Origin of the sequence: Pseudomonas kermanshahensis, from assembly GCF_014269205.2 — a bacterium.
Classification (GTDB): Bacteria; Pseudomonadota; Gammaproteobacteria; order Pseudomonadales; family Pseudomonadaceae; genus Aquipseudomonas; species Aquipseudomonas kermanshahensis.
Genome location: NZ_JABWRY020000001.1, coordinates 4791705 through 4903949, shown reverse-complemented (window position 1 = coordinate 4903949; position 112245 = coordinate 4791705). Strand labels below are relative to the sequence as shown.

Sequence of the window (112245 nt, the reverse complement as noted above, 5' to 3'; positions counted from 1 at the left end):
CACGTCAGCGCAGCCGTGCGCGGGCAGATTCCTACCGAGGTCAGCACCGTGCACCGGCTGCTGGGCAGCCGCCCCGGGTCGCGGCATTTCCGTCATCACGCGGGCAACCCGTTGCCATTGGACGTGCTGGTGGTCGACGAAGCCTCGATGATCGACCTGGAGATGATGGCCAACCTCCTCGATGCCCTGCCACCCCGCGCACGGCTGATCCTGCTGGGTGACAAAGACCAGTTGGCCTCGGTCGAGGCGGGGGCGGTATTGGGTGACCTGTGCCGGGATGCCGAAGACGGCTGTTACTCACCCGCGACCCAGGCGTGGCTGGAGCAGATTGGTGGCCAGTCGCTGGAAGGCAGTGGTCTCAAAACCGGTGATGCGCAGCGCAATCCGCTGGCCCAGCAGGTAGTGATGCTGCGTTTCTCCCGGCGCTTCGGCGAAGGCAGCGGGATTGGCCAGTTGGCGCGGCTGGTCAACCGTCAGGAATCCCATGCGGCGCGCAATCTGCTCGCGATGCCACCGCCGGATGTCAACGGCCTGGCGCTGAAGAACGAACACGATCGCGCCTTCGACCGTCTACTGCTCGACGGCCTCAACCGCGGCGCAGAAGGGCCTCAAGGCTATCGCAGCTACCTGCGGACCCTGGGCCGCTATCGGCCGGCTCCGGCCACCGCGTTCGATGACCCGCTCTGGGAACAATGGGCAAGCAAGGTGCTGCACAGTTTCGAGGACTTCCAGCTGCTCTGCGCGGTACGCAGGGGCGCATGGGGTGTCGAAGGCCTTAACGAACGGGTGGCGCGGGTGCTACACAACGCCGGGCTGATCGACGCTCAGCAGCCTTGGTATGAGGGCCGTCCGGTGCTGGTGACCCGCAATGATTATGGCCTGGGCCTGATGAACGGCGACATCGGCATCGCCTTGCGCCTGCCCGACGAGCGGGGCGAGCCCCTGCTACGGGTTGCCTTCCCGCGTAACGATGGCAACGGTGGAGTACGTTTCGTCTTGCCAAGCCGGCTCAACGAAGTGGAAACCGTGTTCGCCATGACGGTGCACAAGTCCCAGGGCTCGGAGTTCAGCCATACCGCCCTGGTGCTGCCGGACGCCCTTAACCCGGTGCTGACCAAAGAGCTTGTGTACACCGGCATCACCCGCGCCAAGCATTGCTTCAGCCTGATCGAACCACGGCAGGGCATCTTCGAGGAGGCGGTGTCGCGCAAGGTGCGGCGCATTTCCGGCCTGATGCTCGAACAGGTCTGACACTGGCCGTCAGGTACGATTGGCGGCCATGTGCTATCGTTGCGCCAACATCTGAAAGGACTTCGAGAGATCTCCCACATGACCGTGGCCGGAAGGCGAGTGACGCGCTGTACGCTTTCGCTGTTGCTGGCGGTCCTGTTACTACTGGCAGGCCCTGTCTGGGCGGAAACCTCAGCAACCGCTGTGCAGGCACAGCAACGTGCCAAGGCTGTTACCCAAGTGGTGTTGGGGATCTTCAGTTACGCCCGCTGGCCCATCGAGCCTGTGCCCCTGCGCCTGTGCCTGATCGGCCCCACCGAATACGCAGACGACCTGATCAAGGGGCACGTGCAGGAGTCCGGGCGGCCGCTGCAGGTGCGTCGGCTGCTGGCTGACGATGCGCAGGTTGCCCAGGCCTGTGATGCCCTCTACATCGGTAAACTCGATCAGGGCCAGCGCGACCGCTTGTTCCAGCGTGTCAGCGGCCATCCAGTGCTGAGCATCAGCGAGGCCGACGACCCGTGTACGGTCGGCAGCCTGTTCTGCCTGCGGGTCAGCGACCAGCAGGTCGCCTTTGAAGTGAACCTCGATTCCGTGGCCCGTTCCGGCGTACGCATCCACCCCAGCGTGCTGCAATTGTCGCGGCGCCGAGGTGCGCAGCCATGAAAACGACCAACAGGCGTATTCGCCCGACCTTGCGTTCAGTGCTCGGCCGTGGCCACCTCAGTGTCGCCCTGCTCGCCGTGGGCCTGGTCGGTATTTCGCTGACCGTGCTGGGCGTGCTTGCCTTGCAGGTCTATGCCAACCACAACCTGCACCTGATCGCCCGCTCGATCACCTACACCGTCGAAGCCGCCGTGGTATTCGACGACAGCGTTGCGGCCAGTGAGGCGCTGGCACTGATTGCCAGTACCGAAGAGGTGGCCGACGCCAAGGTCTTTAACAATGAAGGCGAGCAACTGGCCCACTGGCAACGCAACGACAGCGGCATGCTTGCGCACCTGGAAACCCAGGTCGCCACCGCGCTGCTGGACGAGCCGGCCAACCTGCCGATCATTCACCAGCAGCAAAAGGTCGGGCATATCGAACTGATTGGCCAAGGCCGCAGCCTGTTGTTGTTCCTGCTCGGTGGCTTAGGCGGGATCCTGTTGTGCATGGTACTCAGCGCCGTCATCGCCCTGTACTTGTCGCGGCGCCTGCTCGGCAACATCGTTCGCCCATTGCGTGCCCTGGCCAGCGTTGCCCATGCTGCCCGCCGTGAACGTCGTTTCGACCGCCGTGTGCCAGAAGCCCCGATTGCCGAGCTTAACGAGCTGAGTAACGACTTCAACGCCTTGCTCGATGAACTGGAGGTGTGGCACAGCCACCTGCAGAGCGAAAACCAGACCCTTGCTCACCAGGCCAGCCACGACAGCCTGACCGGCCTGCCCAACCGCGCCTTTTTCGAAGGCCGCCTCAGCCGCAGCCTGCGCAACGCTGCGCGGCAGCAAGATCATCTGGCGCTGCTGTTCCTCGACAGTGACCACTTCAAGCAGATCAACGACAGCCTCGGCCATGCCGTGGGCGATGAAGTGCTGATCAGCGTGGCCGACCGCATTCGCGCCCAACTGCGTGAGCATGACCTGGTGGCGCGCCTGGGCGGCGACGAGTTCGCGGTGTTGCTGACGCCGCTGCAGTCGCGCTCAGACGCCGAACTCATCGCCGAGAAAATCGTCGCCAGCATGAAACTGCCGGTACAGCTGGACAGTGGCAGCAGCATTGCCACCTCGCTGAGTGTCGGCATCGCCTTTTACCCCCAGGATGGCACTGACCCTGCCAGCCTTCTGGACGCCGCCGATGCGGCAATGTACCAGGCCAAGCGTAAGCACCGTGGCCATTGGCAAGTGGCGCAGACGGAACGGTCCGCCACCGAAATCAAGAACAGGAGTTGAACCCGTGATTCATCGTTTGCGTATTCCCCTTTGGGCGTTGCTGCTTGCCATGCTGGCGCTTACCGGTTGCCAGACCACACCCAAGGGGCTGACTGCCGAGCAAATCGCCGTGCTCAAGCGTGAAGGCTTTGCCCCGACTGATGAAGGTTGGGCCTTTGACCTGTCCGGCAAGGTAGTTCGGCAGTGACCTGGACAGCCTCAATGGCCAGAGCCAGGCGATCGTCGAGCGAATTGGCAAAGCGTTGCTGGGCGTAGGTCTCCAACGCGTGCGGGTGGATGGCCACGCGGATGCGTCGGGCAGGGCCGCCTATAACCAGCAATTGTCCGAGCGCCGCGCACAGAGTGTGGCCAGAACGCTGATCGGCGTCGGCATGCCCGCGCAGAACATCCAGACCCGCGGCCTGGGCAGCACCCAGCCGGTGGCGGACAACCGCAGCGCCGCCGGGCGCACCGAAAATCGACGCGTATCGATCATCGTGGCGTCCTACTGAACAGACCCCCCTGTTAGGTTTTGTACGAAAAGTATGGTCATCCGTCGTTGTGGGAGTGGGCTTGCCCCGCGATCTGCCGCAACGCGGCAGCAAAGCCTGAATTCGCGGCGTCTTTGCACTATTTGATATCGGGTATAGGAGCGCTTCGCACTCCATCCCGGGGCAAGCCCGCTCCCACAAAACGTTCGTACAGAGCCTAATACTGGTTAGGATGGGGCACCCTGACTCCTTGTCGATCTACCCCTGAGCAAACCGCATCTCGCGCGTCTCGCCCATCAACAACGGCGCATTCGCCTCGGTCACCTCGCGAATGTAATCCCACAACAGGGTTATCCGCTTCAGCTTCCTCAAGTCCTCCCGGCAATACATCCAGAACTGCCGCGTCACCTCGATCTCCGCCGGTAACACCGTCACCAGCCGCGGGTCCTGCGCCGCCAGAAAACACGGCAAGATTGCCAGCCCACGCCCCTGCAATGCCGCGGTGTACTGGGCAATCACGCTGGTACTGCGCAAATGTGCATTGGCATTGGGAATCAGGTTGGCCAGGTACAACAGCTCCGAACTGAACGCCAGGTCATCCACATAACTAATGAACGGGTGCTTCGCCAAGTCCCCGACCTGCCGAATCGGCGCATGGTTATCCAGGTATGTCTGGGTTGCGTACAGTCGCAGCCGGTAGTCGCACAGCTTGCAGCACACATAGGGGCCGTGTTCAGGGCGTTCCAGGGCGATGACGATATCCGCCTCGCGCTTGGACAGGCTGATGAAGTGCGGCAACGGCAAGATGTCCACCGAAATGGCCGGATACGCATCGACGAAGTGGCTGAGTTGCGGCGTGACGAAGAAGCTGCCAAAGCCTTCGGTGCAGCCCATGCGCACATGCCCCGACAACGCCACGCCCGACCCCGAAACCTGCTCGCACGCCATGTGCAAAGTGCTTTCGATCGACTCGGCATAACCCAGCAGGCGCTGGCCTTCGGCGGTCAGGACGAAGCCGTTGGTCCGGGATTTTTCGAACAACAACGTGCCCAGCGCACCCTCCAGCGAGGTGATGCGCCGTGACACCGTGGTGTAGTCGACGCTCAGGCGCTTGGCGGCGCTACTGGCTTTGCGGGTGCGGGCCACTTCGAGGAAGAACTTCAGGTCGTCCCAGTTGAGCGCGCTCAGGGATGTGAGGTCTTTTTGCATGATGATCCGGTTTTTTTGTGCGTTCTTGTTGGATGTTTGCACATCTATACTCGAAAAAAGCCCCAGGACGCCACCTCGCGTTTGCACGGCGCTGGCGATCTCGATCCGACAATAATTCCAAGGAGAACCCAGATGAACGCACCTCAATCCCCCGACCAGACCAAGGTCGCGCAGGTCAAGCTGCTGATCGATGGCCAATGGGTCGAATCCAAGACCACCGAATGGCGCGACATCGTCAACCCGGCCACCCAAGAGGTGTTGGCGCGGGTGCCGTTCGCCACCGTCGAGGAAGTCGACGCTGCCGTGGCCGCTGCCCATCGCGCCTTCAAGACCTGGCGTGACACCCCAATCGGCGCGCGCATGCGCATCATGCTCAAGCTGCAGGCGCTGATCCGCGAACACACCAAACGCATCGCCCAAACCCTCAGCGCCGAGCAGGGCAAAACCCTCGCCGATGCCGAAGGCGACATCTTCCGCGGCCTGGAAGTGGTCGAGCACGCCGCTTCGATCGGCACCCTGCAGATGGGCGAGTTCGCCGAGAACGTTGCCGGCGGCGTCGACACCTACACCCTGCGCCAGCCGATCGGCGTGTGCGCGGGCATCACCCCGTTCAACTTCCCGGCCATGATCCCGCTGTGGATGTTCCCCATGGCCATCGTCTGCGGCAACACCTTCGTGCTCAAGCCTTCCGAGCAGGACCCACTGTCGACCATGATGCTGGTGGAGCTGGCGCTGGAAGCCGGCGTGCCGGCCGGTGTGCTCAACGTGGTGCATGGCGGCAAGCAGGTAGTGGATGCGATCTGCACCCATCAAGACATCAAGGCGATCTCGTTCGTCGGCTCTACCGAAGTCGGCACCCACGTCTATAACCTGGGCAGCCAGCACGGCAAGCGCGTGCAGTCGATGATGGGCGCGAAGAACCACGCCGTGGTGCTGCCTGACGCTAACCGCACCCAAACCGTCAACGCCCTGGTCGGCGCGGCTTTTGGCGCGGCCGGCCAGCGCTGCATGGCAACCTCCGTGGCGGTGCTGGTGGGCAAGGCCCGCGAGTGGCTGCCGGACATCAAAGAGGCCGCCAGCAAGCTCAAGGTCAATGCCGGCTCTGAGCCTGGCACCGATGTCGGGCCGGTGGTGTCCAAGCGGGCCAAGGAGCGGGTACTGGGCTTGATCGAAAGCGGCATCAAGGAAGGCGCCAAGCTCGAACTCGATGGCCGCGGCGTCACGGTGCCGGGCTATGAGCAAGGTAACTTCGTTGGCCCGACCCTGTTCTCTGGGGTGAAAACCGACATGCAGGTCTACACCCAGGAAATCTTCGGCCCGGTGCTGGTGACCTTGGAAGTCGACACCCTCGATGAAGCGATCGCCCTGGTCAACAGCAACCCGTTCGGCAACGGCACCGGCCTGTTCACCCAGAGCGGCGCGGCTGCACGCAAGTTCCAGAGCGAGATCGACATCGGCCAGGTCGGCATCAACATCCCGATCCCGGTACCGGTACCGTTCTTCAGCTTCACCGGTTCGCGCGGCTCCAAGCTGGGTGATCTCGGCCCTTACGGCAAGCAAGTGGTGCAGTTCTACACTCAGACCAAGACCGTCACCGCCCGCTGGTTCGATGACGACAGCGTCAATGACGGTGTGAACACCACCATCAGCCTGCGCTAAGGAGTTCGCCATGCGTATTGCATTCATCGGCCTGGGCAACATGGGCGCGCCCATGGCCCGCAACCTGATCAAGGCCGGGCATCAGCTGAACCTGTTTGACCTGAACAAGACCGTGCTGGCCGAGCTCGCTGAACTGGGCGGACAGGTCAGCCCGTCACCCAAGGAAGCGGCGGCCAACAGTGAGCTGGTGATCACCATGCTGCCGGCCGCAGCCCATGTGCGCAGCGTCTACCTGAACGATGATGGCGTGCTGGCGGGCATACGCCCCGGCACGCCGACCGTGGACTGCAGCACCATCGACCCGCAGACCGCCCGCGAGGTGTCCAAGGCCGCAGCGGCCAAGGGCGTCGACATGGGCGATGCGCCGGTGTCCGGTGGTACGGGCGGCGCGGCGGCCGGCACCCTGACTTTCATGGTCGGTGCCAGTGCCGAGCTGTTTGCCACGCTCAAACCGGTGCTGGAGCAGATGGGCCGCAACATCGTGCACTGTGGTGAGGTCGGCACAGGGCAGATTGCCAAGATCTGTAACAACCTGCTGCTGGGCATCTCGATGATCGGCGTGTCAGAGGCCATGGCCCTGGGTAACGCACTGGGCATCGACACCAAGGTGCTGGCCGGCATCATCAACAGCTCGACCGGGCGTTGCTGGAGTTCAGACACGTACAACCCGTGGCCCGGCATCATCGAGACCGCACCGGCTTCACGCGGTTACACCGGCGGCTTTGGCGCCGAATTGATGCTCAAGGACTTGGGGCTGGCTACCGAAGCTGCACGCCAGGCGCACCAGCCGGTGATTCTGGGTGCCGTGGCACAGCAGCTGTATCAGGCAATGAGCCTGCGCGGGGAGGGTGGCAAAGACTTCTCGGCCATCGTCGAGGGGTACCGCAAGCAGGATTGACGAGCGAGGTGTATTTCATCGCGGGCCAGGCGGCCTTCCCTCTGTAACTGCGCACCAGAGGGAAGGGCACCTGATCCGCGATTTTTTTTTGCCCGAACGTGCTGGTGAAGCCTCTTGTAGGAGCAGCCTTGTGCTGCGAAGAGGCCAGCCAAGGCAACACAATTGCTATGCCTGGTTTGGCCCTTTCGCAGCGCAAGGCTGCTCCTATAGGGGGATTTGCAGCCTAACGAATCAGGCGAACACGAAGTACTTACGCACCGTTTCGACCACTTCCCAGGTGCCTTTCATACCAGGTTCGATCACGAATACATCACCGGCTTTCAGGTGCTTCGGCTCTTCGCCTTCTGGGGTGATGATGCAGTAGCCGTCGAGGAAGTGGCAGAATTCCCACTTGTCATAGTTGACCTCGAACTTGCCCGGGGTGCAGATCCAGGTACCCATGATCTTGCTGCCGTCGGCCGACAGGTAGGCGTTCAGGTTGACGGTGTGCGGATCGCCGCCGATGCGCTTCCACTTGGTGGCGTCCACGACCGGCGTCGGGCAGGTTTCGCGCAGGACGGTGATGAAATCGGACATGGCACAACTCCTGGTGACTGGCTGAATGACTCGACACCATAGGGCCATTGGCCGCGCCGCAGTTGTCTGGGCTCGACGTCCAGGTGCCTGACTGCGCTATGTGGATCAGCGGCAGCTCTGACACTGGAGTCGGCCCTGGCGGAGCAGGGCGGGGGCAGCTTGATGTGGGCGGCGCACTACCTGAGTGGTATGGCCAAAGCATTGCTGGATGATGCGGCGCAGGGGTTAGAAGGCTGAGCTATGTGTCGGTTGGGCCGGCCTCTTCGCGGGTAAACCCGCTCCCACAGGGATTGGCGTTGCACCTGTGGGGGCAGGTTTACCTGCTAAGAGGCGCATCTTTCTCAAGCCCACCAATACCGCACAAAGTGGAAAAACACCGGCGCCGCAAAGCACACCGAGTCCATCCGGTCGAGCATGCCGCCGTGGCCTTCGATCATGTGCCCCCAGTCTTTCACCCCACGGTCACGCTTGATCGCCGACATGACCAGCCCGCCGAAGAAGCCCATGGCGTTCACGGTCAGGGCCATCAGTGCCGCCTGCCAGAAGTTGAACGGGGTAATCCAGCACAGCAGGGCGCCGATCAGTGTGGCCAGTGCCACGCCACCGACGAGGCCTTCGAGGGTTTTCGAGGGCGATAGGTTGGGCGCCACCTTGCGTTTGCCGAACAGCTTGCCGCACACGTATTGCAGCACGTCGCTGATTTGCACCACGAGGATCAGCCAGGCGATCAGCAGCAGGTTGCGGCCCTCGAACCCGGGGATGTCGAGGGTCATCAGCGCGGGCACCGAAGACACGCAATACACCGCGATCATCAGCCCCCATTGCACCTTTGATGCGCGCTCGAGAAAGCGCGTGGTGTCGCCGCCGAAACTGGCAAGGATCGGCAGCAGCAAAAACAGATAAACCGGGATGAAAATACTGAACAAGCCATACCAGTCCATGGCGATCAGCACGTACTGCACCGGCAGCGCCACATAGAACGCCGCCACCAACGCCGGGTAGTCGCTGCGCCGGGTGGGGGTGAGGGTCATGAACTCGCGCAGCGCATAGAACGACACGCCGTAGAACAGCACGATCACGCCGTACTTGCCGAACAGGAAGGCGATGCCGATCACCAGCACCATCACCCACCAGGCGTTGATGCGGGCGTTGAGGTTGTCGATCACCGCATGCGGCGCGGGGCCGGCACGCCACTTGAGCAGGCGGCCGATCACGCTGGCGAGCAGCAGCAGGGCGCCGATGCCGGCGAACAGCGAAAGGGTATTGTCGTCCATGTCAGGCATCCTTCGGCGCCAGGTTCAGCAGGGCCTGGCTGGCCCGCTCGAGAAAGGCCTGCTTGTTTTCATCAGCCAGCAGGTGGAGAGGTTCGCCAAAGCTCAGCGTGCACAGCAGCGGCAATGGCAGGGCGCGGCCCTTGGGCATGACCCGGTTGAGGTTGGCGATCCACACCGGCACCAGCTCGACGTCGGGGTTGGCCGCAGCCAAATGGTACAGGCCGCTTCTGAATGGCATGAGCGGCTCATCGCCCAGGTTGCGGGTGCCTTCCGGGAAGAAGATCAACGAATCGCCCTGGGCCACGGCCTCAAGAATCGGCTGCAGGGGGCTGCCTTGGCCTTCTGCGCGCTGGCGGTCGATCAAGACGCCGTTGAACACCTTGCGGATGAGAAAGTCGCGAATACCGGGCTTCGCCCAGTAGTCGGCCCCGGCCACCGGGCGGGTGCGCCTGCGCAAAGGTTCTGGCAGCGAGGCCCAGAGCAGCACGAAGTCGCCGTGGCTGCTGTGGTTGGCGAAGTACAGGCGTTGCACCGGCTGCGGTGTGCAGCCGAGCCATAACGCACGGGCGCCAGTGATCAGCCGGGCGGCCGAAGTGATGACGAAAGCGGTCAAGGTCGCAAGCATGGGGCGGTGGTCATCCGGTAAAGGGCAGTGTCAGCAGGGTAGCCAAGGCCAGCAACAGTTGTAGGCCCAGGCACATGGCTTGGCGGCGCAGCAGGGCTAATGCGGCTTGGCTGCGAGCGGGCCAGTCGCGGCTATCCTTGGCGTGCGGTTTCAGGTTGAGGTCAAACAAGGCACGGTCCAGCGCTTGCGTGTCTGCAGGTAGGTCTTGGCTGGCGCCAAGGTGGGCGAACAGTTCGGCGTCCAGGGCCACGCGGATGGCCCAGTACTTGTGCAGCACGCCGAGCGCCAGCAGCAGCGCGCACAGCAGGCTGCCCAGTGGCGGCAGCGCGGCGCCCAGCAAGGGCGCCAGGCCAACGCCCAGGGCGAGCAGCGTGATGCCGTCCGACAGGCGCTCCAGCTGGGGGCCCCGGGCCAGTAGGCTGGCAGTCAGTTGCAGGTTCATCGCTGTGCGCCAAGTTGTTGCAGGGCCTGTCGATGGGCCGCGTGCAAGACCACGCCAGCGCGTGCGCTGCGTATCCGCTGTTCAGCGTGGTCAGCATCGGCGCAGCGCCCCGTGAGTACCAGCCAGGCCGCCACGGCGCTGGCGCTGCGCGAAAATCCCAGGGCGCAACAGACCAGCAGAGGGCCTTGCTGGCGCAACTGCTCGATAGCGTTGGCCGCTTCGTGCAACAGGTTGCTGTCGGGCACGATCAGGTCCAGGGTGGGAAGCGAGCGGTAGTTCTGAGCGGTGAGAGCGGCCCCAGTGCGGCACGGCAGTTCGGCGCAAAGGTCGACGATGGCAGCGAACTGCGCGCCCTCACCACGGCCAGGAATCCGCCCCAGGAATACCCCGTCACACACCTCATCCGCCTGCGGATGGCGCCGTGTCCATACCCTGGAATTGATCCACGCCCCGATCAGATAGGGCAGCAGCAGCCAGGTCGCGGCGCTGGACAAGCGCCCATCGGCGCCCTTCTGAAAACCACCCGCGCCGAACAAACCGTAGTTCAGTGCCACCCACAACAGCGCCACGGCTGGCCAAGACAGCCACAACCCGGCACCGCCCACCGCGTAGGCCAGCCCCGCACACAGCAAGGCCCCAACGCCATAACACAGCGCCAGCCGCTGGCATTTGCCATCGTGCGCAAGGCGGGCCTGCTGCCATGGCAGGCGATCTTGCCACGGCCATAGCCATAAGCAGACAAACCCTGCCAATGCCCCGGTGGGCACGTCGATGAAGTGATGCTGCCAGGTGGTCAGCACCGACACGCCGATCAACGCCATCCAGCCATGCATCACCCAGCGCCAGGGCTGGCGGTGCACGTGCCGGGCGAACATCGTCCAGATGATCACCAGCAACGCGATGTGCAGCGAAGGTGCCTGGTTGTAAGGCTTGTCGAAGCCCATCAGCACATCGAACAGCCAGCCGAACAGCCCAGCCATTTCTGGCCGTTCGAAGGTGAACCGCAGCGGCCAGAGCAGGAAGCAACTGACGCTGATCACCTGTGCCGTGAGCAGCGCCAGGGCATGCCGGTCCATCTCTTGGCGCGTGCGTGGCAGCAGGAAGGACAACCCGTACAGCAGGTCGATCGACCAGTACGGGATGATCGTCCAGGGCCACAGCGGCATGCCGTGCTCCCAGCCGAACACCAGGCTGCCGACATCACTGCGGCTGGCAGTGTGAGTATTCACCAGCCCATAGCTGAGGAAGAAGAACGGCCCCAGCAGCAACAGCCAGAACACGCCCCGCCGAATCAGCCCGGGCTCACGCGCTGGGTTCATTCACGCACCCGTTGCGCTAGGCTGACGCTGAAGATGCCCCATTCGTCGATGCGCTGGGCCAGCTTGCGGAAGCCCGCCGCCTCGACCAGTTGGTCCATCTCTGCCTGGCTGCGCCGGCGCATCACCCACGCCTCGCCGCCACGATGGCTGGTCAGGGCACGCGCGATCATCTCCAGTTGAGGGTGCCAAGGTTGCCCTGTGTAGACCAGGTAACCGCCTGCTTCGACGGCATCGGCAAGGCCGGCCAGGGAATTGCTCACCAACGCGTTGCTGGGGAACAGTTCGTACAGGCCAGACACCACGGCCAGCGTAGGCCCTGGCTGCAGCGCCGCGAGGCTGGCGCGGTCGAAGGCATCGCCCTGGACGAAGCGAGCAACCTCGGCCAGGCCTTTTTCGGCGATCAATGCGCTGCCTTGTTGCACGTTCAGTTCGCTGTAGTCGCGCAGCAGGATGGAGTCCGGCCGTTGTTCGAGTTCCTCCAAGGCTTCGAGGATGTAACGGCCGTGGCCGGCGGCGATGTCGACGATATGCACCGGCCGCTGCTCGGCGCGCAGGCGGGCAATGGCCTCGCGCAGCAGTTCTTCGACGTGCAGTTTGCGCTGGCGAATGCCGCGCCAGCCGATGGCGTTGAGGTAGTTCTGGTCGACCATGCGGCCCAGCTTGCCTTTGCCCGTCGGTTGGTTGCGGTAGACGTAGTCGAGGGTGCTGCCAGAGTCGAAGCCGGTGTCAAACCCCAGCTTCACGCCCTCGGCCAGCCCTTGGCCCAGGCGCAGGCTGGCACGGGTGGCGCGCCAGTAGAGGTCGCGGGGCGAGTTGCGTGGCAAGGGCGCGGCCAGGCTTTCGGCTTCGGCGCAGCTGGCACCGACCTTGTCGGCATCGAGCAGCGAAGGCGCGGTAACAGGGCTGTCGAAGCAATGTGCGACGAAGCGCTCGATGCGCTTCAGCGCATGGGCGCGGTCGCGTTCACCGAGGGTGTCATGGAAAAAGCCCGGGAGGATGTGCATTTCTTTGCGTGCACTGCCCAGGCGCTCGAAAAAGCGCTCCTGCGGTTTGCGCTCGACCACAAGGTCCGCGCCAGAGACCAGCAGCTGCGTCGGTACCTGAATAGCCTGGGCGTCAGCCACCACACGGTCGGCGGCTTCGTACAGGCCCAGCAGCATGGTCACCGAAATCGGCCGGCTGATCAGCGGGTCGGCCACGTACGACATGACCCGCTCGGGGTCATGGGTAAGCAGGCGCGGCTTGACGTAACTGTTGACGAAGAAGTTGCCGCGCACGGCCTTGAGCAGCTTCAGGCCGGGCCGTGCGAAGGGCACGTACAGCTTGACCTTGAACGCCGGCGAGGCCAGCACCAGGCAGCGTACCTTGGGCGCGTAGTCGTGGGCCCAGGTGGCGATCAGCACGGCGCCGACGCTTTGCGCCAGCACCACCATGTCGTGCTCGGCGATGCCGTGCACGGTCTGCAGATGCTCGATGAAGGTCTGCACGTCGCGCACGCTGGTGGCAAACCCTGGGCTGTCGCCGCGGGCGCCCGGCGACTGGCCGTGGCCGCGGGCATCCCAGGCGAAGAAATCGTAGCCCGGCATGTCCAGTTCGTCGGCCAGGTGGGCCATGCGCCCGCCGTGTTCGTGGCCACGGTGGAACATCACCACGGCGCGGCGCGGCTGGTGTTCATTGCGTGTCGCGGGCCAATGACGGTAGTGCAACTCGACACCGTCATGGGTAGAGAAATGCAGCGATTGCGCTTGGCGCATGGCGAGAATCCTTGTCCGGCGGCGATGGGCTCAGCGGGCTTCGACCAGCCCTTGGCGAACCCGGTTGTAGAGGGTATAGAGCGAGAGCGCGAAGATGACCAGCAAGAGGCCGTTGAGCCAGGTGGCGTTGAGCAGGCCGAACGCAACGCCGGTGCCCAGCACGCCAAAGGCGAATGCCCGGTCGCTCTTGCCCATCGGCCCGTCGTAGCGGCGCGAGGCGCCTGCCAGCGGGCCCATGACGCCGGCGTATTCGCTGAAGGTCGCACTCAGCACCACCAGCACCACCAAGCTGGGCCAGACGCCAGCCAGCAGGGCGAAAGGCAGGTACAGCGCGGCGTCAGCGATCACGTCGCACAGTTCGTTGAGGTAGGCACCGAGCCTGGATTGCTGGCCGAATTCCCGCGCAAGCATGCCGTCCACGGCGTTGAGCGCCATGCGCAGCAACATCCACAGCGGGATCAGGATGAACAGCCAGGTGATGTGGCTGAACTCGGCCAGCAGCAGGCCCAGCAGGACCGAGACCAAGGCGGCGGCGACGGTGACCTGGTTGGCGGTGACGCCACGGTCGTAGAGGCGCTTGACGCCGGGCCGGAGCAAGGCCTGGAAGCGGGGTTTGAGCTGGTAGATCGAGGGCACTTGGAACTCCTTTTCGTGGTGCAGCGTGATTGTGGGCAAAGAGCCCCGGTGGCCGCAAGCGCCGGAGCAGATTTACGCCTATTCGTGTAGGAGCGGCCTTGCGTCGCGAACGGGGCGCGCAGCGGCCCCAGAATTCAGGGTCCTTGCAGATATTGCTGGGGCCGCTTCGCAGCCCTTTCGCGACGCAAGGCCGCTCCTACAAAAAACGTGCATTGGGCGAATGTAGCCTCAGCCTGCCAAGCACTTGACCAAACCCGCCGCATACCCTGGCAACGCTGCAAAATCCCGCGCGCACACCATCAACTGGCGGTTGGCCCAGTCCTCGCGAAGCGCCACCCAGTGCAGCGGCAGCAGCCCTTGCCAGCGTTGCACCGAAGCCAAGGGCACAACGCCGACCCCGGCGCCCCCCGCGACCATGCGCAGCACCCCATCGAAGCCATCGGCTCGTACCCGTACGCGCATCCGCAAGCCTTCACGCAGGGCCTGTTCCTCCAGGTACAAGGCCAATGCGCTGTCTGCTCCCAGCCCGACATGACCATGGGCCAGGCTGTCGATGAAGCTCGGCGCAGGGTGTGCCGCCAGCGGATGCGCAAGGGGGGTCACCAACACCAGTGGGTCATCGCGAAAGGGCAGGGTCTGCAAATGCTCGCTGGGCGCCGCAGTCGAAATGATCCCCAGGTCGGCGATGCCTTGGGTAATCGACTGCACGATGCGCAAGCTTGGCAGCTCTTGGACATCGACACTGACGCCGGGGTTCTGTGCCAGATAACTGGCCAGCAATTCGGGCAGGTACTCGGTCAGCGCCGCGGTGTTGCACAACAGCCGCACCTGGCCTTGCAGCCCCTGGGCGTACTGGCTCAGGTCGAATTGCAGGCGCTCCACTTGCTGCGCGATCAGGCGGGCATGCTGCAACAGCGCCTGCCCGGCAGGCGTCGGTTGTACGCCGCGGCGATTGCGCGCTAGCAATTGCGTGCCCAGGGACGCTTCCATCGCGCGGATGCGCGCACTGGCAGCCGGCAGCGACAGATGGCTGCGCCGGGCGCCGGCAGTGATGTTGCCGCATTCCAGGGTGTGCCGGAAAAGCGCGAGGTCGATCAGGTCGAAATGCATGTGCCTCTGTCCTACCAATAGTCAGGCTGAGTATATGGCAGATTTTCAGCCAGCCTGGCGCACGCCATCATGGCCCTATGAATACCTTGATCGCGTTCTATCAACACATTGGCCCGGCACTGACACTGCTGGTGGTCATCACCTTTCTGCTGGCCGGCACCGTCAAAGGCGTCATCGGCCTCGGCTTGCCGTCCATCGCCATGGGCCTGCTGGGCCTGGCTATGCCGCCTGCGCAGGCTGCCGCTTTACTCATCGTGCCGTCGACACTCACCAACCTCTGGCAGCTGGCTGCCGGTGGTCATCTGCGGGTGCTGCTGCGTCGCCTGGGGCCGATGCTGGTGATGATCTTTGTCGGCACCCTGCTTGGCAGCGCATGGCTGGGCATCAACAGTGGCGCGTGGGCCGCGCATGCGCTGGGCGCCGCGTTGCTGGTGTATGCGGTGTATGGGCTGATGGGCCCAGGGTTGCGCGTGGCGCAAGCGCGGGAAGGGTGGCTGGGGCCGCTGTGCGGCTTGGTGACGGGCGTAGTCACGGCCGCTACCGGCGTATTCGTGATGCCGGCAGTGCCGTACCTGCAAAGCCTTGGCCTGAACCGCGACGAGATGATCCAGGCTTTGGGCCTGTCGTTCACGGTCTCGACCCTGGCGCTGGCCCTGGGCCTGGCCGGGCAAGATGCCTTGGGCGGCCAGGCGCTAGGTGCTTCATTGCTGATGCTGGCGCCAGCACTGGTGGGCATGCTGGCGGGGCAGTGGTTGCGTCAGCGCATCAGTGCCGCGCTGTTCAAACGCTGCTTCTTCATTGGCTTGGCCGTGCTCGGCGGCCATCTGCTGATCAACGGTTAGCAGACGAGGCGCTGAGCATGTCGATCAACTGGATATCGAACTCGCGCTCCAGGTAGTCCATGCGCTTTTCGAAGAACGCGACCATGTGCGGCAGGGCCGAGTGCACATCCAGTGCAGCTTTGTCCGCCCACACTTCGTAGAACACGAACAGGCTCGGGTCGGCCTTGTCGCGCAGCATGTGGTACTCGATGCAGCCCGGTTCCTGGCGGCTGGGTTCAACATAGGCGCGGAACAGGGTTTCGAAGGCTTCGGCCATTTCCGGGCGGGTCTTGGCTTTGAGGATAAAAGCGTACTGCTCGCTCATGGATCGCTACTCGCTGGTGAATGATGAACCGATTCTAAGGCAATAATTAGCTGGCCATTCGTGATTTGAAAGCAATTGTATTTTGACTCATAGCCGCTGTTTCCCCTGCCGCTGAGTCTCTAATCTGCCGGTCATCCAATTTGACTCGACCGAGGCAGAACGCCCTCGGATCGACATCGCCAAATCGAGGCCAGCATGAAAAACATCCTTCAGCTCAACGGTGGTAAACAGTTCGCTCACTCCGATGGCCGCCTTAACGCGACCCTGCACGAAGCGGCCCTCGCGCACCTGGACCGTGCCGGTTTCGACGTGCGGCAGACCTTCATCGATGGCGGCTACGATGTGCGGGAAGAGGTCGAGAAGTTTCTCTGGGCCGACGTGGTGATCTACCAGATGCCCGGTTGGTGGATGGGCGCACCGTGGACGGTGAAGAAGTACATCGATGACGTCTTCACCGAAGGCCATGGCAGCCTGTACGCCAACGACGGCCGTACCCGTTCGGATGCCTCGCAGAAGTACGGCAGCGGTGGCCTGATTCAAGGCAAGCAGTACATGTTGTCACTGACCTGGAACGCCCCGCAGCAGGCGTTTGACGACCCCAGCGATTTCTTCGAGGGCAAGGGTGTGGACGCCGTGTATTTCCCGTTCCACAAGGCTAACCAGTTCCTTGGCATGACCGGCTTGCCGACCTTCCTGGCGGTGGATGTGATGAAGCGCCCGGATGTGCCAGCGGCGTTGGCAGCGTATGAAGCGCACTTGGACAAGGTGTTTGGCAAGGCTGTGTAAGTGCCTGTGACTGGGGCTGCTGCGCAGCCCAATCGCCGGCAAGCCGGCTCCCACAGTGGGTTCGACGACAACGCGAACCCTGTGGGAGCTGGCTTGCCAGCGATTGGGCCGCGCAGCGGCCCCCTTGCACAGACCCCACCGACCCGCTATGAATCACGGCACACTCCAGCCAAGGCCAAGCGCGTGAAAACCCGATCCGAAGAACTCCAGGTATTCGTCGCTGTGATCGACTGCGGTTCGATCTCTGCTGCTGCCGAGCAGGTGGGCCAGACCCCGTCAGCCGTCAGCCGCACCTTGTCGCGCCTGGAGGCCAAGCTTGGCACCACCCTGGTCAACCGCACCACCCGGCGCATGGACCTGACCGAAGAAGGCCGCTTCTTTCTTGAGCGCTCGCGGCTGATCCTGGAACAGATGGACGCGATGGAAGAGCGCCTGTCGATGAACCACCAGACCGCCACCGGGCGCCTGCGCATCAACGCCGCCGCGCCGTTCATGCTGCACGCCATCCTGCCCTGGATCGGCGAGTTCCGCCGCCAGTACCCCGGCATCGAGCTGGAGCTCAACACCGACGACCTGATCATCGACCTGCTCGAACAGAGCACCGATGTGGCGATCCGTATCGGCGAGCTGGCCGACTCCAGCCTGCACGCCCGCAACCTGGGGTGCAGCCCGGTGCAGGTGCTGGCCAGCCCCGCCTACCTGGAACGCCACGGCACCCCGCAGCGCGTCGAAGACTTGGCCAACCACTGCTTGCTCGGCTTCAGCCAGCCCGAGTCGCTCAACCACTGGCCCTTGCGCCATGCCCAGGGCGACCGCTGGGCGATCCGCCCCGCGCTGATCGCCTCCAGCGGCGAAACCCTGCGCCAGCTGGCGCTGGCCGGGGAGGGCATCGTCAGCCTGTCGCATTTCATGACCCACGAAGACATCCGCAGCGGCCGCCTGCAGGTGCTGTTGGGCGACGCCAACAACGGCTATCGCCAGCCGATCCATGCGGTGTACTACCGCAACACTCAGTTGGCGCTGCGCATCCAGTGCTTCCTCGATTTTATCCAGCGCAAGCTGGCGATGTACGCCTGCTGAGTTGCCTGAACGCGACACATCCTGCCCAAAGGCGGCGAAACTTCCTACGTTGGATTGCACAGTCGACACGCTTCGGCCTTACTGAGTGATCAACAAAAACAACACCAAGGAAGTGTCATGCGTATTGTCCTGTTCCCGACCATGGCCCTCGGAGCCGCGATCCTGACCTGTTCCTCGGCCTATGCAGCCGCCCTGGAAGGTGGCGCGGTGGCTGCGCCCGATCAATATGGTGCACAGGTTGCCGCCGATATCCTGAAAAAAGGCGGCAACGCCGTGGACGCCGCCGTGGCAACGGCATTCACCCTGGCGGTGACCTACCCAGAAGCCGGCAACATCGGCGGCGGTGGCTTCATGACCCTGTTCGTCGACGGCAAGCCCTACTTCCTCGACTACCGCGAAGTGGCGCCAAAGGCAGCCAGCCGCAACATGTACCTGGACGACAAAGGCGAGGTGATCGAGAACCTCAGCCTGGTCGGTGTGCGGGCAGCAGGTGTACCCGGCACGGTGATGGGCCTGTGGGAGGCGCACCAGAAGTTCGGCAAGTTGCCGTGGAGCGAGCTGCTGACGCCGGCCATCGGCTATGCCAAAAACGGTTTCAAGATTGCCGAAAAACAGTACCAGTACCGCAACGATGCCCAAGGCCTGTTCAAGACGGCGACCAACTTCAATGACTACTTCGGCAACATGAAGGTCGGCGAACTGTTCAAGCAGCCAGAAATGGCCCAGACCCTCGAGCGCATTGCCGACAAGGGCGTAAGCGAGTTCTACCAGGGCAAGACCGCCGACCTGCTGGTGGCGCAGATGCAGGCCGACAAAGGTCTGATCACCAAGCAAGACCTCAAGGACTACAAGGCGGTCTGGCGTGAGCCGATGGCCTTGAGCTGGCGCGGTAACGTGGTCTACACCGCGCCACCGCCAAGCTCCGGCGGCGTCGCCCTGGCCCAGTTGCTGGGCATCAAGGAAGACCGCGCGGCAGACTTCAAGGGCGTGGCGCACAACTCGGCGCAGTACATTCACCTGCTTGCCGAGATCGAGAAGCGCGTGTTTGCCGACCGTGCCGACTACCTGGGTGACCCGGCCTTCACCAAGGTGCCGGTCGATCAGTTGATTGCCAAGGAGTACCTGGCCAAGCGCGCCGCGCAGGTCAACCCCAAGGCCATTTCGGTCACCGATGACGTCAAGCCGGGGCTGGAGCCGCACCAGACCACGCACTTCTCCATCGTCGACAAACAGGGCAACGCGGTCAGCAACACCTACACCCTCAACCTCGACTACGGCAGTGGCGTGGTGGTCAAGGGCGCCGGCTTCCTGCTCAACGACGAGATGGACGACTTCAGCGCCAAGCCGGGTGCGGCCAATGCCTTTGGTGTGGTCGGCGGGGATGCCAACGCCATCGAGCCGGGCAAGCGCATGCTGTCATCCATGAGCCCGAGCCTGATGACCCGCGATGGCAAGGTCGAGCTGGTGATCGGCACGCCAGGTGGCTCGCGCATCTTCACCTCGATCTTCCAGGTGATGAACAACCTGTACGACTACGACATGCCGCTGGAAAAGGCGGTAGCGGCACAGCGTGTGCACCATCAGTTGCTGCCTAAAGACACTATCTACTTCGACAGCTATGCACCGCTGACCGGGGCGGTGGCGGATGACCTGAAGAAAATGGGTTATGTGCTGGAGGACCAGGGCTGGGAGATGGGCGATATCCAGGCGATCCGGGTGAACGGGGACAAGCTGGAAACGGCGTCCGATCCGCGTGGGCGTGGGGTGGGGATGATCGTCAAGTAATTCGGTTGACTCAGTGCTGGCCTCTTCGCGGGGCAAGCCCGCTCCCACAGGATTGTGCAACGTTCAGTATTTGCACTGTCCCTGTGGGAGCGGGCTTGCCCCGCGAATGCTATCTGAAGGTCAGACGCGGAACTGGCTAACCAGCATCTGCAACTGCCCGCCCAACCGTGCCAGCTCAACGCTGGACGCCGCCGTCTCGTTATTGGCCGCTGCCGTCTGCTCGGACACATCCCGCACATTCAGAATGCTCTGGCTGATTTCTTCGGCCACCGCGCTCTGCTGTTCCGCCGCCGCCGCAATCTGCTGGTTCATCGACTGAATGCTCGACACCGTGCCGGTGATGCTTTCCAGTGAGGCGCCGGCCTTGCGCGCCAGTTCGACACTGCTGTCGGTCAGGGTCCGGCTACCCTGCATGGCCGTCGCCACTTGCTGGGTGCCGTGCTGCAGGCTGGCAATCAGCTCTTCGATCTCTTCGGTGGACTTCTGCGTGCGCTGGGCCAACCCACGTACCTCGTCAGCGACCACGGCAAAGCCACGGCCCGCCTCGCCGGCACGGGCCGCTTCGATCGCGGCGTTGAGTGCCAGCAGGTTGGTCTGGTCGGCTACCGACTTGATCACGTCCATCACGCTGCCGATCTTCTGGCTTTCCTGTTGCAGCAGGTTCATGGCCTCGGTGGAGCGGTGCATTTCTTCGGCCAGGCGTTCGATTTGGCTGATCGCCTCACCGACCACCTGATCACCCGCGCGGGCTTCGTCGTCGGCACCGGTGGCGGCATGCGAGGCCTGCTCGGCGTTGCGCGCGACTTCCTGAACCGTGGCCGCCATTTCGTGCATTGCAGTGGCGACTTGGTCGGTTTCGACTTTCTGGCTGTTGGCCCCTGCGCTGGTTTGCTCGGTGACCGCCGACAGCTCTTCGGCAGCGCTGGCGATCTGGGTGACGCCGTCGCGGATGCCGCTGATCAGCTCGCGCAGGGTGGTGCCCATGCGGGCGATGCCCTGTTGCAATACGCCCAGTTCATCACGGCGGGTGACGCGCAGGTCGTGCGTCAGGTCGCCGCCAGCGATGCGCTCCACCGCTTGCAAGGTTTCTTGCAGCGGGCGGGTGATCTGCCGGGTGATGAGCACCGCGGCCAGTACGCCGACGAGCAACGCCAGCAAGGTCGCGATGGCCTGCAGGCTACGGGCCTGCGTACTCTCGATGTCGCGGCGCTCCAGCTGGATTTTGTACAGCGCGTCGCTGGTCTTGACGATGTCGGCACCCTGCACAGTCATTTCAGCGCGCGCGCTGGTAATGCTGGCCAGCGCATCACGGAACTGGCGCACGGCGTCACGGTAGGCCAGCACTGACTGTTCGAACTGCTGCAGACGCGCGTCGGCGGCCGGCAGCCGGCGCTTGAGGTTGTCGGCCTCGGCCAGCGCCGCTTCGAGCTGGCGCAGGGCGGCCTGTTCATTGGTCGCGCTGTTATCGGCCATGTAGCCGCGCACGTCGATGCGTACCTGCAGCAGTTGCTGGCGGGCCTTGCTGATCAGCTGGTACTGGGCCAGGCGCACGCTGTCGGTTTCGGGGCGTGCCATGACTTCCTGGCTAAGGGCGTCCATGGCCTGGTCGGCCTTGGCGCCCGACGCATTCATGGCATCACGCGCGGCCCGGGTGGCGTTGTAGCCCGTGCGCATGGTGGCCAGCGAGACCTTGTACTGGCTGATGGTCTGCCCCAGTTCGTGCAGCAGCTTGACGTTGTCCGGGCTCTTGAACGTGCTGACCAGGCGTTGTTGCTGGTTACTGAAGGCATCGAGCTTGTTCAGCGTGTTGGCCGCCGCCGCATCATCGCCGTTGGCAATCATGTACTGCAGGCGGGCGATGCGCAGGTCAGTCAGGTCCTTGTTGAGCTGGCTGATATCGCTCATCCAGTTGCTGCGGTCGATCAGGCTGCCCAGGCTGGTCCAGCCGGTCAGGGCCAGCAGGCCGGTGAGGATCAGCACCAGGCCGAAGCCCAGGCCGAGTTTGAGGTTGACGCTGATGTTGGCAAACCAGCTGTTCATGCACGCACTCCAGAAGTTGTTTTCGCTCTCTTGATCGTCGATCGCAAGGCGTTGTTGTTCTGGATGCCCGCTGATTCGTGCAGGGGTTATCGGCAATGATCAGGGAAGCTGAAACGCTTTTTCAGCAGATTTGTAACTTGTCGTTAGGGTGAGGCTGGGGCTGCCAGGCAGCCCCAAGCGTGTCAGAGGTTACGGGCACTGAAGGTATCGCAGCTGTTCACTTCGCCCTCGGCAAACCCCGCCTTGAACCAGCGCACACGCTGCGCCGAGGTGCCGTGGGTGAAGGAGTCGGGCACCACGCGGCCCTGGCCTTTTTGCTGCAGGCGGTCATCACCGATGGCATTGGCCGCGTTCAGCGCTTCCTCGACGTCACCCGGCTCCAGCCAGTTCAAGCGTTTTTGCGCTTGGTAGGCCCACACCCCTGCCAGGCAGTCGGCCTGCAGCTCCTGGCGCACCAGCAAGCCGTTGTCGCCTTCCATGCGCTGGCCATTGCGGCGAGCGGCATCGATCTTGGCCGACACGCCGAGCAGGGTCTGCACGTGGTGGCCGATCTCGTGGGCGATGACATAGGCCTGGGCAAAGTCACCCGCGGCCGCGAAACGGGTTTCCATCTCGCGGAAGAACGACATGTCCAGGTACACCCGCTGGTCGGCCGGGCAATAGAACGGGCCGACGGCCGCCGAAGCGAAGCCGCAGGCCGAGTTGACCTGGCCGCTGAACAGCACCAGTTTGGGGTCGCGGTACTGCTTGCCCGCCTGGGAGAACAGCGCTTTCCAGGTGTCTTCCGTGTCACCCAGCACCGAGGCGACGAAGTCGGCCTGCTGGTCATTGGCCGGCGGCGCCTTGCCGTCTGCGCCACTGGGCGCCTGTTGCTGCTGCTGGGTCATCTGCCCGGTGAGCTGGCCAAGTATCTGCAGCGGGTCTTGCCCGGTCAGCCAGCCAATGCCCACGATCAGCAGGATCGCCCCCAGCCCGAGGCCCTTGCCGCCGCCGAAGCGCATGCCGCCACCACCGCCACCTTCGCCTCGGGCATCGACCACGTTGTCGCTGCGTCGGCCTTTTCGCCATTCCATGAATGCTCTCCGGAGCGTGAAACAAGAAGACAAAGATTAGTTCACCAACGGGGAGGGTGTCAGACAAAGGTGTTAAACCATAACCATATGGTTATGTATGTGAGGGCTGATTTCAGTATTCATCCCGCGCGGCTTATCTGAAACTGTAAGTCCGCCTGCCCTGCAAGGCGTCCAGATAATTCCAAGAGAGGAAAACGGCATGCCCGCCCAGGACACCAGCCGCTTCGTGATCCGTGATCGCAACTGGCACCCCAAAGCCCTGACCCCCGACTACAAGACCTCCATTGCCCGCTCGCCGCGCCAGGCATTGGTCAGCATCCCGCAGTCGATCAGCGAAACCACCGGCCCGGACTTCACCCACTTGGGTTTCGGCGCCCACGACCATGACCTGCTGCTGAACTTCAACAACGGTGGCCTGCCGATTGGTGAGCGCATCATCGTTGCCGGTCGCGTGGTCGACCAGTACGGCAAGCCCGTGCCCAATACCCTGGTAGAAATGTGGCAGGCCAACGCTGGCGGCCGCTACCGCCACAAGAACGACCGCTACCTGGCACCGCTGGACCCTAACTTCGGTGGCGTCGGCCGTTGCCTGACCGACCGCGACGGCTACTACAGCTTCCGCACCATCAAGCCGGGCCCCTACCCATGGCGCAACGGCCCGAACGACTGGCGCCCGGCGCACATCCACTTCGGCATCAGCGGCCCATCGATTGCGACCAAGCTGATCACCCAGCTGTACTTCGAGGGTGACCCGCTGATCCCGATGTGCCCGATCGTCAAGTCGATCGCCAACCCAGAAGCCGTGCAGCAGTTGATCGCCAAGCTCGACATGAGCAACGCCAACCCGATGGACTGCCTGGCGTACCGCTTTGATATCGTGCTGCGCGGCCAGCGCAAGACCCACTTCGAAAACTGCTGAGGACCCCGCCATGCCAATCGAACTGCTGCCGGAAACCCCTTCGCAGACTGCCGGCCCTTACGTGCATATCGGCCTGGCCCTGGAAGCGGCCGGCAACCCGACCCGCGATCAGGAAATCTGGAACCGCCTGGCCAAGCCTGAGGCGCCGGGTGAACACATCCTGTTGATGGGCCAGGTCTATGACGGTAACGGGCACTTGGTGCGCGATTCGTTCCTGGAGCTGTGGCAGGCCGATGCCGCCGGCCAGTACCAGGATGCATACAACCTGGAAAACGCCTTCAACAGCTTCGGCCGCACCGCTACCACTTTCGATGCCGGTGAGTGGACCGTGCAAACGGTGAAGCCGGGTGTGGTGAAGAACGCGGCCGGCGTGCCGATGGCGCCGCACATCAACATCAGCCTGTTTGCCCGTGGCATCAACATCCACCTGCACACGCGCCTGTATTTTGATGATGAAGCCGAAGCCAACGCCAAGTGCCCGGTGCTCAACCTGATCGAGCAGCCGCAGCGCCGTGAGACGCTGATTGCCAAGCGTTGCGAAGTGGATGGGAAGACGGCGTATCGTTTCGATATCCGAATTCAGGGGGAAGGGGAGACGGTGTTCTTCGACTTCTGACTTCTGATAGAAACGGGGGCCGCTTTGCGGCCCTTCGCGGCACAAGGCCGCTCCTACAAGGACCGCGTGATCCCTGTAGGAGCGGCCTTGTGCCGCGAAGGGCTGCGAAGCAGCCCCAATTTCTACCAATCAACGCCGAACCAGCAAAACCCCACTTTCCATGTGATGGGTATACGGGAACTGGTCAAACAACGCACAACGCTCGATGCGGTGTGTGTCCTGCAACTGCTCGATGTTCGCCGCCAGCGTTTCCGGATTGCACGAGATGTACAAAATCCGCTCGAAGCGCCGGGTCAGCTCGCAGGTATCCGGGTCCATCCCCGCACGCGGCGGGTCGACGAACACGGTACCGAACGCGTAACTTTTCAGGTCGATCCCTTCCAGCCGCCGGAACGGGCGCACGTCATTCAGCGCCTGGGTCAGCTCTTCAGCCGACAGCCGCACCAAGCGCACGTTATCCACACCGTTCTCATCAAGGTTGCTCAGCGCAGCGTTGACCGAGGTCTTGCTGATCTCGGTGGCCAGCACTTGGCGCGCACGGGTGGCCAGTGGCAGGGTGAAGTTGCCGTTGCCGCAATACAGCTCCAGCAGGTCATCCTCGCGCTCGCCCATGGCGTCGAACGCCCAGCTCAGCATCTTCTGGTTCACCGCGCCGTTAGGCTGGGTGAACGCGCCTTCCGGCTGGCGATAGCTGAACACACGGCCCGCCACGTCCAGTTTCTCTACCGCGTAATCACGGCCAATCACCAGGCGCTTGCCCTTGGAGCGGCCGATCAGGCTTACCCCCAGTTCGTCGGCCAGCTGCCGCGCCGCCACTTCCCAGGCCTCGTCCAGCGGGCGGTGGTAGCACATCGTGACCATCGCATCGCCGGCCAGGGTGGTGAGGAACTCCACCTGGAACAGGCGATTGCTCAGTGCCTCGCTGGCCTGCCAGGCCGCCTTCAGGCGCGGCATCAAGTCATTGATGCGCTCGCTGGCGATGGGGAAGTCGTCGATCAGGATCGCCTTGTGCTTCTCGCCCGGGGCGAACATCGCGTAGTGGCGCTGGCCGTCCTCGCGCCACAGGCGGAACTCGGCGCGCAGGCGATAGTGCTCGCGCGGCGAATCGAAAACAGCCGGTTCCGGCGCGCCGAACGGCGCCAGCAGCGCGCGCAGCCGGGCAACCTTGGCGTCCAGCTGGGTGGCGTAGGAGGAGGGGTCGAAAGCAGCACTCATGCGTTGAACCAGCCCAGCTTGATGACGAACAGGATGGAAAGGATCACCAGGGCCGGGTTCAGGTCGCGGTGGCGACCCGAGATCAGCTTGACGGCGGTCCAGGAAATGAAGCCGAAGGCGATGCCGTTAGCGATCGAGTAGGTCAGCGGCATGGCCAGGGCGGTCACCACCACAGGTGCGGCTTCGGTGACGTCGTCCCAGTTTATTTCCGCCAGGCCCGAGGCCATCAGCACGGCGACGAACAGCAGCGCTGGCGCCGTGGCGAAGGCCGGTACGCTACCGGCCAGCGGTGCGAAGAACAGCGCCAGCAGGAACAGCACGGCCACCACGATGGCGGTCAGGCCGGTGCGCCCGCCCGCGCTCACGCCGGCAGCCGATTCGATGTAGCTGGTGGTGGTCGAGGTGCCCAGCAGCGAGCCGGCCATGGCGGCGGTGCTGTCGGCGATCAGGGCGCGGCCCATCTTCGGCATGTGGCCGTCCTTGCCCATCAGGCCGGCGCGTTTGGCCACGCCGATCAGGGTGCCGGAGTTGTCGAACAGGTCGACGAACAGGAAGGCGAAGATGACGCTGACCAGGCCCACATCCAAGGCACCGGCGATGTCCAGCTGGAGGAAGGTCGGTGCCAGCGATGGCGGCATGGACACGACGCCGGCGAACGGCGTCACGCCCATCGCGATCGCGGCGATGGTCACGGCCAGAATGCCGATCAGCACCGCGCCGCGAACCTTCAGTGATTCGAGGCCGACGATCAGGAAGAAGCCCAGGGTGGCGAGGATCGGCGCCGGCTGCTTGAGGTCGCCCAGGCCTACCAGGGTGGCCGGGTTATCGACGACGATGCCGGCGTTATGCAGGGCAATCAGCGCCAGGAACAGACCGATACCGGCGGCAATGGCCGAGCGCAGCGGCAGTGGGATGCTGTTCACGATCCATTCGCGGATGCGGAAGATCGACAGCAGGAAGAACATTACCGCCGACAGGAACACCGCGCCCAGCGCGACCTGCCAGGTGTGGCCCATGTGCAGGACCACGGTGTAGGTGAAGAAGGCGTTCAGGCCCATGCCCGGCGCCAGGGCGATCGGGTAGTTGGCGATCAGGCCCATGGTCGTCGAGCCGATGGCCGCGGCCAGGCAGGTGGCGACGAAGATCGCACCTTTGTCCATGCCGGTCTCGCCGAGGATGCTCGGGTTGACGAACAGGATGTAGGCCATGGCCAGGAAGGTGGTGACGCCCGCAAGAATCTCGGTGCGCACATTGGTGTTGTGTGCTTTTAGTTGAAACAGCCTTTCCAGCATGCCCGCTCCCCAAGGCGCCCCCGGCGCCGTGATTTGTATCGACCCCATCAGCAAAGCACAGACCGTACCGGTTGCCGTGGTTTTATCTGGGGCGGAAAAAAGCCGCGCATCATACCAGCATGCATGGCGGGGGCCTATGGCCATTGGGGAATGGGATTTTGCAAACCCACGCCACCCTCAAAGCCTGTGCTGAAAACCGTGTAGGAGCAGCCTTGTGCTGCGAAGAGGCCGGTCTGACAGAAGAATCTTTAATGACTGTAAGGGCCTCTTCGCAGCACAAGGCTGCTCCTACAAGGCTCCGCGCAGGGCCTGAGGCCGGTGATCAGCCGCTGTGCAACCGATCGCGTTTGGCCAACGTTGGGAACAGTTTTATCCACACCCCGGTCACCACCAGCGTGCCCACGCCACCGAGCACCACCGCCGGCACTGTGCCAAACCAGTGCGCCGTGACCCCCGATTCGAACTCGCCGAGCTGGTTCGAGGCACCGATGAACAAGCCGTTGACGGCGCTCACCCGCCCGCGCATTTCATCTGGCGTTTCCAGCTGCACGAACGAACTGCGTATGACCATGCTGATCATGTCCGCCGCCCCCAGCACCACCAGCACCGCCAGCGAGAACCAGAACGACGTCGACAGGCCAAACGCGATGGTCGCCACGCCAAATACGCCCACCGCTGTGAACATGGTACGCCCGACCTTGCGCTCGAACGGGAAGCGCGCCAGCCACAGCGACATCAGCAACGCGCCCACCGCGGGCGCAGAGCGCAGCAGGCCCAGGCCCCAGGGGCCGGTGAGCAGGATGTCCTTGGCGAACACCGGCAACAGCGCGGTGGCGCCGCCCAGCAGCACGGCGAACAGGTCGAGCGAAATGGCCCCGAGAATGTCTGGCCGGCTGCGGATAAAGCGGATGCCGGCCAACAGCGACTCCAGGCTGGCACGGCCGCGTTGGGCCACTTGCTGGCGCGCGTCCAGGCTCAAGGTCAGCACGCAGGCGATGGCGTACAGCCCTACGGTCGGCCCATACACCCAGATGCTGCCAAAGGCATACAGCAAGCCGCCCACTGCGGGGGCGACGATGGTGGCGGCCTGGGTCGCCGAGGCCGAGGCCGCCACCGCCCGAGGGAACAACCCCGGCGGCACGACGTTGGGCAGCAGGGCCTGGGTCGCCGGCATCTCGAATGAACGCGTCGCGCCCAGCAGGAAGGCCAGGGCGAAAATCAGCTCGCGGCTGACGTTGTCGGTGGCGCTGCCCACCGCCAGCGCCAGGGCAATCAACCCCTGCAGGCTTTGGCACAGGGCGGCGACCTTGCGCCGGTCATAGCGGTCGGCAACATGCCCGGTGTGCAGCATGAACAGCACGCGCGGGGCGAATTCGACCAGGCCGACCAGGCCCAGGTCGAGCACATTGCCGGTGAGCTGGTAGAGGTGCCAACCGATGGCCACGGTGAGCATCTGGAAGCCGCTGGCGGTAAACACACGGGCCAGCCAGAAGGCGATGAAGGGGCGATGATGACGCAACAACTGCGGTGCGGAATCGGACATCGGAAACCTGTGGCCTCGGCGCAGTAGAGGGGGCGGCAGATTATCATCTGTTTGTAACAAGCAGTTACTGTTTGCCGTAATCGGCACTTTTTCACGGTTTATGAAAGAGGGTGGGGCAACGGGTCACGCGGCAATCAACCACACGGCCCGCCTGGCCATTCAGGACTATGCTTCCAGTCAGTCGTTGACCTGGATCAATCGTTGTAAATGCAACGATCAGCCGACGATGTGGCCTTTGGGCCGGAATCCCTGCGATTGCACAGAACAATTCCAACTCGCCGCACTCGATACCGTGGGGGCAGTAGGCGCGAGGGCCACGAGCCCAAACGCCGGATTATCTGAAGAGGAAGCACTATGTTCGGTTTAGAGGCCCTAGATCTCGCCCGAATCCAGTTTGCATTTACCGTGTCCTTTCACATCCTGTTCCCGGCCATCACCATTGGCTTGGCGAGCTATCTGGCGGTCCTCGAAGGCCTTTGGCTGCGGACCCACAACCAGGTCTACCGTGACCTCTACCACTTCTGGTCGAAAATCTTCGCCGTCAACTTCGGCATGGGCGTGGTTTCTGGCCTGGTCATGGCCTATCAGTTCGGCACCAACTGGAGCCGCTTCTCCGATTTCGCCGGCGCCGTCACTGGCCCCTTGCTCACCTATGAGGTGCTGACGGCGTTCTTCCTCGAGGCAGGCTTCCTGGGCGTCATGCTGTTTGGCTGGAACCGTGTCGGCCGCGGCCTGCACTTCTTCGCCACAGTCATGGTGGCGCTCGGCACGCTGGTCTCGACCTTCTGGATCCTGGCCTCCAACAGCTGGATGCAGACCCCGCAAGGCCACGAGATCATCGATGGCCGCGTGGTACCGGTGGACTGGCTGGCGGTGATCTTCAACCCCTCGTTCCCCTACCGGTTGATGCACATGGCCACGGCCGCGTTCGTCGCCACTGCCTTCTTCGTCGGCGCCTCGGCGGCCTGGCACCTGCTGCGCGGGCGTGACAACCCGGCCGTGCGCAAGATGCTGTCGATGGCCATGTGGATGGCGCTGATCGTTGCGCCGATCCAAGCGGTGATCGGTGACTTCCACGGGCTCAACACGCTCAAGCACCAGCCGGTCAAAATTGCCGCCATCGAGGGCCATTGGGAGAACGTGCCGGGCGAACCGACCCCGTTGATCCTGTTCGGCATCCCCGACATGAAAGCCGAGACCACGCGCTTCAAGGTCGAGATCCCCGCCCTCGGCAGCCTGATCCTGACCCACAGCCTGGACAAGCAAGTGCCCGCGATGAAGGAATTCCCGGCAGCGGACCGGCCCAACTCGACCATCGTGTTCTGGTCGTTCCGGGTCATGGTCGGGCTTGGCTTCCTGATGATCTTCGTGGGCCTGTGGAGCCTGTGGCTGCGCAAGCGCGGCACGCTGTACAGCTCCAGGCCGTTCCTGTACCTGACCCTGTGGATGGGGCCTTCCGGCCTGATCGCCATCCTTGCCGGCTGGTTCACCACCGAAATCGGCCGCCAGCCGTGGGTGGTGTATGGCCTGATGCGCACCTCTGAAGGGGTCTCCAACCACAGCTACGTTCAGCTCGGCTTTACCTTGGTGGCGTTCGTGGTGGTGTACTTCGCCCTGTTCGGCACCGGCCTCGGCTACATGATGCGCCTGGTGCGCAAAGGGCCGAAGACGGGCGAGGGTGATGAACCCAACCCAGGTGGCCCAGGCCAGAAACGCACGCCGGCGCGGCCGCTGTCCGCCGCCGATGATGGCCATGAGGCCAACACCGTCAGCCTGAGCAAGGGGAACTGAGCCATGGGTATCGACCTTCCGCTGATCTGGGCCGTGATCATCATCTTCGGCGTCATGATGTACGTGGTGATGGATGGTTTCGACCTGGGCATCGGCATGCTCTTCCCCTTCGTCAAGGGCGAGCGTGACCGTGATGTGATGATGAACACCGTCGCCCCCGTGTGGGACGGCAACGAGACCTGGCTTGTGCTGGGCGGCGCCGGGCTGTTCGGGGCCTTCCCGATGGCCTATTCGGTGGTACTCGAAGCCTTGTACCTGCCGCTGATTCTCATGCTGATTGGCTTGATCTTCCGCGGCGTGGCCTTCGAGTTCCGTTTCAAGGCCAAGGATGACAAGCGGCACATCTGGGACAAGGCGTTCATTTGGGGTTCGTTGATCGCGACCTTCTTCCAGGGCGTTGCGCTGGGTGCGTTCATCGAGGGCTTCAAGGTGGTTGACCGCCACTATGCCGGTGGCACCCTCGACTGGCTGACCCCGTTCAGTGTGTTCAGCGGGTTGGGCCTGATCGTCGCCTACACCCTGCTGGGCTGCACCTGGCTGATCATGAAGACCGAAGGGCCGCTGCAATTGCAGATGCATGACCTGGCCAAGCCGCTGGCGCTGGTGCTGCTGGTGGTGATCGGTATCGTCAGCCTGTGGACGCCGATCGCCTACCCGCAAATCGCCGACCGCTGGTTCAGCATGCCTAACCTGATCTGGTTCATGCCGGTGCCGATCCTGGTGCTGGTGACCTTCTACGGGTTGCTCAAGGCGGTCGCGCGCAATGCCAACTACACGCCGTTCCTGCTGACTTTGGTGCTGATCTTCCTTGGCTACAGCGGCCTGGGCATCAGTGTGTGGCCAAACATCATCCCGCCGTCGATCTCGATCTGGGATGCCGCAGCGCCGCCGCAGAGCCAAGGGTTCATGCTGGTGGGTACGTTGTTCATCCTGCCGTTCATCCTGGGGTACACCTTCTGGAGCTACTACGTGTTCCGCGGCAAGGTGACCCATGAAGACGGCTATCACTAGGAGGCGCGCATGATGACCGGCAAGCATGGCTTGGAAGAGAAGAAGCCACTGTGGCAGCGCCTGGGTTGGCTGGTGCTGATCTGGGCAATGAGTGTGGCGGCCCTGGGTGTGGCGGCCTATGTGATGCGCCTGTTCATGGGGGCAGCAGGCCTCACCACCCATTGATCAAAAGGGTTTAGCCCTTCCTTGGAGCAGCCTTGTGCTGCGAAGAGGCCAGTGGCAGCACGTAGATATTCGCTGCTGTCACCGGCCTCTTCGCAGCACAAGGCTGCTCCTACCTGGGTTGCGCAGGCCTGGATTTAAGCAGCCGCAGCGTGTTACTTGCGGGCTTTGAGAATCACGAACTTCGGCGTCGCTGCCACTTGTTCAACCCCGCGGAACAGCCGCGCCAGCTTGCTGTGGTAACCCAGGTGGCGGTTACCGACGATGTACAGCGCACCCCCCACCACCAATGCCTCGCGGGCCTGCTGGAACATGCGCCAGGCCAGGAAGTCGCCGACCACTTGCTGCTGGTGGAACGGCGGGTTGCACAGCACCACGTCCAGCGATTGTTTTTCCACCCCCGCCAAGCCATCGGCCGCCAGCATCACTGCTGGGCGCTCGCCCAGCGCTGCCTGCCAGTTTTCGCGTGCCGATTGCACCGCCATGTACGATTCGTCGACCAGCGTGTAATGGGCCTCAGGGTTGTCCAGGGCGCTGGCAATCGCCAACACGCCGTTGCCGCAGCCTAGGTCTGCGACACGGGCAGCGCCCAGGTTGCGCGGCAGGTGCGGGAGAAACGCACGGGTGCCGATATCCAGGCCATCGCGGCAGAACACATTGGCGTGGTTGACCAGTTCCAGCGCCGGCGATTCGAGCTGATAGCAGCTAGGGTAGGGCGAGCGCGCAGTCGGGCGCTCGGCAACGGTGGCCGTCAGCAGGCGGGCCTTTTTTTGCGCCAGCGAGGCCTGTACCGGGCCGATGTACTTTTCCATCAGGTCACCCGCCGCGCGTGGCAAGTGCTTGATCATCGCCCCGGCGATCACCTGCGCGCCGGGCACCAGGTGGCCCTGCAGGCGGATGAGTTGTTCTTCGAGCAAGGCCAGGGTCTTGGGCACGCGCACCAGTACCCGGTCGAACGGGCCCTGCCACGGCTCACTGGCCGGCACGAACGGCACGCTGTCGAACGGCTTGCCGTTGCGGGCGAGGTTTTTTTCCAGGGCCAGGTGCGCCAGGTGCGAGTCACCGCTGCTGACCACCGCAAGCTGTCCGGCGAGGCTGGCTGCCAGGGCGCCGAAGCTGTCATTGAGCACCAGTACCCGGCAGTTCGCGTCAGGCGCCTGCTCATGCAGTTGCGCGAGCAGGTACTCGTCGGCGGCATCGAAGGCCTGCAGCGGGTCGTTGGCCTGGTCCGGCTGGCGGATCAGGTCGAGTTCGGCGTAGGGGGTGGTCAACAAAGGCATGGCGTCTGGCTCGGGTACGAATCTGCCCGTTGCGGATCGCCACGGGCTTTGCCGCGCAATTCTACAGGGCTTTGCCGATGGTCGCAGAAATGGCTGTCAGATCCACCCACGCAGGGCGGCAATAGCGATGGCGCCGGCCTTGTTGGCGGCGTTGGTCTTGGTGATCACGCTGCGGATGTGGAAGTTCACCGTGCTTTGCGACAGTGACAGGATGCAGGCGACGTCAGCGGCGGTCTTGCCGGCGGCCGACCATTTCAGCACTTCCAGTTCCCGTTCGCTCATTTTTGGCTGGGGTGGGCAGAGGGCGTTCAGGTGGTGCTCGCACAGTACGGCGTGCAGGGTGTGGCACAGCCACTGCACGCTGCCGCCTTTTTCATAGAGTTCGTCGATCGCTATCCTGCCCGCCGGCCTGGCGACGCTCACCTGGCTCTCGTTGTGTTGCAGGTCGTGCAGCGACTGCGTCCAGCCATGACGCAGGCCATGTTCGCAGGCTACTTCGCGAAAGTGCGGGGCTTCACGGTACAGCTCGTCAGTCCAGAGCACGGGCGTGGTCTGGCAATGGCTTACGCGTGCGGCAGGGTCTTGCTTGTAGAACTCATCGCGCTGATAGCACTCGATCCACTCGGCGGGGTAGTTGCTGTAGAGGTACACCCGGGGCGACTGGGTGGCGATTTGGATGCGGATGTTCAGCCCGAGGTGTTGCATGCCCAGGTCCTGCACCAGGTGCACAGCGATGTCGAACAGCTTCCGTGGGGATCGCTCGCTGACAAAATGATGAAGATGCTCAGGCTTCCAGTGATGCATCCGTAACACTCCGAAGGGGCAACAGGATCCAATCCGATTGCATACCCGAAATATTGTAGGAAAAGACCTAGTGTAGCGTTGGGATTTTTTGTTATAGCGATCAGGATTATCTGCGTCATCGGCGGCATCGGCGTGGTGAGGCCTTACAAACCGGTGGTTTTTATCCAGGCCGCTTTGCGCGACACTGTGCGCACGTCAACCTTGGAGCCCGATATGACCGCCAGCGCCGAAAAGTTCACCCGCCAGACACTGCTCGATGTTCAGCCATTGACGCCGAACCTCTTCAGCCTGCGGGTCACGCGCGATTCGGGTTTTCGCTTCCGTGCGGGCCAGTTCGCTCGCCTTGGCGTGACCAAGGCCGATGGCAGTGTAGTCTGGCGCGCCTATTCCATGGTCAGCGCACCCCATGACGAGTACCTCGACTTCTTCTCGATCGTGGTGCCCGGCGGGGAGTTCACCAGCGAACTGAGCCGGCTGGGCGAAGGTGACAGCTTACTGATCGACCGGCAGGCCTTTGGTTTTCTGACCCTCGATCGCTTCATCGGCGGCCGCGACCTGTGGCTGCTGGCCACCGGCACCGGCATCGCACCGTTCATGTCCATCCTGCAGGACTTCGAGGCCTGGGAGCGGTTTGACAGCATCAAGCTGGTGTATTCGGTACGCGAGGCGAAGGAGCTGGCCTACGTGGACGACATCGCCGGGTTGGAGCAACGGGATTACCTGGCCGAGTTTGCCGGCAAGTTGCAGTTCATTCCGGTGGTCACGCGCGAGCAGCACCCCGGTGCGTTGAATGCGCGTATTACCACGTTGATCGAGAATGGCGAGCTGGAGAAGGCGGCGGGGCTGGAACTGTCGCCCGAGCATTCGCGCATCATGCTCTGCGGTAACCCGGAGATGATCGATGAAACCCGAAAGGTGCTCAAAGCGCGTGACCTGCAGTTGAGCCTGAGCAAGCGGCCGGGGCAGGTGGCGGTGGAAAACTACTGGTAACGTACGGGGCCGCAATGCGGCCCCAGTACGTTTCAGGGCAAGCGATTCTGGTTCTGCGTCTTGAGCAGGTCACGAATCTCGGTCAGCAGCGTTTCTTCAGCGCTTGGCACGGGCGGTGCGCTCGGTGCCACGGCTTCTTCGCGCTTCAGGCGGTTGATCGCCTTCACACCCATGAAGATGGCAAACGCAACGATCACGAAGTCGATCACGGTCTGGATGAACTTGCCGTAGGCCAGCACCACCGCCGGAATGTCACCTTCTGCAGCTTTCAAGGTAATCGCCAGGTCACTGAAGTCCACGCCACCGATCAACAGCCCCAGTGGCGGCATGACCACGTCACCCACGAAGGACGAGACGATCTTGCCGAAGGCCGCGCCGATGATGATACCGACCGCCATGTCGACGACATTGCCTTTGACCGCGAAGGCCTTGAACTCACTGATCATACCCATGTTCGATTCCTTTGTAACAAATGGTGAGGTAAACGCAGTGTAAGCCACTTAAACGCTTCATGCGTTATGTACAGCCCTAATGACTGTGGTTAGAACGAATAGTTTTGTCGCATCTCGAAGCGTTCGAGACACGTCTCGCTCGGCTATCATGGCGGTTTTTCCAGGAGATTCCGCCCATGGCCAAGGCCAAGCGCTTGTATGGCTGCACCGAGTGCGGCGCGACCTTTCCCAAATGGGCCGGCCAGTGCGGTGAATGCGGGGCCTGGAACACCCTGGTCGAAACCATGATCGAAAGCGGCGGCGCGGCCGCGCCCAGCAGCGGCCGTGCTGGCTGGACCGGGCAGCAGGCGCAGATCAAGACACTGGCCGAAGTCAGTGTGGAAGAAATCCCGCGTTTTACCACCAGCAGCACCGAACTGGACCGCGTACTGGGCGGCGGCTTGGTCGACGGCTCGGTGGTGCTGATCGGGGGTGACCCAGGCATCGGCAAGTCGACCATCCTGCTGCAGACGTTGTGCAACATCGCGGTGCAGATGCCCGCGCTGTACGTCACCGGCGAAGAGTCGCAACAGCAGGTGGCCATGCGCTCGCGCCGCCTGGGCCTGCCCCAGGACCAGCTCAAGGTGATGACCGAAACCTGCATCGAGACCATCATCGCCACGGCCCGGGTGGAAAAACCCCGGGTCATGGTCATCGACTCGATCCAGACCATTTTCACCGAACAACTGCAATCGGCGCCCGGCGGCGTGGCCCAGGTGCGCGAGAGCACGGCATTGCTGGTGCGCTACGCCAAGCAGAGCGGCACGGCGATTTTCCTGGTTGGCCACGTCACCAAGGAAGGCTCGCTGGCCGGGCCTCGCGTGCTCGAGCACATGGTCGATACGGTGCTGTATTTCGAAGGTGAGTCCGATGGCCGCCTGCGGCTTCTGCGGGCGGTGAAGAACCGTTTTGGCGCGGTCAACGAACTGGGCGTGTTCGGCATGACCGACCGCGGCCTCAAGGAGGTCTCGAACCCGTCGGCGATCTTCCTCAACCGCACCCAGGAAGAAGTGCCGGGCAGTGTGGTGATGGCTACCTGGGAGGGCACGCGGCCGATGTTGGTCGAGGTGCAGGCGCTGGTCGATGACAGCCACCTGGCCAACCCGCGCCGGGTGACCCTGGGCCTGGATCAGAACCGGTTGGCCATGTTGCTGGCGGTGCTGCACCGCCATGGCGGCATTCCCACCCACGACCAGGACGTGTTCCTTAACGTGGTGGGTGGGGTGAAGGTGCTCGAAACCGCGTCTGACCTGGCGTTGCTGGCTGCGGTGATGTCCAGCTTGCGCAACCGGCCGTTGGCCCATGGGCTGCTGGTGTTTGGCGAAATTGGCCTGTCGGGTGAGGTGCGGCCGGTGCCCAGCGGCCAGGAGCGGTTGAAAGAGGCGGCCAAGCACGGCTTCAAGCGGGCCATCGTGCCCAAGGGCAATGCGCCGAAGGAGCCGCCTGCGGGTTTGCAGGTGATTGCCGTGACCCGGCTGGAGCAGGCCTTGGACGCCCTGTTCGAGTAATCCTGTGCCGGCCTCTTCGCGGGGCAAGCCCGCTCCCACAAGGTGGACTGCAAACCTGTAATTCCCTGGACTGCCCCCAGAAGTTGGACACCAATACAACCCTTGGGGGATCTATGGGCAAGTACACCCTGTGCGGGCTTGCCCCGCGAAGAGGCCGGTGCAGGCAAACAAAAAAGGGGAGCCGACGATGCGCATCGGCTCCCCCCGCGTAACCGCTCAATCAGCGGTCAATGCTCGGCAACCGCACTGCGCCTGGGCGCCTCGTTGCCATGCTCGTCCAGCTCCATCATCGGCACTTCATTGCCCTCGGCATCGAACAGCTTGCCCTCCTTGAAGTAGTCGCCATCGCGCAGTGCAGAGATGTCCGAGTACTGGATGGTGCGCTCGTAGGCCGCAGCGAACACCGACTGCTGGTCCGAATTACCGGCTGTGAAGTGGTTGAAGATCAGGTTCAGCAGGATGGCCATGATCGCCGCCGAGCTGATGCCGGAGTGGAAGATAGTCTCGAACCAGTTCGGGAAGTGGTGATAGAAGGTCGGTGCGGCAATCGGGATCATACCGAAGCCCAGCGACGCGGCGACGATGATCAGGTTGACGTTGTTCTTGTAGCTGACCTTGGACAGGGTCCGGATGCCGCTGGCCGCCACGGTGCCGAACAGCACGATGCCCGCGCCACCCAGTACCGGGGTGGGTACCGCGGCAATCACCCGGCCCATGATCGGCAGCAGGCCGAGCACCACCAGGATCACACCACCGGTGGCCACCACATAACGGCTCTTGACCCCGGTCACGGCCACCAGGCCGACGTTCTGGGCGAAGGCACTTTGGGTGAACGAGCCGAAGATCGGCGCCAGGATGCTCGACGCCATGTCGGCACGCAGGCCATTGCCCAGGCGCTTGGAGTCGACCTTGGTTTCAATGATGTCGCCCACTGCGAGGATGTCGGCCGAGGTTTCCACCAGGGTCACCATGATCACGATGCACATCGACAGGATCGCGGCGATGTGGAATTCCGGCATGCCGAAGTGGAACGGCGTGGGGAAGGCGAACATCGGGCCTTGGGTGACCTTGCTGAAATCGGTCATGCCCAGCGCCCAGGCGATCAAGGTGCCTACCACCATGGCCAGCAGAATCGACAGACGGGAGATGGTCGCGCTGCCCAACTTGCTCAGCAGCAAGACGATGGCGAAGGTCAGCGCCGCCAGGCCGATGTTGGCCATGCTGCCGAACTCCGGCGAGGCGCTGTTGCCGCCCATCACCCAGCGTGCGGCCACTGGCATCAGGGTCAGGCCGATGGTGGTGATGACGATGCCGGTCACCAGCGGCGGGAAGAACTTGGTGATGCGCGAAAACACGGGGGTAATCAGGAAGCCGATGAACGAGGCCGCCATGACCGCGCCCAGCACACCTGGCAGGCCACCGCCGCCCTCACTGCTGAGGATCGCGCCCATGGTTGCCACGCCAGCGAACGACACGCCCTGCACCAGCGGCAGCTGACAGCCGAAGAACGGCAGGCCCAGCGTCTGCAGCAAGGTGGCCAGGCCACCGGCAAACAACGAGGCGGCGATCAGCATGCCGATCTCGGCACCGTTCAGGCCTGCGGCCTGCCCCAGAATCAGGGGTACCGCGACAATCCCTCCATACATGGTCAACACATGCTGCAGACCATAGGCCAAGTTGGCCCCAAGGCCGAGGTTTTCATCCTCGGGGCGCTTGGCGGGAGACGTGCTAGGGGACGTAGTCATGGAGCAGGCTCTCTGCGTTTATTGTTGTGCCGCTACTGTAGACACTTCCTACAAATGATTGCCACAACAATTGTATACAATATTTTGATCGGAGCGCGAACAAGCAGGCTCGCAAGGTGTGCTAGAGCCCAATGCAGAACGCGTACCAAGTCGACAGAGGCTGTACTAGAGGGGTGTGTACAAAGCACTGCTACCCAGGCTTAAAGCTGTCTGGGTAGACAGGAAACACGGGGTGGGGAGGATGTTAGCTAGCTAAAAGATCCCATTATTCGATGAGTTCACGCAGCTCACGCATCATTTCGGTGCTGTCGGCCACGTTCAATTCCACAAGACGGTGCAAATGGGTCATCGAATCGATGTCGATGTAGAGGCAAACGAAGCCCAGGCGCGAGGGTTCTTCGTGGCGCAGTTCCACTTGCATCTCTACCCGCGTGGAAGGGTCGAGGTGGATAATTGCCTCGAAATCCTGGGTCAAGTCCGCTTCCCAGTTCGCCGGCCGTTCCACTAGCAGGCCTTTGAGTGAAACGTCCAGCAACTTCGTCGGCCAGCGCTGCAGGCCTTGGCGCAATTCGGTCGTTGCATCGAACTCGATGCGTTGAAAACGGCGGCGTTCGTCGTGATCGCTCATGGGCGGACTCTCCGGGTGACAACCTGACTATAGTGAGTATGGTAGGTACATCAGGTACCGCAATCTGGCCGCAGAGGCTCTAGACCAAAGCAAGTGTGGCAATGCGCGATGACTCGCCCTAGACTCGATAGGCGGTCTTTCCAATCCACCAGCTGGAAGCAAACCATGAACAACAATAATAGCCTGCTACGCCATATTCCGTGGCTGGCGCTGGCAGTCATAGGGGCCTGCGCGCTGGGTGTGGTTGCCCTGCGTCGCGGTGAGGCGATCAACGCCTTGTGGATCGTGGTCGCGGCAGTGGCCATCTACTTGGTCGCCTATCGCTACTACAGCCTGTTCATCGCCACCAAGGTGATGCAACTCGACCCTCGGCGCGCCACGCCGGCGGTGCTCAACAACGATGGCCTGGACTACGTCCCGACCAACAAACACATCCTGTTCGGCCACCACTTCGCCGCCATCGCTGGCGCCGGCCCGCTGGTCGGCCCGGTACTCGCCGCGCAGATGGGCTACCTGCCCGGCACACTCTGGCTGATCGCCGGTGTGGTGCTGGCCGGTGCGGTGCAGGACTTCATGGTCCTGTTCATGTCCACCCGCCGCAATGGCCGCTCGCTGGGCGACATGGTGCGCGAGGAAATGGGCCGCATCCCGGGTACCATCGCCTTGTTCGGCTGCTTCCTGATCATGATCATCATCCTCGCGGTGCTGGCGCTGATCGTGGTCAAGGCCCTGGCTGAGAGCCCATGGGGCATGTTCACGGTGATGGCGACCATCCCGATCGCGATGTTCATGGGCATCTACATGCGCTATATCCGCCCGGGCCGCATTGGCGAGATCTCGGTGGTCGGCGTAGTGCTGCTGCTGGCGTCGATCTGGCTCGGCGGCGTGATCGCTGCAGACCCGGTCTGGGGCCCGGCGTTCACCTTCACCGGCGTGCAGATCACCTGGATGCTGGTGGGTTATGGCTTCGTCGCTGCCGTGCTGCCGGTTTGGCTGGTACTGGCACCGCGTGACTACCTGTCGACCTTCCTCAAGATCGGCACCATCGTGGGCCTGGCCATCGGTATCCTGATCATCGCGCCTGAGCTGAAAATGCCGGCCCTGACCCAGTTCACCGACGGTACCGGCCCGGTCTGGAAGGGCACCCTGTTCCCGTTCCTGTTCATCACCATTGCGTGTGGTGCAGTATCGGGCTTCCATGCGCTGATCTCTTCGGGCACCACGCCCAAGCTGCTGGACAACGAAACCAACGCCCGTTACATCGGCTACGGCGGCATGCTGATGGAATCGTTCGTCGCCATCATGGCCATGGTCGCCGCCTCGGTGATCGAGCCGGGCGTGTACTTCGCCATGAACAGCCCGGCCGCCGTGGTGGGCGCCGACGTGGCGTCGGTGGCGCAGACGGTCAGCAGTTGGGGCTTCCTGATCACCCCTGAGCAGCTCGAAGCGGTCGCCCGCGACATCGGCGAGCACACCATCCTGGCCCGTGCCGGTGGTGCGCCAACCTTGGCGGTGGGTATCGCACAGATCCTTCACCAGGTGCTGCCGGGTGAAAACACCATGGCCTTCTGGTACCACTTCGCGATCCTGTTCGAAGCGTTGTTCATCCTGACCGCCGTAGACGCCGGTACCCGTGCCGGCCGCTTCATGCTGCAAGACCTACTGGGCAGCTTCGTGCCAGCCCTGAAACGCACCGAATCGTGGGGCGCCAACCTGCTCGCCACCGCCGGCTGCGTGGCACTCTGGGGCTACTTGCTGTACCAAGGCGTGATCGACCCGCTGGGTGGCATCAACACCTTGTGGCCGCTGTTCGGCATCTCCAACCAGATGCTGGCCGGTATCGCCTTGATGCTGGGTACCGTGGTGCTGATCAAGATGAAGCGCCAGCGCTACATCTGGGTGACCTTGCTGCCGGCTGTGTGGCTGCTGATCTGCACCACTGCCGCGGGCCTGATCAAGCTGTTCGACCCGAACCCGGCCGTGGGCTTCCTGGCCCTGGCCAAGAAGTACAGCACCGCCCTGGACGCTGGCCAGGTACTGGCCCCGGCCAAGGACATCGGCCAGATGCAGCACGTGATCTTCAACGCCTACACCAACGCCGGCCTGACTATTCTGTTCCTGCTGGTGGTCTTCAGCATCCTGTTCTTCGCCATCAAGGTCGGCTACGCCGCCCTCGGCCGCAAGGAACGCACCGACAAGGAAACCCCGTTCCAGGCGCTGCCTGACGCGTAAACGAGAGGACTGCAGCTATGTTCAACGACCTGGGTCGACTGGGTAAGTACCTGGGGCAGGCAGCCCGCCTGATGGTCGGCATGCCCGACTACGACAACTATGTCGAACACATGCAGAACAAGCACCCGGACAAACCGGTGATGAGCTACGAGGCGTTCTTCCGCGAACGCCAGGAAGCGCGCTACGGTGGCAAGTCCGGGCCCAAGTGCTGTTGACCCTGCAACACCTGTGAACCTGTGGGAGCCCGGGCAACCGGGCTCCCACAGTCATTTTCAGCTTCAGGAGTACATCGCGTGCAAACGCCTATCCCCGTCACTGTACTGACCGGCTTTCTGGGTGCCGGCAAGACCACCTTGCTCAAACACATGCTCAAAGCCGAGCACGGCCTGAAGATCGCCGTGATCGAAAACGAGTTCAGCGAGGCTGGCATCGACAGCCAACTGCTGGGTGACGAGCCGGTGCAAGTCATGACCCTGGCCAACGGCTGCGTGTGCTGCAGCATCCATGGCGACCTGACCCGAGCCCTGTACCTGCTGCTGGAACGCCTGGACGCTGGCGAGATCGCCTTCGACCGCCTGGTGATCGAGTGCACCGGCCTTGCCGACCCGGCACCGGTGGCACAGACCTTTTTCATCGACGAGGACCTGCGTGACCGCTACATCCTCGACGGCATCATCACCCTGGTCGATGCCGCCCATGCCGAGCTGCACCTGACCCAGGCCATCGCCCAGGCCCAGGTGGGTTTTGCCGACCGGCTGTTGCTGAGCAAGACTGACTTGGTCGAGCCTGCGGCGGTGGAGGCCTTGCGCGAGCGGCTGTCGCGCATCAACGGCCGTGCCGCTGTGCGTGTGGTCGAGCACGGGCGAATCGATTTGGCCGAGCTGCTTGATGTGCGCGGTTTCAACCTCAATACCGACTTGGGCGCCAGCCTTAAACCCACCCTGCGCCCGGTGCTCAAACCGGCCACCCCGGACCGCATCTCCACCCTGGTGCTGCGCACCGACACGCCGCTGGACATCGACCGGCTCAGCGACTTCATGAACGAACTGCTGGAAACCCATGGCAAGCAGTTGCTGCGTTACAAGGGCGTGCTGAACATTGCCGGCGAAGACCGTCGCCTGGTGTTTCAGGGCGTGCTGAAACTGTACGGCTTCGACTGGGATGCCGAGTGGGCAGCAGGCGAGGCACGCGAAAGCGTGATGGTGTTCATTGCCGACGAACTGCCCGAGGCTACGATTCGGGCTGGGTTCGAGGCTTTGAGCAAGCCTTGAGCCGCTGAGGTGCCTGAGCCGCGAACCAGGCCGGCCATGAACTGCGGTGGCGGGTTTGCACCTCGATGCACGGGATCAGGCGCTCCGTCAGCACGGCAGTCTGCCGCACGGCCTTGGCGGTGCGGTATTTGACGCTGTGGATGCACTCGCGGTCGCCGAATTCGCAGCGGTTCAGCGAGGTACCGCCGCAGGGGCCGTTGGCCAAACCTTTGGGGCAGGTTTCCGGGCAGATGTAGAGGGTGTCTTCGAGGCGGCAGCGGCCGCAGGTGTCGCATCCCAGCAATGGGCGTTTCACCGCACGTTCCACCCCGTGCAGCACGCGGGCGCCCGAGGCCGAGGCCCACAGCGGTTGGCGAACGGCCCAGCCGAATGCCTTGCTCAGCCAGTTGTTGCGGCTGAACAGCAGGGCATGGAAGGCGTGCAGCAGGTGGTAGCGCGCTTTTTCTGTGCTCGACGCGCTGACCTTCGACTCGCCCTGGCGCCAGCTCGCTGCTGGGGGGGGGAAGACCACGGCGGGCAGGCCGGGCTCCTGCCAGCTTGCGGCCCAGGCGGGCGCCCACTGTTCCTGCGAATGGAGCTGCGCTTGCCAATGTTCGAGGCGTTGTTCCAGGGCCAGCAACTGCTTGAGTTCGTGAATGCCCGACAGGTGCACACCGGCGTAACCCATCAACTTCACACCGATGACCTGCAGGGCCAGACGGTCAACGCTGCGCGCCTGTGCGTACGCCTTGGACACGGCGGCCTCGGCTTCGAGCATGTCGCGCATGGACGGGCTGACCGTCACCCCGGCCACGTGATCGAGCATGGCGGCGCGCCCGTGGGTAAGGCTCATGAGGCACGCCAGCAAAGGTTTAGGGTTGGGCTGACGGTTCATCCACGCCTGGGCTTCCTGATGCTTGCTGGCATCGAAGCCCAGTTGCAGGGTCAGAAAATCGGCCCCTGCGGCGAGTTTTTTCTCGGCTTTGAAGTACTGCGCCCCCCCTTCTTCCTCGCAGTACTTGAACGGGTTGAGCGCGGCACCCAGCAGCCAGTGCGGGCAGGCTTGGCGCGCGATCTGCAGGGCGGCCACCGATTCCAGGTAGCGCACTGGGCGTTGCCCAGGTTGATGGCCGGGCAGGCGGTCGCCGGTGAGCAGCAGTAACTGGTCCAGCCCATCGGCGTCCATGCGTTGCAGTTGCGCGAGCAAGTGGTGGCGTTCGCGGTCCTTGCCCGAGAAGTGCGGCAAAGCCGGCACGGGCGAGCTGAAGCTGGCCAGGGCGTCGAGGGGCGACATGTCCAGTGGGCTGCCAACGCGATCACCGATGGCCACCGTCATCGGCCAGCCACACAGGTGCCCGCGGGCCATGATCGCTTGCATGGCGGCGAAGCGTTCCGACGACGGCTTGGGGACGAACTCCATGACGCAGACGAAGGTTTTTTCGTGCAGCGCCGTTTTCAGCAGGCTCATGGATCGGGCACCGAATTGGGGCAGGGTGGCATTGTGCGGCAAATGGTCGAGAGGGTCATGTCCGCATGCGTAGCGCGCTGCTCTGAACAAGACATCCCCGTGCTCTGCACCGGTATTTTCGCGCGCTTCTGTGTAGGAGCAGCCTTGCGCTGCGAAGAGGCCCGTATGCCGGGTAGAGATCTATTAGCCGTAAGGGCCTCTTCGCAGCACAAGGCTGCTCCTACAGACCTCGCATGAACATGAGTAAATCTTGATTTCATCTCAAATTAAATGAGTTTGTCTCAAAGACTCGATGCCGGGAAAATTTCCCTTAATCATTTATGCGTTCTGAGGGGCAAGACATGGCACTGGCACATAACCTGGGTTTGGCGCGCATCGGCCACGATCGCGAACTGAAAAACGCCCAGGAAGCCTTCTGCAACGGTGAGCTCGACGAAGCCGGGCTGCGCGCGGTAGGCCGTGATCTGCGTGTCACCCACTGGCAGGAACAGAAAGACGCAGGTATCGACCTGCTGCCTGTGGGCGACTTCGCCTGGTGCGACCAGGTGCTCACCCACTCGTTGACCTTCGGCGTTGTGCCCGAGCGTTTGCGCAGCCACGACGGTGCCAAGCCAACCCTGCAAACCCTGTTCGCCATGGCACGTGGCCAGGAAATGACCCAGTGGTTCGACACCCACGCTTACTACCTGGTACCTGAGTTCAGCGCCGATCAGCAGTTCGCCCTGAGCTGGGAGCAGCTGTTCGAAGAGGTTGAAGAAGCCAAGGCCCTGGACCACGCGGTCAAGCCCGTGGTGATCGGCCCGCTGACCTACCTGTGGCTGGGCACCACCCAAGGCGCCGACTTCGACAAGCTGGAACTGGTCGATCGGCTGCTGCCGCTGTACGACGAAATCTTCAATCGCCTGGCCGCGCAGGGCGTCGAGTGGGTACAGATCGACGAGCCGATCCTGGTGCTCGACCTGCCGCAGGACTGGAAAAACGCCTACGAGCGCGTCTACAACATCCTGCAGCGCGCACCGCTGAAGAAACTGATCACCACCTACTTCGGTGGCCTGGAAGAAAACCTCGGCCTGGCGGCCAACCTGCCAGTCGATGGCCTGCACATCGACCTGGTGCGTGCCCCAGACCAATACCCCACCATCCTCGACCGCCTGCCCGCCTACAAGGTCCTGTCGCTGGGCTTGGTCAACGGCTATGACGACACGGCCGGCGACCTGGAAAAAGCCGTTACCGTCCTGCAGCACGCCGCCGAACGCCTGGGTGACCGCCTGTGGGTCGCGCCGTCTTGCTCGCTGCTGCACAGCTCGGTGGGCCTGGCCGTGCAGAAGTGCCAGCAAGTGGCCGTGCTGGCCAACGCCGTCAAAGCGCCAGAGGCTTTTGACGTGGCGGCTGCCTAACGCCTCCTTGCCGTGTGATGAGGTGCTTATAATGCCGGCTCGAAACGTACTCGACAGGGAGTGATGCGATGAGAGTTCTGGTAGTCGGCGCCAGCAAGGGGCTGGGCAAGGCCTTCATGGAAGGGCTGGGCAAGCCGGGCGATACGCTGATAGGTGTGTCCCGCTCGCGCCCCGAAGGGGTGGTGGTCGGCAAGGGGGTTGAGGTGCAGTGGATTGCGGCCGACCTCGGTCAGCCGGCTGCCGCCGTCGAGGCCGTCGTCCAGGCGCTGGCCGAGGGTGGGGTGGATACCCTCATCTACAACCTCGGGCTGTGGGAGGCCGAGGCGTTTTCAGAACACTACAGCTTCCTGGACGATCATGACCCAGAGCTGCAACGCATGGTCGACTGCAACATCACAGCCACTGTCCTGCTGATCAAGCGCTTGCTGCCGATGCTGCTGGAAAGCGAGAAACCACGGATTATCCTTACCGGTTCCACTTCAGGCCTGCCGCAGAGCGGGCGCCCTGAAGTGACGTTTGCTGCGTCCAAGTTCGCCCTGCGCGGGATTGCCGAGGCTTTGCGTGAGGGGTATCGCGAACAGCGCCTGGGTGTGACGTGCCTGAATTTGGGTTACCTGAACACCGAGGATGGCCTAAATGTGCCAATTGCCGACGCTGCGGCGCGGGGGGAGGGCGGGTTGATTCCGCTGCACGATGTGGTGCTGATGGTGCGGACGATGCTGGAGCTGTCGGCATCAAGTTATGTGCGCGAGTTGACCTTGCCGGCCATTGCCGATGAGCGGTTCTGAGTAAGCAGGCCTGGCCTCTTCGCGGGGCAAGCCCGCTCCCACAGGTTAAGCACAGCTCTCAAGGTTTGTGCTTTAGCTGTGGCTCCCGCAGGTTAAGCACAGCTCTCAAGGTTTGTGCTTTAGCTGTGGCTCCCGCAGGTTAAGCACAGCTCTCAAGGTTTGTGCTTTAGCTGTGGCTCCCACAGGTTAAGCACAGCTCTCAAGGTTTGTGCTTTACCTGTGGGAGCGGCTTGCCCCGCGAAGGGGCCGGGCCTGCTGGCATCAATGACTGATCAGCGCTCGATCGCCAACGCCACACCCTGGCCACCACCAATGCACAACGTGGCCAGCCCTTTCTTTGCATCACGCTTGATCATCTCGTGCAGCAAGGTCACCAGCACCCGGCACCCCGATGCCCCAATCGGGTGGCCCAGCGCAATCGCCCCACCATTCACGTTCACCCGTGCCGCATCCCATTCCAGCGCCTTGCCCACCGCCAGCGCCTGCGCGGCAAAGGCTTCGTTGGCTTCGATCAGGTCCAGGTCCGCCAGCTGCCAGCCAGCCTTGTCCAGGCAGCGCTGGGTGGCCGAGACCGGGCCGATGCCCATGATCGCCGGGTCTACGCCAGCACTGGCATAGGCCGCGATCTTGGCCAGCACCGGCAGGCCCAGGGCCTTAGCCTTGGTGGCGCTCATCAGCAGCACGGCGGCGGCGCCGTCATTAAGGCTGGAAGCATTGCCAGCCGTGACGCTGCCATCCTTTTTGAAGGCTGCGCGCAACTTGCCCAGCGATTCGGCGGTGGTGTCCGGGCGGGGCTGTTCGTCGCGTTCGAAGACCTTGGGCTCACCCTTTTTCTGCGGCATCACGATGGGGGTGATCTCGTCCTTGAAACGGCCCGCCTCAATCGCGGCCACGGCCTTGCGCTGGGACTCGGCGGCAAAGGCGTCTTGCTGCTCACGGCTGAGGCCGTACTTATCCACAAGGTTCTCGGCGGTAATGCCCATGTGGTAGTCGTTGAAGGCATCCCACAGGCCGTCGGTAATCATGCTGTCGATCAGCTGGCCGTGGCCCATGCGCTGGCCCGTGCGCGCCGAAGGCATGACGTAGGGGGCCAGGCTCATGTTTTCCTGGCCGCCGGCAATCACCACCTCGGCGTCGCCGCAGCGGATGGCCTGGGCCGCGAGGTGCAGGGCTTTGAGGCCCGAGCCGCAGACCTTATTGAGCGTCAGCGCGGGCACGTTGAAGGGCAGGCCGGCCTTGATCGCGGCCTGGCGGGCCGGGTTCTGGCCAGCGCCGGCGGTAAGCACCTGGCCGAGGATGACCTCGTCGACCTGGGCGGGGTCCAGTTGTGTCTGTTCCAGCAGCCGCTTGATCACGGCGGCGCCGAGGTCGACGGCGGGCACTGTTGCCAAGGCGCCCTGGAAGCTGCCGATGGCGGTACGGGTGGCGGCGACGATGACCACGTCGTTCATGTTGTTGTTCTCCGTGCAAGGGTGAGCGCCGCAAGGGCAGGATGCCGTCAGCATCGGTGGGTTTGGTTCATTTGTTAAGTTTGTTTTTCTTTTGGATTGATCTGGAAAACAAATGAATGACGCGGGCACGCTTGCGCTCTCCTGATCGGCAGCAGCACAGCATTCGCCGCCACCCAATGCACCACAGCCGATAAAAGCACCTGGCAAGACCCGGAAATCAAGACCGAGTACGAAGATTGAAGGCTGATGCCAACGAGCGCGCTTTTGAATCCCCCCGAATCACCCCGTAAGATGTGTCCGATAACCTGCGGGGGTAGTCTCACCCTCTGATCAATCGGAATCGCCCGTGGCGGCGCTTCCCTGGCATAAACCTGACGAGGTACAGACATTGGCCATCATTCATCCTAAGGTCCGCGGTTTCATCTGCACCACGACCCACCCGAAGGGCTGCGAGCTCAACGTCCGTGACCAGATCGAAGCCACCCGCAAGCTGGGCGTGCGCGAGGATGGCCCGAAGAAGGTCCTGGTGATCGGTGCTTCCAGCGGCTACGGCCTGGCAGCGCGCATTACCGCAGCGTTCGGCTTCAAAGCCGACACCTTGGGTGTGTTCTTCGAAAAACCAGGTACCGAGGCCAAGGCCGGTACCGCTGGCTGGTACAACTCTGCCGCGTTCGACAAGTTCGCCAAGGCCGAGGGCCTGTACAGCAAGTCGATCAACGGCGACGCCTTCTCCGATGAAGCCCGTGCCAAGGTCATCGAGCTGATCAAGAACGAAATGGGCGGCAAGGTCGACCTGGTCATCTACTCCCTGGCGTCCCCGGTGCGCAAGCTGCCGAAGACCGGTGAAGTGATCCGTTCGGCGCTCAAGCCAATTGGCCAGCCGTACAAGTCGACCGCCATCGACACCAACAAGGACACCATCATCGAGGCCAGCATCGAGCCGGCTACCGAGCAGGAAATCGCTGACACCGTCACCGTCATGGGTGGCCAGGACTGGCAGCTGTGGATCGATGCCCTGGCCGGTGCCGACGTGCTGGCCGAAGGCGCCCGCACCGTGGCCTTCAGCTACATCGGCAGCGACATCACCTGGCCGATCTACTGGCACGGCGCGCTGGGCCAGGCCAAGCAGGACCTGGACGAAACCGCACTGCGCCTGGACCAGAAACTGGCCGGCGAAGTCAAAGGCGGCGCCAACGTGGCCGTGCTGAAGTCGGTGGTCACCCAGGCCAGCTCGGCTATTCCGGTGATGCCGCTGTACCTGTCGATGGTCTTCAAGATCATGCAGGAGAAAGGCGTGCACGAAGGTACCCAGGACCAACTGGACCGCATGTACCGTGATCGCCTGTACCGCGCCGATGGCGCTGCGGCTGAGGTCGACGAGAAAGGCCGCCTGCGCCTGGACGACTGGGAACTGCGTGACGACGTACAGAACGCCTGCAAAGCGCTGTGGCCGCAAGTCACCACCGAGAACCTGTTCGAGCTGACCGACTATGCCGGTTACAAGAAGCAGTTCCTCAACCTGTTCGGCTTCGAGCGCGCTGACGTCAACTACGACGAAGACGTGGCTACCGACGTAGAGTTCGACTGCATCGAGCTGTAACCAAGGCTGAAAAGTCGGGGGCTGTACCGGCCTCTTCGCGGGGCAAGCCCGCTCCCACAGGGTATCCACTGAGCCAAAGAGCCGTGGAGACCTGTGGGAGCGGGCTTGCCCCGCGAAGAGGCCGGTACAGCCCCCGATTTTTTTGCTAGCGTTGGCGCACAACAACAGGATGTGCGCCATGAGCAGCCTCACCCAACCCGCCATCGCCTTTCGCCACACCGCAGCCGACGGCTACAGCCTCGGCGGCTTCTGCTGGCGCCACGCCCAGGCCAATCCCCAGCGCCCGCTGGTGATCATCAACGCCGCCACTTCGGTGCGTTGCCGCTACTACACGCGGTTTGCCGACTACCTGTTCGCCCAGGGCTGCGATGTGCTCACCTACGATTACCGCGGCATCGGCGAATCTCGGCCGCCAACGTTGCGTGGTTTTCAGGCGTCCTGGAGCGATTGGGGGCAGTTGGACTTCGAAGCCATGCTGACACACGCCGAACAGGCATTCCCCGGCCAGCCCATCGATGTGGTGGGGCACAGTTTTGGCGGTTGCGCAGTGGGGCTGGCGCCGTCTGCTGGCCGGGTCAGGCGGGTGGTGATGGTGGGCGCGCAGTTCGCCTACTGGCGCGATTATGCGGCGGATCAGCGCTGGCGCCTGTTCGGCAAATGGCATGTGGTGATGCCCTTGCTGACCCACGCCTTCGGCTACTTCCCCGGCAAGCGCCTCGGCTGGATGGAAGACACCCCGGCGGGCGTGGTGCACGACTGGACTACCCGTACGCCACGCTACGAGCACCGGCCAAGCGGGCGCAGGTTGCAGAGGGTGCCGTTTGCGCACGTCCAGGCGGCGACGCTGGCGATCAGCCTCACCGATGACCCATTCGGCACCGAGGCGGCGACAGAGCGGTTGCTAGGGTATTTGCAGGGGGCCGAGCGCCAGCACCTGCGCATTGCGCCTGTGGATATCTCGGTCGAGGAAATAGGCCATTTCGCGTTTTTCCATGACCGCTTTCGCGAGCGCTTGTGGCCGATTGCGCTGGCATGGCTGCAGTGCGGTGAATTGCCGCCGAACAGGCCGGGGCAGATCATCAGCTGATTGCCCCTCACAGGGCCTGGGCAATATCTGAGGCCTGTGCTGCCCCTGTAGGAGCTGGCTTGCCTGCGAAAGGGCCGCACAGCGGCCCCAGCAATCTCAAGCCTTGCGCGAAAGCGGCTGCGCGGTAAATTTCACACCCGCCAGGCCATGCTCGATCAGCGCCCGGATATTGCCATGGTCACTGCCCTCTGGCGTGGCCACGACATCGCGATAATGCTCACCAAAGGCCAGCAGGGCCTCTTCATCGCTCAAGCCTTCCAGCAGGGCCAGGCCCAGGGTCTTGCACGAGCCTTCGTTCTGCCCTGCGGCGTTTTCCACACCGCCGTTGTTGAAGGCTTGCGGCTGGTAGCTGTAGTGGGCGGCGATAAAGGCCAAGGTGTCGGCAAAGAGGTGTTCGCCGCTGGCCAGGCTGGCGCGCAGGGTGTTCAGATCAGTCACGAGGTTTTCCTTTTTCGAACGCCGCTTGTTGTTCGGCGCTGGCTTCTTTCTGGTGTTGGGCTTTCCACTCGGCGTAGGGCATGCCGTACACCGCTTCGCGGGCGTCATCCAGGCTCAGGTCGACCTGACGCTCGTCAGCCGCGGCCTTGTACCACTTGGACAGGCAATTACGGCAGAAACCGGACAGGTTCCTCAGGTCGATGTTCTGCACGTCGGTTCGTTTCTGCAGGTGTTCGACCAGGCGCCGGAACGCGGCGGCTTCGAGTTCGAGCTGTTGTTGCGGGGTCATGGGCTTCTCTCAGGTCATGCGATTCTTCAGGTGGCGGCCACCGTTGATGACCACCTGGCTACCGGTACTGTACTGGCTTTCGAGCAGGTATTTGACCGTCTCGATCAGCGGGCCGGCGCCGGGTTCGAATTCCAGCAGGGCCTTTTTCAAGGTCTGCTGGCGGTAGGCTTCATCGCCCCCTTCCTTGAGGATCAGCAGCCCAGGCAGGATACCGTTGACGTGCACCTGGGGCGCATATTTTTCGGCGAACGACAGCACCATGTTCTGCAGCGCGGCTTTGGTGGCGGCGTAGCCGATGTGGCTCTTGCTGCCCCGCGAAGACGTTTCGTCGCAGATGTGGATGATGTCGGCTTTGCCCGCGCTGCCGGCCTTGCCGAGCATCTCGCCCAGGGCCAGGTTGAGGTGGTAGGGCGCTTCGACGTGCAGGCGGAACATGGTGTCGAGGTTGGCCAGGCCATCGTCGAGCCACAGCGAGGCGTTGTGAATGATCGCGCGCAAGCCGTCGTAGTTGCCTTGCAGGTAGTCGATAAGCGCCTGGCGGTCGGCGGCCAGGCACAGGTCAGCCTGGAACTGCACGATGTTGGGGTGTACGGACTGCGGCTGGAGGCTGCGGCTGGCACTGATCACAGTATGGCCGGCCTGGGCCAGTTCGAGGGCAAGGGCCAGCCCGACGCGCTGGCTGGCTCCGGTAACGAGAATTGGGCTGTTCATGTTCGGGGCGGTCAACTTGTCTGTCCTTTCGTTGCCGCCCAGCATACCCGAACTGTTTCCCTCTTGTAGACCAGCCCTCAGCGGCTGCGCAGCGCTGCTGGGGTGGGCGCAGCAGGGTTCAGCCAGCCGGCCAGCAAGCGGGTGGAGAGGGGGATGAACAGGTAGACCATCACTGGCGTCAGGGCCAGGGTACTGAGCATCACCCGTGGTACCAGGTCGAGGCCTGCCAGCCAATGGCCGAACAGCAGGTTGAACAGCAACGACACGGGGAAAAAGGCCAGCCAGATGGCGACGGCCTGCTTCCAGCGCGGCGGTTTTTGCACCGTATGGGTGCCAAACCAGTCATCGATACCACTGACACGCGCCTCTTTGGGGCGCTCGAACAGCCCGTTGCCACGTTGCAGCCAGGCCTTGCGCGAAGCGGAGTGCTCCCAGGCGTGCAGGGTAGGTTCGTCGCTGAAGCGGAAGATGATCTGGAATTCATCGCTGTCACGGGGTGGTGCCAGGATGCCGGAGCCGAGGTAGCCGGGGAAGTCGGTGGCCAGTTGCTCGCCTTCATGGAGCCAGGTCAGCAGGTCCTGGTAGCGGCCATGGGCGGCGCGGCGCGACACCATCAAGGTGACGGGTGGGGTAGACATCGTGTATCTCCTGGCGACGGGGCTGGCGGGTAGCTGGCCCCTTGGCTGCGTCGCCCGGGGTGGTGGGCGACGCCAGCGTGCATGCAAGAATCGGGCGCGAATTATCGCGATATTGCAATGTTCGGCAAGTGTTGGCTGGCAAACGGTTGTTAACCGGCGGCCTATGCTGTCGTAGTAACATACAAGTTCAACTTCGGCACACAGGGTACAAAGTGCAGATGAACAAACAGGGACGTAGCTCGGCAGTCGATGCGGGCCTGGAACATCAGGAGCTGTTCCCGATTCGGGAAGTCTCCCGACTGACAGGCGTCAACCCGGTCACCTTGCGCGCCTGGGAGCGTCGCTACGGCCTCATTCAACCAACCCGCACCGCCAGTGGCCATCGTCTGTACTCCCAGGCTGATATCGACGATATCCGCAGCATCCTGGGCTGGCTGGAGCGCGGCGTGGCGGTGAGCAAGGTGGGTAGCATCCTGGTGCGGTGCCAGGCGCAGGTGCAGCAAAGCAGCGACCTGATGAATGTGCGCCTGGCCTGGCAGCAGCAGATTCTCGAGGCGGTGCAGCGCTTCGACAGCGCGAGCCTTCACCGTTTGTTCGATCAGGTGTTAGCTGGCCATCCCCTGGATCAAGTGTTCGGCGATATCTTCATGCCGGTGTGGCACGACCTGGCAGCAGGCCAGGGTGGTTACGGTCCGCGGGCCTTTGGGCAGGCCAGCGCATGGCTGTTTCTGGATCAGTTCTTGCGCGGGCGAGTGTTCGTGCGACTTCAACTGGCGCGCATGGCCCGCAGCCGCACGGTGTTGCTGGCACCCTTGCCGGGGCCATGTCACGAACTGGAGCTGCTGGTGACCGCCTTGTTGCTGGGCAGCGACGAGGTGGGGGTGAGCTTGTTGGCGCCTGGGCAACCCCTGCAGGAGCTGATGCTGATCTGCGAGCGTCTCAAGCCTGATGCCTTGGTGTTGTTCTCCAATCAGGCGCCCACCGTGGAATTGAGCAAACGCCTCGAGCGCTTGGTGGTTGGCCTGGAATGCCCGTTATTGCTTGCCGGTGAAGTGGCCGAGCTGGCCCAGGACAGCCTGGCAGGCAGCCCGGTGGCCTGCCTGGGGGCAGAGAGCAGCGTGATGCGTCAGCGGTTGCGGCAGTTTCTGGCCGGTCAGCTCGACACCTGACTGTGCAGCTCTGGGTGCGCCTGACGATGGGCTTGCAGGATATAGCCGCGCAGGCGCTCGATTTCTTCGACCGGGCTGCGGCTTAAATCGTAGGCCGCCAGGTCAGGGCCAATGCGTCGGCGCAGCACCCCGTGCAGCTCGATGGGGGCAATGCCGGCCGGTGCGAAATGCAACTCGAAACGTGCAGGGGCTTGCGCCAGGTCGCGGATCTCGACCAGCGCGCCCTTGAACGAAATTTCGCGAACCCACAGGCCGCTCGGCTGATCGTGTGTATCCAGCAACGCGCTTGGTTGGTCCATGGACAAGCGCCATGGGCGTAGCATCGGGCCGTCTTCGTAGATTTCCGGTGAGCCCAGCTGCAGGTGCAGGGCATGGAACTCGTCTTCCACCAGTTGCAGCGGAAAGCTGATCTGCTGGTTGTTGAACTGCGCCTGCAAGGTTACCTGCTCGTTGGCCACCAAACGGGTGAGCAAGGTCTGGATCCGGCGGTCGCCATTGACCAGCAGGCTGGACATCGAGTCAGCCAGGTTCAGTTGTGGCGAATGCTGCATGTTCTGTATGAAATCCAGCTCGTCCTGGGTCAGGAGCGCATCTGCTTGCATGATCGAACTCGGAGGTGGCGATTTCTTCAACGGGATTGACCGTGCGTAGCGCGTTTGGTTCAGGAGCGTAGGTCGTTTTTCGGACGCGCGCACATTTCGGCCAGTTCGCGTTCCAGCTCGACCTGGCGGCTGACGTCCTTCTGGATACCGATGAAGTAGGTGCGTTGGTCGGCGTCGCTTTTCACCGGTGTGATCGACAACTCGTTCCAGAACGCGCTGCCGTCTTTGCGGTAGTTGCGCAGCACCTCTCGGCATGGCCGGCCTTCGGCCAAGGCTTTGCGAATGCGCGCACGGCCGAGCTGGTCGCGGTCACTGCCCTGCAGGAAGCGGCAATCCTGATAAAGAATGTCGTCACGGGTGTAGCCGGTCAGGCGTTCGAAGGCGGCGTTCACGTAGATCAGGATGGTGTCTTCGCCTTCCTGTTCAGCGACCACGATCCCGTCATTGGACGCATCGACCATGGATTGCAGCAGTTGCGCGTTGATCATGTTCGGGCCATTGGGCGAAGAGGCAGGGGGGCTGGTACTTAGGTAGGGGCGGCCTTTTGCCAGCGTTGAATGCTAGTATCCTACGTTTTCACTCAGTTTCGGAATCCTCTTCCCGATGAAAGTCGCCATTATTTCCGGGTCGGTGTACGGCACCGCCGAAGAAGTCGCCCGTCATGCCGAATCGTTGCTCAAGGCCGCAGGTTTTGAGGCCTGGCATGCTGCACGTGCCACCCTGCAGGACCTTGAAGGTTTTGCACCGCAGGCTTTTCTGGCGGTGACTTCGACCACCGGCATGGGCGAGCTGCCGGACAACCTCATGCCGCTGTATAGCACCCTTCGCGATACCTTGCCCGCCGCCTGGCGTGGCCTGCCGGGCGCGGTGATTGCGTTGGGCGACGCCAGTTATGGCGATACCTATTGCGGCGGCGGCGAGCAGATGCGTGAGTTGTTCGCTGAGTTGGGGGTACGTGAAGTGCAGCCGATGCTGCGCCTGGATGCCAGCGAAACGGTGACCCCGGAAGCCGATGCCGAACCGTGGTTGGCAGAATTTGCCCAGGCGCTGAAGGCCTGACGCGTGTAGGAGCGGCGCAAGGCCGCTCCTACAGGTCAGCGCTGCACCTCACACTCACGCAACAACGCTAGCCACGCCTGCGCCGCCCGTGACAGGTACGCCCCCCGCCGCCAGATGAATGCGATATCCCAACGCAGGTCGTCCGGCGATTGCAGCGCCAAGCGCACCACCCCAGGGCGCTCCAGCGCCTTTGCCACCACACGGGGCAGCAACACCACGCCTTGGCCGGCTGCCACCAACGCCACCAGGAAGTCCGCCTGGCCACTGCGCCCGCCTTCTTTCGGGGTAAAACCCTGCTGCTGGCAGGCCTTGAGCAGCCGGTCATTAAGCACGAAGCTGCGCTGATACAGCAGAAAAGGCGTATTGGCCAGTTGCCGCAAATGCACGCCAGCCTCCCCAGCCAGCGCATGCCCGGCCGGTAGCAGGGCATCGAGTGGCTCGTTGCAAAATGGCTGGAACGCGAAGGCTTCGTCACTGGGCGTCAGGCTGCCACCGAGCTCCAGCTCGCCGCTGCGCACCGCCTGCTCGACGCTGCGGCTGCCGCCTTCGAGCAATTGAATCGAGATGTTGGGGTAGCGTCGCCGGTATTCAGCGAACAGGCCGGCGAACAAGGCGTCACTGCCCAGTATCGGCAAGCCCAGGCGCAATTCGCCGCGTGCCATCTGGCCGAGGTCATCCAGTTCGCTGAGCAATGCCTGGCGCTGGCGCAACAACGCTTCGCCGCGCTCTAGCACGATGCGCCCGGCGGCGGTCAGGTGCAGCTGCGAAGCCTGCCGCTCAAGCAGTGGCTGGCCTACATCTTGCTCCAGCTGAGCCACTTGCTTGCTTACCGCCGACTGGCTGATGTGCAGGGTCTGCGCCGCTTGGGTAAAGCCCCCGCGGTGCACCACTTCGATGAAGCTGCGCAGTTGTTTGAATTCCATGGTCGCAATTCCGTTTTGGAATGCTGATCAGTCTAACAATTCGCTTCTGGCCTAGGCAGGCAAATCTTTAAATGAGGGCCTGTCGAGGAAGTACCCCCATGAAACCCGCGTTAGTGAAAAAAGCCCTGCGCCTACTCGTCGAGCTGGCGATCCTGTTTGCCTTGTTCCTGCTCGGTGGCCAGCTGGCTGTGTGGCTCGGCTGGCCCATCCCCGGTGGCGTGATGGGGCTGGCGCTGCTTCTGCTGCTGTTCGCCAGCGGTGTGGTCAAGCCGGCCACGTTGCAGCTGGGCGCCGGCTGGCTGATGGCAGAAATGCTGCTGTTCTTCATTCCGGCGCTGATGAGCCTGCTCGATTACGGCACCCTGGTGCGCGAGGAAGGCTGGCGCATCCTGCTGGTGATTGCCGTGAGCACGCTGATGGTCATGGTGGTGACTGCGCTCACCGTCGAACTGGTGTGCCGCTGGAGGCTGCGCCATGAGCCTTGAACCCATGCCGCTGTTCTGGTTGGCGCTGACCCTGCTGGCCTACCTGGGCAGCCGCTGGCTGTACCGGCGCAGCGGGCGCTACCTGCTGTCGCCGCTGATCCTGGTCCCTGCGCTGCTGCTGGCGGTGGCCGTGCCGTTGCACACCGCTTATGCCGAGTACGCGCGCAACACCCATTGGCTGATGGGCGTGCTGGGCCCGGTCACCGTGGCATTCGCGGTGCCCATCTGGCAGCAGCGGGCTATGTTGGCGCGCCACTGGCCGGCATTGCTGATGGGTATGCTGGCCGGCAGCACCGCTTCGATCGCCAGCTCCTGGGGGCTGGCTCACCTGTTGGCGCTGGACAATGCAATCAGCCTGTCGCTGGTGCCGCGCTCAATCACCACGCCGTTCGCCATGCCGCTGGCCCACGACCTCGGCGGCGTGCCGGAACTGACCGCGGTATTCGTGATGTTCACCGGGGTACTTGGCGCGATGTTCGGCGGGTTGCTGCTGCGTTGGTTGCCCTTGCGCACACCCTTGGCGCGGGGTGCGTTGTTCGGGGTCGGGGCGCATGGTGCTGGGGTCAGCAGGGCCCAGGAAGTGGGCCGCGAAGAAGGCTCCGTGGCCGGCTTGGTCATGGTCCTGACCGGGCTGCTGAACCTGTTCGCCGCACCGCTGCTGGCCATGCTCCTCTGACCGTTCGTGCCACTGACTCGCAAGGTCATCAAGCTGGCTGGCAACGCAAGTTTCAGCCCATGGGCGGCTGGCTAGACTCTGCCTCGACATAGAGAGCACATGTAAGTGCCGAGGTGACATGCAATGAGCGCAGCCTTGCCCTATTCCGTCAACACAACTTCACCGGGACCGATCTGATGCCTTTGGCCGAGATTCCATTGTGCGTCTGGCGTACCCGGGGACAGAGTTTTACCTTCCGGGGCCAGAGCATCCGCTACTGGACCGCAGGGCAAGGAGAGCCCCTGCTTCTGTTACATGGCTTCCCCACTGCCAGTTGGGACTGGCACTACCTGTGGGCGCCGCTGGCCCAGCGTTTTCGGCTGATCGCCTGCGACATGCTGGGCTTTGGCGACTCCGCCAAACCGGTCAATCACGCTTACAGCCTGATGGAACAGGCCGACCTTCAGCAAGCGTTGCTCGCCCACCTTAAGGTCAACCAGCCTGTGCACCTGATGGCCCATGACTACGGCGGCAGCGTGGCCCAGGAGCTGCTGGCGCGGCACCACGAACAGCGCGCGGACATCGCCAGCTGCGTGTTTCTCAACAGTGGGCTGTTCCCCGAAAGCTGCCGCATGCTGCTGATCCAGAAGCTGCTGCTCAGCCGCCTGGGCTGGTTGGTAGGGCGCTCGTTCGGGCGTGACGACCTGGTGCGCAACGTGACCCAGGTTTATGGCCCCTGCACCCACCCCAGTGAAAGCGCACTGGACGATTGCTGGAGCCTGATCGCCGCCAACCGTGGCACGCGCATTTTGCACAAGCTGGCCGGCTACTGGCCGGAGCGCACCCTGCACCGCGAGCGTTGGGTGGGCGCGTTGCAACGTGACGGGGTGCCCTTGCGCTTCATCAACGGCGTGGTCGACCCGGTTTCCGGTGCGCGCATGGTCGAGCGTTACCGGCAACTGGTGCCGGAGCCCGATACCGTGCAATTGCAGGGTATTGGCCATTACCCGCATACCGAAGCACCGATGCAGGTATTGCGGCATTACCTGGCCTTTCGTGAGCAGCCGCTGAGTTTTTTGCAGTGCCTGGCATGAGTTTTAGCGCCATACCCTCGGCGTCCCTAACGCTATCACCTAACAACCACTAGGCAAAAAAAAGGCCGCTGCAATCGCAGCGGCCAATCGAGACGTTAGATCAAGGAGCTTCAAAATCTACGTCGGTGAACCTCGCGGGCCTGAAGGGCGGGGGGGGGTAGTGCCCTTCATGCCGGCCAGTGAGTTAAGAATAAGCGCTTGATCCTGTAGGAAAAATAGCCGCTTACGACATTCACCTTTACGTTTCGGGCAACAGTGGCCACCCGCTCACCCTTCAGCCGCGTACCCCATCCGCCAACTGGTATCACGCGCTGCAGCCAGCAGCCGCTGCGCCGCAGGCCCGTGCTCGTCGGCATGGAAAATCGACGTCGGGCCGACCACGGTCATCACCGCAGCGATCTGCCCCAGAGCGTTGAATACCGGTGCAGACAGCGCATCCACACCCGGCATCAACAGGCCATGCACATGGTGCAGGCCACGTTCACGGATGCCCTCCAGCACGGCCGCATAATCGCTGGCGCTGTGCTGCAGCGCTGCCAGCTCCCGGTCGCGCAACTCGTCAGTTTCGCGTGCCGGCAGGTAGGCGGCGAACACCAGGCCGGTGGACGAACTGAGCAGCGGCAGCACCGACCCGATCTGGGTCACCACCGTAACTGCACGCACAGCAGGCTCGATGCTAACCACGGTCGCACCCTGATTGCCCCAGACGGCAATGAAGCAGCTCTCGTTCAACTCATCGCGCAGCTGCGACAACGGCAGCGCCGCAATCTTCAGCACATCGATGCTGCCCAATGCCGCCAACCCCACGCGCAACGCCTCACGCCCCAGGCCATAGTGGTTGGTGGCCGCATCCTGTTCGGCAAAGCCGCTGGCAATGAGCGCCTGCAGGTAGCGGTGCACCTTGCTGGCCGGCATCTGCACATGCTCCGCCAGGCGTGACAGGGACGTGGAGGGGGAGAGTTCGGCGAGTGCCTTGAGGATATCGGTGCCGACTTCCGCCGAGCGGACCTTCTGCTTGCCGTTATCGGTGGGTGAGCTGGCTTTGGCCATGGGCATAGGTATCCGGATTCGTCGAGTCGCGCCTTTATAGCTTGACGCCTTGTCCGTAGCAAATTACGTTATTCGTAATCTGATTACGATAAAAACAATGCAGACGTGCTGCCACCCCAGCAGCCAGCTGCCAGCAACGGCTCTGCCAGAGCCCGGAGGCATCGATGAACCGCGACACGTCCCCCGACCTTCACTACCTGAGCGGCTTCGGCAACGAGTTCGCCAGCGAAGCACTGCCAGGTGCATTGCCGGTCGGGCAGAATTCGCCGCAGAAAGCCCCCTACGGCTTGTATGCCGAACTGCTTTCGGGCACGGCGTTCACCATGACCCGCAGTGAGTTGCGCCGCACCTGGCTGTACCGCATCCGCCCGTCTGCACTGCACCCACGCTTCGAGCGCCTGGCACGTCAGCCGCTGAGTGGGCCGCTGGGCGCCGTCACCCCAAACCGCCTGCGCTGGAACCCGCAACCCATCCCTGCCGAGCCCACCGATTTCATCGAAGGCTGGGTGCCGATGGTGGCCAACGCGCCCGCAGATAAACCGGCGGGCGTGAGCATCTACATCTACAGTGCCAACCGCTCCATGGAACGGGTGTTCTTCAATGCCGACGGTGAACTGCTGCTGGTGCCGGAACAGGGCCGCCTGCGCATCGCTACCGAGCTTGGGGTCATGGACGTCGAGCCGCTGGAAATCGCTGTGATCCCACGGGGCATGAAGTTTCGCGTCGAGCTGCTCGATGGCCAGGCGCGTGGCTACCTGGCCGAAAACCACGGCGCGCCGCTGCGCATTCCGGACCTCGGGCCCATCGGCAGCAATGGCCTGGCCAACCCGCGTGACTTCCTCACGCCGGTGGCGCATTACGAAGAAGCCGAGGGCCCGGTGCAACTGGTGCAGAAGTTCCTCGGCGAACACTGGGCTTGCGAGTTGCAGCATTCGCCGCTGGACGTGGTCGCCTGGCATGGCAGCAACGTGCCCTACAAATACGACCTGCGCCGCTTCAACACCATCGGCACGGTCAGCTTCGACCACCCGGACCCGTCCATCTTCACCGTGCTGACGTCGCCCACCAGCGTGCATGGCCTGGCCAACATGGACTTCGTGATCTTCCCGCCGCGCTGGATGGTGGCCGAGAACACCTTCCGTCCGCCATGGTTCCATCGCAACCTGATGAACGAGTTCATGGGCCTGATCCAGGGTGCCTACGATGCTAAGGCCGAGGGTTTCCTGCCGGGCGGGGCTTCGCTGCACGGGGTGATGAGCGCCCATGGCCCCGACGCCGAGACTTGCGACAAGGCCATCGCCGCCGACCTCGCGCCGCACAAGATCGACAACACCATGGCCTTCATGTTCGAGACCAGCCAAGTGCTGCGCCCGAGCCGCCATGCGCTCGAATGCCCGCAATTGCAGGCCGACTACGATAGTTGCTGGGCCACCTTGCCGAGCACCTTCAACCCGAACCGGAGATAACCCATGAACCAGACCGCCATTACCCGTAGCTGGGTCGAGCATGCCAACGGGCACAGCGATTTCCCGCTGCAAAACCTGCCGTTGGGCATCTTCAGCCGGCCGGGTGAAGCGCTGCGCTGCGGCGTGGCCATCGGCGATGCCATCCTTGACCTGGAAGCGGTGCTCGCTGCGGGGTTGTTCGATGGCGAGGCCAAGGCTGCGGTGGAGGCTACCCGCGGTGGTGCGCTGAACGCCTTCTTCGCCCTCGGCCGTGGCGCCCGTGTCGCCCTGCGTGAGCGCCTGCTGGCGCTGCTCGGCGAACACAGCGAACACCAGTCGGCGTTGAAAGCGGCGCTTTACCCCGCCGCGGATTGCCAACTGCATGTGCCCGCCAAGATCGGTGACTACACCGACTTTTATGTCGGCATCGAACACGCCAAGAACGTCGGCAAGCTGTTCCGCCCGGACAACCCGCTGCTGCCCAACTACAAGCATGTGCCGATCGGTTACCACGGTCGCGCTTCGACCATTCGCCCCTCCGGTACCGATGTGCGCCGCCCCAAAGGCCAAACCCTGCCGGCCGGGCACACCGAGCCAAGCTTCGGGCCCTGCGCGCGCCTGGACTACGAGCTGGAGCTGGGTATCTGGATTGGCCAGGGTAACGATATGGGCGAGTCGATCCCGGTGGGTGATGCCGCCGAGCACGTCGCCGGCTTCTGCCTGCTCAACGACTGGTCGGCGCGTGATATCCAGGCCTGGGAATACCAGCCACTGGGGCCGTTTTTGTCCAAGAGTTTCATTACCAGCATTTCGCCCTGGGTGGTGACGGCCGAGGCCCTGGAGCCGTTCCGCACTGCGCAGCCGGCGCGCCCGCAAGGCGATCCGCAGCCGCTGTCCTACCTGCTGGATGCACGTGACCAGGCCAAGGGTGCGTTCGATATCGAACTGGAAGTGCTGCTGCTGACCGAGCGCATGCGCGAGCAAGGCATTGCGGCTCACCGGCTGACCCTGAGCAACACCCGCAGCATGTACTGGACCGTGGCGCAGATGGTTGCCCACCACAGCGTCAACGGTTGCCAACTGCAACCGGGCGACCTGTTCGGTTCGGGCACGCTGTCGGGGGCAACGCCAGGCTCTTTTGGCAGCCTGCTAGAGATCACCGAGGGCGGCAAGCAGCCGGTGGAGCTGGCCAGCGGTGAGGTGCGCAAGTTCCTCGAAGACGGCGACGAAATCATCCTGCGTGCCCGTTGCACGCGTGATGGCGTGGCCAGCATCGGCTTCGGCGAATGCCGCGGCAAAGTCATCGCAGCCAACTGAGGGGGCAGGGGTATGGAGCTGTACACCTACTACCGTTCCACCTCGTCCTACCGGGTGCGCATCGCGCTGGCGCTGAAGGGGCTGGGTTACCAGTCCTTGCCGGTCAACCTGCTCAAGGGCGAGCAGCGCGGTGCGGACTATGTCGCCGTGAACCCGCAGGGCCGTGTACCGGCCCTGCGCACCGACAGCGGTGCGCTGTTGGTGCAGTCACCGGCGATCATCGAGTACCTGGAAGAGGTTTATCCACACCCTGCGCTGCTGCCGGACACGGCCGAGGCGCGGGCCAAGGTGCGTGGTGTGGCAGCGATCATCGGCTGCGATATCCACCCATTGCACAACGTCAGCGTACTTAACCAGCTGCGCCAGGCAGGGCAGGACGAGCCTCAGGTCAACCAGTGGATCGCGCACTGGATCGGCCAAGGGCTGTCGGCGGTCGAGCAACTGATCGGCGACCACGGCTTCTGCTTTGGCGACACGCCGGGCTTGGCGGATGTCTACTTGCTGCCGCAGGTGTACGCTGCCGAGCGGTTCAACATCGACCTCGGCGGTTACCCGCGCATTCGTCGGGTCGCTGCCCTGGCAGCCCAGCACCCGGCGTTCATCCAGGCGCATCCTTCTCAGCAGCCGGATACCCCGGCTCAGTGAATCGAACGGTTCACCGTCGGGAGTTTGCCGATCCGCTCGGAAAGCTTCAGGCGCTGGACCGGGTCTTCTGTGAGTAGCAGGGCATGCTCCAGGTCGAAACGTTCGGCCTGCGGGCAATCCAGAAACTGGTAGAGCGATGCGCGGGTGGTGTAGTCGCTGACTTGCACCGGGCCCAGCTGCATTACCCGTTCGGCGTCGATCAACGCAGCCAGGTGGTTGTCGTTGCTGATGTGCAATTGGCGCAGGTTGCGTGACAGGCGTTGCAGCATTTGCCGTGGGCTGGCCGTGCGCATGTGCTCTGCACTCAGCGGCACGTGTGGGCCGAACTGGCGGGCGAGCAGGTCGCGGCAATCACTGGGGTACAAGCGCCTGCCGCCGCAAGGGTCGAGCAGGTGGTCGGCGCCGGGCACGCGCAGCAGGAAATGGCCGGGAAATGCAACGCCTTCAAGCGGGATCGACAGGCGCCCAGCCAGCTCCAAGGCCAGGATGGCCAAGGTCAATGGCTGGCCACGGCGGCGCTGCAGCACTTTGTCCATCATCGCCGCGTGCGGCCGCAACGGGTGATATTCATCTTGTTGAAAGCCCAGTGCATTGAGTTGGCGCAGCAGCGGCTGGGCCAGTTCGCACAGGGGCAGCATCGGCAGGTTGGCGCTTATCTCGCGGTGCAGGTCGTGCAGCAGGGCAAGGCTGTTCGCGGGCTCGACACTTCGGTCGTGCTCGGCGGCCATCCACAATGCGGCTTCCAGCAGGGCGACAGGCTCGCGTTCCAGGCAGGCCAGGCAGGCTTGACGTGGCTTCATGGGGCTTCTCCACACACGTTTAACTATTAGCTGTGGCGCGCGGTTTCGTCCAGTGGTCTGACCGAGGCTTCCCGCACTTGGGCCTGCCTATACTGATAGGAGCACCTCGCTGGGGAGCCCGTCGATGTTCGCGTTAATGCAAAGCACCCGTACCCAATCGCTGCACCTGTTCATCGACCCGCCAACGGGGCTGAAAGCGGTGGTGGCGATCCACAGCGAGCAGCTGGGCCCCGCCATGGGCGGTTGTCGCTACCTGCCTTACGCCGATGACGAGAGCGCCATGCACGACGCGATCCGCTTGGCCCAGGGCATGAGCTACAAGGCCGCGCTGGCCGGTTTGGCCTTGGGCGGCGGCAAGGCAGTGATCATGCGCAACCCCCACGTGGAAAACCGCGCTGCGCTGTTCGAGGCATTCGGCCGTTTCGTCGATACCTTGCAGGGGCGCTTCATCACGGCTGTGGACAGCGGTACCTCGACGGTGGATATGGACTGCATCGCGCAGAGCACGCCGCATGTGACCAGCACAACAGCCTCGGGCGACCCTTCGCCCCATGCCGCCATGGGCGTGTTCGCCGGCATCCGCGCCACGTCGAAAGCACGGCTGGGCAGTAACAACCTGGAAGGCTTGCGGGTGGCCGTACAAGGGCTGGGTAACGTTGGCTATGCCTTGGCCGAGCAACTGCACGCGGCGGGAGCGGAGCTGTTGGTGAGCGACCTGGACCCCGGGCGGGTGCGGTTGGCGGTCGAGCAGTTCAATGCCCACCCGGTGACCAACGATGCCTTGATCAGCACCCCCTGCGACATCTTCGCCCCGTGTGGCGTAGGGCCTGTGCTGAACGGGCAGAGCGTGATGCAGCTGCGCTGTGCGGCGGTGGCGGGGGCGGCGAACAACCAGCTGACCACCCTGCAGGTTGCCGACCAGTTGGAATCGCGCGGGATACTGTATGCGCCCGACTACGTGATCAATGCCGGTGGGCTGATCTACGTAGCGTTGACCCATCGTGGCGAAGACCTGGGGACCATCACCGCGCACCTGGCGCGCATTCCTACGCGGCTGACCGAAGTGTTTGGCCATGCCCAGGCAGAGAAGCGCTCGCCGGCGCGGGTGGCGCAGATGCTGGCAGAGCGGCTGCTCTACGGCTAAGCCTGACGCTTCCCCTGTAGGAGCAGCCCAAGGCTGCTCTTACTGGGCTTGGCCTTCGAGCAACTCTGCCAACGCATCTGGCTGGCTCTTGAACGCCCGTGCGAACACGTCGCGGTTCTTGGCCATGTAGATACCGGCTTCTTCGACCTGTTGCTCAGTCAGCGATGGCACCGCCTTGTGCAGCACTTCTGCCAGGCGCTCGGCCAATTCGAGCATCTTGTCGTGACGATCTGCTTCGGCCTTATCCATGAACAAGCGCTCCGGGTCGCGGCTGCTGCGGTACACCACTTCGACGGCCATTCATCACCTCTATGCCTTTTTGCTGGTTGGGTTGCGTTTTACTGTATCTTTATACAGTAATGGCATTGGGCATCGTTGCGCAACCAGAATCTTCCCGCAAAAGCGTAGCCCACAGGTGCCTTGCGGCAATCGGTCGCCTTCCAAGGTGAGGGCCTGGCCCTTTAACTGCATGGCACAAGCGTCACACAGGTGACGCATCATCCTTCATGGCGTATCGGGGAATGGGACAATCGTGAACATCAAATGGGCTGAAAAGCTGCGCAAGGGCCTGCACGGCTCGGCTGACTCGCTGGGCAACCTGTGCGTCGAGGCATTCCATTATCTGGCGCTATTCGGCATTGGCGCCATCACCGCCTACGCGGCGGTGATGACCTTCCTGGACATGCTCGGCAAGGGCGGGGTCAGTGTCGATGACATCCTGCTGCTGTTCATCTACCTGGAGCTGGGGGCTATGGTCGGGATCTACTTCAAGACCAACCACATGCCCATCCGCTTTTTGCTGTACGTGGCGATCACCGCACTGACGCGCCTGCTGATCGGCGATGTGTCGCACCACAAGGCGCCGGACGAGGGGTTGTTGTACCTGTGCGGTGGCATCCTGTTGCTGGCGTTCTCGATCCTGGTGGTGCGCTACGCGTCGTACCGTTACCCCTCGACCAAGGTGCTGGATGCCAATGGCAAGGAAGTGGACGAGGGCAAGTAGCCCTCAGTTGGCCACGAAATGACGCGGTGCATGCTGCGCATCGCGGGTGAGTGCGGCGAGCACTTGCATCGGGTTCTGGCTCAGTTCGATGGCCAGGCCCAGGCGGATGCTGTCGATGACCCGCTGCAAGCGCACCGGGTCGTTACGCTGAGCCTGGCTGATCAGGCGCTTGGCGACCACGCCAGCGTCGTCGGCAAGGGTGAGCATGATGCTGCCATCCAGGTCGACGATGCTCAGGTTGACCCGGTACTCGGGGGCGAAGGCGGCGCTGATCTGTGCGAAGGGGTTGTTCATGGTCATGCATTCTGCAGCGATTGAGTGCAGGGGTTGACCGGCATGAGCGCGCGTTGGTTCAGCGCCGTTGATCGACAGAAACGAAAACGCCCGGCACTAGGCCGGGCGTTTTGTTACCACCCTCAGGCGTCGGGGTCACTTAGCTCCAGCACGCCGCGCTTGCTGCGCAACTTGCCGTAGAAGTGTTCAAGCGCGTGGTTGAGCTTGGTGGCGGCGCCATCGACCGCCTGGTCCAGCGAGGTGGCGGTGTGGGTCACGGAAATCGGTTGGTGGCCTTTCGGGCGAGCCTCCATTTGGCAACGTTTGTCATGCGGTCCGGGCTTGGCGCCGTTCTCGTCGCGCAGGTGCACCTCGATGCGGGTGAGGTCGTCCTCGTAACGTTCCAGTGAGCTTTCCAGCGTACTGCGGACCCACTCGTCGAGCCGGGCGTTACCTTCGATATGGTTGCTGCTGTTGACCTGGATTTGCATGATTCAATCCTTATTCAGCTTGCTCGCATGGAGGCGTGCCTAGGCCCTTGAGACCCTTGGAATTTCTGCGCCTCTTGACTCTAAGGTCAGGCAACGGCGGAATGATTTCAAGCCCTTTTTGAAAATAAATTTCTTGTTGCAACTGCAAGGCGAGGGCCGCGCAGCGACCCCCGGGTTTCGTCAGAAGGCTACCGAGGTCTGCACGTACAGGGTCCGTGGTTCACCCACATACTTACCCTTGTTGTTGTCGTCGAACGAACGCGTGTAGTACTCGCGGTTGAACAGGTTCTTCACGCCTACCGCCACCTTCAGGTTCGACATCTGCGGGCCAAAGTCATACCCGGCGCGGGTGCTGACCAGCATGTAGCCGGGGATACGCCCGGTGCTGCCATCGGCACTTTCCTCGCCGGTATTGGCGTTGTCGGCATACTGGCTGCTCTGGAAGCTGCTATCCAGGTCCAACTGCCACGGGCCTTCGGTGTAGCCGACGCCCAAGGTGCCCTTGTGCCGTGAAGAGAACGGCACCTGATTGCCCTTGTTCGGGCCGTCTTCGCGGATGGTGGCATCGACGAACGCGTAGCTGGCATGCACGTCGAAGCCGGCCAGTGACGGGCTCAGGCCGTCGAGGGCATAGCGGATGCTGGTCTCGATGCCTTGGTGACGGGTCTCACCGCGTGCAATCACCGAATCGTTGGTCTGGTTGCTTTCATACTGGTTGTCGAAGTTGATCAGAAACGCGCCGATCTCCGCTTGCACGTCGCCATTGTCGTAGCGGGTGCCGACTTCCCAGGTGCGGGCTTTTTCGGGTTTTACTTCACCGCTGCTGACGCGGTTGGGCATCTGGCTGTACTGCACGCTGCCGAACGAACCCTCGGTGTTGGCATACAGGTTCCAGCTGTCGGTGAGGTGGTACATCACGTTCAACGCCGGCAACGCGGTGTTGTAGCTGCCCTGGTAACGCTGGCCATTGAGCGTGTTGCTCTGTTCGGAGTCGATCACCTCGTAGCGTACGCCCGGGGTGATGGTCCAGCGGCCGATGTCGATACGGTCGTCCAGGTAGATGGCGTGGGCTTCGGTGCTGCCGCGGGTATCGCGGTCGTTGCGGCTGGCAGTGGTCGGCAGGTCGCCGTTGACCGGTTCGCGGAAGCGCAATTCGTGGCCGGCTTCGTTGACATAGCGGTAGCCGATGCCCAGTTCGTGCCAGCTTTCACCCAGCGCAACGCCTTGGGAGAACCGGGTTTCGATACCGCGCACCCAGTATTCGCGCGGCGACAGCGAAACGAAGCTGCCCTGGTCGAGGTAGCCACTGCGCAGGGTTTTGGTGAAGAAGCTGTTGACGCTGAATTGGCGGTCGTCCTGCTTGTAGTCGTAGCCGACGTTGACCAGCGTGCGACGGCCCCAGAACTTGTCCTTCAGGCGCGTCGATTGGTACGGGTCGGCATCGAAATCGGCAGTGCTCAGGCCGCCGGGCATGTCGGCTTCGCCTTCGTAGTATTGGGCCATGGCGTGCAGGCTATTGGCCTCATCCAGTTGCAGTTTGCCCTTGAGGATCAGGTCATCAATCTGCGTGTCGCTGTGCTCGCGCCAGTCGCCGCCACGGGTGCCAGAGTAGAGCAGGGCGCCGCCCAGGCCGTTGGCATTGGTGCCGCCGACCAGCAGGTTGGCGCTGTTCTTGAAACCGTCGTGGCTCGAGGACGGGCTGATCTGGTTTTGCATGGCGGCCTTGAAGGTGGCCTCCTCAGGGATTGCACGGGTCACGAAGTTGACGATGCCGCCGACGTTCTGCGGGCCATAGCGCACCGCGCCGCCGCCGCGCACCACGTCCACGGCATCCATGTTGCCCATGCTGATCGGCGCCAGTGACAACTGAGGCTGGCCGTACGGCGCGAACGGCACCGGGATGCCGTCCATCAGCACGGTGGAGCGCGACGCCAGGCGTGGGTTGAGGCCACGGATACCAAAGTTCAGCGCCAGGTCATGGCTGCCGGTGCCGTTGTTGTCTGGCGCATTCACCCCCGGGATGCGGTTGAGCACTTCGCGCGCGGTGGTGGCGCCGCTGCGTTCGAAGGCTTCACGGCGCACGACGTCGCGGGCGCCGGGGTGTTCGAAGACGTTGTCTTGCTGGGCTTCGGCCAACCAGTCGCCGACCACCGTTGAGGCCCCCAGCTCGACGGCGGCGCTGGTGCTGGCGGCACTCAGCGGCTGCAGGCTGAAGGCGTTGTCGGTTTCTTGCCGGGCTTGCAGGCCACTGCCGCGCAGCAGCGCGTCGAGGCCCTGGCGCACGTCGTACTGGCCGTCCAGGCCTGGGGTGTTCATGCCTTGGGTCAGTTGCGAACCGAACGAAATCAATGCGCCGCTCTCGCGACCGAACTGGTTGAGGGCGTCTTCAAGGGAGCCGGCGGCGATGTGGTAAGTGCGCGCTTCGGCGTGGGCCGCGGGGCTGGCGAGGCCGAGGGTGGTGGCGAGCAGCAGGGCGTGGACGAGGGGGCTGGGGCGCAACGGCATGGGTGAGGTCCTGAGAGAAGGGGTTTGCCTTGTCTGTCACGCGAACGTTGGGAAATGGCTCAGGTGAATGCAAAAAATCTGCGGCTGCTGTGCAGCCTATGGCCGGCAGGCCAGCTTCCACAGGTAACTGCGCAGGCTCAGACCTTGTGAGGACCCTGTGGGAGCGGGCTTGTCCCGCGAATGGGGATACGCGGTGCATGGCACCGGCTTCGCCGGTGTTCGCGGGGCAAGCCCGCTCCCACGGGTATAGGCCCGGCAACCTCACGTCAGGCTATCGACCGTCACCCAGTACCGGGTAAACCGTCGCACCCGCACCGGCAATGCCACCTCCAGCATCTGCAGAATTCGCTCACTGTCATCTAGCGGGTAAGACCCGGAAATCCGCAAGTCGGCGACCCGCTCGCTGCACCCCAGTTGCCCCTGCCGGTAGCGGCCGAGCTCGGCCAGGAAATCCCCCAGGCGCATCTGCGACGCTACCAGCATGCCGTCGACCCAGGCCCCGGCATTGCGGTCCAGCGCTGTGACCGCCCGCCAGCCGTTGCCCCCCAATCGGGCCTGTTGCCCTGCCAGCAAGGCCTCACCCGACACACTGGCGACGCCACTGAACACCGACACCAGGCTGAACCCGTCGTACTGGCGCACGTTGAAACGGCCGCTGTCCAACTGCAGCGCAGCTTCGCCGGTGCGCAGCAGCAAGGGCCGTGCATCCTTGGCCACCTCCAGCGCCAGTTCGCCTTCGAGCAGGCGCACCACCCGCTGGGGCCCATCAAAGCGCACATCGGCGGCGCTACGGGTATTGAGTTGCAGCAGGCTGCCGTCTTCCAGGTTCAACCGCCGACGCTGGCCGACCGGGCTGCGGTAGTCGGCCATCAGCCCTGGCAACGGGTTGTGCTGCTGCAGCCCCAACCCTGTGGCACTGGCCACACCGAGCAGCAGCAAGGCCTTGAGCGCACGCCGTCGAGCGGCCGATGGCGGCGCTTGCAGCGTCGCATGCACCACGGGCGAAGCCACCCCGCGTAGCCGCTGATTGACCTGCTGAATATGCGCCCAGGCGCGCTGGTGTTCGTGGTCGGCTTGTAACCAGTGCTCCAGCGCCAACTGCTGGGCCCGGTCAAAATCATCACCCTGGGACTCGATCAACCAATGCACGGCCTGCTCGGCTACCTGCGGAGAAAACTGGGTATTCACAGGGCGAAGTAACAGCGCATGGCCGCCTTGTTCAGGTAGCGTTTGACCGTGGCCAGCGACACGTTCAGCTCACGCGCGATCTCGCCCTGGCCCAGGCCGTCGACCTGCGCCAGCAGGAAGGCACGCTTGACCAGCGCTGGCAGGCCATCCAGCAGGCGGTCGAGCTCCAGCAGCGTCTCGAAGATGATCGCTTTCTGTTCTTCGCTCGGTGCCACGTCTTCCGGCACTTGGGCCAAGGCTAGGAGGTAGGCGCGTTCCAGTTCCTGGCGCCGAAAGTGATTGCACAGCACCCGCTTGGCGACCGTGGCCAGGAACGCCCGGGGTTCGATCAATTGCGGTGTCTCGCGTGCCTGAAGCAGGCGTACGTAGGTGTCCTGCGCCAGGTCGGCGGCACTCTGCGGGCAGCCAAGGCGGCGGCGCAACCAGCCGGTCAGCCAGTTGTGATGGGCGTGATAGAGGCCTTCGACCGTCGAGGAAAGGGCGCTGGGCACCGTGGATACTCCGGCGCCAAGATGCGCGATTGGAAGTAATAATTGTTCGCATTGTAGTGGGCGACCCGGTGCTCGGCAATCCTCCAGGGGCGGATCGCCAGCCCGTCAGCGATGGGCGACTAAGCAGCGGCAATATTTTGCTTATGCGAATTGAAATCATTATTATTGCAGCCCCGAAAATGCCCGGACCTCCGCCATGAAGCGCAACGCCGCCGGTCTCCCGCTCAGCTACCGCCTGGCCGTGGCCTCACGCTGCCTGGCTGCAACGCTGGGCGGTTATCTGCTGGCATCCATGGCCAGTGTCAGCATCGTCCTGCTGGCGCCCTTGCCACGGGTCGACGCGACACTCACGGGCTTGCTGTTGTCGTTCGTCTTCTACGTGCTGGCGTTCATCTGGTGCTTCGCTTGCCGTAGCGCCTGGCGTGCCTGGTGGGGCGTGCTGTTGCCAAGCGTGCTGCTGGGCGTGGTCAGCGGTTTTGCCTACTGGATGAAAAACCCATGAAAGAAGGCTTTCGCCAGGCCATGGCCTGGTTGCACACCTGGACCGGCCTGATCTTCGGCTGGTTGCTGTTCGCCATCTTCCTCACTGGCACGCTTTCGTACTTCAAGGACGAGATCAATCACTGGACCCAACCCGAGGTGCGCAGCCATGCGCTCGACCCGGTAAACAGCCTGGGCTTGGCCCAGCGCTACCTGGAGGCCAACGCCGCGCACGCCAGCAACTGGATGATCCGCTTGCCCAACGCGCGCGAGGCGGCGCTGAACGTGGGCTGGCGCGACCCCGAGGCGGGGCGCCGCGGTTTTGTCAGCAAAAGCCTCGATGCGCAGACTGGCCAGCCGGTCGAGGCGCGCGATAGCCGTGGCGGCGAATTCTTCTACCGCTTCCACTTCCAGCTGGAGATGCCGTACCCGTTCGGCCGTTGGCTGTCGACGTTCTGTGCCTTCATCATGCTGCTGGGCTTGGTTACCGGGATCATCACCCACAAGAAGATCTTCAAAGAGTTTTTCACCTTCCGCCCTGGCAAAGGCCAGCGCTCCTGGCTGGATGGGCACAACGCAATCGGCGTGCTGGTGCTGCCGTTCCACCTGATGATCAGCTACAGCAGCCTGGTGCTGTTCATGTACATGGTGATGCCTGCCGGCATTCTGGCCAGCTATGGCGGCAATACCGGCGAGTACTTCAACGAGCTGTTCGGCCGCGACGATGCGCCCAAGGCTGCCAACGTCGCGACGCCCCTGGTGCCGTTGCCGACGCTGTACGCCAAAGTCGAGGAACTGGCGCCGGGTGCACGCATCGGTTTCATCCAGCTGCAAAACCCCGGTGACCGTAATGCCCGGGTCACCTTCACCCAGTCCTCGGCCGACAATGTCGCCTACCGGCGCAGCACCCACTGGACCTTCGATGGCGCCAGCGGCGCGCTGCTGACCCAAGGTGCACCGGAGAGCGGTGCGATGATGACGGCCTTCAGTTTTGCCGGCCTGCACATGGGCAATTTCGCCGGGCCCTGGCTGCGCTGGTTGTACTTTGTCTTCGGCGTGGCCGGTACAGCAGTCATCGGCACAGGGTTGGTGATGTGGCTGGGCAAGCGTCAGCTCAAGCATGCCAAGAGCGCGCACATGCCCGGCGAATTGCGCTTGGTCGAGGTGCTCAACATTGCCAGCATGAGTGGCCTGCTGCTGGCGGTGGCAGGGTTCTTCTGGGCCAATCGGCTGATCCCTGTGGCTGCCGAGGGCCGCGCCGATTGGGAGGTCAACACGTTCTTCCTGGTCTGGGCATTGTCGCTGGTGCATGCCGTGCTGCGATCCGGGCGTCGCGCCTGGGGCGAGCAACTGGCGCTGGGCGCGCTGGCCTTCGCTTTGCTGCCGCTGCTCAATGGCCTGACCACAGGCCAGGGCCTCGATCAGTCATTGCGGTCTGGCGACTGGGCCATGGCCGGGTTCGACCTCACGGCGCTGGCCACCGGCGTGTTCCTGGCGTGGACGGCCAGCAAAATGCTGCGCCCGGCAAAGCCGGTTACCAAGCGCGCCTCACGCGCGGCCCAAAAACCGACGGTCGAGGGCGGCGAGGTGAGCGGATGCTAGGTAGTGCGCTGCTCGGCTTCGCGGGCTTCGTCGCCCTGTGCCTGGCCATGGAAAAACACTTCAATGAGCTGCTTGGGCGCAAACCCCAAGCGCAACAGTTGCGTGTGCTGCGCGTCGGTGGCTGGCTGCTGCTGGTGCTGTCGCTGGTACTCAGCGTGCACATGCGGGGGTGGGCGCATGGCCTGGTGGAGTGGATAGCGGTGTTGATGGCGGGGGTGACCCTGTGGGTGTTCGCCCTGCCGTACCAGCCCCGCCTGTTGTTGGGCCTGGCCGCCATCAGCGTGGTGCTCGGCCCGCTGTTGGCCGTGCTTGGTGTATGACGCCTTGAGCGAGCCGGGTGACGTGATCGAGCCAGACGCTGACCATACTGGCGGGCGTGCGCGCTTCGTGCAGGTGTTTCTGGCGCAGCGTGCGCGCATGGAGGCATTGGTCAGCCGCCGGGTCGGTTGCCGGGCCACGGCATCGGACCTGGTCCAGGAGTTGTTCCTGCGCTTCTGGCGCCGCCCCGAGGTCAAGGTCGAAGCACTGGACACCTACCTTTTGCGCTGCGCCGGCAACCTTGCCATCGACCACCTGCGTAGCGAAGGCAGCCGCGAGCGTGTGGCCGAAGCCACGCAAGCCGTGGATGAGCAGTCCAGCGCTGCAGAACCTGAGCAAGCCCTGGAGGTCGATCACGACCTGCAACGCATCGAGGCTGCGTTGCGTGCCTTGCCCGATCGCACGCGGCAGATCTTCCTGCTCAATCGTATCCACGGCTGCACGTACAGCGAGATCGCCACGGCCATGCAACTGTCCCAGAGCGCCGTTGAAAAGCATATGATGCGCGCCCTCGAAGCGTGCAAGGCGAGTGTCGCCGAGCCCGTTTCCACCCTACGCAGGCCAGGGAGCGCCCGTCGATGAGCCGTCCGAATCCGATCACTGCCGCGCAGTCACAGGCCGCGCTGCAGTGGCTGAGCCGCATCAACGAACAGCCTGAGCAAGCTCAAGGTGCGGCGTTCAAGCGTTGGTTGCTGGCCGACCCGGGGCATCGAGAGGCGTACGCACAGGCTCAGGCGCTGTGGCAGATGAGCGCGACGCCAGCGGCGCGGCTGGCCGATGAAGAGCGTGAGGGCCTGCAAAAGTACCTGGATGCCATGGCCAAGGCGCCTGCCCGAGGCCGTTGGCGCCAACGCGTCGCCGCCTTGGCAGTTGCAGCCTGCCTGGTGCTGGCGGTTGGCACCGTGGGGGGTTGGCACCCTGGCTACTGGCTGCAGGACCTGCAGGCCGACTACAGCAGCGCCGGCAACGTCCGCCAGGTGACCCTGGCCGATCAATCGCAGGTGACACTCGATGCAGGCAGCGCAATCACGGTCGACTTCGCCCAAGGCGAGCGCCGTGTGCGGCTGCTGCGCGGGGCGGCGTTCTTCCAGGTCACCCACACCGGCGAGCCGTTTCTGGTCGCTGCCGCAGGCGGTGAGGTGCGGGTGCTGGGCACCCAGTTCGAGGTGCGTGAGCAGGGGGATGGCGCGCAGGTGACAGTGCGCAGTGGGCGGGTCGCGGTGACGCCGGGGCAAGGCGTGGTCGCCCGTGAACTGACGGCCAATCAGCAGCTGGCTTACGTGCACGGCCATGCGGGCAGCACCGTGAGCGTAGACAGCGAGAGCCGCCTGGCTTGGCGCCAGGGCTGGCTGAATTACTACCAGGTGCCGCTGGCGCAGGTGGTCGAAGACCTCGGGCGGTACTACCCGGGGCGCATCCTGCTGCTCGAGGGTGAGTTGGGGCAGCGCAAGGTCAGTGGCAGTTTCCCGGTGCAAGCGCCTTTGGCAGCGCTCGATTCACTTGGCCATGTGATGGGCTTTTCCCGGCAGACCGTATTGGGGCGGTTGACGATTATCCGCTAGGCACCTGTACCAGAACCTGTGGGCTTGCCCGCGAAGAGGCCGGTCCAGGAAAAAAATTCAATTAACGGATGAGGTAACAGGCCGTGGCATCCGTGTAATGAGTGGAAGTGCGATTCATTCGTAATCAACACCCACTTACAGGTCAGCGTCCATGAAGTTCACCCCGCGTTGCGTCCCCCTCTGGCTCGGCCTTTCGGTGTTCCCTGTCATCGCCATCGCACCGTTGGCCGGGGCGGCCGAGCAGGTACAGGCGTACACGTTTGCCCAGCCAAGCCAGCCCTTGGCCCAGGCGCTTAATGCCTTCAGCCAAGCCACCGGCCAGAGCGTGGTGTACACCCTCGAGCTTTCTGGCCAGCAGGCACCCGCCCTCAACGGCACCTTCAGCGCAGAGCAGGCGCTGCAGCAATTGCTGGGCACTTCCGGCCTGGCCTGGCGCCGCGTCGATGCCCGCACCTTCACCCTCGAAGCCGTGAGCAGCGACGGGGCACTCAACCTGCAGGCCACCACCGTGACCTCGCAGATGGACGCCTACAGCTATCAGCCCCCGGCCACGGCCTCGATCATGCGTGGCCAGGGCCCGAACCAGGACATCCCCCAGGCCATCAACGTGGTCCCGGCCCAGGTCATTCGCGACCAGGCCCCGCGCAACCTCGATGATGCCTTGACCAACGTCAGCGGCATTACCCAGGGCAACAACTTTGGCGGCACCTCCGACACCGTGATGAAGCGCGGCTTTGGGGACAACCGCGACGGCTCGATCATGCGTGACGGTATGCCCATCGTGCAGGGCCGCAGCCTTAATGCCAGCACCGAGCGGGTCGAAGTGCTCAAGGGCCCGGCCTCGCTGCTGTATGGCATCCAGGACCCAGGCGGGGTCATCAACGTGGTCAGCAAGCGCCCGCAACTGCAGCAGTACAACGCCCTGACGGTGCGTGGCTCGACCTACGGCAGCGGCAAAAATGGCAGCGGCGGTGGGTTCGACAGCACCGGCGCACTCGGCGACAGCAACTTCGCCTACCGCCTGATCGTCGACCACGAAGATGAGGACTACTGGCGTAACTTCGGTGTGCACCGCGAATCGCTGGTGGCGCCGTCGCTGGCCTGGCTGGGCGAGGACACCCAGGTGGTGGTGGCGTACGAGCACCGCGAGTTTCTTTACCCGTTCGACCGCGGCACGGCCTTTGGCAGCAACGGCCACCCCTTGGACATTCCGGCCACGCGTCGCCTGGATGAGCCATTCAACGACATGGAAGGGCGCTCTGACCTGTATCGCCTGGAGGTCGACCACCAATTGGCCGACGATTGGAAGCTGCACTTCGGCTACAGCTTCAACCGCGAGACCTACGACGCCAGCCAGGTCCGCGTGACGGGCGTCAACGAAGCCAAGGGCACGCTGACGCGCAGCATCGACGGCACGCACAACGCCATGAGCCGCGACCAGTTCGCCACCCTGAGCCTTGCGGGCAACGTCGAGCTGGGCGGCCTGCAGCATGACCTGTTGTTCGGCCTCGATCACGAAGACCGCAAGGTGTTTCGTGGCGACCTGATCCGCCAGACGGCGCAGTCTACCTTCAGCTATGAAAACCCGGTCTACGGCCAGGAAGTGGAGGGCAGCAGCGTACGCGCCAGCGACAGCGACCAGACCGACAAACTGCGCACCGACGCGCTGTTCGTGCAGGACGCCCTGCACCTGGATGAGCACTGGATTCTGGTGGCGGGTGCGCGCTTCCAGCAGTTCGACCAATACGCCGGCCGCGGTCGCCCGTTCAAAGCCAATACCGACACTAGCGGCCAGGCCTGGGTGCCGCATGCCGGCATCGTCTACAAGGTCGATGACCAGCTGTCGTTCTATGGCAGCTACAGCGAGTCGTTCAAGCCCAACTCCAGCATTGCGCCGTTGACCGGCGGGGTGGTGCTGGATGCCTCGGTAGCGCCCGAAGAGGGCAAATCGTGGGAGCTGGGGGCCAAGCTCGACATGCCGGGCAGCCTGACCGGCACCTTGGCGCTGTTCGACATCACCAAGCGCAATGTGCTGGTCGCCAACTTCGACACGGGTACCGGCGAGACGGTCTACAGCAATGCTGGCGAGGTCAATTCACGCGGTGTGGAGCTTGACCTGACTGGGCAGCTCAGCGAGCGCTGGAGCCTGATCGGCAGTTATGCCTTTACCGATGCCAAGGTCACCAAAGACCCGGACCTTGAAGGCAACCGCCTGCAGAACGTGGCCAAGCACAGTGGCTCGCTCTCGGCCGTGTATGACTTTGGCCGCGTGTTCGGTGGCGACCGGCTGCGCTTTGGTGCTGGGGCCCGTTATGTGGGCGAGCGTTCGGGCAACTCGACCAACACCTTCGACTTGCCCAGCTATACCGTCGCCGATGCGTTTGCCACGTACGAGACCCAGCTCGATGAACACAACGTGCGCCTGCAGTTGAACGTGAAGAACCTGTTCGACAAGGTTTACTACAGCTCGGCAGTTAACCAGTACTTTGTCGCAGTTGGCGATGCGCGGCAGGTGAGCCTGTCCAGCACCTTCGAGTTCTAAGGGCTGAAGGCTGTGCGATAGTCGCCAGGCGTCGCTCCGAGTGCCTGGCGGAAGCGGTTGCTGAAATGGCTGGCACTGGCAAACCCGCACAGCAACGCCACCTCTCCCAGCGCAAGGTGGCCCAAGCGCAACAATTGGCAAGCACGGTGCAGCCGTCGTGCCAGCAGGTACTGATGTGGCGGCAAGCCGAAACAGGTGCGGAACATGCGCGCGAAGTGGTACTCGGAAAGGTTGCAGCGCAGGGCCAGTTCACCGAGGGTGATGGGCTGGTCCAGGTGCGCCTCGATGTACTCCACCAACTGCCGACGCAGGTTCGGCGCCAAGCCGCCTTTCAGGCGCAGCCCTTGACGTAACCCAACCTGGCTGAGCACTGCGTGGTCGACGATTTCATGCGCCAGGCTGCTGGCCAGCAGGCGCTCGCCGGGCTCGTCCCAGGCCAGGTTGATCAACTGGCGAAAGCGCGCCGACTGTTGCGGGTCATCGAGGAACGTCGCCTCCTGCAGCTGCAATTCCCGCGGCTCACGGTCCAGCAGGCGCACGCAACCCAGGGCGAACTGCGCCTCGCTGACGTACAGGTGCGCCAGGCGGATCGCGCCGTTGACCACCCAGTTCGACTCATGGCCAGCCGGCATGATGCACAGCTTGTTCGGTGCGCCCTTGTCGGCCGGTCGCTGGCGACGGAAGGTGCCGGTGCCATCGGCGATGTAGCACGACAGCGTGTGATGGCTGGGCGCCTGGTAATCGCGGGCATCGTCGCGGTTGCGCCACAGCGCCGCAGCCAAGCCGTCACCCAGGTGCGCGCTCAGCTCCAAGCGGGCGTGGGGCGAGGCGTGCATGGCGTTGAAGACGTGCAGCTGGGAGAGTGGGGTCATGGGCGATTCCTCTGGGGCCATCGTACTGCGCTTGCGTTGCGCTGACAGCTCCCTGGGTTGGAAAAGCGCAAGTTTGTGCAAGCGCAGGGCAGTGGCCAGGGGGAACACTGGGGGCCCTGGCGAGGGCTGCGCCCTCGTTCGCAGGCAAGCCAGCTCCTACAGGTACGGCGCCGTCCTCCTGTAGGAGCTGGCTTGCCTGCGATGGGCCGCAAGGCGGCCCCAGGTTGTATGGTCGAACGCCTGAGGAGGCCCCACCTGTGAACCTGTCCCTGTACCTGCTCACCGTCCTGATCTGGGGCACCACCTGGATCGCCCTGAAACTGCAACTGGGCGTGGTCGCCATCCCGGTGTCCATCGTCTATCGCTTCGCTTTGGCCGGGTTGATCCTGTTCGCCATCCTGCTGCTCACCCGTCGCCTGCAACCCATGAACCGCCGCGGCCACCTGATCTGCCTGGCCCAAGGCCTGTGCCTGTTCTGCGTCAACTTCATGTGCTTCCTCACCGCCAGCCAGTGGATCGCCAGCGGCCTGATCGCCGTGGTGTTCTCCACCGCGACCCTGTGGAACGCACTCAACGCCCGGGTGTTCTTTGGCCAGAAGATCGCTGCCAACGTGCTGGGTGGCGGTGCACTGGGGCTGCTGGGCCTGGGCCTGCTGTTCTGGCCCGAACTGTCCCACCATGCCGCCAGCCGCGAAACCCTGTACGGCCTCGGCCTGGCTTTGCTCGGCACGCTGTGCTTCTCGGCCGGCAACATGCTGTCGAGCATGCAGCAGAAAGCAGGGCTCAAGCCCATGACCACCAATGCCTGGGGCATGGTCTATGGCGCGGCGATGCTGACGGTTTATTGCCTGTTCAACGGCATTCCCTTCGCCATGGAATGGAACACCCGCTACATCGGCTCGCTGATGTACCTGGTGATCCCGGGTTCGGTGATTGGCTTCACCGCCTACCTGACCCTGGTCGGGCGCATGGGCCCCGAGCGGGCAGCCTACTGTACGGTGCTGTTCCCGCTGGTGGCCTTAAACGTGTCGGCGTTTGTCGAAGGGTATCAATGGACGGCGCCGGCGCTGTTGGGGATGACGTTGGTGATGGGGGGGAATGTACTGGTGTTTCGCAAACTCAACGCCACACGCATTGCTACAGCCCCCTTACTCAGGCCGTGATGCTGCAGTATCGGTGGGTGAAATATCACCCGGTACGGATTTCACGATGCGCTGAATGTGACCGTGACGGCCTCTGTATCTTTAGATTCGTTACCGGCGCGTGAGAGGGCGGTATATACAAGGGTATAATCTCCGTATATGGCTTTTCCATCCATGAAGAATGTATCTTTAGGTATTTTACCTGTGATGGGCTGATCCTCTTTCGCGCGAGGCGGTGTCGTCAATGTCACGCTAATATTCTCGGGTCCGGTTATGTTAACCATGCAGTGGTCTCCAATTCTGTTATAAGTGAAAGGTGGGGCTGTAAAATCTAAACTGTCATGGTTGTCGAAGTAGGCGAGGTTGAATGCTGTGGTATCCATCGCCAATGGAGGCGCTTGGATGGGTTTTTTTAAGTCGACGGTGAAAGAGGTTGTGACTGTCCTTTCAGAACCATCTTTTGTTTTTAATACATATTGCAGGGTTTGTTTCTGACTTTTTTTGAATCGATCCGAAGGGAGCTGGAAGTGTAGCGACTCTGGAAGTGGTTTGTCGTAGTGGCGATCAAGGATTGACTGGCCGCTCTCACTGGAGTGAGTAATGTAAAAATAGGAGGGTACCGGCCATTCGTTTGTTTGGGGGATGGTTATATTTAAATACTCTGCCATCTTGGCGGTCGTGATGAGATTCTCTTCAATCCCCGGTATCTCTACAACGTCATCAAATTGAATGTCTCGAAAAATAGGGTTGAAATTTTTCACGTGGGTAGTCCTCAGAATAGCAATGAAGGTGGTGTTCTTCTGCATTGTTAATCTGAGGTGTCGCGGGTGTCACCTAGCAAAAATGATAGGTACGTAGCGTTGGCAATGGGCCAATAAGCGAGTTGTTTCAGATTGCTCGCTTATCGCAAGGGGCGTGGGCAGAGGGCGCGCGCCATTCGCCAGTAGCTTTGCGAACGGCGCGATAAAAACAGTTGAAAACGCTTAGTGCTTCCACACCTGCGGGTTCACCAGATCCCGCGGCCGTTCACCCAGCAGCGCCGCACGCAGGTTGTCCATCGCCCGGTTGGCCATGGCCTCGCGGGTTTCTGCGGTGGCCGAGCCGATGTGCGGCAGGGTCAGGGCGTTGGGCAGTTTGAACAGTGGCGAATCGCTCAGCGGTTCCTTCTCGTACACATCCAGGCCGGCACCGCGAATGGTGCCGTTCTGCAGGGCTTCGATCAGTGCTGCTTCATCGACCACCGGGCCGCGGGCGATGTTGATGAGGAAGGCGCTTGGCTTCATCAGCTTCAGCTCCCGTGCACCGATCAGCTTGCGGGTGGCCTCCGACAACGGCACCACGATGCAGACGAAATCGGCTTCGGCCAGCAGTTGCTCCAGGCTGCGGAACTGCGCCCCCAGCTCTTGCTCCAGTGCAGCCTTGCGGCTGTTGCCGGTATAGATGACCGGCATGTTGAACCCGAACCGGCCGCGGCGGGCAACGGCGGCGCCGATGTTGCCCATGCCGACGATGCCCAAGGTCTTGCCGTGCACATCGCTGCCGAAGTGCGCCGGGCCGACGGTGGCTTGCCACTGGCCGGCCTTGGTCCAGGCATCCAGCTCGGCCGTGCGCCGGGCGCAGCCCATGATCAGCGAGAAGCCCAGGTCTGCGGTGCTTTCGGTGAGTACGTCGGGGGTGTTGGTCAGGGCGATGCCGCGTTCATTGAAGTAGTCGACGTCATAGTTGTCGTAGCCGACCGAGACGCTGGAGACCACTTCAAGCTTGGCCGCGCCTTCGAGTTGCGCACGGCCAAGCTTACGGCCGACGCCGATCAGGCCGTGGGCCTCGGGCAGGGCTTCGTTGAATTGGGCGTTGATGTCGCCGAGCTTGGGGTTCGGCAGGATCACGTTGAAGTCTTGTTGCAGGCGCTCGGCCATGGCCGGGGTGATGCGGCTGAAGGCCAGGACGGTCTTTTTCATCGGCAACTCTCTGCAAGGCTAGGGTGGACTGCCAGGCAGTTGACCGCGTTGCGGTCATTCGCAGCACAAGGCTGCTCCTACAAAGGTCGCTGTAGGAGCAGCCTTGTGCTGCGAATGGAGGGCATCGCCCTCCCATGGTCCTGGCGCTGGAAGCAATGGTTAGCAACCTACCATTGCTCCTCCCCTGAATGCAGCATGTTTCTCAGTTGGCGATCTGCACCTGATGGGTTTTCAGGTCTGCCTCATGCGCTGCCAGAATTTCCGGCAGCGAATTGCGCAGGTACTCGACCCAGGTCTTGATCTTGGCATCCAGGTACTGGCGCGACGGATAGATGGCGTACAGGTTCAGCTCTTGCAGCCGATACTCGGGCAGCACCCGCACCAGGCTGCCGTCACGCAGCCCGTCGATGGCCGAATAGATCGGCAGCACGCCCACGCCCATGCCACTGCGAATCGCGGTTTTCATGGCGTCGGCGGTGTTCACCTGGAACGGCGAGCTGGTGATGTTGACCATTTCCTGGCCTTCCGGGCCGTCGAACAGCCACTTCTCCAGCGGGATCACCGGGCTGACCATGCGCAGGCAGGCGTGCTTGAGCAGGTCGGCAGGCTTGTGTGCGATGCCGTTGCGCACGATGTAGTCGGGCGAGGCGCAGACGATGCTGTAGGTGATCCCCAAACGCTGTGACACGAAGCCCGAGTCCGGCAGCTCGGTGGCCAGCACGATGGACACGTCGTAGCCCTCATCGAGCAGGTCCGGCACGCGGTTGGCCATGGTCAGGTCGAAGGTCACGTCCGGGTGCGATTCACGGTAGCGGGCAATGGCATCGACCACGAAGTGTTGGCCCACCCCGGTCATGGAGTGAACCTTCAATTGCCCAGCCGGGCGGGCATGGGCGTCGCTGGCCTCGGCCTCGGCTTCTTCAACGTAGGTAAGAATCTGTTCGCAGCGCATCAGGTAGCGCTTGCCGGCCTCGGTCAGCGCGATGCGGCGGGTAGTACGGTTGAGCAGCCGAGTTTGCAGATGGGCTTCCAGATTGGAGACCGCCCGCGACACGTTCGCGGTGGTCGTATCCAGTTGCGCCGCAGCAGCCGTGAAGCTGCCAAGCTGGGCTACGCAACTGAAAGCACGCATATTTTGCAGGGTGTCCATGGGTCACTCTCAAGGTAGAGGACAAAATTGTGTCACGAAGTAACGACGAAGTTATTAAAAGATGCCTTCGACCAAAGGCTGATTATCGCGCGTTTGGTAACAAAGATTCGCAGGAATATGCGCTTATCGCCAGTCCTGCCGCCCCCTAGAATTGCCCGGCCCCTCCACCTCTTCCTCGGGAAATCGCAGCTGTGCCGCGTCGCATCATCAGAACGCTTCAAGTGTTCAGTGCCTGTGCCCTTACCCTCACCTTGAGCGGCTGTATCGGAACCTGGGGCATTGCCCCGCAAAGCAAGACATTACACGCCAATACCCTGACCACCGACGCGGCGATACGCGAAGCGGCCACCGACGCGCACTGGCCCGACCAGCAGTGGTGGCAGGCCTATCGCGACCCCCAGCTGAACCGCTGGGTCGCATTGGCCGTCGAGGGCAGCCCGAACCTGGCCATGGCCCTGGCGCGGGTGCGCGAGGCCAAGGCCATGGCCGGTGTGGTCGAGTCGGCAGAAAAGCTGCAAGCCAACGGCCAGGCCACACTCAAGCGCCACAACTGGCCCGAGGATCAGTTCTACGGCCCTGGCGCACTGTCGGGCGCCAATACCTGGGACAACAACGCCGCCATCGGCTTCAGCTATGCCCTCGACCTCTGGGGCCGCGAGCGCAATGCCAGCGAGCAGGCTGTGGACCAGGCGCACATGAGTGTGGCCGAGGCTCGCCAGGCGCAGCTCGAACTCCAGAACAACGTGGTGCGTGCCTATATCCAGCTAAGCCTGCACTTCGCCCAGCGCGATATCGTCAAGGCTGAACTCGAGCAGCAGGAGCAGATCCTGGCCCTGGCCAAGCGTCGGCTGGACGCAGGCATCGGCACCCATTTCGAAGTCAGCCAGGCCGAAGCGCCGCTGCCCGAAACCCATCGTCAGCTCGACAGCCTTGACGAAGAGATCGCCCTGACCCGCAACCAGCTTGCTGCGTTGGCCGGCAAGGGGCCAGGGGAGGGGGCGCAGATCCAGCGCCCGACCCTGACCCTTGGCGCCCCGCTCATGCTGCCATCGGCGCTGCCCGCCGAGCTGGTCGGCCAGCGCCCGGACGTGGTCGCCAGCCGTTGGCAGGTGGCCGCGCAAGCGCGTGGCATCGACGTCGCGCATGCCGGCTTCTTCCCCAATGTCGACCTGGTCGGCAGCCTCGGTTTCATGGCCACCGGCGGCGGCCCGCTGGAGTTTCTCACCGGGCGCAAGTTCAACTACAACGTCGGCCCGGCAATCAGCCTGCCGGTCTTCGACGGCGGCCGCCTGCGCTCGCAACTGGGCGTCGCTTCAGCGGGCTATGACATGGCCGTCGCGCGCTACAACCAGACCGTGGTCGGTGCATTGAAGAACATCTCCGACCAGTTGATCCGCCGCGAGTCGATGAAAGAGCAATCGCACTTTGCCGCCGAATCGGTCGCCGCCGCGCAAAAGACCTACGACATCGCCATGGTCGCCTTCCAGCGCGGCCTGACCGACTACCTCAACGTGCTCAACGCGCAGACCTTGCTGTTCCGTCAGCAGCAGGTACAGCAGCAGGTGCAGGCCGCCCGCCTGATCGCCCATGCCGAGCTGGTCACCGCCCTTGGGGGTGGCCTGCAAGCGGGCAAGGACGTGCCGGAGCAAGAGCGCCAGGCCGCACCGAAAACCCCGGCCACCCTGGCCATTTTCGACAAGCAGCCGGATAACGCCAAATGAGCACCTCAAGCCTGCCCGTGCGCTGGCTGCAGAGCCTGGAGTGGCGCCGGGGCTTCTTTGCCTGGGCGCGCACCGATGGCGTGACTTGGGTCTACATCTTCAAGGTGCTGGCCGCCGCCTTCATCACCCTGTGGCTGGCCATGCGCCTGGAACTGCCGCAGCCGCGCACGGCAATGATCACCGTGTTCATCGTCATGCAGCCGCAAAGCGGCCACGTGTTCGCCAAGAGTTTCTACCGGGTGCTCGGCACCCTGGCAGGCTCGGCGATGATGGTCGCGCTGATCGCCATTTTCCCGCAAAACACCGAGCTGTTCCTGCCCAGCCTGGCCCTGTGGGTCGGCCTGTGTTCGGCTGGCGCGATGCGCTACCGCACCTTCCGCGCCTATGGCTTCGTGCTGGCCGGCTACACCGCGGCGATGATCGGCTTGCCGGTACTGGAGCACCCCGACCAAGCCTTTATGGCGGCCGTGTGGCGGGTGCTGGAAATCGCCCTGGGGATTCTCGTTTCAACGTTCGTCAGCGCCGCGATCCTGCCGCAGTCGGCCAGCGCGGCCATGCGTAACGCCCTCTACCAGCGCTTCGGTGTGTTCGCTGGCGTCGTAGTCGAAGCTTTGCGTGGTGACAGCCAGCGCGACCGCTTTGAAAGCAGCAACGTGCGCTTCATCGCCGAGGCTGTTGGCCTGGAAAGCCTGCGTAATGTCACCGCCTTCGAAGACCCGCACATGCGCAGGCGCAGTGGCCGGTTGGTGCGCATGAACAGCGAGTTCATGGCCATCACCACGCGCTTCAATGCCCTGCACCGGCTGCTCGAACGCCTGCGCGCCCGTGGCCCGCTGCAGATCGTCAGCGCCATCGAGCCGGGCCTGGACACCTTGGTCGAACTGCTTCAGCCCTACGTGGGCCGCGCCTTGACCGATTCGGACGCGCTGCGTCTGACGCTTGAGCTGGCCGCCTACAAGGAGGGCCTGCAAGCCCAGGTGCGTGGCTTGCGCGCCGAGTACCAGCAAACCAACCCCAGCGACTCCGACCTGCTCGACTTCCACACCGCCTTCGAGCTGCTGTATCGCTTTGTCGACGAGATGTTCAGCTACGCCGAGACCCATGCCTCGCTGGCCGTGCACAAGCACGAGCGCGAGCAGTGGGACGAGCCCTATGTGGCGCAGACCAGCTGGCTGGTGTCGTTGGCTGCTGGCGTGCGCGCCTCGGCGGTGCTGTTGCTGCTGGGCAGTTACTGGTTGCTCAGCGACTGGCCCAGCGGCGCCATGATGACGCTGATCGCCACGGTCACGGTGGGCTTGTCGGCGGCCTCGCCCAACCCCAAGCGCATGTCGTTCCAGATGGCCTGCGGCACGGCGATCGGGGCCTTCGTCGGGTTCTTCGAAACCTTCTTCGTGTTCCCCTGGATCGACGGATTCCCGCTGCTGTGCATGGTCCTGGCACCGGTCTTCGTGCTGGGGGCATTCCTGTCTTCGCGGCCCGCGTATGCCGGTTACGGCATCGGTTTGCTGGTGTTTTTCGCCATCGGTTCGGTGCCCAACAACCTGACCGTCTACGACCCTTACACCTTCATCAACGACTACATCGGCATGGTCATCGGCATGTTCGTCTGCGCCGCGGCCGGGGCGATCATCCTGCCGCCCAACAGCCGCTGGCTGTGGAGCCGGCTGGAGCAGGAACTGCGTGAACAGGTGCTGTTCGCCATCAGTGGCCGCTTGCGCGGCTTGGGTTCGGCCTTCGAGAGCCGCACCCGTGACCTGCTGCACCAAGCCTATGGCCTGGCTGCCGGCAAGCCGAAGGTGCAGAGCGAGCTGATGGGCTGGATGTTCACCGTGCTGGAAATCGGCCACGCCATCATCGAGCTGCGCAAGGAACAGGCCCGCGCCCCGATCCACCCGGCCTACGCCGAGTCGCAGCCATGGCGCCAGGCCATCCGCGTCATGGGCCGCGCCCTGGCGCGTTTGTTCCTGCAGCCCAGCGCCAGCAACCACGAGCGCGCACTGGTGGCGGTGGACCATGCCATCAGCCGCGTGCAGGCCACCGACGAACCCTTCGCCCGGCACTTCGACACCTCTGTGCTGCGCCGCGCGCAAAGCTACTTGCACTTCATCCGTTCTTCCCTACTGGACCCACAGTCGCCGCTGGCACCGGCGAAAGGACTGCACCATGCCCCGTGAAATCATGCCTCGTGAAATCGCCTTCCATGGCGTGTACATGCCCACCATGACCTTGATGTTCCTGTTCGCCCTGGGCCTGGCCTGGGGCCTGGACCGCTTCATCGCCAGCCATGACGGCTACCGCTTTTTCTGGCACCCGGCGCTGCTGCGCCTGAGCCTGTTCGTCTGCCTTTTCGGCGCCCTCGCGCTGTCTGTCTACTGGTGAGAAACCTTCGATGAAAAAGTTCTTCAGCCTGATCGCCACCCTGCTGGTGCTGGTGGCCGCCGTGGCGATCGGCCGCCAGTTGTGGCTGCACTACATGACCACGCCCTGGACCCGCGACGGGCGTGTGCGTGCCGACATCATCAACGTCGCTGCCGACGTGCCCGGCTACGTGGTGGGTGTACCGGTCAAGGACAACCAGCGGGTGAAGAAGGGCGACCTGTTGATCCAGATCGACCCTGAGCACTACCAAATGGCCGTCGACCAGGCCAAGGCGCTGGTTGCCTCGCGCAAGGCCACCTGGGAAATGCGCAAGGTCAACGCCAAGCGCCGCGCCGACATGGACAACCTGGTGATCTCCAAAGAAAACCGCGACGACGCCAGCAACATCGCCAACTCGGCCCAGGCGGATTATCAACAGGCCCTGGCCGAACTGGCGGCCGCAGAGCTGAACCTCAAGCGCACGCACATCGTGGCCACGGTAGACGGTTATGTGACCAACCTGAACATCCACAAGGGCGACTATGCGCGCACCGGTGAGCCGGTGATGGCTGTGGTCGACGAGAACTCGTTTTGGGTTTATGGCTTCTTCGAAGAGACCAAGCTGCCGCACGTGAAGGTGGGTGACCAGGCCGAGCTGCAGATGATGAGCGGCGAGCGCATCAAAGGCCACGTAGAGAGCATTGCCCGCGGTATTTATGACCGCGACAACCCCCAGAGCCGCGAGCTGATCGCCGATGTGAACCCGACCTTCAACTGGGTGCGGTTGGCGCAGCGTGTGCCGGTGCGGATCCACATCGATGAAGTGCCGGAAGGGTTTTTGCTGGCGGCGGGGACGACGTGTACGGTGGTGGTGAAGCCTCGCGAGGAATGAATCCCGGTAGCGGCGCTCAGTCACACGCCAGTGAGAGCCGCACTAGGTGTTCAGTGAAGATTTAAATCTGTGTGTTGCCGCGCCTGCCTCTCGCAGTAACGCGTCCCAATCATCAGGAGGGTGGCCGGTGAGCAGCATCTTCTGGAAGACTTTGTAAGCATCGTCAGTGCGCTCGTAGGCCCGCTTGCTCGTCTCGTCATTTACCCATGCCAGCACGATTATCCTGCTGGGGGTGTGGTAGCGAAAGAACAGCCGGTATTGCTGAAAGAACTTCGCTCGAAACCAGTGCTTGTGGTCGCCTCCTAGCGCTGAACCTTGACGGTACTCAGGCTTGGTCGGGTCTTGCGGGATGACGTCAAACGCCAATCGTTTGATCGCGGCCAGCCGCTTGTACGCGTTCTTTTTCGTGTAGCCGATCGGGTCTTTCTGCAACTGTGCCGCGACTTGCTCACTGAGCGCGTCCAGTTCGGCTAAGAACAGCGGGTGAGCAAATACAGTCCATCCATGAATAGTTAAAGGCTTCCTCGCATCACTCATTCATCTTCCGCCGATAGAGGTTGATCCAGGTCGATCTCGGCGTCGCCCACGAGGCTGTCGAGGCGAGCGATGAGGTCAGCATCGACAACTTGCAGACGTTGCGGATGGGTGGCGATATCGTGGGCCAGAAAATTCAGGAACTGGCCTAGCACAGGGTCGTCTTCGGTTGCCTCTGCGCGGGTGAGTATCACCTCCCCGTCGGGTTGAATCGAGTAATGGATCTTGTCACGCTTTTTCAAACCCAGCGCGCGACGCACTGTTTCCGGTACGGTTGTCTGGTAACGATCGGTCAGGGTGGATTCAACTTCGAAGGTGGCGGCCATGGCCATATCCTTTGCATTGCAACAATGAATGCAAGGTAATGCGATTGCATTACGCGGTCAATGCAGTGCATTGGGGAGCTGATGAATGGTTCAGGCCGCGCCCACCAATACCGGCACTTCTACCCGGTCAATCACCTTCGCGCTGATCGAAGGATCCAGCAATCGCCCCAATCGTGACAGGTGGCGATGACCCATGATGATCAGTTCGCAACGCAGATCTTGCGCCTTGCTGACGATGGCCTCGACCGGCTGCCCGGCCACCATGCAGCCCTGGCTGGTGAAGCCGGCGTCCTGCAGCTCGCGCACGGCCTTGGCTACCGCGTGGTCGGCATGCTGTTGCTCCTCGCAGGCAGCGGGGTATTCCTCCAGTTCTTCGGCGGTGTAGGGCGCGGGTTGCTCGTGCACGGCGAAGGTGCTGTCGATGGCCAGCAGCACATGCAGCTCGTGTTCGGCGGGGCGGCAGTAGCGGCGGGCGAGGGTGAGCAGGGCAGCGGATGCGGGGGAGGCGTCGATGGCGATGAGGACCGGGGTGGGCATGGGAATCCTTGTAGAAGCTAAATGATGTGCTGGCTGTACCGGCCTTTTCGCGGGGCAAGCCCGCTCCCACAGGTACCGCAAAAACATCGGGCATTGCGGGGTACCTGTGGGAGTGGGCTTGCCCCGCGAAGAGGCCGGTACAGCCACTGCATCACTTATGGCCCAACCAACGCCCAGAATAAATGCCCCACCACGCACGACCTTATTGCGTCAGACGCAATCCTCCAACCTGCTACCATCGCCGTTCCCACAATCGCCACGGAAAACGGCCATGCAACTCCCGGACATGAACCTGCTCGTCGCCCTCGACGCCTTGCTTGACGAAGGCAGTGTGGTGGGCGCCGCGCAGCGCATGAACCTGAGCCCGGCCGCCATGAGCCGGACCCTGGGGCGCATTCGCGATGCCTTGGGCGACCCGATCCTGGTGCGCGCCGGCCGTGGCTTGGTGCCGACACCCCGTGCGCTGGCGCTGCGCGAGCAGGTGCATGGGCTGGTGGAGCAGGCCGGGCAGGTGTTCCGCAGCCGTGACGATGTCGACCTGGTCAACCTGGACCGGGCCTTCAACATCCGCACCAACGACCTGTTCATCGCCCTGTACGGCGCCCAGCTGTTGCGCATGATGCTGGCCCAGGCACCGCGTACGGTGCTGCGTTTCGTGCCCGAGGGCAGTGGCGACGATGATGCGGTGCTGCGCAACGGGCATATCGACTTGATCATCAGCTCGGCCGTCGAGCTGGGCCCGGAAATCAAGGTGCAGAGCCTGTTCAACACCTACTTCGTAGGCTTGGCGCGCGAGGGCCACCCGATCTTCGATGCCGAGATTACCCCTGAGCGGTTCGCCGCCTACCCGCAGATCAGCGTGTCGCGCCGGGGCAGAGCCAACGGGCCGATCGATGTGGCATTGGCCAACCACAAGGTCGAACGGCGGGTGGCGCTGATCACCACGAGCTTCCACTCGGCGATGTTTTCGCTGCCGGATTCGGACCTGATCCTGCCGATACCGGCCAACATCCTCAACAGTGTGCAGCGCTTGAAACTGCCCCTGCGCTCATTCGAGATCCCGGTGCCACTGGAGAAGGTCAACGTGATGCAGGCCTGGCACCCGCGGTTCGACAATGACCCGGCCCACCGCTGGCTGCGCCAAACGTTGAAGGTGTGCGGCAGCATCGACCCGTAACAGAGTCCGATTGCGTCTGGCGCAATATAAACCTGCCAACAAGTCAGTTTTCGTAAGCATTCGACCTTCTTAGACTTGCTCCAGCCCTGAAATTGTTGCTGGAGATGTATTCCCATGAGTTCCCTGACCGCGCCTTCTGCTGCGCTGGCTGCCGCCCCCGCGCCGGCCGCCCCCGTGCAGACGGCATTCGGCCTGCAGGTGGTGGTGGGGTTGTTTGGGGTGTTGCTGGCAGTACTCTGCGCTGGCCTCAACGAGGCGGTGACCAAGATTTCGCTGGCCGATATCCGCGGCGCCATGGGCATCGGGGCCGACGAAGGCGCCTGGCTGCTGGCCGCGTACAGCGCGGCTTCGGTGTCGGCGATGGCCTTTGCACCCTGGCTTGCCACGACCTTTTCCCTGCGCCGCTTCACCTTGTCTGCCATTGGCGTGTTCGCCGTGCTGGGCCTGCTGCAACCGTTCGCCCCCAACCTGCACAGCCTGATGCTGCTGCGGGTGCTGCAAGGCTTTGCCTCGGGCGCCTTGCCGCCGATGCTGATGAGCGTAGCGCTGCGTTTTCTGCCACCGGGCATCAAAGTGTATGGCCTGGCCTGCTATGCCCTGACCGCCACTTTCGGGCCGAACCTCGGCACACCGCTGGCGGGCCTGTGGACCGAGTACGTCGGCTGGCAGTGGGCTTTCTGGCAGATCATCCTGCCGTCGCTGCTGGCGATGTTCTGTGTCGGCTGGGGCCTGCCCCAGGACCCGTTGCGCCTGGAGCGCTTCAAACAGTTCGACTGGCGTGGCGTGCTGCTGGGCCTGCCTGCCATCAGTTGCATCGTCCTCGGCCTGTCGCTGGGTGACCGCTGGGGCTGGTTCGACTCGCCGCTGATCTGCTGGTTGCTGGGCGGCGGCCTGCTGTTGCTGGTGCTGTTCCTGTACAACGAGTGGTCCGAACCGCTGCCGTTTTTCCAGTTGCGCATGCTCTCGCGGCGCAACCTTAGCTTCGCCCTGGTGACCCTGGCCGGTGTGCTGATCGTGCTCTCCGGGGTGAGCAGCATTCCGTCGGCGTACCTGGCGCAGATCCAGGGCTACCGGCCGGCGCAGACCAGCCCGTTGATGATGCTGGTGGCCATGCCGCAACTCATCGCCCTGCCGCTGACCGCAGCGCTGTGCAACATCCGCGCGGTGGACTGCCGCTGGGTACTGGCGATGGGGCTCGGCATGCTGGCGCTGTCGTGCGTGGGCAGTAGCCTGCTGACCTCCGAGTGGATACGCGGCGACTTCTACCCGTTTTACCTGTTGCAGGTGTTCGGCCAGCCGATGGCCGTGCTGCCGCTGCTGATGCTCTCCACCAACGGCATGACCCCGCAGGAGGGCCCGTTCGCCTCGGCCTGGTTCAACACGGTCAAGGGGCTGTCGGCGGTGATTGCCGGCGGCTTGCTGGATGTCTTGGGCACTGTGCGCCGGCATTTCCATTCCAACCACCTGGTCGACAGCCTGGGCAATGCGCCGCTGATCGATGACAGCGTCGCCGGCCTTGCCCGGCGCATTCATGAACAGGCCCAGGTACTGACCTCGGCCGACCAGTACCTGGTGATGGCGTGCATCGCCGTCGCGTTGATCTGCCTGATTCCCTTTGTGCCTACCCGGATCTTCCCGCCGCGTGCGGTGGCTTGAGCCCGTGACTGAATTCGAGACTTAGAAATGACCAACAACCGCAAGACACTTTTCATCGGCTCGGTGCTCGCCGTGGCCGTGCTGGCCGGTATCGTCGGGCCTTGGATGCTGGGCAGCGATCACCGCCAGCGCACCAACGACGCCTATGTGATCGCCGATTACACCGTGGTCGCGCCCAAGGTCGCAGGCTTTATCAAAGAGGTACTGGTCGAGGACAACCAGCAAGTCACGGCAGGCCAGTTGCTCGCGACCCTCGATGCCCGCGACTACCAAGCCGCGCTCGACGCAGCCCAGGCGCAATTGCTGGTGGCCAAGGCGCAGAGTGCCGATGCCCGCGCCACGCTGGAGCGCCAAGCCGCCTTGATCGCCCAGGCCGAAGCCGCCGTGAAAGCCGCCCAGGCCGAAGCGGCGTTTGCCGATCATGAAGTCAACCGCTACAGCCGCCTGGCCGAGCAAGGTGCCGGCACTGTGCAGAACGCCCAGCAGGCGCGCAGCGGGGTCGACCAGGCCCGTGCGCGCCTGGCCAATACCCAGGCGGCGTTGGTGGCCGCACGCAAGCAGGTGGACATCCTCAGCGCCCAGGTGGCCAGCGCCGATGGCCAGCTCAAACGGGCCGAAGCGGGGCTGGAGAAAGCCCAGCTCGACCTGTCCTACACGCGCATCATCGCACCGGTGGACGGCATGGTCGGCGAGCGCGCCTTGCGTGTCGGCGCCTATGTCAATCCGGGGGCTCGGCTGTTGTCGGTGGTGCCGTTGCAGCAGGCCTATGTGGTCGGCAACTTCCAGGAAACCCAGCTGACCCATGTGCAGCCCGGCCAACCAGTCAGCATCAGTGTCGATACCTTCTCGGGCGAGCAACTGCATGGCCATGTCGAGAGCATCGCGCCGGCCACCGGTGTGACCTTCGCGGCGGTCAAGCCGGACAATGCCACCGGTAACTTCACCAAGGTGGTGCAGCGCATCCCCGTAAAGATCGTGTTCGATGACGGCCAGCCGCTGCTTGCACGGCTGCGCGTGGGCATGTCGGTGGAAGCCACCATCGATACCCGCGGCGACAAAATCGAAGGCAAAGAGGTGAGCGCGCGATGAAACCGGCCTTTCGCTTGAGCCCGGTGTTGCTGGCGTTGCTGATGGCCGGCTGTACCCTCGGGCCAGATTTCAAACGCCCGGACAGCCAGGCCCCGCAACAGTGGGCTGGGTTGCAAGGCGAGGCTGCGGCCAGTCAGCCGCAGGCCGAACCCCTGGAACTGCGCTGGTGGGAAAGCTTCCACGATGCCCGGCTCAGCGCGTTGATCCAGCGGGTCGCCGAACGCAACCTGGACTTGCAGATGGCCAGTGCGCGGTTGCTGCAAAGCCGTGCCTTGCGCAGTACGGTAGCAGCGGATGAAGCGCCCTCGGTCGATGTGAACGCAGGCTACAGCCGTGCTCGCAACAGCGCCGAAGGGCTGAGTGACCCCTCGGGCCACGCGGGCAAATCGGCATTCAACCTGTGGCAGGGTGACTTGGTCGCGGGGTGGGAGCTGGACCTCTGGGGCCGAGTACGCCGGCAAGTGGAGGCTGCCGATGCGACGGTGGAAGTGGCCGAGAACGACCGCCGTGGCGTGTTGTTGGCGCTGTTGTCGGAAACCGCCGGCAACTACATTCAGCTGCGTGCGGTGCAGCACACCCTGGACGTCACCCGTGACAACCTGAAGGTGGCGCAGCACAGCCTGAAGTTGTCCGAGAATCGCCAGGCCGAAGGGGTCGCCACCCGCCTCGACGTGGCCCAGGCCAGTGCCCAGGTCGCCTCCATCGAAGCCCGCCTGCCCAGCCTTGAGGCCAAGCGCGACGACCTGATCAATGCCCTCAGCCTGCTCGCGGCGGAGCCACCTCGCAGCCTTCAGGCACAGTTGCTCGAAGGGGGGGAACTGCCCGCGCCCCAGCAGCAGTTCGCCATTGGCCTGCCGTCGGAGTTGGCCGAGCGCCGCCCGGACATTCGCCAGGCCGAGGCGCGCCTGCATGCGGCCACCGCCAGTATCGGCGTGGCCAAGGCCGACTTCTACCCGAGCATTCGGCTGTCGGGCAGCCTGGGTTTCCAGGCCATGCAGCTGTCTGACGTCGGCGGCTGGGACTCGCGCCGCTTCGCTTTTGGCCCGCAACTGTCACTGCCGATTTTTGAAGGTGGGCGGCTCAAAGGCACGCTGGAACTGCGTGAGGCGCAGCAGCAGGAAGCCGCGCTCAACTACCGCAAGGTGGTGCTCGGTGCCTGGCATGAAATCGACGATGTGCTGCGCCTTTATAACGCCAGCCAATTGCGTCGCGATCATTTGGCCGAGGCGGTGCGGCAGAACCGTATCGCCTTGGAGACTGCCCAGCGCCAGTATGTGGAAGGGGCGGTGGACTTTCTCAATGTGCTGACCGTGCAAGGTGCGTTGCTGGCCAGTGAAGAGCAGTGGATCGACAGCTCGGCGGCGGTTTCCCAGGCGTTGGTGGGGCTGTACAAGGCGCTGGGAGGGGGGTGGCAGGCGTTTGATACACAGCCTGCGAACAAGGTTTGATAGGTGTTGTGGCTGTACCGGCCTCTTCGCGGGTAAACCCGCTCCCACAGGTACCGTACAGATTTTGAGCACTGTGCAGTACCTGTAGGAGCGGGTTTACCCGCGAAGAGGCCAGTACTGCCAAGCATCAATCAAAGCGGCCGCAGCAACCCAAACCGCTTGCGCAACACCCAGTCCAGCAAGCGCCGCGGCAACAGCCTGGCAATCAGCGGCAACGCCGTGCTGCCATTACCCAGCCTGACCACCGCAGGCACCGCCGTTTTGCGCGTAGCGGCCAACACCCCTTGGGCAAACACCGCCGCTGGCGTCGGCCGGTCCTGCGATGCCCGCGCCCGTGCCTGGACATATTCGCGCAGTGGCCACCACGGCGAATCCACAGCCAACACCTGATCGGCCTGGCGCTGGGCATTGCTGGCGAACTGCGAAGCGATCGCCCCCGGCTGCACTTCCATCAGCCGAATGCCAAACGGCGCCAGCTCCAGGCGTAGTGCATCGCTCAGGGCGTTGACGGCAGCCTTCGACGCGCAGTAGGCCCCAGCGAACGGCGTGACCAGCACCCCAGAAACGCTGCCGATATTCACCACCAGCCCACGCGCGCGGCGCAGCAGCGGGAACAACGCGCGGGTCACGCCGACCACGGCGAAAACGTTGGTTTCGAATTGCTGGCGCATGGCGTCCACACCCCCGTCGAGCAATGGGCCCATGGCACCGTAGCCGGCGTTGTTGATCAGCATGTCGAGGCGCCCGTGGCTTGCCTCCAGCTCCTCGGCCAGTTGGGTCAGGGCTTGGCCATCATTGACGTCCAGTTGCCGGGCGGTGAAACCAGCGGCGGCTAAATGCGCGACGTCCTCAGGTTTGCGGGCGGTGGCCCAGACTTCATGGCCGGCATCGCGGAAGGCGTCGGCCAGGGCGCGGCCGATGCCGCTGGAACAACCGGTGATCAGGACGGTGGGCATGGGAGATGGCCTTGAGTCGGGTAAGTTTGTGTTGCCTGTAGTGGCCTCTTCGCGGGCAAGCCCGCTCCCACAGGTACTGCACAGCGCTCAAAATCTGGGCGGTACCTGTGGGAGCGGGCTTGCCCGCGAAAGGGCCCGACCAGGCGACAGATCAATTGGCAAATGTACCCTGCAGATGCTCAGCCCGAAACTCCAGCGTCTGCGGCCGATAGCCAGAGCGCAGTGGCGGCAAGGGCAGGCAATCCTTCCACTCGGCACCGGGCTGCAGCTCACCTGGCCCCCGGTAACGCGGCGCGCTGTAAGTGTTTTCGGCCAGGTTGACAGTATCCCCCGGCGCATACGCCCCCACCCGCCAACGCAGTTCGGTCAGCGGAGCCTTGTTGCCGTTCTTCATGTGAACCTGCAGCGCCCGGTCGGCGGGGCATTGGTCCGGGGCATAGTTCAGGCGCAAGTCCAGGCGTGCCAGTTGCGCGGCTTCGCGGCTGTCTTGCCAGGCCACGAACAGGGCGACCAGGCCGATGCCGCAGACGGCGGCCAGGGATATCGGCAACGCCTTCGCTGGGTAACGCAGCAGCAGTACCAGCCAGGTGAGAATTAGCACGGCGCCGATGATCATGGAGACAACCTTGATTGCACTGATCTGGCCATCCTAGCATTTCTGCCAGTACCGCCGTAGCCGCCCTCACCCTAATCTGAAAGCGCGTTAAAACTGGCTGCCTTCGTTGGCATCTGTGTGACAGGCAGCTTGTTACCACTCATTAAAATCATCAGCTTTCGGAGTCAATCATGAGCGTACTTAATACCCAAACCGGCAACGCATCTGGTGCGATGACTGCCACCCTGCCAACAGGCGAGCAATTCATTGCTCAAGACGTCTGGTTCGACCCGCTCGGCGGTGTGCTGGGTATCCGCAACCCCGCGCAGGGCGTTGAAGAATTCATCTACATTGGCTTCCCGTTGGACATCAAGGATGGCGATCATACCCTCGGTGAGGGCGGCACATCGGCCTACTTGGGGAGTGACGTATCAGGCCCTGCGCACAGTGGCGTGATACAAAGCCTGGTATGGAACCGGGAGGAGTGTGGGGTCGCGGGTAAGTTTGATTTCAAAGGCAAAGATGAATATGCGCGTGACTTTCAAGTCTCAAAGGGTGTGTTTGATATTGCCTATGAAAAGCCCGCCTCTGCGCTGCAGCGCAACACCGCAAGTGCTGCCTCTGCGGTCATCGTTCCCGCACTGAAAAATAATACCAAGTTCAACGCTAATGAACAGGGTTACAACGGTGACCGTGAGCGCCCGACGTTTGTCGCGGTCAAGCAGTCCATTGGCCTTGAGGGCGGCTTGCTGGCCCTGGGGGCGGTGTTCCTTCTGGAGTACGATCAAAACAACCAACCTTCGGTCAAGCGCGCCTTTGCCAGCGTTAATCACGGCTTGATTATGGCTGACGATTACGCCATTACCCAGTTGGCGTGGGCGCCAGGTAGAGCCTTGTCCTTCGCCTTCACGCTTGCATTCCACTACAACGCTCAGCCTTTCACATTTCAGGAAGGCCATGTCGACCTGAAGCTGTAAAACAGCAAAACGGTCATCCAAAAGCCCCACCTCTTTGCAAGAGGCGGGGCTGGCTTCGCATTACGGTGCGAGGGTCTTCAGGAAACGCACGCTGAACCGGAAGAAAATGGCACTGCGCAGGTGTTTTGGGACTGGGTAAAGGGGTGTTCCACCTAGCATTTTTGCCAGTTGCGCGTTAGTGGCAAAGGCCTAGAGTACAGCAGTGTTTGTGATGTTGAGCCTAATTTTTATTAATCCGCGTGAGGCGTCATGAGGAGCGGTGGCTATGGATTTAAATACCTTTGCAAACGCAAAAGCTAAAGCGAACCTAGTGAAACTTGAACCGCTTCCGAGAAGTGAGCGCGGCCGGATAAATGCTTATTTTAATGGTAGGTTGGCAGCGTTTACTGGTCAATTTTATTGGGGTTATCAGGATATCAATAATGACAGGGTACTTGCCGGTGACGTGGTGTTGGAGTCAGGTCGTAAAGATATATTTGCTATAAATTTTCCACTGGACCTTGAAGGACCTGACCACGCTATTGGCGAGTACGATAGTGGGCTGCCATGGGTTTATCTGATGTCGACCTCTGTGTCAACTACGGGTAGGATCTGGTCGTTTAAGTGGGAGCGGGAAATAATAATTCAGGGTGCTTTTGAATGCCAGCTCGAGGGTTTCGAATCGATCGCTGTGACAGGTGGAACTTTTTACATGAATTGTCCGACCCTCTAACGTTTATCCACGTAGTGTGAAGAACGGTGCTGAGTACGTAGCGCCTCACGCGTTAGTTCAATGTGAGGCGCTACGTTCGTTTACTGCGCGATGGTTTTCACCGAAACCCCACGCTCGACCGGCGTGGAAGTGCGCCCATACACATCTTCGAAGCGCTCGATGTCATCTTCGCCCAGGTAGCTGCCGGACTGCACTTCGATGATCTCCAGCGGGATCTTGCCCGGGTTGCGCAGGCGGTGCACCGAGGCGATCGGGATGTAGGTCGACTGGTTCTCGGTGAGCAGGAACACGTTTTCGTCGCAGGTCACCTCGGCGGTGCCGGACACCACGATCCAGTGCTCGGCGCGGTGGTGGTGCATCTGCAGCGACAGGCTGGCGCCTGGCTTGACAGTGATGTGCTTGACCTGGAAGCGGCCGCCCATGTCCACCGAATCGTACGAGCCCCATGGGCGGTACACTTCCAGGTGGTTCTGGGTCTCGCTGCGGCCTTGCTCGTCGAGGGTCTTGACCATCTGCTTGACGCCTTGGACCTTGTCCTTGTGGGCAATCATCATGGCGTCCTTGGTCTCGACCACGACGATGTTCTCAAGGCCGATCACCGACACCAGCTTGCCGTTGCCGTGGATCATGCAATTGCGGCTGTCCTGCACCACCACATCGCCCTTGGTGACGTTGCCGTTGTCGTCCTTCTCGTGCACATCCCACAGCGACGACCAGCAGCCCACGTCGCTCCAGCCGGCCGACATCGGCACCACGCAGGCGCGTTGGGTCTTTTCCATCACCGCGTAGTCGATGGAATTGTCCGGGCAGCAGGCGAAGGTGGCTTCGTCGATGTTCAGCACATCGCCGTCTGCCTGACTGCGCTCCAGGGCCAGCACGCAGGTGTCATAGATGTCGGCGTCGTGTTTTTTCAGCTCTTCGAGGAAGCGGCTGGCGCGGAACAGGAACATGCCGCTGTTCCAGAAGTAGCCCCCGGCCTTGACGAACTCGGCGGCGCGTTTCTCGTCGGGTTTTTCAACGAATTGCGCCACCCGCGCCACACCTTCGGGCAGCAGTGCGTCCTGGCTGGAGCGGATGTAGCCATAGCCGGTCTCGGGTTTGGTCGCCGGCACGCCGAACAGCACCATCTCGCCACGCTCGGCGGCCACGGTGGCCAGGGCCAGGGCGCGCTGCAGGGCTTTCTGATCGTCGATCACGTGGTCGGCGGGCAGCACCAGCATCAGGTCGTCGCGGCCTTCGCTGACCAGTTTCATCGCGGTCATCGCAACGGCAGGGGCGGTGTTGCGGCCAAACGGTTCCATCAGGATGCCCTGGGTTTTCAGCTTCAGTGCCGAGAGCTGTTCCTGAACGATGAACGTGTGGTCCTTGTTGCAGACCACGATCGGCGCGTCCATACCTTCGAACACCAGGCGCTGGAGGGTTTGCTGGAACAGCGTGTGCTCACCGGTCAGGGCCAGGAACTGCTTGGGGAACTGCTTGCGCGACAGAGGCCACAGACGCGAACCGCTACCACCAGAAAGAATTACCGGGATCATGATGTTTCTCCAATAAGGTCGTTAATGAGGCAGGGGATCAGTTAGTGGACACTGGGCGGGTAACCCAGACCGGCGACAGGCTGCTGCCGGAACCGGTGACGTACAGCACGGCGGCTTCGCCGCGCTCCAGGGCGACGGGTTTGACGTCGCTGACTTTCTTGTCGCCGGCATACAGGGCGAGGTTGACCTTGACCGGGTTGATCTCACGCTCGCCACGGCCTTTGGCGGCGACCGGCGTGACTACTTCGGTCTTGCCATCGGCGGTCTTCAGGGTCAGCGACTGGTCGCTGAGGTTCTGTACGCGTACCAGGGCTTTCTGCTTGTTCTTGAACGGTGGCTCTTCGATCAGTTGCGGGTTGCCGCTGCTGCTGTTGACCAGGGTGTAGTACTTGTCGGAGGCCAGCTTGACCGGCACGCTCTTGCCGCCCACCTGGGCGGTGTAGTCACCGCCTGGGAGGAAGCTGAAATCGCTGCTGGCCTGGGCGCCGACCTGCTTGATCTGGGTGTTGCCGACCGAGGCGGCGGCAGGTGCGTTGGCGGCGTTGTACAGGCGCACGAAGGTTGAACCTTTCGGTGCAGTCGGGCCGTACAACGCGGCGTCGGCACCGGCGAAGGCCTGCATCGAAGCAAGGGACAGGCCTGCTGCGAGGGTGAGGGCTTTGGCAATGGAAGTCTTGGTAGTCATGTGCATTTCCTCTCTTTCGATCAGTGGTTCGTCCGGGTGGACGACAGGGCCAGGTTTTCTTCGGATTTACGGGAGTTCTTCAGCTGGGCGATCCACTGCGGATCGAAGCTGCTGAGGTCGTTTTTCATGGGCAGATAACGTTCGGGGAATTCCCACACCACCACTTGTGGCGCGGCATTTTTGAAGGCATCGCTTTGCAGGTACTTGAGCATCGGCAACAGTGGGCCGTGGCCGTCTTCGGCGTAGTTGGCGACGTCGCTGCGCAAGGCTTGCTGCAAGGCGCCGAGGAAGTTCCAGTGCGGGTTGGCGCTGTAGCTGGTGCCGACCAGTGCGACCGGGATCTGGCTGTCGGCGAACAGCGCGTCGCCCGCATCGCCAGCGGCTTCGGCTGGGCGCGTGGTGCGTTGCTGCAGGTTGTCCGGGCTCGGCAGCAGGTTGCTGAACAGCGGGTCGAGTGGCAGGAAGTTGGTCAGGTCGCCTTTGTAGGGCGCCGTATTACCGGCTTCGGTGATGAAGGTTTGCGGGTCGCCATTGAGCAGGCTCTGGCGGCTGACCGCTTCGGCCAAGGCTTGCGCGGCGACTTCCGCGCCCATCGGCGTCCAGTGCGTGTCGGTACGCAGGAACACCTGGCCGCGGGCCTTGGCCTGCTCCATGGGCGCCATCAGGTCTGGGGCGAACACGTTGGCCTGGCGGGCTTGGGCATGGAAGCGGTTGTACAGGTCGTCGTGCAGGCTGGCGGGCAGCTCCTTGCCGACGTATTCGGAATAGACCCGCGCCTTGGCCGGCACGATTGCCAGCACCAGCTGGCTGCCGTGTTGTTGCAGGGTGTCGCGCACGCCACGGATCAGCGCCAGGTTTTCCTGCATCAGTTGCTCGGCACCGGCGGTGGGTTTGAACTCTTCATCGCTGAACAGCCACTGGTCACGACCCAGCACCACGCCCGGGCGGCCTTCGTTGAACAGCTTGAAGTCCAGCGCCGCCCAAAGGTTGGTGCCCAGGCGTTTGATCGGGAACTGCTCGTCGTAGTGGGTCTCGGCAGCCTTGGCCAGCTTGCCGTTGAGCAGGGTCATCTGCGCGGTGCGCTGGAAGCTTTCCAGGCCGCCGGTGGACCAGGCGCCCATGCCGACCAGCAGGCCGAGGAACGTCAGCGAATAGGTAATGCGTAATGTCCGGGTCATGGTCATCAACCTCAGAACTGGAAGTAAAGGAACGGCGAGTAGCTCTGCGCCGAAAGCTTGAGGATCGAGGCCACGAACAGCAGCAGGACCAGGGCGCGGGTCATCACCCGAGTCCAGTCCAGGCCGATCGAGCCGTCGGCGTTGACCTGCACCGGGGTTGCCTTGGGTGTCGGCTTGGCATTGCGGTAGAAGTCGCGCAGGCCGAAGAACGCCAGGGTGAGGTAGGCGATGACCAAGGTGGCCACTTGCAAGCCGGTCAGTTGGGCGCGGTTGAGCTCCGACAGCTGCCATTCACCAAAGCTGAACATAGCGGCGTACATGCGCCCGGCCACGTGCAGGTTCTCGGCACGGAAGATCACCCAGCCGACCACGACCAGCAGGAAGGTGAAGGCCCACTTGACCGGGTTGAAACGCTGCGGGTTGGTGTCGATGCCCAGCGCCCGCTCGATCGCCAGCCACATACCGTGCCAGGCGCCCCAGAGGATGTAGGTGAAGTTGGCGCCGTGCCACAGCCCGCCCAGCAGCATGGTCAGGAACAGGTTGCGGTAGGTGTTGAAGGTGCCTTTGCGGTTGCCGCCCAGGGTGATGTACAGGTAGTCACGCAGCCAGGTCGACAGGCTGATGTGCCAGCGGCGCCAGAACTCGGTGATCGACTGGCTGATGTAGGGCTGCTTGAAGTTCTCCATGAAGCGGAAGCCCATCATCAGGCCCAGGCCGATGGCCATGTCGCTGTAGCCGCTGAAGTCGAAGTACAGCTGCGCGGTGTAGGCCAGGGCGCCCAGCCAGGCATCGCCGGTGGTCGGGTTCTGCAGGGCGAAACAGTGGTCGGCCACCACCGCCAAGGTGTCGGCGATGAACACTTTCTTGATGAAGCCCTGCATGAAGCGGGTGCAGCCTTCGGAGAACTTGTCCAGGGTGTGGGTGCGGTTGTTGAACTGGTCGACCAGGTCTTTGAAGCGCAGCACGGGGCCGGCGATCAGGTGCGGGAAGATCGCCACGAATGCCGCGAAGTCGATCAGGTTGCGGGTGGCCGGGGTGTCGCCGCGGTACACGTCGATGATGTAGCTGATCGACTCGAAGATGTAGAACGAGATACCGATCGGCAGCAGCACGTGGGTGAGGATGAACGGCTCCAGGCCGAACGAGGTGATGATCGCATTGAGGCTGTCGACGCCGAAGTTGGCGTATTTGAAGTAGCCAAGGATGGCCAGGTCGACGCCCACGCCCAGCAGCAGCCAGCGCTGGGCCGGTTTGGTACGCACGCCGGCGGCGCCGACTTTCAGGCCGATCCAGTAGTTCCACAGGGTCACGCCAGCGAACAGGGCGAGGAAGTCCACCCGCCACCAGGCATAGAAGATGTAGCTGGCGATCAGCAGCAGCAGGTTGCGATAGCGTTGCCCGCTCAGGTAGTACAGGCCGAGAAAGATCGGCAAGAACAGGAACAGGAACACGTTGGACGAGAAGACCATCCCGGTTCTCCTAATTTGTTCACAGCATCCAGGGCAAAACGCCCCCCAAACCCCCCACGCAATGTGGCGGGCTACCTAGATCCCTGTAGGAGCTGGCTTGCCTGCGATGCAAGGCGAAGCCTTGCCCAGCGATAGTCAGGGGCCGCTTCGCGGCCCATCGCCGGCAAGCCGGCTCCCACAGGGTTTTGCGTTATTTCTTCGAAGCCGCGCTCGGGTCATAGACCCGGGTCAGGTTGCCGCCGAGCCTGAAGCTGTCGAACGGCTGCATGCCGTGCTTGCGCTGCAGGGTGTCGCCGACGCACTGGTACAGCGCGCACCAGGGCTCGAGCCAGGCGTACTTGCTGTCGACCTTGAGGTCTTTCATGTCCTGTTTTGCACCGGCGCGTTCAGCGAAGTGGCGCGGGTCACGGGCGCCGGCCAGCACGCCTTCGCCCAGGCGCTGCAGGGCGAAGTTGTTCTCGCTGCGCAGGTCCACGCCATTGACCTTGGCGAAGCTGGCGATCATCGCCAGCGGTGGCAGGGCATAGTTGTGGTAAGCCAGGGCGCGCTGCTTGCGCTTGATTTCGTTGGGCAGGAAGCCTTGGTCGTCGATCTGGTTGGCGCCGACCTTGTATTCCTTCACGGCCCAGTCGAACAGGTCGCGACGGTCGGTGGCCACGGCGGTGGCCATCACCGACCAGGCCGCCCAGTAGCTGTGGTTGTTGATCTTCTCCAGCGGCAGGTCGCTCCAGTCGCGCACGGTCTGCTCGGCCAGGCGGGCGAACCAACGCTCGATCTGCTCGGCCTCGGCCTGGTGCGCGGCCAGGGGCTGCGCGTTAGAGAACTTCAGGCGCAGCCACGATCCGCTCATGCTGCCCAGTGCCCATTTGCGCATCGACTTGCCGGTGTGGTTGTAGTCGGTGGACAGCAGGGCGTCGGCCCGCGCCCAGGTTTCGAGCCAGGCCAGTGTGCAGTCGAGCTGCGCTGGGCGGCCGTCACGCATGTACTGGCCGACCATCTTGCTGACGCCTTTCTCCAGCGTGGTGATGTCGGCCGTGGAGTCGCGGAAGGCTTTTTCCGAGGCCACATTGAGGGTCGCCCGGGCCTTGTCGGAGCCTTCGTACTTGCTGCGAAACTGCAGCGCGCCGGTGTATGGCTTGGGGGCAGGTTCGCAGCGGAACTTGCCATCGCTGGTCTTGAGCTTTTCGATCCCCTCGTAGTAACCCAGGGGCGGTACCAGCGCGGCGTGCGCGGCGCCGCCGAACAGGGCCAGGCTGAGCAGGGCGGGGCTGATGAGTCGCTTGAATGGGGTCATGGTCGCCTCACTGGCCGGCTTGCGCGGTTTGCGCAGGCACGGCGAAGTTGTTGCGTTTGCAGAGTTTGGCCTCGACCTTCTGGGTGCCTTTCTCCGGCCCCTGGACTTCGAAGGCCAACAGGTTCTGGCTGGCCCAGTCTTCGTCTTCGCGCATCTGGAAGACGAAGCGGCCGTCGGTGTCGGAGGTTTCCGGTTTCTCCAGCTTAATGTCCTCGTGGCGGCCGTTGAGGTACCAGAGGGTGGCCTGCAGCACCTTCACCGAAGGGTCTTCGAACTTGACGTCCATCTGCAGGTTGCGGTTGATCAGGTCTTTGATCACACCGCCCTTGCCGTTGACCATCAGCTCGTTCTTGCCGGGCTTGAGCGTGGTGCTGGCGCTCATCAGCGCCGGGCGTGCGTCACAGCCATCGTCGAGCAGGCCGAGGATTTGCCGCCAGATGGTTTCCTGGTCCAGGCGATACAGCGGGGAGAACTCCCAGATCAGAATCTTCGGCGGGTTTTTCTGGAACTCTTCGCTGCCCAGGTACTGGATCATCGAGCCTTCCAGGCCACCGCCAGGGAAGGCGACGTTGAGCACGTCGGCGCCGATGTACTGTTCGAGGAAGCCCGAGAAGTTGTAGTTCTTGCCGCTGTGGCTGGTACCGACCAAGGTGATCTGCGCGTTGCCGCCATCGCCGAAGAGGTCGTCGCCGCCGCTCGCGCCTTTTGGCTCGGTGGCGAACTGGTCCATGTACTGCACGGCGTAGCTGGTGCCGCAGAGCTGGCCGGCGACGTTGTGCAGGGTGCCGGTCTTGCCCATGCGCCCGGACTTCTTGGTTTCGAATTCCTTGCGTGGGATGCCTTCGAAGGCCGGCATGTGGTGCACGGTGTCGGCCACGATCTTGGCGGCGCGCTCGGCGCCATACGGCGTCCAGTGCTGATCACCGCGGAAGTAGAAGTCTTTGCCCTGGTCGGCGGCGGCCAGTTGCTCGTTGGTCAGCGGCGACAGGTCGGGCACGTTGTAGCCCATCTTGCTGAAGCGCTGGAGCATGGCCTGGTAGTTGCCCAGGGCCTTCTGGTAGTCGAAGGCGGCTTTTTCTTCCGGCTTGAGCATGTTGCGGTTCACCAGGCCACGGGTCGGCTGGTAGACCACGACCAGTTCTACGCCGCGCTTTTTGAACGCGTCGTGCACCTGCTGCAGGCGTTTGTAGCCGGCGGGGGTGGTGTTGAACTCGGTACGCAGGTCCTCGCGGGTACGGAACAGCCAGTCGCCCTGGGCCTGTACCAGCGTGGTGAAGTTCTGCTGGTAGCGGGTGGTGTAGCGGCTGGCGTCGTGCGCCTCGGGGCACAGTTGGCAGCAGGGTTCGGCGCTGAACGTCGGGGCTTTCACCTCGTCGGCGCGCACGCCCTGGCTGATCGCCAGAAGGGCGGCGGACAGGCCCAGCAGTTTCATCAGGTGTGGAGTCATGGTCTGGGCTTCCTTAATCGATCATTTCGGTCTGGCGTTCGACCGGGTCGATCAGCACAGCCTTTTGCTGGCGCACCAGCAGGTCGAGGATTTCGTCCTGGCGCTCGCCGAGGATGCCGTTGAGGCTGATGCCGTTGGCCTTGCGCGGTGCGAGCATCGACACCTTGTACAACTCGACCGACAGCGGCGAGTCGATCGACAGCGGCCCGGAGCCGTTGGCCGCCAGCTCACCGCCCACCACGATCAGCGAGACTTTGGTATCGAACGGGTCGAGGGCGATGTCGCGGTCGGTGTCGGACAAGTCCTTGATGTGCCCGTAGACACCCACCAGGCCATTGGCCATGGCGACGTTTTCGTACAGGCGGATGTTCACGCTGTTGCGCACGCGGATGCCGTGGCGGCGGTTGTTGATCAGCTTGTTGCCCCAGATCAGGTTGTCGCCGCTTTCGTACAAGGTGATGCCGTCGGTGTGGTTGCGGTAGATCTCGTTGTAGGCGATCAGGTTGTTGACGCTGTTACGGTCGATCACCACGCCCGAGAGCTTGTTGTCGTAGCTCTTGTTGTTGATGATCCAGCTGTCGTTGACCTCACGCGAGACGATGATCCCGTGCTTTTTCTTGGTGCCGTACACCGTGTTGCCGGCGATGATCAGGCGGTGCGAACGGTCGTGCGGGTCGATGCCGTAGACGATGTTGTCGCGGTAGGTGTTGTCCTTGACCACGAAGTCCTGCGTCTCGTAGCAGTAGAAGCCGTACCACATGTCGCTGAATTCCGAGCCGATGATCCAGCCGGTCGGCTCCGGGCGGCCCATGCGCTTGGCCATGTTCGGCGTGTACTGCGAGATGCTCACACCGTACGACTTGGACTTGGCGTAGCCGAAGCTGGCCATCTTGGTGTTGACGATGTAGGTCTCGGTGCCGCCCCACGACAGGAGGAACGGGCGGAATTCCTTGGGCGAGCGGAAGGTCGCCGGGCCGTTGTCCTTCTCGCGCCAGCCGGTGACCTGGGTGTCGCTGACGAACAGCTTGCCGTCGTTGACCAGAAACGCGCCGCCCTCCTGGGACAGGCGCAGTTGCTTGACCTTGCCGTTGATTTCGAGGATGCCCTTCTGCCCGACCACGATTGGCAGGCGCGCCAGGTACACCCCTGGCTCGACTTCGCTGAGGTACTGCTTGGGTACCTTTTTGCTCAGCTCGATCAAGTCGACATGGCCGTCATCGACGAAGATCGCCTGGGGGATGCCGTGCTGGCGTTGCACCCATTCGGCGGCCTTGTTGTCGCCACCGATGAACTCCTTCAGCGACTCTTCCTGCAGCATGCGGCGCACGCTGACTTTGCCTTTGTGGCGGCGGTCGATCTTGTTCTGCACGGCCTCGGCAGTGAAGCCGCTGAGGTCGGGCAGTTTCGGTGGGTCCATGTGCAGCGGCTCGGTGGGCGCGCTGGACACGGTGTAGGTCTTGGCCTGCTGCAGTTCCTTGGCGATCACCGTGGGTTCTGCGGCGACGGCAAGGCCTGAGGCCAGCAGCAAGGCGCTGGCCAGGAGGCTGTGACGTAGGTGCGGGTGAAGGGGCATGACAAGAAATCCTCTACCGGCCTCAGAAGCGCCAGATCACGTCGACAAAGGCACGGTGCATGTACGAGTCCGCTTCCTTGCCATAGGCGTCACCTGGCTTGAACACACCGGCGCGCAGGCGCACCAGCGCGGACGGTTCGTCGATTGCCTGGCTCATCGAAGCGGGCAACAGGCCCTGCTTGAAGTACTTGGTGACGACCACGTCCATCTCCTGGCCGAGGTCTTTTTCGCCATTGATCAGCGGGCGGTTCACGCCGTTGTCGTTGACCGCAGCGTTGATGCCGCTGGAGCCAATGTTCTGCTCGCCATCGACGCGCCAGAACTTGTGGTAGATCAGGCTGGCGTCGTAGTCGTCGCGCAGTTGCCACGAGGCAAACAGGGTGGCCGCCTGCAGGTTGCCCAGCTCGCCACGGAAGGCCTCGCCGAAGCGGTGCACGCGCGAGCGGGTACCGGTGAAGTTGGAGCGGTTGCTCTCAAGGCCGGTCTGCTCGAAGTTGTTCGAACCGTCATCGCCACCGCCGCCGCTGCCACGGGCGTAGGCCGCACCGACTTGCCAGTTGGGGTCAAGGCGCAGGCGGATGCCGAGGTCGGTGGCCCAGGCGTTGACGTCGCCGCTCTGCTTGCCGGTGGCCACTTGATCGTCGCCCACCTGCTGGCTGCTGAGCTTGTCGCGGTCACCGGTCAGCCAGGTCAGGCTGCCCCAGTAGTTGACGGTGTGGTCGTTGCGCCAGTTGTAGGCGTCGCTGTTGGCTTCCAGGCCCAGCCAGGTGAGGTCGCCGGTGCGGGTCTTGTCGAGCGCGTCGATCGTCTCGCCGGGGCTTTTCAGGCTGCCGCTGTCATGGGTGTGGTGGGCACGCAGGCCGACCCAGTGGCCGGGGGTCCATTGCGTGGCGACGTTACCGTAGAGGTGCGTGCGGTCTTTGTCTTCCGGGGCCAGTTCGGTGAGGTCGGTGCGGTACTCGCTGAAACGCTGGGCCACGCCCAGGTCGGCCTTGAGCAGGGTGGTGTCGAAGGTCCAGTTGAGGGCTTCGATGTTGGTGTCGCGCCACATGCCGTCGTCGCTGCGCAGGCGCTGGCGGCCTAAGCGCAGTTGCTCGCCAGGGTACTGGGTGAGGCCGCTGTAGCCGACCCAGAACTCGCGCATGGCCAGGTAGCTTTTGTCCGGCTTGCGGCTGTCGTCACCGGTGTCGGTGGTGGTGCCGTCGTCGTTCTGGCGCAGGGTGTCGGTTTCGATGGTGTCGGTGGCCGCGACGGCCTGGCCCATGGCGTAGGCGCTCCAGTTGCCGCGCTCGCCGTACACCCAGGGGCGCAGGTCGAGGCCGAGGCCGTTGACGTCACCGCCGGGCCGGGTGCCGAGGTCGCGATCGTCTTCCGACTGGCCGGTGATTTTCACGTCCAGGCCGAAGTTTTTCTGCGCGGTCATGTCGGCCAGGGTCGGGCAGGACCACAGCAGGGCGAAGCTCAGGCCGATGCCGGCTTTCACGAAGGGATTGAGCGTCATAGCGAGTCCTCACCGTCTACTTCTTGTTCGTCGTCTTGCAGGGCTTCGAGGGCCAGGGTGCTGTTGGCGCCTTGGGCCATGCTGCCGCGCGCCTGTTTTTCCTGCGTCAGCAGGGTTTGCGCCTGGCTGCGCTGGTCTGGCGTGAGTTGCTGATCGAGTTGCTGCAGCAGTTCGGCCGACTGTGGCGTCGGGTTGGCCTGCGACAGTTGCGCGAACACCCAGGCGTTGCCCGGTTGCGGGCGGATGCCATGGCCTTCGCTGAACAGCTGGGCCAAGGCATAGTCGGCGCTGTTCTGGCCGCCACGGGCGGCAGCGAGCAGGTGGTCGACGGCCTTCTGTGGCTCGACATTGCCCAGGTAACCGCGGCGGTACAGCTGGCCCAGGTAGTAATGGGCGCTGACCTCGCCAGCGTCGGCGGCGGCCTGCAGGTGCTGTTCGGCTTTTGCCGCATCGGCGGGCAGCGTCTTGCCTTCGTAGTAGAGGCGGCCCAGCAGCAATTCGGCGCGTGGCTGTTCGGCGGCGCGGCCTTTGTCGATGTAGGCCAGTAGCTGGTCGGTGTCGCCCAGCTCGGGGAAGTCGTAGACCAGTTGCGCAAGGCTGACCCACGACGCCGGGTTGGCCGGCGCCACCTGTTCGAGCAGGTCTTTGGCGGTTTTTTCGTCGGTCTGGCCTAGGCTGCGGTCAGCCAGCACACGGGCGACGCTGTCGACCCGGGTGGCCGGTACGGCGCCGCGGGCATAGGCCGCCTTGAGCTGGCCGAGCAGGGCGGCTTGCTGGTCGGGCTGGCCGCGCTTCTGGTACACGGTGGCCAGCTCGACGTAGCAGATGTCGGTGGTATTGAGCGCGGCCTTGCAGATGCTCTCGACCTCGCCCAGGTGCTGGTCGTAGGTGCCCTGGGTGCGATACAGCAGCACCTGGGCCAGGCCCGCCTCCGGGTTGCCGGCGGCGCGCCACTGGTCGATCTGTTGCTGCGCGTTGACGTTGGGGAAGCTCTGCGGGTATTGCAGGTAGAGCATCGCCAGCGGGATCAAGGTATTGCTTTCGCCTTGCTGGGCGGCGCGTTTGAGCAGCGTTTCGGCCTCTTCACGTTCAGCCTGGGTGCTGTCGGGTTTGGCCACCAGCAGGCGGCCTAGCCGAGCCTGGGCCCGTGGCGACGTGGAGGCTGCGGCGCGGTAGGTGGCTTCGGCTTGCTTGATCTGCGCCGGGTCGCGGGTGGCGACCTTGATGTCAGCCAGGCCGACTTGCGCATCGCTGTAGCCGAGGTCGGCCAGGGCCTTGTAGTTGCGCTCGGCCAAGGCGGTGTCGCCGCGCTTGAGGGCTTCGTTGGCCAGGCGCTGGTCAGGCAGGCCGGCACAGCCGGCGAGCGTGATGGCGGCGGCTAGGGCGCACATCCCAAGGTTCACACGGACCCTGTGGGAGCCGGCTTGCCGGCGAGAGGCCTGCGCGGGCGACACATCTGCTGGGCGAGTGCTGCGCACTCGATCGCCGGCAAGCCGGCTCCCACAGGTATCGGGTTGTGTGCTAATCATCGGCTTGTCCTCTTACAGCCCACGGGCCACGGCTTTGTCGATCAGCCAGTTGAACGACGGCCCGCGGTCGCTGCTGACCGAAGCAGGGCGCCCGGCAAGTTCTGCTGGCAGGCCGCTGTCAGGCTTGATCTGCACACGGATGTCGGAGGCCAGGTCTTCGCTGTTGAGGCTGGCGCTGCTGACGATCTGGCCGGTGCGCACTTCGTCTTCGCCGGCCACCTGGAAGTTGACCCGGGTGCCGGGCGTGACCTCGTCGAACTGGCGGTAGCTGAAGCGCGCTTCGACCATCGGGTTGGTGGTGCGTGGGATCAGCTGGAAGATCGGTTGGCCCTTGGCGGCGTACTGGCCGTCATCCACCAGTTGGCGGGCGACCACGCAATCGCAGGGGCTGGTGAGGGTGCCGGAAAGCTGCTTGCCGAACAGTTCCTCAACCTTGGCCGGCTCCAGTTGCGAGTCGTCCAGGTGGCCTTTGAGCATGTCCAGCATGCTGGTGCTGAAACTCGCCAGGGGCGCGCCCTTGACCACTTGGCCGCCGCTTTCGACCAGGCTGTTCACGGTGCCGTCGCGGGGCATGGTGACGCTGGTGGTGGGCACTGCCACCACGCCAGCTTCGGCGTGGCTGACGAAGTACATGCCGTACAGCGACTTGGCAACGAAACCGAAGGCGGCCACGCCGATCACGAACACGCCGAGGGTCACGCTGACCGCCTTGAGGCGGCCGAAGGCGGTCAGGCCGGCACCGCCATCCTTCTGCTTGCGCGCCTTGGTGAAGTTGTCGCGCTGCAGCGTGCTGAGCACATCACCGATGCTGATCAGCTCACCCGACAGGTGGCTGGTGATGATGTGCCGCAGGGTGGCGATGTCGCGGGGCTCCAGGTTCTGGAACTGCGCGCCGGTACGGCCATTGCTGGGGTTGAAGGAGCGCACCTGGAACTCGATGTCGATCGACAGGCCCAGATTGTCGACCACGAACTGCAGCCGCCCGCGCAGCACTTCGCCCACCGACAGTTGCTGTTTGGTGTGGAAGCTCAGGCCACCGGCGGATAGGTCATCGACCTTCACTTCGTGGGTTTGGCGCTGGTTATCCAGGAAGCGCAGCTTGGCTGGAATGCGCACCCGGGCGTGTTGGCGCTGGGCTTCGGACTCATGCACGACGTTGACGTTCACGGCGGTATTCATGGTGGTTTGTTCCTGTTAGATCCGATCCGGTTGGGCTCACACGACCATGAACAGCACAGCAACGAAGATGCTGGCCGCCGAGAAGGTCATGGTCCGCGAGGACCAGGTGTTGAACCATTGTTGAAAGCTGGCGAGGTCACGTTTGAGGGCAGTGGGCTGGCGGGTCCAGGACTGCTTGTCGAGGCGGAAGAACACGTAGATCTTCATCATCGCGCCGACGATCTGGTTGTAATAAAGGATCAGCGGATAGGCCGGCCCGACCTTGTGCCCGGAGCACAGCAGCATCACGGTCAGGATCAGGCGAGTGATGCCGATCCACAGCAGGTACACCAGCAGGAAACCCAGGCCAAACTTGAGGCTGGCGATCACCGCCACGGTCAGGCCCAGCAGGCTGGTCCACATCGACACGCGCTGGTCGAACAGGACGATGCTGGTGAACAGCCCCAGGCGCCGCAGGCCCAGGCCCAGTGCGCGGGAGTTCTGCCGCAGGTTGTTGCCGTACCAGCGGTACATCAGTTTGCGGCTGGCCTTGAGGAAGCTTTTTTCGGGCGGGTGCTCGACGGTGTTGATGGCGGCATCCGGCACGTAGAAGGTGTCGTAGCCCAAGCGCATCAGGCTGAACCAGCTGGACTTGTCGTCACCGGTGAGGAACTTGAAGCGGCCCAGGCGCCAGTGCATCAGCGAGTCGCTTTCGACGTCGGCGATGAACTCGGGGTTGGTCACCACACTGGCGCGGAACATCGACATGCGCCCGGTCATGGTCAGCACGCGCTTGGACAGGGCCATCGAACACATGTTGATGTGGCGCTGGGCGAAGCGCAGCTTGTGCCACTCGCTCATGATGTAGCCGCCGCGCACTTCGCAGAATTCGTTGGTGGTCAGGCCACCGACATTGGGGTAGAGCTTGAACCACGGCACGGTCTTGCAGACCACGCCATCGGCCAGCACGGTGTCGCCATCGATCACAGCCACCACGGCATTTTCGTCTGGCAGCATCCGCGAGATGGCGCGAAAACCATAGGCCAGGCCGTCACGCTTGCCGGTGCCGGCGATGCGCACGATGTCCAGCTTGACGTGTGCCGGCGGGTTGTATTTGGCCCACAGGCTTTTCACCAGCAGCTCGTCCGACATCTCCACCAGCGAGCAGACCACCGTGGTGGGGAAGCCGCAGTTGATGGCTTCGCGGATCACCGAGCTGTACACCTGCGCGGTGGTCAGCGCATCGATACGAAAGCTGGTGACCATCAGGTACACGTGGGACGGGTCCGCAGCCTTGCCCAGCTTCTGCACCTTGCGGCGCAGGTACGGGTAGACGGCGTACAGGAAGATCATGCCGCGGATGAAATGGGTGGCGCCCATCGAATAGCGCCAGATGCCGACTGCGCCGACCAGGAAGATGAAGTGCTTCGACTGCGAGTCGAAGATATCGGCCGGCAGGGCCAGGGCGATCAACATGAGCAGGCTCATGTAGAGCAGCCACCCGGCGCACTGCAACAGCACTGTCTGGAGCCTTTGCATGTTCAGC

General features: G+C 63.2%; 107 protein-coding genes and 4 pseudogenes (1 of these 111 cut by a window edge). 53 read left to right on the top strand and 58 right to left on the bottom strand.

Annotated elements, in window-relative coordinates:
• The 4 genes and pseudogenes from recD to yfiB all read left to right on the top strand — a co-directional run.
• Positions 1-1251, top strand: the 3' portion of a protein-coding gene (gene recD, locus HU764_RS22010) for an exodeoxyribonuclease V subunit alpha (RefSeq protein ID WP_186702463.1). Its footprint begins 825 nt before the window's first position; the window shows 1251 of its 2076 coding nt (coding positions 826-2076); its start codon lies off the left edge, out of view; it ends in the stop codon at positions 1249-1251.
• Between the two features lie 78 nt (positions 1252-1329).
• A complete protein-coding gene (gene yfiR / locus HU764_RS22005) occupies positions 1330-1896 on the top strand; it encodes a regulatory sequestration protein YfiR (protein ID WP_186702464.1) in 567 nt (188 codons plus the stop codon).
• Positions 1893-3161: a diguanylate cyclase DgcN/YfiN gene (gene dgcN, locus HU764_RS22000; protein WP_186677973.1), complete on the top strand. Its 1269-nt coding sequence runs from the start codon at positions 1893-1895 to the stop codon at positions 3159-3161. The genes yfiR and dgcN overlap by 4 nt, the downstream gene beginning before the upstream one ends.
• A 49-nt stretch (positions 3162-3210) precedes the next feature.
• Positions 3211-3652 (top strand): annotated as a pseudogene (gene yfiB / locus HU764_RS21995) (outer membrane lipoprotein YfiB).
• Positions 3653-3889: 237 nt separating this feature from the next.
• Here yfiB and HU764_RS21990 read toward each other — a convergent pair.
• A complete protein-coding gene (locus HU764_RS21990) occupies positions 3890-4840 on the bottom strand; it encodes a LysR family transcriptional regulator (RefSeq protein ID WP_027595456.1) in 951 nt (316 codons plus the stop codon).
• 132 nt (positions 4841-4972) lie between these two features.
• Between HU764_RS21990 and HU764_RS21985 the strand changes: the two genes are divergently transcribed.
• On the top strand, positions 4973-6499 hold the full coding sequence (locus tag HU764_RS21985) for a CoA-acylating methylmalonate-semialdehyde dehydrogenase (protein WP_085273919.1): 1527 nt from the start codon (positions 4973-4975) through the stop codon (positions 6497-6499).
• 10 nt (positions 6500-6509) lie between these two features.
• On the top strand, positions 6510-7397 hold the full coding sequence (mmsB, locus tag HU764_RS21980; RefSeq protein WP_027595454.1) for a 3-hydroxyisobutyrate dehydrogenase: 888 nt from the start codon (positions 6510-6512) through the stop codon (positions 7395-7397).
• A 231-nt stretch (positions 7398-7628) separates the two neighbouring features.
• Here mmsB and HU764_RS21975 read toward each other — a convergent pair whose 3' ends face one another.
• Positions 7629-7973, bottom strand: coding sequence for a cupin domain-containing protein (locus HU764_RS21975; RefSeq protein WP_003251579.1), 345 nt, complete (start codon positions 7971-7973; stop codon positions 7629-7631).
• 66 nt (positions 7974-8039) lie between these two features.
• On the opposite strand from HU764_RS21975, the gene HU764_RS28190 reads away from it, so the two are divergent.
• Positions 8040-8210, top strand: a complete 171-nt coding sequence (locus HU764_RS28190) for a DUF3077 domain-containing protein (RefSeq protein ID WP_081717523.1) — start codon at positions 8040-8042, stop codon at positions 8208-8210.
• A gap of 104 nt (positions 8211-8314) precedes the next feature.
• Here HU764_RS28190 and HU764_RS21965 read toward each other — a convergent pair whose 3' ends face one another.
• From HU764_RS21965 to HU764_RS21935, 7 genes are all read right to left on the bottom strand, one after another.
• Positions 8315-9247: a phosphatidate cytidylyltransferase gene (locus HU764_RS21965; protein WP_027595453.1), complete on the bottom strand. Its 933-nt coding sequence runs from the start codon at positions 9245-9247 to the stop codon at positions 8315-8317.
• Position 9248: 1 nt separating this feature from the next.
• A complete protein-coding gene (locus HU764_RS21960; RefSeq protein ID WP_027595452.1) occupies positions 9249-9872 on the bottom strand; it encodes a lysophospholipid acyltransferase family protein in 624 nt (207 codons plus the stop codon).
• 10 nt (positions 9873-9882) lie between these two features.
• Positions 9883-10314, bottom strand: a complete 432-nt coding sequence (locus tag HU764_RS21955; protein ID WP_027595451.1) for a hypothetical protein — start codon at positions 10312-10314, stop codon at positions 9883-9885.
• A complete protein-coding gene (locus HU764_RS21950) occupies positions 10311-11633 on the bottom strand; it encodes a phosphatase PAP2/dual specificity phosphatase family protein (RefSeq protein ID WP_186702465.1) in 1323 nt (440 codons plus the stop codon). Before HU764_RS21950 ends, HU764_RS21955 begins: the two co-directional genes overlap by 4 nt.
• Complete coding sequence (locus HU764_RS21945; protein ID WP_186702466.1) at positions 11630-13387, bottom strand: bifunctional alpha/beta hydrolase/class I SAM-dependent methyltransferase; 1758 nt, start codon at positions 13385-13387, stop codon at positions 11630-11632. The genes HU764_RS21950 and HU764_RS21945 overlap by 4 nt, the downstream gene beginning before the upstream one ends.
• Before the next feature lie 30 nt (positions 13388-13417).
• Positions 13418-14023 carry a CDP-alcohol phosphatidyltransferase family protein gene (locus tag HU764_RS21940; protein WP_186677962.1) on the bottom strand — a complete coding sequence of 202 codons (606 nt, stop codon included), beginning with the start codon at positions 14021-14023 and terminating at the stop codon, positions 13418-13420.
• A gap of 228 nt (positions 14024-14251) precedes the next feature.
• Positions 14252-15133, bottom strand: a complete 882-nt coding sequence (locus tag HU764_RS21935; protein WP_186702467.1) for a LysR substrate-binding domain-containing protein — start codon at positions 15131-15133, stop codon at positions 14252-14254.
• A 77-nt stretch (positions 15134-15210) separates the two neighbouring features.
• Between HU764_RS21935 and HU764_RS21930 the strand changes: the two genes are divergently transcribed.
• On the top strand, positions 15211-15975 hold the full coding sequence (locus HU764_RS21930; protein WP_186702468.1) for a sulfite exporter TauE/SafE family protein: 765 nt from the start codon (positions 15211-15213) through the stop codon (positions 15973-15975).
• On the opposite strand, the gene HU764_RS21925 is transcribed toward HU764_RS21930, so the two are convergent.
• Positions 15965-16279 (bottom strand): putative quinol monooxygenase, encoded by a 315-nt coding sequence (locus HU764_RS21925; RefSeq protein WP_085273926.1) that lies wholly within the window; start codon positions 16277-16279, stop codon positions 15965-15967. The two genes, HU764_RS21930 and HU764_RS21925, sit on opposite strands and share 11 nt — an antisense overlap.
• A 195-nt stretch (positions 16280-16474) precedes the next feature.
• Between HU764_RS21925 and mdaB the strand changes: the two genes are divergently transcribed.
• The 3 genes from mdaB (at position 16475) to ggt (ending at position 19930) form a co-directional block, all read left to right on the top strand.
• Positions 16475-17065 (top strand): NADPH:quinone oxidoreductase MdaB, encoded by a 591-nt coding sequence (mdaB, locus tag HU764_RS21920; protein WP_186677953.1) that lies wholly within the window; start codon positions 16475-16477, stop codon positions 17063-17065.
• A 183-nt stretch (positions 17066-17248) separates the two neighbouring features.
• Entirely contained in the window at positions 17249-18145 is an 897-nt protein-coding gene (locus tag HU764_RS21915; protein ID WP_027595444.1) for a LysR family transcriptional regulator, read from the top strand.
• A 117-nt stretch (positions 18146-18262) separates the two neighbouring features.
• On the top strand, positions 18263-19930 hold the full coding sequence (gene ggt / locus HU764_RS21910) for a gamma-glutamyltransferase (protein WP_186702469.1): 1668 nt from the start codon (positions 18263-18265) through the stop codon (positions 19928-19930).
• 120 nt (positions 19931-20050) lie between these two features.
• On the opposite strand, the gene HU764_RS28185 is transcribed toward ggt, so the two are convergent.
• From HU764_RS28185 to ypfJ, 3 genes and pseudogenes are all read right to left on the bottom strand, one after another.
• Positions 20051-21055, bottom strand: coding sequence for a methyl-accepting chemotaxis protein (locus tag HU764_RS28185; protein ID WP_477749795.1), 1005 nt, complete (start codon positions 21053-21055; stop codon positions 20051-20053).
• 117 nt (positions 21056-21172) lie between these two features.
• A pseudogene (locus tag HU764_RS28180) lies at positions 21173-21835 on the bottom strand (methyl-accepting chemotaxis protein); the annotation flags it as partial.
• Between the two features lie 317 nt (positions 21836-22152).
• Entirely contained in the window at positions 22153-23043 is an 891-nt protein-coding gene (gene ypfJ / locus HU764_RS21900) for a KPN_02809 family neutral zinc metallopeptidase (protein WP_186677941.1), read from the bottom strand.
• 199 nt (positions 23044-23242) lie between these two features.
• Between ypfJ and pcaH the strand changes: the two genes are divergently transcribed.
• Positions 23243-23962 carry a protocatechuate 3,4-dioxygenase subunit beta gene (gene pcaH / locus HU764_RS21895; RefSeq protein WP_027595440.1) on the top strand — a complete coding sequence of 240 codons (720 nt, stop codon included), beginning with the start codon at positions 23243-23245 and terminating at the stop codon, positions 23960-23962.
• A gap of 10 nt (positions 23963-23972) precedes the next feature.
• Entirely contained in the window at positions 23973-24578 is a 606-nt protein-coding gene (pcaG, locus tag HU764_RS21890; RefSeq protein ID WP_186702471.1) for a protocatechuate 3,4-dioxygenase subunit alpha, read from the top strand.
• Between the two features lie 129 nt (positions 24579-24707).
• Here the strand turns inward: pcaG and trmA are convergent, their stop codons facing one another.
• The 3 genes from trmA to HU764_RS21875 all read right to left on the bottom strand — a co-directional run bounded on the left by trmA (position 24708) and on the right by HU764_RS21875 (position 28628).
• Complete coding sequence (gene trmA, locus HU764_RS21885) at positions 24708-25793, bottom strand: tRNA (uridine(54)-C5)-methyltransferase TrmA (RefSeq protein WP_186677938.1); 1086 nt, start codon at positions 25791-25793, stop codon at positions 24708-24710.
• On the bottom strand, positions 25790-27085 hold the full coding sequence (locus tag HU764_RS21880) for an NCS2 family permease (protein WP_085273929.1): 1296 nt from the start codon (positions 27083-27085) through the stop codon (positions 25790-25792). The genes trmA and HU764_RS21880 overlap by 4 nt, the downstream gene beginning before the upstream one ends.
• 322 nt (positions 27086-27407) lie before the next feature.
• The gene (locus tag HU764_RS21875; RefSeq protein WP_027595436.1) at positions 27408-28628 is read right to left on the bottom strand and encodes an MFS transporter; all 1221 of its coding nucleotides are present in this window, start codon (positions 28626-28628) and stop codon (positions 27408-27410) included.
• Positions 28629-28982: 354 nt separating this feature from the next.
• Here HU764_RS21875 and HU764_RS21870 point away from each other — a divergent pair, with 354 nt between their 5' ends.
• From HU764_RS21870 to HU764_RS21860, 3 genes are read left to right on the top strand one after another with little or no spacing between them, the layout of a single operon-like run.
• On the top strand, positions 28983-30419 hold the full coding sequence (locus HU764_RS21870; protein WP_027595435.1) for a cytochrome ubiquinol oxidase subunit I: 1437 nt from the start codon (positions 28983-28985) through the stop codon (positions 30417-30419).
• Between the two features lie 3 nt (positions 30420-30422).
• Positions 30423-31430, top strand: coding sequence for a cytochrome d ubiquinol oxidase subunit II (cydB, locus tag HU764_RS21865; protein WP_027595434.1), 1008 nt, complete (start codon positions 30423-30425; stop codon positions 31428-31430).
• Positions 31431-31439: 9 nt separating this feature from the next.
• Positions 31440-31595, top strand: a complete 156-nt coding sequence (locus tag HU764_RS21860; protein ID WP_081717522.1) for a DUF2474 domain-containing protein — start codon at positions 31440-31442, stop codon at positions 31593-31595.
• A 152-nt stretch (positions 31596-31747) separates the two neighbouring features.
• On the opposite strand, the gene HU764_RS21855 is transcribed toward HU764_RS21860, so the two are convergent.
• Together HU764_RS21855 and HU764_RS21850 are read right to left on the bottom strand one after the other, a co-directional pair.
• The gene (locus HU764_RS21855) at positions 31748-32872 is read right to left on the bottom strand and encodes a methyltransferase (RefSeq protein ID WP_186677935.1); all 1125 of its coding nucleotides are present in this window, start codon (positions 32870-32872) and stop codon (positions 31748-31750) included.
• Positions 32873-32968: 96 nt separating this feature from the next.
• Positions 32969-33676: an autoinducer binding domain-containing protein gene (locus tag HU764_RS21850; RefSeq protein ID WP_027595432.1), complete on the bottom strand. Its 708-nt coding sequence runs from the start codon at positions 33674-33676 to the stop codon at positions 32969-32971.
• A gap of 213 nt (positions 33677-33889) precedes the next feature.
• Between HU764_RS21850 and HU764_RS21845 the strand changes: the two genes are divergently transcribed.
• Positions 33890-34666: a ferredoxin--NADP reductase gene (locus HU764_RS21845; protein WP_027595229.1), complete on the top strand. Its 777-nt coding sequence runs from the start codon at positions 33890-33892 to the stop codon at positions 34664-34666.
• A gap of 32 nt (positions 34667-34698) precedes the next feature.
• On the opposite strand, the gene mscL is transcribed toward HU764_RS21845, so the two are convergent.
• Entirely contained in the window at positions 34699-35118 is a 420-nt protein-coding gene (gene mscL, locus HU764_RS21840; protein WP_027595230.1) for a large-conductance mechanosensitive channel protein MscL, read from the bottom strand.
• Between the two features lie 176 nt (positions 35119-35294).
• On the opposite strand from mscL, the gene radA reads away from it, so the two are divergent.
• Positions 35295-36665 carry a DNA repair protein RadA gene (radA, locus tag HU764_RS21835; protein WP_027595231.1) on the top strand — a complete coding sequence of 457 codons (1371 nt, stop codon included), beginning with the start codon at positions 35295-35297 and terminating at the stop codon, positions 36663-36665.
• A 227-nt stretch (positions 36666-36892) separates the two neighbouring features.
• On the opposite strand, the gene HU764_RS21830 is transcribed toward radA, so the two are convergent.
• Positions 36893-38410 (bottom strand): nucleobase:cation symporter-2 family protein, encoded by a 1518-nt coding sequence (locus tag HU764_RS21830; RefSeq protein WP_033694267.1) that lies wholly within the window; start codon positions 38408-38410, stop codon positions 36893-36895.
• 265 nt (positions 38411-38675) lie between these two features.
• Complete coding sequence (locus HU764_RS21825) at positions 38676-39038, bottom strand: PilZ domain-containing protein (protein WP_099455305.1); 363 nt, start codon at positions 39036-39038, stop codon at positions 38676-38678.
• A gap of 165 nt (positions 39039-39203) precedes the next feature.
• Between HU764_RS21825 and HU764_RS21820 the strand changes: the two genes are divergently transcribed.
• From HU764_RS21820 to yjiA, 3 genes are all read left to right on the top strand, one after another.
• Positions 39204-41270: a carbon starvation CstA family protein gene (locus HU764_RS21820; protein WP_012274172.1), complete on the top strand. Its 2067-nt coding sequence runs from the start codon at positions 39204-39206 to the stop codon at positions 41268-41270.
• Between the two features lie 17 nt (positions 41271-41287).
• Complete coding sequence (locus HU764_RS21815; protein ID WP_027595234.1) at positions 41288-41485, top strand: YbdD/YjiX family protein; 198 nt, start codon at positions 41288-41290, stop codon at positions 41483-41485.
• A 78-nt stretch (positions 41486-41563) separates the two neighbouring features.
• Positions 41564-42541 carry a GTPase gene (gene yjiA, locus HU764_RS21810; RefSeq protein WP_027595235.1) on the top strand — a complete coding sequence of 326 codons (978 nt, stop codon included), beginning with the start codon at positions 41564-41566 and terminating at the stop codon, positions 42539-42541.
• Here the strand turns inward: yjiA and HU764_RS21805 are convergent.
• Positions 42501-43988 (bottom strand): methylenetetrahydrofolate reductase C-terminal domain-containing protein, encoded by a 1488-nt coding sequence (locus HU764_RS21805; protein WP_186702472.1) that lies wholly within the window; start codon positions 43986-43988, stop codon positions 42501-42503. The two genes, yjiA and HU764_RS21805, sit on opposite strands and share 41 nt — an antisense overlap.
• 341 nt (positions 43989-44329) lie before the next feature.
• On the opposite strand from HU764_RS21805, the pseudogene HU764_RS21800 reads away from it, so the two are divergent.
• Positions 44330-45382: pseudogene (locus HU764_RS21800) on the top strand (5-methyltetrahydropteroyltriglutamate--homocysteine S-methyltransferase); the annotation flags it as partial.
• A 71-nt stretch (positions 45383-45453) separates the two neighbouring features.
• Positions 45454-46173, top strand: coding sequence for an SDR family NAD(P)-dependent oxidoreductase (locus HU764_RS21795; protein ID WP_186702473.1), 720 nt, complete (start codon positions 45454-45456; stop codon positions 46171-46173).
• Between the two features lie 272 nt (positions 46174-46445).
• Here HU764_RS21795 and HU764_RS21790 read toward each other — a convergent pair whose 3' ends face one another.
• Positions 46446-47624, bottom strand: a complete 1179-nt coding sequence (locus HU764_RS21790; protein ID WP_186702474.1) for an acetyl-CoA C-acetyltransferase — start codon at positions 47622-47624, stop codon at positions 46446-46448.
• Between the two features lie 141 nt (positions 47625-47765).
• Here HU764_RS21790 and HU764_RS27990 point away from each other — a divergent pair.
• The 3 genes and pseudogenes from HU764_RS27990 to HU764_RS21780 all read left to right on the top strand — a co-directional run.
• Positions 47766-47840 (top strand): annotated as a pseudogene (locus tag HU764_RS27990) (PepSY domain-containing protein); the annotation flags it as partial.
• 172 nt (positions 47841-48012) lie between these two features.
• Positions 48013-49224, top strand: coding sequence for an enoyl-ACP reductase FabV (gene fabV, locus HU764_RS21785; protein ID WP_186702579.1), 1212 nt, complete (start codon positions 48013-48015; stop codon positions 49222-49224).
• Positions 49225-49402: 178 nt separating this feature from the next.
• On the top strand, positions 49403-50311 hold the full coding sequence (locus tag HU764_RS21780; RefSeq protein ID WP_186702475.1) for an alpha/beta hydrolase family protein: 909 nt from the start codon (positions 49403-49405) through the stop codon (positions 50309-50311).
• A 96-nt stretch (positions 50312-50407) separates the two neighbouring features.
• Here the strand turns inward: HU764_RS21780 and HU764_RS21775 are convergent, their stop codons facing one another.
• The 4 genes from HU764_RS21775 to HU764_RS21760 are packed head-to-tail and all read right to left on the bottom strand — an operon-like array spanning position 50408 to position 52387.
• Positions 50408-50749 carry a HopJ type III effector protein gene (locus HU764_RS21775; protein ID WP_186702476.1) on the bottom strand — a complete coding sequence of 114 codons (342 nt, stop codon included), beginning with the start codon at positions 50747-50749 and terminating at the stop codon, positions 50408-50410.
• Complete coding sequence (locus HU764_RS21770; protein ID WP_186702477.1) at positions 50742-51038, bottom strand: DUF1244 domain-containing protein; 297 nt, start codon at positions 51036-51038, stop codon at positions 50742-50744. Before HU764_RS21770 ends, HU764_RS21775 begins: the two co-directional genes overlap by 8 nt.
• Positions 51039-51047: 9 nt before the next feature.
• Positions 51048-51794 carry a dihydromonapterin reductase gene (gene folM / locus HU764_RS21765; protein WP_186677903.1) on the bottom strand — a complete coding sequence of 249 codons (747 nt, stop codon included), beginning with the start codon at positions 51792-51794 and terminating at the stop codon, positions 51048-51050.
• A 32-nt stretch (positions 51795-51826) separates the two neighbouring features.
• Positions 51827-52387 (bottom strand): putative antibiotic biosynthesis monooxygenase, encoded by a 561-nt coding sequence (locus HU764_RS21760; protein WP_027595251.1) that lies wholly within the window; start codon positions 52385-52387, stop codon positions 51827-51829.
• A 218-nt stretch (positions 52388-52605) separates the two neighbouring features.
• On the opposite strand from HU764_RS21760, the gene HU764_RS21755 reads away from it, so the two are divergent.
• On the top strand, positions 52606-53556 hold the full coding sequence (locus HU764_RS21755; protein WP_186677901.1) for a MerR family transcriptional regulator: 951 nt from the start codon (positions 52606-52608) through the stop codon (positions 53554-53556).
• On the opposite strand, the gene HU764_RS21750 is transcribed toward HU764_RS21755, so the two are convergent.
• Both HU764_RS21750 and HU764_RS21745 read right to left on the bottom strand, forming a co-directional pair.
• A complete protein-coding gene (locus tag HU764_RS21750) occupies positions 53541-54158 on the bottom strand; it encodes a hypothetical protein (RefSeq protein WP_027595253.1) in 618 nt (205 codons plus the stop codon). The two genes, HU764_RS21755 and HU764_RS21750, sit on opposite strands and share 16 nt — an antisense overlap.
• A gap of 59 nt (positions 54159-54217) precedes the next feature.
• Positions 54218-54646 carry a PAS domain S-box protein gene (locus HU764_RS21745; protein ID WP_027595254.1) on the bottom strand — a complete coding sequence of 143 codons (429 nt, stop codon included), beginning with the start codon at positions 54644-54646 and terminating at the stop codon, positions 54218-54220.
• A gap of 115 nt (positions 54647-54761) precedes the next feature.
• Between HU764_RS21745 and HU764_RS21740 the strand changes: the two genes are divergently transcribed.
• Positions 54762-55217 carry a flavodoxin gene (locus tag HU764_RS21740; protein ID WP_186677899.1) on the top strand — a complete coding sequence of 152 codons (456 nt, stop codon included), beginning with the start codon at positions 54762-54764 and terminating at the stop codon, positions 55215-55217.
• A gap of 35 nt (positions 55218-55252) precedes the next feature.
• Here HU764_RS21740 and HU764_RS21735 read toward each other — a convergent pair whose 3' ends face one another.
• Complete coding sequence (locus HU764_RS21735) at positions 55253-56140, bottom strand: LysR family transcriptional regulator (RefSeq protein WP_186702478.1); 888 nt, start codon at positions 56138-56140, stop codon at positions 55253-55255.
• Between the two features lie 98 nt (positions 56141-56238).
• Here HU764_RS21735 and HU764_RS21730 point away from each other — a divergent pair, with 98 nt between their 5' ends.
• The 3 genes from HU764_RS21730 to HU764_RS21720 all read left to right on the top strand — a co-directional run bounded on the left by HU764_RS21730 (position 56239) and on the right by HU764_RS21720 (position 58374).
• Positions 56239-56625 carry a CidA/LrgA family protein gene (locus HU764_RS21730; protein WP_186702479.1) on the top strand — a complete coding sequence of 129 codons (387 nt, stop codon included), beginning with the start codon at positions 56239-56241 and terminating at the stop codon, positions 56623-56625.
• Positions 56615-57301, top strand: a complete 687-nt coding sequence (locus HU764_RS21725) for an LrgB family protein (protein WP_186702480.1) — start codon at positions 56615-56617, stop codon at positions 57299-57301. Before HU764_RS21730 ends, HU764_RS21725 begins: the two co-directional genes overlap by 11 nt.
• Positions 57302-57477: 176 nt before the next feature.
• The gene (locus HU764_RS21720) at positions 57478-58374 is read left to right on the top strand and encodes an alpha/beta fold hydrolase (RefSeq protein ID WP_186702481.1); all 897 of its coding nucleotides are present in this window, start codon (positions 57478-57480) and stop codon (positions 58372-58374) included.
• A gap of 267 nt (positions 58375-58641) precedes the next feature.
• On the opposite strand, the gene HU764_RS21715 is transcribed toward HU764_RS21720, so the two are convergent.
• Positions 58642-59424 carry an IclR family transcriptional regulator gene (locus HU764_RS21715; RefSeq protein WP_027595260.1) on the bottom strand — a complete coding sequence of 261 codons (783 nt, stop codon included), beginning with the start codon at positions 59422-59424 and terminating at the stop codon, positions 58642-58644.
• Positions 59425-59588: 164 nt separating this feature from the next.
• Here HU764_RS21715 and hmgA point away from each other — a divergent pair, with 164 nt between their 5' ends.
• The 3 genes from hmgA to maiA are packed head-to-tail and all read left to right on the top strand — an operon-like array spanning position 59589 to position 62831.
• Positions 59589-60890 (top strand): homogentisate 1,2-dioxygenase, encoded by a 1302-nt coding sequence (hmgA, locus tag HU764_RS21710; RefSeq protein ID WP_085273948.1) that lies wholly within the window; start codon positions 59589-59591, stop codon positions 60888-60890.
• A 3-nt stretch (positions 60891-60893) separates the two neighbouring features.
• Positions 60894-62186 carry a fumarylacetoacetase gene (fahA, locus tag HU764_RS21705; RefSeq protein ID WP_186677889.1) on the top strand — a complete coding sequence of 431 codons (1293 nt, stop codon included), beginning with the start codon at positions 60894-60896 and terminating at the stop codon, positions 62184-62186.
• A gap of 12 nt (positions 62187-62198) precedes the next feature.
• Complete coding sequence (gene maiA / locus HU764_RS21700; RefSeq protein WP_186702482.1) at positions 62199-62831, top strand: maleylacetoacetate isomerase; 633 nt, start codon at positions 62199-62201, stop codon at positions 62829-62831.
• Here maiA and HU764_RS21695 read toward each other — a convergent pair.
• The gene (locus HU764_RS21695) at positions 62825-63631 is read right to left on the bottom strand and encodes a SirB1 family protein (protein WP_027595264.1); all 807 of its coding nucleotides are present in this window, start codon (positions 63629-63631) and stop codon (positions 62825-62827) included. The two genes, maiA and HU764_RS21695, sit on opposite strands and share 7 nt — an antisense overlap.
• A 124-nt stretch (positions 63632-63755) precedes the next feature.
• Here HU764_RS21695 and HU764_RS21690 point away from each other — a divergent pair, with 124 nt between their 5' ends.
• Positions 63756-64775 carry a Glu/Leu/Phe/Val dehydrogenase family protein gene (locus HU764_RS21690; protein ID WP_186677884.1) on the top strand — a complete coding sequence of 340 codons (1020 nt, stop codon included), beginning with the start codon at positions 63756-63758 and terminating at the stop codon, positions 64773-64775.
• 39 nt (positions 64776-64814) lie between these two features.
• Here the strand turns inward: HU764_RS21690 and HU764_RS21685 are convergent, their stop codons facing one another.
• On the bottom strand, positions 64815-65075 hold the full coding sequence (locus tag HU764_RS21685; RefSeq protein WP_027595266.1) for a YebG family protein: 261 nt from the start codon (positions 65073-65075) through the stop codon (positions 64815-64817).
• A gap of 232 nt (positions 65076-65307) precedes the next feature.
• On the opposite strand from HU764_RS21685, the gene HU764_RS21680 reads away from it, so the two are divergent.
• Positions 65308-65778: a phosphate-starvation-inducible protein PsiE gene (locus HU764_RS21680; protein WP_027595267.1), complete on the top strand. Its 471-nt coding sequence runs from the start codon at positions 65308-65310 to the stop codon at positions 65776-65778.
• Positions 65779-65781: 3 nt separating this feature from the next.
• Here the strand turns inward: HU764_RS21680 and HU764_RS21675 are convergent, their stop codons facing one another.
• The 5 genes from HU764_RS21675 to HU764_RS21655 form a co-directional block, all read right to left on the bottom strand.
• Complete coding sequence (locus HU764_RS21675; protein ID WP_027595268.1) at positions 65782-66072, bottom strand: DUF3509 domain-containing protein; 291 nt, start codon at positions 66070-66072, stop codon at positions 65782-65784.
• A 122-nt stretch (positions 66073-66194) separates the two neighbouring features.
• The gene (locus tag HU764_RS21670; protein WP_027595269.1) at positions 66195-66542 is read right to left on the bottom strand and encodes an HPF/RaiA family ribosome-associated protein; all 348 of its coding nucleotides are present in this window, start codon (positions 66540-66542) and stop codon (positions 66195-66197) included.
• Between the two features lie 180 nt (positions 66543-66722).
• Complete coding sequence (gene fecA / locus HU764_RS21665; RefSeq protein ID WP_186702483.1) at positions 66723-69047, bottom strand: TonB-dependent Fe(3+) dicitrate receptor FecA; 2325 nt, start codon at positions 69045-69047, stop codon at positions 66723-66725.
• A gap of 261 nt (positions 69048-69308) precedes the next feature.
• Positions 69309-70235, bottom strand: coding sequence for a FecR domain-containing protein (locus tag HU764_RS21660; RefSeq protein WP_186677877.1), 927 nt, complete (start codon positions 70233-70235; stop codon positions 69309-69311).
• Positions 70232-70726, bottom strand: coding sequence for a sigma-70 family RNA polymerase sigma factor (locus HU764_RS21655; protein ID WP_186702484.1), 495 nt, complete (start codon positions 70724-70726; stop codon positions 70232-70234). Before HU764_RS21655 ends, HU764_RS21660 begins: the two co-directional genes overlap by 4 nt.
• Positions 70727-70922: 196 nt before the next feature.
• Here HU764_RS21655 and HU764_RS21650 point away from each other — a divergent pair, with 196 nt between their 5' ends.
• The 6 genes from HU764_RS21650 to HU764_RS21625 all read left to right on the top strand — a co-directional run bounded on the left by HU764_RS21650 (position 70923) and on the right by HU764_RS21625 (position 77230).
• Positions 70923-71228 carry a DUF3649 domain-containing protein gene (locus tag HU764_RS21650; RefSeq protein ID WP_186702485.1) on the top strand — a complete coding sequence of 102 codons (306 nt, stop codon included), beginning with the start codon at positions 70923-70925 and terminating at the stop codon, positions 71226-71228.
• Entirely contained in the window at positions 71225-72808 is a 1584-nt protein-coding gene (locus tag HU764_RS21645; protein ID WP_027595274.1) for a PepSY-associated TM helix domain-containing protein, read from the top strand. Before HU764_RS21650 ends, HU764_RS21645 begins: the two co-directional genes overlap by 4 nt.
• The gene (locus tag HU764_RS21640; RefSeq protein ID WP_186702486.1) at positions 72802-73128 is read left to right on the top strand and encodes a DUF3325 domain-containing protein; all 327 of its coding nucleotides are present in this window, start codon (positions 72802-72804) and stop codon (positions 73126-73128) included. The genes HU764_RS21645 and HU764_RS21640 overlap by 7 nt, the downstream gene beginning before the upstream one ends.
• A 4-nt stretch (positions 73129-73132) precedes the next feature.
• Positions 73133-73708, top strand: a complete 576-nt coding sequence (locus HU764_RS21635) for an RNA polymerase sigma factor (protein ID WP_099430971.1) — start codon at positions 73133-73135, stop codon at positions 73706-73708.
• Entirely contained in the window at positions 73705-74688 is a 984-nt protein-coding gene (locus tag HU764_RS21630; protein ID WP_186702487.1) for a FecR family protein, read from the top strand. The genes HU764_RS21635 and HU764_RS21630 overlap by 4 nt, the downstream gene beginning before the upstream one ends.
• A 151-nt stretch (positions 74689-74839) precedes the next feature.
• The gene (locus tag HU764_RS21625; RefSeq protein WP_186702488.1) at positions 74840-77230 is read left to right on the top strand and encodes a TonB-dependent siderophore receptor; all 2391 of its coding nucleotides are present in this window, start codon (positions 74840-74842) and stop codon (positions 77228-77230) included.
• Here HU764_RS21625 and HU764_RS21620 read toward each other — a convergent pair.
• Positions 77227-78102 (bottom strand): helix-turn-helix domain-containing protein, encoded by an 876-nt coding sequence (locus HU764_RS21620; RefSeq protein ID WP_186702489.1) that lies wholly within the window; start codon positions 78100-78102, stop codon positions 77227-77229. The two genes, HU764_RS21625 and HU764_RS21620, sit on opposite strands and share 4 nt — an antisense overlap.
• Before the next feature lie 257 nt (positions 78103-78359).
• Here HU764_RS21620 and HU764_RS21615 point away from each other — a divergent pair, with 257 nt between their 5' ends.
• The gene (locus tag HU764_RS21615) at positions 78360-79265 is read left to right on the top strand and encodes a DMT family transporter (protein WP_186677835.1); all 906 of its coding nucleotides are present in this window, start codon (positions 78360-78362) and stop codon (positions 79263-79265) included.
• Positions 79266-79306: 41 nt separating this feature from the next.
• On the opposite strand, the gene HU764_RS21610 is transcribed toward HU764_RS21615, so the two are convergent.
• From HU764_RS21610 to HU764_RS21600, 3 genes are all read right to left on the bottom strand, one after another.
• Positions 79307-80005, bottom strand: a complete 699-nt coding sequence (locus HU764_RS21610) for a hypothetical protein (protein ID WP_186702490.1) — start codon at positions 80003-80005, stop codon at positions 79307-79309.
• A gap of 222 nt (positions 80006-80227) precedes the next feature.
• Complete coding sequence (locus tag HU764_RS21605) at positions 80228-81202, bottom strand: 2-hydroxyacid dehydrogenase (RefSeq protein ID WP_186677829.1); 975 nt, start codon at positions 81200-81202, stop codon at positions 80228-80230.
• A 202-nt stretch (positions 81203-81404) separates the two neighbouring features.
• Complete coding sequence (locus HU764_RS21600) at positions 81405-82352, bottom strand: LysR family transcriptional regulator (protein ID WP_027595283.1); 948 nt, start codon at positions 82350-82352, stop codon at positions 81405-81407.
• A gap of 191 nt (positions 82353-82543) precedes the next feature.
• Between HU764_RS21600 and HU764_RS21595 the strand changes: the two genes are divergently transcribed.
• Genes HU764_RS21595 through HU764_RS21580 form a run of 4 tightly spaced genes read left to right on the top strand, consistent with a single transcriptional unit; the run spans position 82544 to position 87323 of the window.
• Positions 82544-84073, top strand: a complete 1530-nt coding sequence (locus HU764_RS21595; RefSeq protein ID WP_186677826.1) for an efflux transporter outer membrane subunit — start codon at positions 82544-82546, stop codon at positions 84071-84073.
• Positions 84070-86247, top strand: a complete 2178-nt coding sequence (locus tag HU764_RS21590) for an FUSC family protein (protein WP_186702491.1) — start codon at positions 84070-84072, stop codon at positions 86245-86247. The genes HU764_RS21595 and HU764_RS21590 overlap by 4 nt, the downstream gene beginning before the upstream one ends.
• Before the next feature lie 4 nt (positions 86248-86251).
• Complete coding sequence (locus HU764_RS21585) at positions 86252-86452, top strand: DUF1656 domain-containing protein (RefSeq protein WP_027595286.1); 201 nt, start codon at positions 86252-86254, stop codon at positions 86450-86452.
• A 10-nt stretch (positions 86453-86462) separates the two neighbouring features.
• Positions 86463-87323: an efflux RND transporter periplasmic adaptor subunit gene (locus HU764_RS21580; RefSeq protein WP_186677821.1), complete on the top strand. Its 861-nt coding sequence runs from the start codon at positions 86463-86465 to the stop codon at positions 87321-87323.
• A gap of 42 nt (positions 87324-87365) precedes the next feature.
• Here HU764_RS21580 and HU764_RS21575 read toward each other — a convergent pair whose 3' ends face one another.
• The 3 genes from HU764_RS21575 to HU764_RS21565 form a co-directional block, all read right to left on the bottom strand.
• Positions 87366-87860 (bottom strand): type II toxin-antitoxin system YhaV family toxin, encoded by a 495-nt coding sequence (locus HU764_RS21575; RefSeq protein WP_186702492.1) that lies wholly within the window; start codon positions 87858-87860, stop codon positions 87366-87368.
• Positions 87857-88183, bottom strand: a complete 327-nt coding sequence (locus HU764_RS21570) for a type II toxin-antitoxin system PrlF family antitoxin (RefSeq protein ID WP_027595289.1) — start codon at positions 88181-88183, stop codon at positions 87857-87859. Before HU764_RS21570 ends, HU764_RS21575 begins: the two co-directional genes overlap by 4 nt.
• A gap of 90 nt (positions 88184-88273) precedes the next feature.
• The gene (locus HU764_RS21565; protein WP_186677815.1) at positions 88274-88720 is read right to left on the bottom strand and encodes a universal stress protein; all 447 of its coding nucleotides are present in this window, start codon (positions 88718-88720) and stop codon (positions 88274-88276) included.
• A gap of 271 nt (positions 88721-88991) precedes the next feature.
• Between HU764_RS21565 and HU764_RS21560 the strand changes: the two genes are divergently transcribed.
• The 4 genes from HU764_RS21560 (at position 88992) to HU764_RS21545 (ending at position 94090) form a co-directional block, all read left to right on the top strand.
• The gene (locus HU764_RS21560) at positions 88992-89897 is read left to right on the top strand and encodes a LysR family transcriptional regulator (RefSeq protein WP_027595291.1); all 906 of its coding nucleotides are present in this window, start codon (positions 88992-88994) and stop codon (positions 89895-89897) included.
• A gap of 114 nt (positions 89898-90011) precedes the next feature.
• On the top strand, positions 90012-91553 hold the full coding sequence (locus HU764_RS21555) for an MFS transporter (RefSeq protein WP_186702493.1): 1542 nt from the start codon (positions 90012-90014) through the stop codon (positions 91551-91553).
• A gap of 27 nt (positions 91554-91580) precedes the next feature.
• Positions 91581-92642 carry an HlyD family secretion protein gene (locus tag HU764_RS21550; protein WP_186677812.1) on the top strand — a complete coding sequence of 354 codons (1062 nt, stop codon included), beginning with the start codon at positions 91581-91583 and terminating at the stop codon, positions 92640-92642.
• Positions 92639-94090: an efflux transporter outer membrane subunit gene (locus tag HU764_RS21545; RefSeq protein ID WP_186702494.1), complete on the top strand. Its 1452-nt coding sequence runs from the start codon at positions 92639-92641 to the stop codon at positions 94088-94090. Before HU764_RS21550 ends, HU764_RS21545 begins: the two co-directional genes overlap by 4 nt.
• Positions 94091-94221: 131 nt before the next feature.
• Here the strand turns inward: HU764_RS21545 and HU764_RS21540 are convergent, their stop codons facing one another.
• Both HU764_RS21540 and HU764_RS21535 read right to left on the bottom strand, forming a co-directional pair.
• Positions 94222-95046 (bottom strand): SDR family oxidoreductase, encoded by an 825-nt coding sequence (locus HU764_RS21540; protein WP_186702495.1) that lies wholly within the window; start codon positions 95044-95046, stop codon positions 94222-94224.
• 151 nt (positions 95047-95197) lie between these two features.
• Positions 95198-95662 (bottom strand): multidrug transporter, encoded by a 465-nt coding sequence (locus HU764_RS21535; protein ID WP_186677806.1) that lies wholly within the window; start codon positions 95660-95662, stop codon positions 95198-95200.
• Positions 95663-95832: 170 nt separating this feature from the next.
• Between HU764_RS21535 and HU764_RS21530 the strand changes: the two genes are divergently transcribed.
• Positions 95833-96618 carry a hypothetical protein gene (locus HU764_RS21530; RefSeq protein ID WP_186677803.1) on the top strand — a complete coding sequence of 262 codons (786 nt, stop codon included), beginning with the start codon at positions 95833-95835 and terminating at the stop codon, positions 96616-96618.
• A gap of 265 nt (positions 96619-96883) precedes the next feature.
• The gene (locus HU764_RS21525) at positions 96884-97330 is read left to right on the top strand and encodes a hypothetical protein (protein ID WP_186702496.1); all 447 of its coding nucleotides are present in this window, start codon (positions 96884-96886) and stop codon (positions 97328-97330) included.
• Positions 97331-97410: 80 nt separating this feature from the next.
• Here HU764_RS21525 and HU764_RS21520 read toward each other — a convergent pair whose 3' ends face one another.
• The 11 genes from HU764_RS21520 to HU764_RS21470 form a co-directional block, all read right to left on the bottom strand.
• Positions 97411-98865 carry a mannose-1-phosphate guanylyltransferase/mannose-6-phosphate isomerase gene (locus HU764_RS21520; RefSeq protein ID WP_186677797.1) on the bottom strand — a complete coding sequence of 485 codons (1455 nt, stop codon included), beginning with the start codon at positions 98863-98865 and terminating at the stop codon, positions 97411-97413.
• Between the two features lie 37 nt (positions 98866-98902).
• Entirely contained in the window at positions 98903-99550 is a 648-nt protein-coding gene (locus HU764_RS21515) for an alginate O-acetyltransferase AlgF (protein WP_186702497.1), read from the bottom strand.
• A 20-nt stretch (positions 99551-99570) separates the two neighbouring features.
• Positions 99571-100728 (bottom strand): alginate O-acetyltransferase, encoded by a 1158-nt coding sequence (locus HU764_RS21510; RefSeq protein ID WP_186677792.1) that lies wholly within the window; start codon positions 100726-100728, stop codon positions 99571-99573.
• An 11-nt stretch (positions 100729-100739) separates the two neighbouring features.
• Entirely contained in the window at positions 100740-102197 is a 1458-nt protein-coding gene (locus HU764_RS21505) for an MBOAT family O-acyltransferase (RefSeq protein WP_085273969.1), read from the bottom strand.
• Positions 102198-102387: 190 nt separating this feature from the next.
• Positions 102388-103491 carry a mannuronate-specific alginate lyase gene (locus HU764_RS21500; protein ID WP_186702498.1) on the bottom strand — a complete coding sequence of 368 codons (1104 nt, stop codon included), beginning with the start codon at positions 103489-103491 and terminating at the stop codon, positions 102388-102390.
• 7 nt (positions 103492-103498) lie between these two features.
• Positions 103499-104938: an alginate O-acetyltransferase gene (locus HU764_RS21495; protein WP_085273970.1), complete on the bottom strand. Its 1440-nt coding sequence runs from the start codon at positions 104936-104938 to the stop codon at positions 103499-103501.
• 13 nt (positions 104939-104951) lie between these two features.
• Positions 104952-106511 (bottom strand): mannuronan 5-epimerase AlgG, encoded by a 1560-nt coding sequence (gene algG / locus HU764_RS21490; RefSeq protein ID WP_186702499.1) that lies wholly within the window; start codon positions 106509-106511, stop codon positions 104952-104954.
• A gap of 22 nt (positions 106512-106533) precedes the next feature.
• The gene (locus HU764_RS21485; protein WP_085273971.1) at positions 106534-108012 is read right to left on the bottom strand and encodes an alginate export family protein; all 1479 of its coding nucleotides are present in this window, start codon (positions 108010-108012) and stop codon (positions 106534-106536) included.
• Positions 108009-109403, bottom strand: coding sequence for an alginate biosynthesis TPR repeat lipoprotein AlgK (gene algK, locus HU764_RS21480; RefSeq protein WP_186677785.1), 1395 nt, complete (start codon positions 109401-109403; stop codon positions 108009-108011). The genes HU764_RS21485 and algK overlap by 4 nt, the downstream gene beginning before the upstream one ends.
• Before the next feature lie 150 nt (positions 109404-109553).
• The gene (locus HU764_RS21475) at positions 109554-110720 is read right to left on the bottom strand and encodes an alginate biosynthesis protein Alg44 (protein ID WP_186677784.1); all 1167 of its coding nucleotides are present in this window, start codon (positions 110718-110720) and stop codon (positions 109554-109556) included.
• 36 nt (positions 110721-110756) lie between these two features.
• Positions 110757-112238, bottom strand: a complete 1482-nt coding sequence (locus HU764_RS21470) for a glycosyltransferase family 2 protein (RefSeq protein ID WP_172960386.1) — start codon at positions 112236-112238, stop codon at positions 110757-110759.
• Positions 112239-112245: the final 7 nt, after the last annotated feature.

Excerpts from the sequence above, each read along its gene's own strand:
- mdaB (WP_186677953.1), top strand. The coding sequence starts at position 16,475 with ATGAAAAACATCCTTCAGCTCAACGGTGGTAAACAGTTCGCTCACTCC.
- HU764_RS21750 (WP_027595253.1), bottom strand. The coding sequence starts at position 54,158 with ATGCAAGCAGATGCGCTCCTGACCCAGGACGAGCTGGATTTCATACAG.
- pcaH (WP_027595440.1), top strand. The coding sequence starts at position 23,243 with ATGCCCGCCCAGGACACCAGCCGCTTCGTGATCCGTGATCGCAACTGG.
- HU764_RS21985 (WP_085273919.1), top strand. The coding sequence starts at position 4,973 with ATGAACGCACCTCAATCCCCCGACCAGACCAAGGTCGCGCAGGTCAAG.
- HU764_RS21855 (WP_186677935.1), bottom strand. The coding sequence starts at position 32,872 with ATGCCTTTGTTGACCACCCCCTACGCCGAACTCGACCTGATCCGCCAG.
- HU764_RS21695 (WP_027595264.1), bottom strand. The coding sequence starts at position 63,631 with ATGAAGCCACGTCAAGCCTGCCTGGCCTGCCTGGAACGCGAGCCTGTC.
- HU764_RS21620 (WP_186702489.1), bottom strand. The coding sequence starts at position 78,102 with ATGACCCCACTCTCCCAGCTGCACGTCTTCAACGCCATGCACGCCTCG.
- HU764_RS21805 (WP_186702472.1), bottom strand. The coding sequence starts at position 43,988 with ATGAGCCTGCTGAAAACGGCGCTGCACGAAAAAACCTTCGTCTGCGTC.
- HU764_RS21725 (WP_186702480.1), top strand. The coding sequence starts at position 56,615 with ATGAGCCTTGAACCCATGCCGCTGTTCTGGTTGGCGCTGACCCTGCTG.
- HU764_RS21520 (WP_186677797.1), bottom strand. The coding sequence starts at position 98,865 with ATGATCCCGGTAATTCTTTCTGGTGGTAGCGGTTCGCGTCTGTGGCCT.
- HU764_RS21530 (WP_186677803.1), top strand. The coding sequence starts at position 95,833 with ATGAGCGTACTTAATACCCAAACCGGCAACGCATCTGGTGCGATGACT.
- HU764_RS21720 (WP_186702481.1), top strand. The coding sequence starts at position 57,478 with ATGCCTTTGGCCGAGATTCCATTGTGCGTCTGGCGTACCCGGGGACAG.
- HU764_RS21575 (WP_186702492.1), bottom strand. The coding sequence starts at position 87,860 with ATGAGTGATGCGAGGAAGCCTTTAACTATTCATGGATGGACTGTATTT.
- HU764_RS21625 (WP_186702488.1), top strand. The coding sequence starts at position 74,840 with ATGAAGTTCACCCCGCGTTGCGTCCCCCTCTGGCTCGGCCTTTCGGTG.
- maiA (WP_186702482.1), top strand. The coding sequence starts at position 62,199 with ATGGAGCTGTACACCTACTACCGTTCCACCTCGTCCTACCGGGTGCGC.
- trmA (WP_186677938.1), bottom strand. The coding sequence starts at position 25,793 with ATGAGTGCTGCTTTCGACCCCTCCTCCTACGCCACCCAGCTGGACGCC.
- HU764_RS21780 (WP_186702475.1), top strand. The coding sequence starts at position 49,403 with ATGAGCAGCCTCACCCAACCCGCCATCGCCTTTCGCCACACCGCAGCC.
- HU764_RS21960 (WP_027595452.1), bottom strand. The coding sequence starts at position 9,872 with ATGCTTGCGACCTTGACCGCTTTCGTCATCACTTCGGCCGCCCGGCTG.
- HU764_RS21495 (WP_085273970.1), bottom strand. The coding sequence starts at position 104,938 with ATGACTCCACACCTGATGAAACTGCTGGGCCTGTCCGCCGCCCTTCTG.
- HU764_RS21525 (WP_186702496.1), top strand. The coding sequence starts at position 96,884 with ATGGATTTAAATACCTTTGCAAACGCAAAAGCTAAAGCGAACCTAGTG.
- HU764_RS21485 (WP_085273971.1), bottom strand. The coding sequence starts at position 108,012 with ATGACGCTCAATCCCTTCGTGAAAGCCGGCATCGGCCTGAGCTTCGCC.
- fahA (WP_186677889.1), top strand. The coding sequence starts at position 60,894 with ATGAACCAGACCGCCATTACCCGTAGCTGGGTCGAGCATGCCAACGGG.
- mscL (WP_027595230.1), bottom strand. The coding sequence starts at position 35,118 with ATGGGTATGATCAGTGAGTTCAAGGCCTTCGCGGTCAAAGGCAATGTC.
- HU764_RS21745 (WP_027595254.1), bottom strand. The coding sequence starts at position 54,646 with ATGATCAACGCGCAACTGCTGCAATCCATGGTCGATGCGTCCAATGAC.
- HU764_RS21540 (WP_186702495.1), bottom strand. The coding sequence starts at position 95,046 with ATGCCCACCGTCCTGATCACCGGTTGTTCCAGCGGCATCGGCCGCGCC.
- HU764_RS21820 (WP_012274172.1), top strand. The coding sequence starts at position 39,204 with ATGAACAACAATAATAGCCTGCTACGCCATATTCCGTGGCTGGCGCTG.
- HU764_RS21830 (WP_033694267.1), bottom strand. The coding sequence starts at position 38,410 with ATGACTACGTCCCCTAGCACGTCTCCCGCCAAGCGCCCCGAGGATGAA.
- HU764_RS21545 (WP_186702494.1), top strand. The coding sequence starts at position 92,639 with ATGAAACCGGCCTTTCGCTTGAGCCCGGTGTTGCTGGCGTTGCTGATG.
- HU764_RS21505 (WP_085273969.1), bottom strand. The coding sequence starts at position 102,197 with ATGGTCTTCTCGTCCAACGTGTTCCTGTTCCTGTTCTTGCCGATCTTT.
- HU764_RS21990 (WP_027595456.1), bottom strand. The coding sequence starts at position 4,840 with ATGCAAAAAGACCTCACATCCCTGAGCGCGCTCAACTGGGACGACCTG.
- HU764_RS21670 (WP_027595269.1), bottom strand. The coding sequence starts at position 66,542 with ATGCAAATCCAGGTCAACAGCAGCAACCATATCGAAGGTAACGCCCGG.
- HU764_RS21590 (WP_186702491.1), top strand. The coding sequence starts at position 84,070 with ATGAGCACCTCAAGCCTGCCCGTGCGCTGGCTGCAGAGCCTGGAGTGG.
- ypfJ (WP_186677941.1), bottom strand. The coding sequence starts at position 23,043 with ATGGAATGGCGAAAAGGCCGACGCAGCGACAACGTGGTCGATGCCCGA.
- HU764_RS21645 (WP_027595274.1), top strand. The coding sequence starts at position 71,225 with ATGAAAGAAGGCTTTCGCCAGGCCATGGCCTGGTTGCACACCTGGACC.
- HU764_RS21790 (WP_186702474.1), bottom strand. The coding sequence starts at position 47,624 with ATGAACGACGTGGTCATCGTCGCCGCCACCCGTACCGCCATCGGCAGC.
- algG (WP_186702499.1), bottom strand. The coding sequence starts at position 106,511 with ATGCCCCTTCACCCGCACCTACGTCACAGCCTCCTGGCCAGCGCCTTG.
- HU764_RS21950 (WP_186702465.1), bottom strand. The coding sequence starts at position 11,633 with ATGAACCCAGCGCGTGAGCCCGGGCTGATTCGGCGGGGCGTGTTCTGG.
- HU764_RS21675 (WP_027595268.1), bottom strand. The coding sequence starts at position 66,072 with ATGAACAACCCCTTCGCACAGATCAGCGCCGCCTTCGCCCCCGAGTAC.
- HU764_RS21755 (WP_186677901.1), top strand. The coding sequence starts at position 52,606 with ATGAACAAACAGGGACGTAGCTCGGCAGTCGATGCGGGCCTGGAACAT.
- mmsB (WP_027595454.1), top strand. The coding sequence starts at position 6,510 with ATGCGTATTGCATTCATCGGCCTGGGCAACATGGGCGCGCCCATGGCC.
- folM (WP_186677903.1), bottom strand. The coding sequence starts at position 51,794 with ATGCTGGGCGGCAACGAAAGGACAGACAAGTTGACCGCCCCGAACATG.
- HU764_RS21880 (WP_085273929.1), bottom strand. The coding sequence starts at position 27,085 with ATGCTGGAAAGGCTGTTTCAACTAAAAGCACACAACACCAATGTGCGC.
- HU764_RS21600 (WP_027595283.1), bottom strand. The coding sequence starts at position 82,352 with ATGGACACCCTGCAAAATATGCGTGCTTTCAGTTGCGTAGCCCAGCTT.
- HU764_RS21570 (WP_027595289.1), bottom strand. The coding sequence starts at position 88,183 with ATGGCCGCCACCTTCGAAGTTGAATCCACCCTGACCGATCGTTACCAG.
- HU764_RS21815 (WP_027595234.1), top strand. The coding sequence starts at position 41,288 with ATGTTCAACGACCTGGGTCGACTGGGTAAGTACCTGGGGCAGGCAGCC.
- HU764_RS21515 (WP_186702497.1), bottom strand. The coding sequence starts at position 99,550 with ATGACTACCAAGACTTCCATTGCCAAAGCCCTCACCCTCGCAGCAGGC.
- HU764_RS21555 (WP_186702493.1), top strand. The coding sequence starts at position 90,012 with ATGAGTTCCCTGACCGCGCCTTCTGCTGCGCTGGCTGCCGCCCCCGCG.
- ggt (WP_186702469.1), top strand. The coding sequence starts at position 18,263 with ATGCGTATTGTCCTGTTCCCGACCATGGCCCTCGGAGCCGCGATCCTG.
- HU764_RS21470 (WP_172960386.1), bottom strand. The coding sequence starts at position 112,238 with ATGCAAAGGCTCCAGACAGTGCTGTTGCAGTGCGCCGGGTGGCTGCTC.
- HU764_RS21850 (WP_027595432.1), bottom strand. The coding sequence starts at position 33,676 with ATGCATCACTGGAAGCCTGAGCATCTTCATCATTTTGTCAGCGAGCGA.
- HU764_RS21740 (WP_186677899.1), top strand. The coding sequence starts at position 54,762 with ATGAAAGTCGCCATTATTTCCGGGTCGGTGTACGGCACCGCCGAAGAA.
- HU764_RS21730 (WP_186702479.1), top strand. The coding sequence starts at position 56,239 with ATGAAACCCGCGTTAGTGAAAAAAGCCCTGCGCCTACTCGTCGAGCTG.
- HU764_RS21550 (WP_186677812.1), top strand. The coding sequence starts at position 91,581 with ATGACCAACAACCGCAAGACACTTTTCATCGGCTCGGTGCTCGCCGTG.
- HU764_RS21580 (WP_186677821.1), top strand. The coding sequence starts at position 86,463 with ATGAAAAAGTTCTTCAGCCTGATCGCCACCCTGCTGGTGCTGGTGGCC.
- HU764_RS21685 (WP_027595266.1), bottom strand. The coding sequence starts at position 65,075 with ATGGCCGTCGAAGTGGTGTACCGCAGCAGCCGCGACCCGGAGCGCTTG.
- HU764_RS21640 (WP_186702486.1), top strand. The coding sequence starts at position 72,802 with ATGCTAGGTAGTGCGCTGCTCGGCTTCGCGGGCTTCGTCGCCCTGTGC.
- HU764_RS21565 (WP_186677815.1), bottom strand. The coding sequence starts at position 88,720 with ATGCCCACCCCGGTCCTCATCGCCATCGACGCCTCCCCCGCATCCGCT.
- radA (WP_027595231.1), top strand. The coding sequence starts at position 35,295 with ATGGCCAAGGCCAAGCGCTTGTATGGCTGCACCGAGTGCGGCGCGACC.
- cydB (WP_027595434.1), top strand. The coding sequence starts at position 30,423 with ATGGGTATCGACCTTCCGCTGATCTGGGCCGTGATCATCATCTTCGGC.
- dgcN (WP_186677973.1), top strand. The coding sequence starts at position 1,893 with ATGAAAACGACCAACAGGCGTATTCGCCCGACCTTGCGTTCAGTGCTC.
- HU764_RS21975 (WP_003251579.1), bottom strand. The coding sequence starts at position 7,973 with ATGTCCGATTTCATCACCGTCCTGCGCGAAACCTGCCCGACGCCGGTC.
- HU764_RS21955 (WP_027595451.1), bottom strand. The coding sequence starts at position 10,314 with ATGAACCTGCAACTGACTGCCAGCCTACTGGCCCGGGGCCCCCAGCTG.
- HU764_RS21860 (WP_081717522.1), top strand. The coding sequence starts at position 31,440 with ATGATGACCGGCAAGCATGGCTTGGAAGAGAAGAAGCCACTGTGGCAG.
- HU764_RS21770 (WP_186702477.1), bottom strand. The coding sequence starts at position 51,038 with ATGACCCCGCAACAACAGCTCGAACTCGAAGCCGCCGCGTTCCGGCGC.
- HU764_RS21630 (WP_186702487.1), top strand. The coding sequence starts at position 73,705 with ATGAGCCGTCCGAATCCGATCACTGCCGCGCAGTCACAGGCCGCGCTG.
- HU764_RS21760 (WP_027595251.1), bottom strand. The coding sequence starts at position 52,387 with ATGTCTACCCCACCCGTCACCTTGATGGTGTCGCGCCGCGCCGCCCAT.
- HU764_RS21795 (WP_186702473.1), top strand. The coding sequence starts at position 45,454 with ATGAGAGTTCTGGTAGTCGGCGCCAGCAAGGGGCTGGGCAAGGCCTTC.
- yfiR (WP_186702464.1), top strand. The coding sequence starts at position 1,330 with ATGACCGTGGCCGGAAGGCGAGTGACGCGCTGTACGCTTTCGCTGTTG.
- HU764_RS21965 (WP_027595453.1), bottom strand. The coding sequence starts at position 9,247 with ATGGACGACAATACCCTTTCGCTGTTCGCCGGCATCGGCGCCCTGCTG.
- HU764_RS21535 (WP_186677806.1), bottom strand. The coding sequence starts at position 95,662 with ATGATCATCGGCGCCGTGCTAATTCTCACCTGGCTGGTACTGCTGCTG.
- HU764_RS21500 (WP_186702498.1), bottom strand. The coding sequence starts at position 103,491 with ATGACCCCATTCAAGCGACTCATCAGCCCCGCCCTGCTCAGCCTGGCC.
- algK (WP_186677785.1), bottom strand. The coding sequence starts at position 109,403 with ATGTGCGCCCTAGCCGCCGCCATCACGCTCGCCGGCTGTGCCGGCCTG.
- HU764_RS21935 (WP_186702467.1), bottom strand. The coding sequence starts at position 15,133 with ATGCATTTCGACCTGATCGACCTCGCGCTTTTCCGGCACACCCTGGAA.
- HU764_RS21560 (WP_027595291.1), top strand. The coding sequence starts at position 88,992 with ATGCAACTCCCGGACATGAACCTGCTCGTCGCCCTCGACGCCTTGCTT.
- HU764_RS21475 (WP_186677784.1), bottom strand. The coding sequence starts at position 110,720 with ATGAATACCGCCGTGAACGTCAACGTCGTGCATGAGTCCGAAGCCCAG.
- HU764_RS21875 (WP_027595436.1), bottom strand. The coding sequence starts at position 28,628 with ATGTCCGATTCCGCACCGCAGTTGTTGCGTCATCATCGCCCCTTCATC.
- HU764_RS21605 (WP_186677829.1), bottom strand. The coding sequence starts at position 81,202 with ATGAAAAAGACCGTCCTGGCCTTCAGCCGCATCACCCCGGCCATGGCC.
- HU764_RS21945 (WP_186702466.1), bottom strand. The coding sequence starts at position 13,387 with ATGCGCCAAGCGCAATCGCTGCATTTCTCTACCCATGACGGTGTCGAG.
- HU764_RS21650 (WP_186702485.1), top strand. The coding sequence starts at position 70,923 with ATGAAGCGCAACGCCGCCGGTCTCCCGCTCAGCTACCGCCTGGCCGTG.
- HU764_RS21930 (WP_186702468.1), top strand. The coding sequence starts at position 15,211 with ATGAATACCTTGATCGCGTTCTATCAACACATTGGCCCGGCACTGACA.
- HU764_RS21715 (WP_027595260.1), bottom strand. The coding sequence starts at position 59,424 with ATGGCCAAAGCCAGCTCACCCACCGATAACGGCAAGCAGAAGGTCCGC.
- pcaG (WP_186702471.1), top strand. The coding sequence starts at position 23,973 with ATGCCAATCGAACTGCTGCCGGAAACCCCTTCGCAGACTGCCGGCCCT.
- HU764_RS21585 (WP_027595286.1), top strand. The coding sequence starts at position 86,252 with ATGCCTCGTGAAATCGCCTTCCATGGCGTGTACATGCCCACCATGACC.
- fecA (WP_186702483.1), bottom strand. The coding sequence starts at position 69,047 with ATGCCGTTGCGCCCCAGCCCCCTCGTCCACGCCCTGCTGCTCGCCACC.
- hmgA (WP_085273948.1), top strand. The coding sequence starts at position 59,589 with ATGAACCGCGACACGTCCCCCGACCTTCACTACCTGAGCGGCTTCGGC.
- HU764_RS21690 (WP_186677884.1), top strand. The coding sequence starts at position 63,756 with ATGTTCGCGTTAATGCAAAGCACCCGTACCCAATCGCTGCACCTGTTC.
- HU764_RS21825 (WP_099455305.1), bottom strand. The coding sequence starts at position 39,038 with ATGAGCGATCACGACGAACGCCGCCGTTTTCAACGCATCGAGTTCGAT.
- HU764_RS21925 (WP_085273926.1), bottom strand. The coding sequence starts at position 16,279 with ATGAGCGAGCAGTACGCTTTTATCCTCAAAGCCAAGACCCGCCCGGAA.
- HU764_RS21510 (WP_186677792.1), bottom strand. The coding sequence starts at position 100,728 with ATGACCCGGACATTACGCATTACCTATTCGCTGACGTTCCTCGGCCTG.
- HU764_RS21845 (WP_027595229.1), top strand. The coding sequence starts at position 33,890 with ATGACCGCCAGCGCCGAAAAGTTCACCCGCCAGACACTGCTCGATGTT.
- HU764_RS21870 (WP_027595435.1), top strand. The coding sequence starts at position 28,983 with ATGTTCGGTTTAGAGGCCCTAGATCTCGCCCGAATCCAGTTTGCATTT.
- HU764_RS21735 (WP_186702478.1), bottom strand. The coding sequence starts at position 56,140 with ATGGAATTCAAACAACTGCGCAGCTTCATCGAAGTGGTGCACCGCGGG.